The sequence below is a fragment of the Rhizobacter sp. Root1238 genome, assembly GCF_001425825.1.
GTDB lineage: Bacteria > Pseudomonadota > Gammaproteobacteria > Burkholderiales > Burkholderiaceae_C > Rhizobacter.
In genome coordinates, this window is sequence record NZ_LMDM01000049.1 from 164,651 (window position 1) to 258,186 (window position 93,536).

84 protein-coding genes and 1 riboswitch (1 of these 85 cut by a window edge) are annotated in these 93,536 nt (G+C 70.3%); of the genes, 51 read left to right on the forward strand and 33 right to left on the reverse strand.

Features of this window, described 5'->3' with window-relative positions:
• Positions 1-23 carry the start of a homoserine O-acetyltransferase gene (locus tag ASC98_RS27875; RefSeq protein ID WP_056813547.1) on the reverse strand. The gene continues 1,120 nt to the left of window position 1, outside the view, so 23 of the gene's 1,143 nt are visible here — the first part of the coding sequence; its start codon is at positions 21-23; its stop codon lies off the left edge, out of view.
• 46 nt (positions 24-69) lie between these two features.
• Positions 70-147, reverse strand: a riboswitch (SAM riboswitch).
• A gap of 205 nt (positions 148-352) precedes the next feature.
• Here ASC98_RS27875 and ASC98_RS27880 point away from each other — a divergent pair.
• A complete protein-coding gene (locus tag ASC98_RS27880) occupies positions 353-2,131 on the forward strand; it encodes a pectate lyase (protein WP_056813551.1) in 1,779 nt (592 codons plus the stop codon).
• 13 nt (positions 2,132-2,144) lie between these two features.
• On the opposite strand, the gene ASC98_RS27885 is transcribed toward ASC98_RS27880, so the two are convergent.
• From ASC98_RS27885 to ASC98_RS27895, 3 genes are all read right to left on the reverse strand, one after another.
• Positions 2,145-3,833 (reverse strand): VanW family protein, encoded by a 1,689-nt coding sequence (locus ASC98_RS27885; protein WP_162249269.1) that lies wholly within the window; start codon positions 3,831-3,833, stop codon positions 2,145-2,147.
• Between the two features lie 70 nt (positions 3,834-3,903).
• Entirely contained in the window at positions 3,904-4,764 is an 861-nt protein-coding gene (locus tag ASC98_RS27890; protein ID WP_056813557.1) for a response regulator transcription factor, read from the reverse strand.
• Positions 4,761-8,153, reverse strand: coding sequence for an ATP-binding protein (locus tag ASC98_RS27895; protein WP_056813814.1), 3,393 nt, complete (start codon positions 8,151-8,153; stop codon positions 4,761-4,763). Before ASC98_RS27895 ends, ASC98_RS27890 begins: the two co-directional genes overlap by 4 nt.
• A 238-nt stretch (positions 8,154-8,391) precedes the next feature.
• On the opposite strand from ASC98_RS27895, the gene urtA reads away from it, so the two are divergent.
• Genes urtA through ASC98_RS27930 form a run of 7 tightly spaced genes read left to right on the forward strand, consistent with a single transcriptional unit; the run spans position 8,392 to position 14,867 of the window.
• On the forward strand, positions 8,392-9,657 hold the full coding sequence (urtA, locus tag ASC98_RS27900) for an urea ABC transporter substrate-binding protein (protein ID WP_056813559.1): 1,266 nt from the start codon (positions 8,392-8,394) through the stop codon (positions 9,655-9,657).
• Positions 9,658-9,697: 40 nt separating this feature from the next.
• Complete coding sequence (urtB, locus tag ASC98_RS27905; protein WP_056813562.1) at positions 9,698-10,612, forward strand: urea ABC transporter permease subunit UrtB; 915 nt, start codon at positions 9,698-9,700, stop codon at positions 10,610-10,612.
• A 28-nt stretch (positions 10,613-10,640) separates the two neighbouring features.
• Complete coding sequence (gene urtC, locus ASC98_RS27910; protein ID WP_056813564.1) at positions 10,641-11,831, forward strand: urea ABC transporter permease subunit UrtC; 1,191 nt, start codon at positions 10,641-10,643, stop codon at positions 11,829-11,831.
• Positions 11,828-12,571 (forward strand): urea ABC transporter ATP-binding protein UrtD, encoded by a 744-nt coding sequence (urtD, locus tag ASC98_RS27915; protein ID WP_056813567.1) that lies wholly within the window; start codon positions 11,828-11,830, stop codon positions 12,569-12,571. Before urtC ends, urtD begins: the two co-directional genes overlap by 4 nt.
• A 10-nt stretch (positions 12,572-12,581) precedes the next feature.
• Positions 12,582-13,271 (forward strand): urea ABC transporter ATP-binding subunit UrtE, encoded by a 690-nt coding sequence (gene urtE, locus ASC98_RS27920; RefSeq protein ID WP_056813570.1) that lies wholly within the window; start codon positions 12,582-12,584, stop codon positions 13,269-13,271.
• 23 nt (positions 13,272-13,294) lie between these two features.
• Positions 13,295-14,524: a formamidase gene (fmdA, locus tag ASC98_RS27925; RefSeq protein WP_056813573.1), complete on the forward strand. Its 1,230-nt coding sequence runs from the start codon at positions 13,295-13,297 to the stop codon at positions 14,522-14,524.
• Between the two features lie 16 nt (positions 14,525-14,540).
• A complete protein-coding gene (locus tag ASC98_RS27930; protein WP_056813576.1) occupies positions 14,541-14,867 on the forward strand; it encodes a zinc ribbon domain-containing protein in 327 nt (108 codons plus the stop codon).
• Positions 14,868-14,934: 67 nt separating this feature from the next.
• Here the strand turns inward: ASC98_RS27930 and ASC98_RS27935 are convergent, their stop codons facing one another.
• Entirely contained in the window at positions 14,935-15,141 is a 207-nt protein-coding gene (locus ASC98_RS27935; RefSeq protein ID WP_056813578.1) for a hypothetical protein, read from the reverse strand.
• Positions 15,142-15,256: 115 nt separating this feature from the next.
• On the opposite strand from ASC98_RS27935, the gene ASC98_RS27940 reads away from it, so the two are divergent.
• Positions 15,257-15,619, forward strand: a complete 363-nt coding sequence (locus tag ASC98_RS27940; protein WP_056813581.1) for a hypothetical protein — start codon at positions 15,257-15,259, stop codon at positions 15,617-15,619.
• 19 nt (positions 15,620-15,638) lie between these two features.
• Here ASC98_RS27940 and ASC98_RS29920 read toward each other — a convergent pair whose 3' ends face one another.
• Positions 15,639-15,794 carry a DUF3096 domain-containing protein gene (locus ASC98_RS29920; protein ID WP_082541910.1) on the reverse strand — a complete coding sequence of 52 codons (156 nt, stop codon included), beginning with the start codon at positions 15,792-15,794 and terminating at the stop codon, positions 15,639-15,641.
• A gap of 118 nt (positions 15,795-15,912) precedes the next feature.
• On the opposite strand from ASC98_RS29920, the gene ASC98_RS27945 reads away from it, so the two are divergent.
• From ASC98_RS27945 to ASC98_RS27955, 3 genes are all read left to right on the forward strand, one after another.
• On the forward strand, positions 15,913-16,218 hold the full coding sequence (locus ASC98_RS27945; protein ID WP_056813586.1) for a hypothetical protein: 306 nt from the start codon (positions 15,913-15,915) through the stop codon (positions 16,216-16,218).
• Between the two features lie 69 nt (positions 16,219-16,287).
• Positions 16,288-17,511: a 6-phosphofructokinase gene (locus ASC98_RS27950; protein ID WP_056813589.1), complete on the forward strand. Its 1,224-nt coding sequence runs from the start codon at positions 16,288-16,290 to the stop codon at positions 17,509-17,511.
• Between the two features lie 120 nt (positions 17,512-17,631).
• Positions 17,632-18,048: a DUF4148 domain-containing protein gene (locus ASC98_RS27955; protein WP_056813592.1), complete on the forward strand. Its 417-nt coding sequence runs from the start codon at positions 17,632-17,634 to the stop codon at positions 18,046-18,048.
• 38 nt (positions 18,049-18,086) lie between these two features.
• Here ASC98_RS27955 and ASC98_RS27960 read toward each other — a convergent pair whose 3' ends face one another.
• Positions 18,087-18,569 (reverse strand): META domain-containing protein, encoded by a 483-nt coding sequence (locus ASC98_RS27960; protein ID WP_162249270.1) that lies wholly within the window; start codon positions 18,567-18,569, stop codon positions 18,087-18,089.
• 145 nt (positions 18,570-18,714) lie between these two features.
• Between ASC98_RS27960 and ASC98_RS27965 the strand changes: the two genes are divergently transcribed.
• Together ASC98_RS27965 and ASC98_RS27970 are read left to right on the forward strand one after the other, a co-directional pair.
• Positions 18,715-20,343 carry an FMN-binding glutamate synthase family protein gene (locus ASC98_RS27965; RefSeq protein ID WP_056813597.1) on the forward strand — a complete coding sequence of 543 codons (1,629 nt, stop codon included), beginning with the start codon at positions 18,715-18,717 and terminating at the stop codon, positions 20,341-20,343.
• A gap of 88 nt (positions 20,344-20,431) precedes the next feature.
• The gene (locus ASC98_RS27970) at positions 20,432-21,079 is read left to right on the forward strand and encodes a response regulator transcription factor (protein WP_056813600.1); all 648 of its coding nucleotides are present in this window, start codon (positions 20,432-20,434) and stop codon (positions 21,077-21,079) included.
• A 495-nt stretch (positions 21,080-21,574) separates the two neighbouring features.
• On the opposite strand, the gene ASC98_RS27975 is transcribed toward ASC98_RS27970, so the two are convergent.
• Entirely contained in the window at positions 21,575-22,192 is a 618-nt protein-coding gene (locus ASC98_RS27975) for a glutathione S-transferase N-terminal domain-containing protein (RefSeq protein ID WP_056813603.1), read from the reverse strand.
• A 162-nt stretch (positions 22,193-22,354) separates the two neighbouring features.
• On the opposite strand from ASC98_RS27975, the gene ASC98_RS27980 reads away from it, so the two are divergent.
• Together ASC98_RS27980 and ASC98_RS27985 are read left to right on the forward strand one after the other, a co-directional pair.
• Positions 22,355-23,656, forward strand: a complete 1,302-nt coding sequence (locus ASC98_RS27980; protein ID WP_056813607.1) for a YjgN family protein — start codon at positions 22,355-22,357, stop codon at positions 23,654-23,656.
• Entirely contained in the window at positions 23,653-24,708 is a 1,056-nt protein-coding gene (locus ASC98_RS27985; protein WP_056813610.1) for a M48 family metallopeptidase, read from the forward strand. The genes ASC98_RS27980 and ASC98_RS27985 overlap by 4 nt, the downstream gene beginning before the upstream one ends.
• Positions 24,709-24,714: 6 nt before the next feature.
• On the opposite strand, the gene ASC98_RS27990 is transcribed toward ASC98_RS27985, so the two are convergent.
• Positions 24,715-26,001 carry an amidohydrolase family protein gene (locus ASC98_RS27990; protein ID WP_056813816.1) on the reverse strand — a complete coding sequence of 429 codons (1,287 nt, stop codon included), beginning with the start codon at positions 25,999-26,001 and terminating at the stop codon, positions 24,715-24,717.
• A gap of 98 nt (positions 26,002-26,099) precedes the next feature.
• On the opposite strand from ASC98_RS27990, the gene atpE reads away from it, so the two are divergent.
• On the forward strand, positions 26,100-26,351 hold the full coding sequence (gene atpE / locus ASC98_RS27995) for a F0F1 ATP synthase subunit C (protein WP_056813613.1): 252 nt from the start codon (positions 26,100-26,102) through the stop codon (positions 26,349-26,351).
• A gap of 7 nt (positions 26,352-26,358) precedes the next feature.
• Here the strand turns inward: atpE and ASC98_RS28000 are convergent, their stop codons facing one another.
• Complete coding sequence (locus ASC98_RS28000; RefSeq protein ID WP_056813616.1) at positions 26,359-26,808, reverse strand: hypothetical protein; 450 nt, start codon at positions 26,806-26,808, stop codon at positions 26,359-26,361.
• Positions 26,809-26,957: 149 nt separating this feature from the next.
• On the opposite strand from ASC98_RS28000, the gene ASC98_RS28005 reads away from it, so the two are divergent.
• From ASC98_RS28005 to ASC98_RS28035, 7 genes are all read left to right on the forward strand, one after another.
• Entirely contained in the window at positions 26,958-28,262 is a 1,305-nt protein-coding gene (locus ASC98_RS28005; RefSeq protein WP_200953017.1) for an efflux RND transporter periplasmic adaptor subunit, read from the forward strand.
• Positions 28,263-28,297: 35 nt separating this feature from the next.
• Positions 28,298-29,011 (forward strand): ABC transporter ATP-binding protein, encoded by a 714-nt coding sequence (locus ASC98_RS28010; RefSeq protein ID WP_056813619.1) that lies wholly within the window; start codon positions 28,298-28,300, stop codon positions 29,009-29,011.
• A 693-nt stretch (positions 29,012-29,704) separates the two neighbouring features.
• On the forward strand, positions 29,705-31,057 hold the full coding sequence (locus ASC98_RS29925; RefSeq protein ID WP_157597925.1) for a TolC family outer membrane protein: 1,353 nt from the start codon (positions 29,705-29,707) through the stop codon (positions 31,055-31,057).
• Positions 31,057-32,361: an ABC transporter permease gene (locus ASC98_RS28020; protein ID WP_056813626.1), complete on the forward strand. Its 1,305-nt coding sequence runs from the start codon at positions 31,057-31,059 to the stop codon at positions 32,359-32,361. Before ASC98_RS29925 ends, ASC98_RS28020 begins: the two co-directional genes overlap by 1 nt.
• A 34-nt stretch (positions 32,362-32,395) precedes the next feature.
• Positions 32,396-33,613, forward strand: coding sequence for an ABC transporter permease (locus ASC98_RS28025; protein ID WP_200953018.1), 1,218 nt, complete (start codon positions 32,396-32,398; stop codon positions 33,611-33,613).
• A 14-nt stretch (positions 33,614-33,627) separates the two neighbouring features.
• Positions 33,628-34,962: a sigma-54 dependent transcriptional regulator gene (locus ASC98_RS28030; protein WP_056813629.1), complete on the forward strand. Its 1,335-nt coding sequence runs from the start codon at positions 33,628-33,630 to the stop codon at positions 34,960-34,962.
• A gap of 7 nt (positions 34,963-34,969) precedes the next feature.
• On the forward strand, positions 34,970-36,322 hold the full coding sequence (locus ASC98_RS28035) for a PAS domain-containing sensor histidine kinase (RefSeq protein ID WP_056813631.1): 1,353 nt from the start codon (positions 34,970-34,972) through the stop codon (positions 36,320-36,322).
• Positions 36,323-36,524: 202 nt separating this feature from the next.
• Here ASC98_RS28035 and upp read toward each other — a convergent pair whose 3' ends face one another.
• Positions 36,525-37,157 carry a uracil phosphoribosyltransferase gene (gene upp, locus ASC98_RS28040; protein WP_056813634.1) on the reverse strand — a complete coding sequence of 211 codons (633 nt, stop codon included), beginning with the start codon at positions 37,155-37,157 and terminating at the stop codon, positions 36,525-36,527.
• A 156-nt stretch (positions 37,158-37,313) separates the two neighbouring features.
• Here upp and ASC98_RS28045 point away from each other — a divergent pair, with 156 nt between their 5' ends.
• The 3 genes from ASC98_RS28045 to ASC98_RS28055 are packed head-to-tail and all read left to right on the forward strand — an operon-like array spanning position 37,314 to position 40,143.
• Complete coding sequence (locus tag ASC98_RS28045; RefSeq protein ID WP_056813637.1) at positions 37,314-38,084, forward strand: ABC transporter substrate-binding protein; 771 nt, start codon at positions 37,314-37,316, stop codon at positions 38,082-38,084.
• Complete coding sequence (locus ASC98_RS28050; RefSeq protein ID WP_056813639.1) at positions 38,056-39,390, forward strand: GGDEF domain-containing protein; 1,335 nt, start codon at positions 38,056-38,058, stop codon at positions 39,388-39,390. Before ASC98_RS28045 ends, ASC98_RS28050 begins: the two co-directional genes overlap by 29 nt.
• Before the next feature lie 60 nt (positions 39,391-39,450).
• Positions 39,451-40,143, forward strand: coding sequence for an ABC transporter substrate-binding protein (locus tag ASC98_RS28055; RefSeq protein ID WP_157597934.1), 693 nt, complete (start codon positions 39,451-39,453; stop codon positions 40,141-40,143).
• Between the two features lie 10 nt (positions 40,144-40,153).
• Here ASC98_RS28055 and ASC98_RS28060 read toward each other — a convergent pair whose 3' ends face one another.
• The 4 genes from ASC98_RS28060 to ASC98_RS28075 all read right to left on the reverse strand — a co-directional run bounded on the left by ASC98_RS28060 (position 40,154) and on the right by ASC98_RS28075 (position 48,697).
• The gene (locus tag ASC98_RS28060) at positions 40,154-40,924 is read right to left on the reverse strand and encodes an alpha/beta fold hydrolase (protein ID WP_056813645.1); all 771 of its coding nucleotides are present in this window, start codon (positions 40,922-40,924) and stop codon (positions 40,154-40,156) included.
• Between the two features lie 125 nt (positions 40,925-41,049).
• Positions 41,050-41,436: a hypothetical protein gene (locus tag ASC98_RS28065; protein ID WP_056813647.1), complete on the reverse strand. Its 387-nt coding sequence runs from the start codon at positions 41,434-41,436 to the stop codon at positions 41,050-41,052.
• Positions 41,437-41,531: 95 nt separating this feature from the next.
• Positions 41,532-43,664, reverse strand: a complete 2,133-nt coding sequence (locus ASC98_RS28070; protein ID WP_056813648.1) for a response regulator — start codon at positions 43,662-43,664, stop codon at positions 41,532-41,534.
• Positions 43,665-43,777: 113 nt separating this feature from the next.
• Positions 43,778-48,697, reverse strand: a complete 4,920-nt coding sequence (locus ASC98_RS28075) for a HAMP domain-containing protein (protein WP_056813650.1) — start codon at positions 48,695-48,697, stop codon at positions 43,778-43,780.
• Positions 48,698-49,019: 322 nt separating this feature from the next.
• On the opposite strand from ASC98_RS28075, the gene ASC98_RS28080 reads away from it, so the two are divergent.
• The 5 genes from ASC98_RS28080 to ASC98_RS28100 all read left to right on the forward strand — a co-directional run bounded on the left by ASC98_RS28080 (position 49,020) and on the right by ASC98_RS28100 (position 54,088).
• A complete protein-coding gene (locus tag ASC98_RS28080; protein WP_056813824.1) occupies positions 49,020-49,385 on the forward strand; it encodes a response regulator in 366 nt (121 codons plus the stop codon).
• A 15-nt stretch (positions 49,386-49,400) separates the two neighbouring features.
• Positions 49,401-50,897, forward strand: a complete 1,497-nt coding sequence (kaiC, locus tag ASC98_RS28085; protein ID WP_056813652.1) for a circadian clock protein KaiC — start codon at positions 49,401-49,403, stop codon at positions 50,895-50,897.
• An 85-nt stretch (positions 50,898-50,982) separates the two neighbouring features.
• Positions 50,983-51,267: a circadian clock KaiB family protein gene (locus ASC98_RS28090; RefSeq protein WP_056813653.1), complete on the forward strand. Its 285-nt coding sequence runs from the start codon at positions 50,983-50,985 to the stop codon at positions 51,265-51,267.
• Positions 51,264-51,593, forward strand: a complete 330-nt coding sequence (locus tag ASC98_RS28095; RefSeq protein WP_056813655.1) for a circadian clock KaiB family protein — start codon at positions 51,264-51,266, stop codon at positions 51,591-51,593. Before ASC98_RS28090 ends, ASC98_RS28095 begins: the two co-directional genes overlap by 4 nt.
• Positions 51,590-54,088: a PAS domain-containing protein gene (locus ASC98_RS28100; RefSeq protein WP_056813658.1), complete on the forward strand. Its 2,499-nt coding sequence runs from the start codon at positions 51,590-51,592 to the stop codon at positions 54,086-54,088. Before ASC98_RS28095 ends, ASC98_RS28100 begins: the two co-directional genes overlap by 4 nt.
• Here ASC98_RS28100 and ASC98_RS28105 read toward each other — a convergent pair whose 3' ends face one another.
• A complete protein-coding gene (locus ASC98_RS28105) occupies positions 54,089-54,613 on the reverse strand; it encodes a DUF421 domain-containing protein (protein ID WP_056813660.1) in 525 nt (174 codons plus the stop codon).
• Positions 54,614-54,655: 42 nt separating this feature from the next.
• The gene (locus ASC98_RS28110) at positions 54,656-55,189 is read right to left on the reverse strand and encodes a hemerythrin domain-containing protein (protein ID WP_056813663.1); all 534 of its coding nucleotides are present in this window, start codon (positions 55,187-55,189) and stop codon (positions 54,656-54,658) included.
• Between the two features lie 212 nt (positions 55,190-55,401).
• Here ASC98_RS28110 and ASC98_RS28115 point away from each other — a divergent pair, with 212 nt between their 5' ends.
• Genes ASC98_RS28115 through ASC98_RS28125 form a run of 3 tightly spaced genes read left to right on the forward strand, consistent with a single transcriptional unit; the run spans position 55,402 to position 58,350 of the window.
• Positions 55,402-55,623, forward strand: coding sequence for a hypothetical protein (locus tag ASC98_RS28115; protein WP_056813667.1), 222 nt, complete (start codon positions 55,402-55,404; stop codon positions 55,621-55,623).
• A 13-nt stretch (positions 55,624-55,636) separates the two neighbouring features.
• Positions 55,637-55,978, forward strand: coding sequence for a four-helix bundle copper-binding protein (locus ASC98_RS28120; protein ID WP_056813826.1), 342 nt, complete (start codon positions 55,637-55,639; stop codon positions 55,976-55,978).
• 17 nt (positions 55,979-55,995) lie between these two features.
• On the forward strand, positions 55,996-58,350 hold the full coding sequence (locus tag ASC98_RS28125) for a catalase (RefSeq protein ID WP_056813670.1): 2,355 nt from the start codon (positions 55,996-55,998) through the stop codon (positions 58,348-58,350).
• Between the two features lie 18 nt (positions 58,351-58,368).
• Here ASC98_RS28125 and ASC98_RS28130 read toward each other — a convergent pair whose 3' ends face one another.
• Both ASC98_RS28130 and ASC98_RS28135 read right to left on the reverse strand, forming a co-directional pair.
• Positions 58,369-59,439, reverse strand: a complete 1,071-nt coding sequence (locus ASC98_RS28130) for a flavodoxin family protein (protein ID WP_056820601.1) — start codon at positions 59,437-59,439, stop codon at positions 58,369-58,371.
• A 127-nt stretch (positions 59,440-59,566) separates the two neighbouring features.
• Positions 59,567-60,535 (reverse strand): hypothetical protein, encoded by a 969-nt coding sequence (locus tag ASC98_RS28135; RefSeq protein ID WP_235581419.1) that lies wholly within the window; start codon positions 60,533-60,535, stop codon positions 59,567-59,569.
• 173 nt (positions 60,536-60,708) lie between these two features.
• Between ASC98_RS28135 and ASC98_RS28140 the strand changes: the two genes are divergently transcribed.
• The 4 genes from ASC98_RS28140 to ASC98_RS28155 all read left to right on the forward strand — a co-directional run bounded on the left by ASC98_RS28140 (position 60,709) and on the right by ASC98_RS28155 (position 64,058).
• On the forward strand, positions 60,709-61,104 hold the full coding sequence (locus ASC98_RS28140; RefSeq protein ID WP_056813675.1) for a polyhydroxyalkanoate granule-associated phasin: 396 nt from the start codon (positions 60,709-60,711) through the stop codon (positions 61,102-61,104).
• A 2-nt stretch (positions 61,105-61,106) separates the two neighbouring features.
• Positions 61,107-62,879, forward strand: a complete 1,773-nt coding sequence (locus ASC98_RS28145; RefSeq protein WP_056813677.1) for an ATP-binding protein — start codon at positions 61,107-61,109, stop codon at positions 62,877-62,879.
• A gap of 83 nt (positions 62,880-62,962) precedes the next feature.
• Positions 62,963-63,334 carry a hypothetical protein gene (locus tag ASC98_RS30930; RefSeq protein WP_157597926.1) on the forward strand — a complete coding sequence of 124 codons (372 nt, stop codon included), beginning with the start codon at positions 62,963-62,965 and terminating at the stop codon, positions 63,332-63,334.
• Positions 63,321-64,058: a GNAT family N-acetyltransferase gene (locus ASC98_RS28155; RefSeq protein WP_369820445.1), complete on the forward strand. Its 738-nt coding sequence runs from the start codon at positions 63,321-63,323 to the stop codon at positions 64,056-64,058. The genes ASC98_RS30930 and ASC98_RS28155 overlap by 14 nt, the downstream gene beginning before the upstream one ends.
• A gap of 130 nt (positions 64,059-64,188) precedes the next feature.
• Here ASC98_RS28155 and map read toward each other — a convergent pair whose 3' ends face one another.
• On the reverse strand, positions 64,189-64,992 hold the full coding sequence (gene map, locus ASC98_RS28160) for a type I methionyl aminopeptidase (protein WP_056813682.1): 804 nt from the start codon (positions 64,990-64,992) through the stop codon (positions 64,189-64,191).
• Positions 64,989-65,258, reverse strand: a complete 270-nt coding sequence (locus tag ASC98_RS28165) for a ParD-like family protein (RefSeq protein ID WP_056813685.1) — start codon at positions 65,256-65,258, stop codon at positions 64,989-64,991. The genes map and ASC98_RS28165 overlap by 4 nt, the downstream gene beginning before the upstream one ends.
• Before the next feature lie 206 nt (positions 65,259-65,464).
• On the opposite strand from ASC98_RS28165, the gene ASC98_RS28170 reads away from it, so the two are divergent.
• The 3 genes from ASC98_RS28170 (at position 65,465) to ASC98_RS30935 (ending at position 70,027) form a co-directional block, all read left to right on the forward strand.
• Positions 65,465-66,247, forward strand: a complete 783-nt coding sequence (locus tag ASC98_RS28170; RefSeq protein ID WP_157597927.1) for a hypothetical protein — start codon at positions 65,465-65,467, stop codon at positions 66,245-66,247.
• Between the two features lie 67 nt (positions 66,248-66,314).
• Complete coding sequence (locus ASC98_RS31220) at positions 66,315-68,699, forward strand: hypothetical protein (RefSeq protein ID WP_056813700.1); 2,385 nt, start codon at positions 66,315-66,317, stop codon at positions 68,697-68,699.
• Positions 68,696-70,027: a triacylglycerol lipase gene (locus ASC98_RS30935; RefSeq protein WP_056813704.1), complete on the forward strand. Its 1,332-nt coding sequence runs from the start codon at positions 68,696-68,698 to the stop codon at positions 70,025-70,027. The genes ASC98_RS31220 and ASC98_RS30935 overlap by 4 nt, the downstream gene beginning before the upstream one ends.
• On the opposite strand, the gene ASC98_RS28185 is transcribed toward ASC98_RS30935, so the two are convergent.
• Positions 69,970-71,046: an SDR family oxidoreductase gene (locus tag ASC98_RS28185; protein WP_369820446.1), complete on the reverse strand. Its 1,077-nt coding sequence runs from the start codon at positions 71,044-71,046 to the stop codon at positions 69,970-69,972. The genes ASC98_RS30935 and ASC98_RS28185 overlap by 58 nt on opposite strands.
• 71 nt (positions 71,047-71,117) lie before the next feature.
• Between ASC98_RS28185 and ASC98_RS28190 the strand changes: the two genes are divergently transcribed.
• The 3 genes from ASC98_RS28190 (at position 71,118) to ASC98_RS28200 (ending at position 73,187) form a co-directional block, all read left to right on the forward strand.
• Positions 71,118-72,044 (forward strand): LysR family transcriptional regulator, encoded by a 927-nt coding sequence (locus tag ASC98_RS28190; RefSeq protein ID WP_056813707.1) that lies wholly within the window; start codon positions 71,118-71,120, stop codon positions 72,042-72,044.
• An 82-nt stretch (positions 72,045-72,126) separates the two neighbouring features.
• On the forward strand, positions 72,127-72,741 hold the full coding sequence (locus ASC98_RS28195; RefSeq protein ID WP_235581420.1) for a phosphatase PAP2 family protein: 615 nt from the start codon (positions 72,127-72,129) through the stop codon (positions 72,739-72,741).
• Positions 72,742-72,779: 38 nt separating this feature from the next.
• Positions 72,780-73,187: a hypothetical protein gene (locus ASC98_RS28200; protein WP_056813711.1), complete on the forward strand. Its 408-nt coding sequence runs from the start codon at positions 72,780-72,782 to the stop codon at positions 73,185-73,187.
• Between the two features lie 14 nt (positions 73,188-73,201).
• Here ASC98_RS28200 and ASC98_RS28205 read toward each other — a convergent pair whose 3' ends face one another.
• Positions 73,202-73,576: a hypothetical protein gene (locus tag ASC98_RS28205; RefSeq protein ID WP_056813718.1), complete on the reverse strand. Its 375-nt coding sequence runs from the start codon at positions 73,574-73,576 to the stop codon at positions 73,202-73,204.
• A 195-nt stretch (positions 73,577-73,771) separates the two neighbouring features.
• On the opposite strand from ASC98_RS28205, the gene ASC98_RS28210 reads away from it, so the two are divergent.
• Positions 73,772-74,473, forward strand: coding sequence for a transcriptional regulator (locus ASC98_RS28210; RefSeq protein WP_235581421.1), 702 nt, complete (start codon positions 73,772-73,774; stop codon positions 74,471-74,473).
• A gap of 169 nt (positions 74,474-74,642) precedes the next feature.
• Here the strand turns inward: ASC98_RS28210 and ASC98_RS28215 are convergent, their stop codons facing one another.
• From ASC98_RS28215 to ASC98_RS28240, 6 genes are all read right to left on the reverse strand, one after another.
• Positions 74,643-75,263 carry a glutathione S-transferase family protein gene (locus ASC98_RS28215; protein ID WP_056813721.1) on the reverse strand — a complete coding sequence of 207 codons (621 nt, stop codon included), beginning with the start codon at positions 75,261-75,263 and terminating at the stop codon, positions 74,643-74,645.
• 93 nt (positions 75,264-75,356) lie between these two features.
• Complete coding sequence (locus ASC98_RS32210; protein WP_082541917.1) at positions 75,357-78,374, reverse strand: RICIN domain-containing protein; 3,018 nt, start codon at positions 78,372-78,374, stop codon at positions 75,357-75,359.
• 223 nt (positions 78,375-78,597) lie between these two features.
• Positions 78,598-79,056: a hypothetical protein gene (locus ASC98_RS28225; RefSeq protein ID WP_056813727.1), complete on the reverse strand. Its 459-nt coding sequence runs from the start codon at positions 79,054-79,056 to the stop codon at positions 78,598-78,600.
• Between the two features lie 10 nt (positions 79,057-79,066).
• Positions 79,067-79,804, reverse strand: a complete 738-nt coding sequence (locus ASC98_RS28230; protein ID WP_056813731.1) for a hypothetical protein — start codon at positions 79,802-79,804, stop codon at positions 79,067-79,069.
• A gap of 158 nt (positions 79,805-79,962) precedes the next feature.
• Positions 79,963-81,069 carry a PepSY domain-containing protein gene (locus tag ASC98_RS28235; protein ID WP_056813733.1) on the reverse strand — a complete coding sequence of 369 codons (1,107 nt, stop codon included), beginning with the start codon at positions 81,067-81,069 and terminating at the stop codon, positions 79,963-79,965.
• Positions 81,069-83,153 (reverse strand): TonB-dependent siderophore receptor, encoded by a 2,085-nt coding sequence (locus tag ASC98_RS28240; protein WP_056813738.1) that lies wholly within the window; start codon positions 83,151-83,153, stop codon positions 81,069-81,071. The genes ASC98_RS28235 and ASC98_RS28240 overlap by 1 nt, the downstream gene beginning before the upstream one ends.
• A 237-nt stretch (positions 83,154-83,390) precedes the next feature.
• Here ASC98_RS28240 and ASC98_RS28245 point away from each other — a divergent pair, with 237 nt between their 5' ends.
• Positions 83,391-84,374, forward strand: a complete 984-nt coding sequence (locus tag ASC98_RS28245; RefSeq protein ID WP_056813741.1) for an aldo/keto reductase — start codon at positions 83,391-83,393, stop codon at positions 84,372-84,374.
• Here the strand turns inward: ASC98_RS28245 and ASC98_RS28250 are convergent.
• Positions 84,362-85,030 carry a GntR family transcriptional regulator gene (locus tag ASC98_RS28250; RefSeq protein WP_056813746.1) on the reverse strand — a complete coding sequence of 223 codons (669 nt, stop codon included), beginning with the start codon at positions 85,028-85,030 and terminating at the stop codon, positions 84,362-84,364. The genes ASC98_RS28245 and ASC98_RS28250 overlap by 13 nt on opposite strands.
• A 53-nt stretch (positions 85,031-85,083) precedes the next feature.
• Between ASC98_RS28250 and ASC98_RS28255 the strand changes: the two genes are divergently transcribed.
• Positions 85,084-85,980: an NAD(P)-dependent oxidoreductase gene (locus tag ASC98_RS28255; protein WP_056813749.1), complete on the forward strand. Its 897-nt coding sequence runs from the start codon at positions 85,084-85,086 to the stop codon at positions 85,978-85,980.
• A gap of 211 nt (positions 85,981-86,191) precedes the next feature.
• Here the strand turns inward: ASC98_RS28255 and ASC98_RS32215 are convergent, their stop codons facing one another.
• Together ASC98_RS32215 and ASC98_RS28265 are read right to left on the reverse strand one after the other, a co-directional pair.
• Entirely contained in the window at positions 86,192-88,615 is a 2,424-nt protein-coding gene (locus ASC98_RS32215) for a diaminopropionate ammonia-lyase (RefSeq protein ID WP_056813752.1), read from the reverse strand.
• Positions 88,615-89,805, reverse strand: a complete 1,191-nt coding sequence (locus ASC98_RS28265; protein ID WP_056813756.1) for a M20 aminoacylase family protein — start codon at positions 89,803-89,805, stop codon at positions 88,615-88,617. Before ASC98_RS28265 ends, ASC98_RS32215 begins: the two co-directional genes overlap by 1 nt.
• An 81-nt stretch (positions 89,806-89,886) precedes the next feature.
• On the opposite strand from ASC98_RS28265, the gene ASC98_RS28270 reads away from it, so the two are divergent.
• Both ASC98_RS28270 and ASC98_RS28275 read left to right on the forward strand, forming a co-directional pair.
• Entirely contained in the window at positions 89,887-90,561 is a 675-nt protein-coding gene (locus ASC98_RS28270; protein WP_056813757.1) for an oxygenase MpaB family protein, read from the forward strand.
• A 126-nt stretch (positions 90,562-90,687) separates the two neighbouring features.
• Positions 90,688-91,803: an AI-2E family transporter gene (locus ASC98_RS28275; RefSeq protein WP_056813760.1), complete on the forward strand. Its 1,116-nt coding sequence runs from the start codon at positions 90,688-90,690 to the stop codon at positions 91,801-91,803.
• Here the strand turns inward: ASC98_RS28275 and ASC98_RS28280 are convergent.
• Complete coding sequence (locus tag ASC98_RS28280; protein WP_056813763.1) at positions 91,755-92,930, reverse strand: lipase family protein; 1,176 nt, start codon at positions 92,928-92,930, stop codon at positions 91,755-91,757. The genes ASC98_RS28275 and ASC98_RS28280 overlap by 49 nt on opposite strands.
• Positions 92,931-93,100: 170 nt before the next feature.
• Between ASC98_RS28280 and ASC98_RS28285 the strand changes: the two genes are divergently transcribed.
• On the forward strand, positions 93,101-93,436 hold the full coding sequence (locus ASC98_RS28285; protein WP_056813770.1) for a hypothetical protein: 336 nt from the start codon (positions 93,101-93,103) through the stop codon (positions 93,434-93,436).
• The last annotated feature ends 100 nt before the right edge of the window (positions 93,437-93,536 follow it).

Consider the following 93,536-nt stretch of genomic DNA (forward strand, 5'->3'; position numbering starts at 1 on the left):
TTCACATCACCCACGGAACTCATGTGGACACACACCCTGAAAAGAAAACCGGCGTCGCCAAGAATCGGGACACCTGTGGGTGCGTCCATTCTTTAGCTGGTTTTTTAAAGCGCCCGCAAGCCGGAACAAATCAGCGCTGGCGGCAAGTATAGGGCGCCGGGGCGTGTCGCCCCGGCATGCGACGGACGCAGTTAGTCATCGTATCTCTTGAGGACGAGCCGCTTTAAATGTGTCGAATCGCGTGCAATCCGACAGGGATAGCCCCAGTAAGCCGTTGATTCCTGAGTTGTACGATGACTGATGACACACGATGAAATCGTTTGTCACTTCATAACATCAGGAGGCAGACAACATGCAACGACGCAGCTTTCTCGGGGCCGCACTGAGCCCCATCGCCCTGGCCGCCTGTGGCGGTGGCGACGATGACAACCCGGTGCCGCCGCCCACCGCGCAAGGCACCGCGATCGACGCGATGAAACGCGCGGTGGCCTACATGGACGAAAAGGTCTCGTACCGCGGCGGCTACGTCTGGTCGTACTCGCCGGACCTGACGCAGACCTTCGGCGAGATGGAGGCCAAGCGCACGATGTGCTGGATCCAGCCGCCCGGCACGCCGTCGGTCGGCAACGTGTTCCTCGATGCGTACCACGCGACCGGCGACGAGCGCTTCTACCAGGCCGCCGAGCGCACCGCGCTCGCGGTCGTCGCGGCGCAGCATGCTTCGGGCGGCTGGAACTACATCCACGACTTCGCCGGCGAAGAGTCGCTGAAGCACTGGTACGAGACCATCGGCAAGAACGGCTGGCGCCTCGAGGAATTCCAGAACTACTACGGCAACGCCACCTTCGACGATGCCGGCACTGCGGTCGCCTCGCAGCTGATGCTGCGCATGTGGCTCGAGAAGAAGGACGCGCGCTTCGAAGCGCCGCTGAATCGAGCAATCGATTTCATCAAGCAGGCCCAGTTTGGCGCCGAGCTCGGCATCGCCAACGGCGGCTGGCCGCAGCGCTTTCCGCACTACGCCGGCTCGAAGGCCAGCATGCCGCAGCCGAACCCCGAGCAGCTCCCGGCCGGTGCGCATGCCGGCATGGAGGACGGCGACTACACGCTGCACGTCACCTTCAACGACGACGTGATGGGCGAGAACATCAAGTTCCTGACGATGTGCGTGCTGGCGCTCGGCCGCACCGACCTGCTGGACAACATCGGCCGCGCGATGGAGTGCATGCGCGCGATGCAGCAGCCCGGGCCGCAGGCCGGCTGGAGCCTGCAGCACCTGTCGCGCGAGACGAACGGCCGCCCGGCCGGCGCTGCCGCCGGCGCGCGCACCTACGAGCCGCGCTCGCTGGCCACGCACACCACGCAGACCAACATCCAGCAGCTGTTCCACTACTTCACGCTGACCGGCGACCGCAAGTTCCTCGCGCGCATCCCCGAAGCCATCGCGTGGCTGAAGACGGTGCCGCTGCCGGCCGATGCGATCCAGCGCAATGCCTTGCTCAACGGCCGCACGCACGCCACCTTCATCGAGCTCGACAGCAACGAGTCGCTGTTCGTGCACCGCTACGGCTCCAACATCCACAACGGCGCCTACTTCGCCGACAAGGACCTGACGAACACGCTGAGCCACTACTCGGCCGGGCGTTCGATCGACATCGCCGGGCTGCAGAAGCGCTACGACGATCTCGCCGGGATGAGCGACGCGGCGGTGGCCGAACTGGTGGCACGCTCGCCGCTGAAGGCGACGCAGCCGACGGCGCTGCCGAAGTTCTTCGGCATCCGCGAGGTCGATTTCCCCGACCTGTTCGCGGGCGCGAAGATGACGACGCCGGTGGTGCCGCAGACCGAGGTCGACACGCTGGTCGCCGACCTCGGCACGAAGAACTACTGGACGGCCCCGGTGCCCGAGGTGGTGAACCCGTACCGCGGCGACGGGCCGGCGACGCCGTACACCGGCACCGCCTACCGCAGCAAGCATGTCGGCGACATCTATGACACCTCGCCGTACCCGGCCGACAACCCACCGGACATCGCGCCCTACGTGAAGCGCGACAAGCCGCAGTTCATCGTGACGGCGGATGTGATCCGGCGCCTCGGGCGGCTGATCGCGTTCGTGTCGCCGGTGGCCTGAGCGCGCGGGTGGCTCAGACGGTCTCGTACAGGGCCAGCGTCAGTGCCAGCGCGTCACCGGCCGGCACCAGGCGCAGGCCCGGGCTGCGCGGGTCCAGCCCGCACGCCGGCGTCGCGATGACCGGCAGGCCGCGGGCGAGCGCCTGCAACAGCCAGCGCGGCGCATGCTCGACATGCGCCGGCAGCACCACGGCGCCGATGCCGTGCCACGGGTCGTCCGCATCGAGCGGCACCGGCGCGAGGCCATGCCAGAAGCCGGGCGATTCGCTGGCGCGGCCGAGCACGGCCAGCGGCAGCCCGAGCGCCCGGCAGGCCTCGCGCAGCGCCGGCGCGCCCTTGCGCGCCAGCGACGAGGCTGGAAAGAGCAGCGTGCTGCCGCGCGCTGAAGGCGTTGCCGCGGGCCGGTCCCATTCGAGAAGGTCCACCTGATGGAGGCCGCGGGTCCGCAACCAGCGGGCGACCGCATGGTGCGGCGTCAGCACGCGAACCGCGCCACGCAGCGCTGTCCACTCGGCATCGACGCGCCAGTCCGGCGCACGGTACTCGCGCAGGCCGGCCGCGGCCGGTTCGCCGGCCTGGCCGTCCAGCTGCTGATGCAGCATGCGCAGCGGCGACCGGGTCATCATCACCGTCACGCGGCGGCCGCCGAGCGCGCCGCGGCGCTGCAGTTCGGCCAGCGCCTCGACCGGAACGATCAGTTCGTCGGCCTCGGTCGGCACCCGCGCAAGCCAGGCCGTGGCACGCGCATCGTCGGCGGCGACCAGGTGGTGCTGGCGCCGCGCCGGTCGATGGCGGCAGGCGTGCGCCGCGAGCCGATGCCAGCGCTCGGCCAGGCCGGTCGGCGACGTCGCGCGAAGGCGGATGCCGCGAGCGGCGAGCCAGGTGTCGAACTCCGGCCAGCCGGCCACCGGCATCGCGGCGACCCGATCGCCGACGGGGCGCGAAGCCACGCGGCGCAGGCAGTCCGCTTGCGCGCAGTCCAGGCAGTCGTGCGCCGGCGGTCGACGCTCGGGCTCGATCGGAACGGGCCGTGCCGACCGCGCCGGCGGCGACGCACCGCGCAGCCGGACGATCAAGCGCTCGCTGTCGAGCCGCGCCTCGACGACGAAACGCTGCGGCAGCGCGAAGCGCAAGTCGAGGTAGTTCCAGAACACCGTCGCGTCGCGCCCTGCCTCGGCCTGCGAACCCGGCACGGCACGCGAATGCGGATGGCGCTCGACGATCCGCGCCCCGGCATCGAGCGCCACGGCATACAGCGCATTCGACAGCTGGCACAGGCCCCCGCCGATGCTCGCGACCAGGCAGCCCTCGCGCAACTCCCGGCCGGGGACGAAGCCGCGGCGGCGGGTCGGGGCGCCGATCGCATGCCAGAAGCTGAAGACTTCGCCGGCTTGCACGACGAGTCCGTCGAGCCGCGAGGCTGCCGTCCGCAGGTTGTGGACCTTGCCGGCGGTCAGCGGCCATTCGTGCGGCGCGTGTTGCGTCCACAACGGCGTGATGCACTCGGCATGCACCGGGTCCTGCGATGCCGATCGGGTGATCGCGAAGCGGGTGCCGTTCCATCGGTCGACCAGGTCGCGGCCGCGGCGCATCCAGCGCAGGCCCTCGGCACGCCACGCGAAGTCGAGGGCCTGGAGGCGCGAGGTCCACCAGCCCGATGCGGCCGGCAACGAGGGAGCGGGGAGGGGAGCGGTGTCGTGCATGCCGGCGAATGTGCCGGCCGGCCGCGACGCGGGCGCGAAGTCCGTGTGAAGCGCGCGAGAAAGACCCGGCTCAGCCGAGTTCCCGGCTCGCCAGCGCCGCCGCCGCGGCGCGGGTCTCCACGCCCAGCTTCTCGAACACATGCTCGAGGTGCTTGTTCACGGTGCGCGGGCTCATGCCGAGGATCTCGCCGACATCGCGGTTGGTCTTGCCCTTCGCGATCCATGACAGCACCTCGGTCTCGCGCGGTGTCAGCGATGCGGTGCTGAGGCGCGTCGGCAGCGCGTCGCTGGCGGCCTGCACCCGCAGCAGCAGCATGCACTCGCCGAGCCCGACCGCACCGGCGTGGCGCACCGCCAGCACCCGGCCGTCCACGGCGGCGCTGCGGTGCTCGAGCGGGCCGTCGCCCGCCCACGCCGGCGGCAAGCCGTCCGGATGGAACTCGCGCAGCCACGCCGCCGCCTGCGGCGAGCGCCACGCGACGCGCCCCCGCGCGTCGAGCACCAGCACGCCATGCCCGCCGACGTCCACCGCCTCGCGCGCGAGCCGCACCGCGCGCGCATTGCGCACGTGCGTGGCCAGCCGCACCAGCACCTCCTGCGCCCGCACCGGCTTCACGACGTAGTCGACGCCGCCGCTCTCGAAGCCCTCGACGATGTGCGGCGTCTCCGACAGGCCGGTCATGAAGATCACCGGGATGTGAGACAGCGCCGGGTCCTGCTTGATGCGCCGGCAGGTCTCGAAGCCCGACAGCCCCGGCATCAGCGCGTCGAGCAGGATCGCGTCCGGCGTCGCGAGGTCCAGCCGCGCGAGCGCCGACTCGCCGTCGCGCGCGACCAGCACCGTGTAGCCCTCGGCCTCGAGCGACACGCACAGCGCGCCCAGCGACTGCGGCGCGTCGTCGACCACCAGCACCACCGGCGACGCGCTCACGGCGCCTCCGTCGACACGTCGCCCAGCGCCTGCGTCAGACGGTCGAGCAGCGCGTCCAGCTCGAAGCGCTCCACCAGCAGCTGCATCGCGCGCAGTTCGGCTTGCGCTGCCGGGTGCTCCCCGGTCGCCGCGTCGAGCGCCGCCTGCACGCCCTGCAGGTGGCCGAGCCGCACCAGCCGGATCAGGTCGCCGATCAGCTCGGCCGGCAGCGCCGTCGCCCCCGCCCGCTCGGGCGCGCCGGGCACCGCCCAGTTCGGCAGCGCCAGCTCGGCCAGCCACTCGATCTGAAGGTGCCGCTGCAGCATGCCGAGCAGCTCCGATTCGATCACCGGCTTGTCGACGAAACCCTGGCAGCCGGCCGCGGCCAGCTTGTCCGCCTGGTTCTCGAAAGCGTTCGCCGACACCATCAGGATCGGCACGTGCAACAGCCCGGCGGCGCGGATCTGGCGCGCCGTCTGCCAGCCGTCCATGTCGTCCATCGAGACGTCGAGCAGCACCGCATCGGGGCAGTCGTCGAGCACGCTCTCCAGGCATTCGCGCCCGCTGGCTGCCTCGCGGATGCGAAAGCCCAGCGGCATCAGCAGGCCGGCCAGCATCTGGCGCTGCGTCGGTTGGTCGTCCACCACCAGCAGGCTGCGCCGCGGTCCCAGGTAGCCGGTGACCGGCCGGTGCGTGCGCCGCGGCAGCATCGGCGCGCGGATCTCGCGCAGGTACAGCCGCGCGGTGAAGGTGCTGCCCTGGCCGGGCGCGCTCTTCAGCGACAGCTCGCCGCCCATCAGCTGGGTCAGCAGGTGCGTGATGGTCAGTCCGAGCCCGGTGCCCGGCTCGCCGGTGCGCCGCCCGGCGCTGCCGCGCTCGAACGGCAGGAAGATGCGCTCCTGGTCCTGCACCGCGATGCCGATGCCGGTGTCGACCACCTCGAAACGCGCGAGCTCCAGCCGGTAGTCCAGCTTCAGCGTCACGATGCCGCGGTCGGTGAAGCGCACCGCGTTGCTCAGCAGGTTGATCAGGATCTGGCGCAGCCGCTTCGCGTCGGCGTTCACGTGGTCGGGCACGCGGCCGCTGGTCTGCAGCGTGAAGACGAGGCCTTTCGCCTCGGCCTGCGGCGCCACCATGCGCACCAGGTCGTCGAGGAACTCGTGCATCGGCAGCGGCGCCATGTCCAGCCGCAGCCGCCCGGCCTCGATGCGCGCCAGGTCGAGCAGCCCGTCGACCAGGCCGTGCAGGTGCTCGCCGCTGCGGTGGATGGTGTCGACCGACGCACGCCGCACGCCCTGCACCTGCTCGTCCTTCAGCAGGATCTGCGCATAGCCGAGGATGCTGTTCAGCGGCGTGCGCAGCTCGTGCGTCATGCCGGCCACGTAGCGCGTCTTCGCCTGGTTGGCGGCCTCGGCCAGGTCCTTCGCCGCCTGCAGCGCGGCATCGGTGCGGCGGTGCGCATCGATCTCCTTCGTCAGCAGCTGGTTCTGCCGGTTCGATTCGTCCTGCGCCATGTGCCGGCTCTCGCTGCCCAGCACCACCCACCAGGCGCCGACCGCCGCGGCCAGCGACAGCAGCGCGAACACCTTCAGCAGCGGCGCCTTCAATGCCGCCTGCGCGGTCGCGTGCAGCACGCCCTCCTGGTCGTAGACCACGCCGAGGATCACCGCCAGCAGCCCGATCAGCGAGGCCGCCACCACCAGGTAGTGGGCGACGCGGAAGTTCACCCGCGACGCGAGCCGCTGCGGCAGCACCGCGGCCAGCACCGCGCTGACCTGCTCGGCGGCGCGCGAATCGGTCTTGCAACGGTCATGGCAGCGCGATTCCAGCGTGCAGCACAGCGAGCAGATCGGCGCACCGTAGGCCGGGCAGTGGGCCATGTCCTCGGACTCGAACGCGTTGTCGCAGACCGTGCAGGTCACGCTCTGGCCGGCCGCCCAGCGCGCGGTGTCGCGCCGCGCCAGGTACCAGCGCCCGCGCGTCGCCCAGGCCAGCAGCGGCGACACCCCCATCGCGGTGGCCAGCGCGATGAACGGCGCGAAGGCCTGCGCCGCGGCGCCGAGCGCGCCGGCGTAGGCGACGATCGCGAGCACCGCCGCGCTCAACATCGCGCCCAGCCCGACCGGGTTGATGTCGTACAGGTGCGCGCGCTTGAACTCGATGTGGCGCGGGCTCCAGCCGAGCGGCTTGTTGATCACGAGGTCGGCGACGAGCGCGCCCACCCAGGCGATCGCAACGTTGCTGTACAGCCCGAGCACCCGCTCCAGCGCCTCGAACACGCCGAGCGTCATCAGCAGCACCGCGATCAGCACGTTGAACACCAGCCACACCACGCGGCCCGGGTGGCTGTGCGTCAGCCGCGCGAAGAAGTTCGACCAGGCGAGCGAGCCGGCATACGCATTGGTCAGGTTGATCTTCAGCTGCGAGACCAGCACGAACAGCGTGGTCGCGCCGAGGATCCAGGCCGGGTTGTCGAACACGTAGCCGAAGCCGGCGAGGTACATCTGCGTGGGCTCGACCGCCTTCTCGGTCGGGATCTGGTGCTGCAGCGCGAGGAAGGCGAGGAACGCGCCGCCCAGCATCTTGACCATGCCGGGCACGATCCAGCCGGGCCCGGCCACCAGCACCGCGGCCCACCAGCGGCGCCGGTTGGCGCGCGTCTTCTCGGGCAGGAAGCGCAGGTAGTCGACCTGCTCGCCGATCTGCACCACCAGCGAGAACGCCACGGTGGCCGCGGTGCCGAACATCAGCCAGCTGAAGCCGTTGCTGCCCGAGGCGCGGCCGACCAGCCCGGTGAAATCGGCGAACACCTGCGGGTTCTTCGCGAGCACGAAGGCGTAGGGGCAGACCAGCAGCGCGAGCCACAGCGGCTGCGTCCACAGCTGCAGCCGTGAGATCAGCGTGATGCCGTGCATCACCAGCGGTACGATGCCCAGCGACGACAGCAGGTAGCACAGCGACAGCGGCCAGTCGAAGTACATCTGCAGCGCGAGCGCGAGGATCGCCGCCTCGAGCGCGAGGAAGATGAAGGTGAAGCTCGCGTAGACCAGCGAGGTCAGCGTGGAGCCGAGGTAGCCGAAGCCGGCGCCGCGCGTCAGCAGGTCCATGTCGACGCCGTACTTCGCCGCGTAGTAGCTGATCGGCAGCCCGGTCAGGAAGGTGATCAGCCCGACGACGAGGATCGCCCACAGCGCGTTCGAGAAGCCGTAGCCGATCGCGATCGAGCCGCCGATGGCCTCGAGCGCGAGGAACGAGGTGGCGCCGAACGCGGTGTTGGCGACGCGGAACTCGCTCCACTTGCGGAAGCTGCGCGGCGTGTAGCGCAGCGCGTAGTCCTCGAGCGTCTCGTTGCCGACCCAGGTGTTGTAGTCCCGGCGGATGCGAAAGATCTTTTGCGTGGCCACGGACACCGGTTTCTCCGACAACGACGGCAGTGTCGGCTCCTGCTTGCAAGAAGCGCTCCCGCCGCTCGCGCTGCTCGGTGCGGCGCGAGTGTCGCCTCGCGCGGCGCGGCCGGCGCTACGTTGATTGACGTATTCGGGTTGCGCACGCCATCCGGGACAGTCGGCACCAGCGTGAACGACGCGGCACCGCACAGGCTTGGTGCCGAGCGTGACGACGATGCCCTCAACCTGCACGGAGCCTTCCATGTCCCAAGACCGCAACGACGATCTCCAGCCCGATTCGATGCAGCGCCGCCGGCTGCTGCAAGGCGCCGCCGCGCTGCCGCTGGCCGGGCTTTCGGGCCTCGCGCTGGCGCAAGCCGCCCCGACCGCCAAGGTCAACACGACGAAGCTGGCGGTCACCGACACCGAGGTGACGGTCGGCCAGCTGCACTCGGGCACCGGCACGATGGCGATCTCGGAGACCGGCTCGATCCAGGCCGAGCAGCTCGCGATCGACCAGATCAACGCGATGGGCGGCGTGCTGGGCCGCAAGATCAAGGTGATCAAGGAGGACGGCGCGTCCGACTGGCCGACCTTCGCCGAGAAGTCGAAGAAGCTGCTGGTCAACGACCGCGTGGCCTGCGTGTTCGGCTGCTGGACCTCGGCCTCGCGCAAGGCGGTGCTGCCGATCTTCGAGAAGGAGAACGGCATGCTCTATTACCCGACCTTCTACGAAGGCCTGGAGCAAAGCAAGAACGTGATCTACACCGGCCAGGAGGCGACGCAGCAGATCCTGTGGGGCCTCGACTGGGCGGCCAAGGAGAAGAAGGCCAAGACCTACTTCCTGGTCGGCTCCGACTACATCTGGCCGCGCACCTCGATGAAGATCGGCCGCAAGCACATCGAGGGGCACCTGGCCGGCAGCAAGGTGGTCGGCGAGGAGTACTACCCGCTGGGCCACACCAACTTCAACTCGCTGATCAACAAGATCAAGGTCGCCAAGCCCGACTGCATCTTCGTCGCGGTGGTGGGCGGCTCGAACGTCGCGTTCTACAAGCAGCTGAAGGCGGCCGGCGTCACCGCCGACAAGCAGTTCCTGCTGACGATCTCGGTGACCGAGGACGAGGTGCTGGGCATCGGCGGCGAGAACATGGCCGGCTTCTACGCGTCGATGAAGTACTTCCAGTCGCTGGACAACGCGAACAACAAGGCCTTCGTGTCGGCGTTCCGCACCAAGTACGGCCCGAGTTCGGTGATCGGCGACGTGACGCAGGCCGGCTACCTCGGCCCGTGGCTGTGGAAGGCGGCGGTCGAGAAGGCCGGCAGCTTCGATGTCGACAAGATCGCCGCCGCGTCGGCGGGGATCGAGCTGAAGACCGCGCCCGAGGGCTACGTGAAGGTGCACGAGAACCACCACCTGTGGAGCAAGACGCGCATCGGCATCGCGCAGGCGGACGGGCAGTTCAAGGTGGTCGCGGAGTCGCCGGAGCTCATCGAGCCGAATCCGTTCCCGAAGGGCTACCAGTAAACAGAGGGTCGAAGGGCCCCCCCACGAGCATCGCCACGCCATGACCCTCTCCGAAATCCTGAACATCTCGCTGATGCAAGGCTTCGCCGGCCTGAGCCTGTTCTCGGTGCTGCTGCTGATGGGCCTGGGCCTGGCCATCATCTTCGGCCAGATGGGCGTTATCAACATGGCCCACGGCGAGTTCATGACGATCGGCGCCTACACGATCTACCTGTTCTCGCACCTGGCCGAAAGCTATGCACCCAAGCTGGTGGGGGCGTACTTCCCGGTCGCGATCGTCGCCGCGTTCGGCTTCGCGTTCGCCGCCGGCTGGGCGGTCGAGTGGCTGTTCATCCGCCACCTGTACCGCCGCCCGCTCGACACGCTGCTGGCCACCTGGGGGCTGTCGCTGGGCATGCAGCAGATCTTCCGCTCCACCTTCGGCGCGAAGGAGGTCAGCCCGACGCTGCCCGACTGGCTGATGGGCTCCTGGGCCCCGTCGGCTGGCCTCGACATCCCGATCAACGGGCTGTTCGTGATGGCGCTGACGGCGGTCGTCACCGGCGGCGTGCTGCTCGCGCTGTACCGCTCGCGCTGGGGCCTGCGGGTGCGCGCCACGGTGGCCAACCGCGTGATGGCCAACGCGACCGGCATCAACACGCGGCAGACCGACCGGCTGACCTTCGCGATCGGCTGCGGCATCGCCGGCGTCGCGGGTGCCGCGTTCACCACCATCGGCTCCACCGGCCCGACCAGCGGCTCGCTGTACATCGTCGACGCCTTCCTGGTCGTCACCTTCGGCGGCGCGGCCAGCCTGCTGGGCACCGTGGTCTCGGCCTTCGGCATCGCGCAGACGCAGTCGATCGCCGAGTTCTTCATCACCGGCTCGATGGCCAAGGTGCTGACGCTGTCGCTGATCGTGCTGATCCTGATGGTGCGGCCGCAGGGGCTGTTCGCGGCCAAGGTGCGGCGTTGATTCCTTCCACCTCACCCAGGGCAATCCGATGAATCGCATCAAGCAGTGGCTGGACCGCAGCGGCATGGGCAGCGTGCTGCTGCTCGCGCTGGTGCTGGCGGTGGTGTTCCCGCTGGTCTTCGACCTGTTCCGCCTCAACCTCGTCGGCAAGTACCTGAGCTATGCCTTCGTCGCGCTCGGCCTCGTGATGCTGTGGGGCTACGGCGGCGTGCTGAGCCTCGGGCAGGGCGTGTTCTTCGGCCTCGGCGGCTACGGCATGGCGATGTTCCTGAAGCTCGAGGCGAGCGACCCCGTCACGACGAAGATCCAGTCGACGCCGGGCATCCCCGACTTCATGGACTGGAACCAGCTCACCGCGCTGCCTTTGTGGTGGGAGCCGTTCCGGCACTTCCCGTTCGCGTTGCTCGCGATCCTCGCGGTGCCGACGCTGCTGGCGTTCGTGATCGGCTACGCGATGTTCAAGCGGCGGGTCGGCGGGGTGTACTTCGCGATCATCACGCAGGCGGTGGCGCTGATCCTGACGGTGCTGATCATCGGCCAGCAGGGCTACACCGGCGGCGTCAACGGCATGACCGACCTGAAGACGCTGCTCGGCTGGGACACCCGCAGCAACGGCGCGAAGTACATCCTGTACTTCCTGACGGTGGCGCTGCTGATCGGCGCCATCGTCGTGTGCCGCTGGATCCAGCAGAGCAAGCTCGGCACGCTGCTGCTCGCGATGCGCGACAAGGAAGACCGCGTGCGCTTCTCGGGCTACGACGTCGCGATGTTCCGGGTGTTCGCGTTCTGCCTGGCGGCGCTGCTGGCGGCCATCGGCGGGGCGCTGTTCACGTTGCAGGTGGGCTTCATGTCGCCGTCGCTGGTGGGCATCGTCCCGAGCATCGAGATGGTGATCTTCGCGGCGGTGGGCGGGCGCATGTCACTGGTGGGTGCGGTGTACGGCGCGTTGCTCGTCAACTTCGGCAAGACCTACTTTTCCGAGAGCCTGCCCGACCTGTGGCTGTTCCTGATGGCGGCGATGTTCCTCGGCGTGGTGCTGGCGTTCCCCGACGGGCTCGCCGGGCTGTATGCCGACAAGCTGAAGCCGTGGTGGTTGCGCAGGACGAGCAAGCGCAGCGAAGCGACCGATCAAGCAACGGCCGCTCCCCCGGGCCGCCCCGGGGGACCAGTCGGCGCCCCCTCGGGGGGCAGGAGCGAAGCGACGTGGGGGCTGTCATGAGCAACACCGATTTCGTGCTGGCGGTCGAGGACCTGACCGTCTCGTTCGACGGCTTCAAGGCGATCGACGCGCTGACGCTGTACGTCGACAAGAACGAGCTGCGCGTGATCATCGGGCCGAACGGCGCCGGCAAGACCACGCTGCTCGACCTGATCTGCGGCAAGACCCGCGCGAGCGCCGGCAGCATCAAGTTCAAGAACGCCGAGATGAGCCGGCTGCCCGAATACCAGATCGTGCGCTCCGGCATCGGCCGCAAGTTCCAGACGCCGTCGATCTACGAGAACCTCAGCGTGTTCCAGAACCTGGAGGTGTCGTTTCCGCGCGGGCGCGGCGTGTTCGGTGCGCTTGCATTCAAGCGCGATGCCGAGGTGCGCGACGCGGTGCAGTCGGTGGCCGCCGAGATCGGCCTGGCCGACCAGCTCGCGCTGGAGGCCGGCCTGCTGTCGCACGGCCAGAAGCAGTGGCTCGAGATCGGCATGCTGCTGATGCAGGACCCGGAGCTGCTGATGCTCGACGAGCCGATCGCCGGCATGAGCGTGCGCGAGCGCGAGCTGACGGCCGAGCTGCTGAAGCGCATCTGCAAGGGCCGCTCGATGATCGTGATCGAGCACGACATGGATTTCGTCAAGCAGATCGCCCACAAGGTGACGGTGATGCACCAGGGAAAGATCCTCGCCGAAGGCTCGATGGAGCAGGTGCAGGCCGACCCGAAGGTGATCGATGTCTACCTGGGCCACTGAGGACCACGCGATGCTCACAGTCAGGAACCTGCACGTCGCCTACGGCCAGAGCGAGGCCTTGCACGGCATCGACTTCGAGGCGAGGAAGAACGAGACCGTCGCGGTGATGGGCCGCAACGGCATGGGCAAGACCACGCTGTTCAAGAGCCTGATGGGCGTGCTGCCGGTCAAGTCCGGCAGCATCGAGGTCGACGGCCGCGAGGTCACGAAGGACGAGAGCTTCCAGCGCGTGCGCAAGGGCCTGGCCTACGTGCCGCAGGGCCGGATGATCTTCCCGACGCTGACGGTCGAGGAGAACATCCGCACCGGCCTGGAGAACGCCGCGAGCCGGCGCATCCCCGACGAGATCTACGCGCTGTTCCCGGTGCTGTTCGACATGCGCGCGCGCAAGGGCGGCAACCTGTCGGGCGGCCAGCAGCAGCAGCTCGCGATCGCACGCGCGCTCGTCACCAACCCGAAGGTGCTGCTGCTCGACGAGCCGACCGAAGGCATCCAGCCGTCGATCATCAAGGACATCGCCCGTGCGCTGAACGAGATCCGCAAGCGGCGCGAGATCACGATCGTCGTGTCGGAGCAGGTGCTGAGCTTCGCGCTGGACGTGGCCGACCGGCTGTTCGTCATCGAGGGCGGCCGGCTGGTGCACGAGAGCCCGCGCGCGAGCACCGACGTGCAGCGCATCAAGCAGTTCCTTTCCGTCTGAACAAACACCCCCAGGAGCACGCCATGCCCGACACCCTGATCAAGGTCGACCTGAAGCAGTCGCCGTACGAGAACGAGCAGATCCACAACCGCTGGCATCCGGACATCCCGATGGCCTGCTGGGTCAAGCCGGGCGAGGACTTCGTGCTGGAAACCTACGACTGGACCGGCGGTTTCATCCAGAACAACGACAGCGCCGACGACGTGCGCGACATCGACCTGTCGATCGTGCACTTCCTGTCGGGCCCGGTCGGTGTGCACGGTGCCGAGCCGGGCGACCTGCTGGTGGTCGACCTGCTGGACATCGGTGCCAAGGCCGACAGCCTGTGGGGTTTCAACGGCTTCTTCTCGAAGAACAACGGCGGCGGCTTCCTGACCGACCACTTCCCGTTCGCGCAGAAGTCGATCTGGGACATCCAGGGCATGTTCACCAAGTCGCGCCACGTGCCGGGCGTGAACTACGCCGGGCTGATCCACCCCGGGCTGATCGGCTGCCTGCCGGACCCGTCGCTGCTGGAGAAGTGGAACGAGCGCGAGGTCGGCCTGATCGCGACCGAGCCCGACCGCGTGCCGCCGCTGGCGAACCCGCCGTTCGCCGCCACCGCGCACCTCGGCAAGCTGGGCGGCGACGCGAAGACCAAGGCGGCCGCCGAGGGGGCGCGCACCGTGCCACCGCGCGAGCACGGCGGCAACTGCGACATCAAGGACCTGTCGCGCGGCTCGAAGATCTACTTCCCGGTGTACGTGAAGGGCGCGGGCCTGTCGGTCGGCGACCTGCACTTCAGCCAGGGCGACGGCGAGATCACCTTCTGCGGCGCGATCGAGATGGCCGGCTGGGTGCACATGAAGGTCGAGGTGATCAAGGGCGGGATGGCGATGTATGGCATCAAGAACCCGATCTTCCGGCCGAGCCCGATCACGCCGCATTACAACGACTACCTGATCTTCGAGGGCATCTCGGTCGACGAGGCCGGCAAGCAGCACTACCTGGACGTCAACGTCGCGTACCGCCAGGCCTGCCTGAACGCGATCGAGTACCTGACGAAGTTCGGCTACAGCAAGGCCCAGGCGTATTCGATCCTCGGCACCGCGCCGGTGCAGGGGCACATCAGCGGCGTGGTCGACATCCCCAACTCCTGCGCGACGTTGTGGCTGCCGACGCAGATCTTCGATTTCGACATCCGGCCGAACGCCAGCGGTCCGGTGAAGCACATCCAGGGCGGGCCGGAGATGCCGCTGTCGCCGGACCTCTGAAGCCGGAGCGACGACGATGCCGACCTACGACTACCAGTGCCCGCAGTGCGGGCCGTTCGATGCGTTGCGGCGCATGGCCGAGCGCGACGTGCCGGCCGATTGCCCGCGTTGCGAGATGCCGTCGGCACGCGCCTGGCTGGCCGCGCCCCGGCTCGCCGACATGCCGGCCGAGCGGCGCCTGGCGCTCGCGACCAACGAGCGGGCGCAGCACGAGCCGAAGGAATCGGCGCGCTACCGGCATCCGGCCGGGTGCGGGTGCTGTGCCGGGCCGAAGCGCAGCGGCGACGCGGCGAAGGCGCCGCGCTCATTTGCCGGCAAGCGGCCTTGGATGATCAGTCATTGAAGGGCTTCGACAGGCTCAGCCCGACCCTTCGACGGGCTCAGGGCGAGCGGGTTCAGCTTTGAGCCCGTCACATCTGCTTGGCCAGCTCCCGGCTGCGGCAGATCTCGTTGTTGTCGACGGTGACCCACTCGCCGCCTTTCTGCAGGCAGACCGTCCGCGCGGTCTGGTGGCGTTCGCGGATGCGGTCGGGGGCGGTGGCAACCCGGAACACCGCGCCGGCGACGGCAACGATGCTGATCAGCGCGAAAGCGGTGCGTGCGAAACGGGTGCCCATGGCGCTCTCCGGTGGAGTGGCAATTGTGGGGCATCGACCGCGGTTTTGCTGGCCCGCTAGCATCCCCACTTTTGCGCATGCGAGACACCCGATGAAGCCTTCCCAGGCAGCCGCCATGTCAGATCGGTCGCGCGACGTCGCCGAACACTGGTCCGAGGACGCCGGCGACCACGACGCCGCCCAGCTCGACATCCCGCCGCACGCGACGCGCGAGCGCCGCTTCGAGATCTTCTGCAGCTTCGAGGTGGCCAACCCGCTGGGCGGCGACGACGCGGCCCACGCGCTGCGCGTGCTGGTCGACGGGGCCCAGGCCTGGACGCGCCGCGTCGCGACGCACGCCGGCAGCGATTCGCTGGACGTGCGGCTGCGCAGGGTCGTGCCGGTCGGCGAGCCGCTGCGGGTGACGGCCCGCACCGAGGTGCAGGGCGTGCGGCGGGTCCGCCTGAAGATCACCGCCGACGAGGAACTCGACGGCTGATCGCGGCGCGGGCCGCGGTTCAGTGCAGGCGGAACGACGACATGCCGAACAGCCCGACCAGGCCGATCACGATCAGGTAGATCGCGACGATGAAGTTCAGCAGCTTCGGCATGACCAGCACCAGGATGCCGGCGATCAGCGAAATCAGGGGGGTGAGGCTCAGGTGGATGTTCAAGGTGGGGGTTCCGGTGGGTGGGGACGGGGTGGATGACGGCGGGACCTCGGGCAGGTCCCTAGAATGTCGGCCCGCGCATCGAAGACGATGGCGCACCCGATTCTCCCTGGAGCCTGCTGTGGACCTGAAACTGCCGATTGTCATCTTCGACGAGCTCACCGAGTCCGTCATCCGTTCCACCGGCATGCTCGACCTGGCCAGCGGCGAGATCCGCAACGTGCAGTACGAGGACTACGACGTGAAGGCCGAGGGCATGCCGATCGAGGACGAAACCTACGAGTTCACCTCCGGGCTGCTGACCAACGGCAAGCGGGACGTCGAATTCCGCATCGAGGTGGACATCATGTCGGGCGCGTACTCGGTGACGCCGAGCGAATTGCTCGAGTTGAAGGGCCGCGCCGCCAAGCTGTTCTCCACCAAATGATCCCGGGATAGCCGGCCGCCGCTGCAGCCGCTACCCTTGGCGTCTTCCAGAACCGCCGCGGAGCAGCCCATGCCGACGACGCCCGACGCCAGGATCCTGATCGCCCAGGGCGGTGGCCCGACCGCCGTGATCAACCAGTCGCTGGTCGGCGCGGTGCTCGCGGCGCAGCGCTTCCCCGAGGTGAGGGCCGTCTACGGCGCCCGCCACGGCGTGCGCGGCATCGTCGACGAGGACTTCGTCGACCTCGCGCGCGAAACCCCGCAGCAGCTCGAGGCTGTGGCCGCGACGCCCGCGTCGGCGCTCGGCAGCACCCGCGACAAGCCCGACCTGGCCTACTGCCGCGCGATCCTGAAGGTGCTGCAGGCGCACGGCATCAGCCATTTCCTGTACATCGGCGGCAACGATTCGTCGGACACCGTGCGCATCGTCAGCGACGAGGCCCGCCAGGCCGGCCACCCGCTGCGCTGCATCCACGTGCCGAAGACCATCGACAACGACCTGGTGGGCAACGACCACACGCCGGGGTATGCCTCAGCGGCGCGCTTCGTCGCGCAGGCCTTTGCCGGCGCCAACCTCGACAACGCCGCGTTGCCGGGCGTCTACCTCGGCGTCGTGATGGGCCGGCATGCCGGTTTCCTGACGGCGGCGGCCGCGCTCGGCGCGCGCTACCCGGACGACGGCCCGCACCTGATCTACCTGCCCGAGCGCGTGTTCGAACGCGAGCGCTTCCTGGCCGACGTGCGCGCGACGCACCAGCGCCTCGGGCGCTGCGTGATCGCGGTTTCCGAAGGCATCCACGACGCGTCGGGCGAGCCGATTGCGGCGCAACTCGCCAGCGGCGGGCCGGAGCGCGATGCGCACGGCAACGTGCAGCTGTCGGGCACCGGCGCGCTGGCCGACCTGCTGTGCGACCTGATCAAGGACCAGCTGAAGATCAAGCGCGTGCGCGGCGACACCTTCGGCTACCTGCAGCGCTCGTTCCTCGGCTGCGTGTCGGACGTCGACCAGCGCGAGGCGCGCGAGGTCGGCGAGACCGCGCTGCAGTTCGCGCTGCGCGGCGACCGCGACGGTTCGGTCGCGATCCAGCGCTGTGGCGACTATGCGGTGCGCTACGAGCTGCTGCCGCTGGAAGCGGTGGCCGGCAAGACGCGGGTGATGGAAGACGTGTTCATCGCCGAGGGCGGCCATGCCGTCACCGACGCGTTCCGCAGCTACCTGCGGCCGCTGCTCGGCAGCGACATGCCGCAGGCGCACCGGCTGCGCGGCCACCCGGTTGCGAAATTGCTCGGCTGACACAGGTGCACTGACGCGAAGGTCGGGCAATTCCTACCGCAGCGCCCGGTCCCGGCTGATGGGCCGTGGCGTCGCAACCGGGTCTGATGGGATCACTCCATTCAACGGAAAGGGATCACCATGACCCACAAGATGCTTTTGCTCTCCGCACTGCTGGCCGGCGCCTTCGGTTCGCAGACCGTGCTCGCCCAGACCACCACCGACGACCCGTCCGCGCCGAAGACGCGCGAGCAGGTCAAGGCCGAAACCCGCGACGCCGCGGCGACCGGCAAGAAGGTGCCGATCGGCGAGCAGCACAACAACAAGCGCAAGCCGGTCACGTCGGAAACGACGCGCGAGCAGGTCAAGGCGGACACCAAGGCCGCGAAGGCGATGGGCGAGATGAAGACGTCGGAAGGCGACCTGAACAAGATGCCGCCGCCGGCCGCCGGATCGCCGCCGCCGGCCGACCGGGCCGATGTGAAGGCCGAAACGAAGCGCGCGATGAAGAATGGCCAGATCGAGCGCAGCGAAGAGTCCGGCAAGCCGAAGAACTGAGCTCGCGCAGCGGGTTCGCGTGACCCGGCCGGCGGCGCTCAGGGCGTCGCCGGCTTCCTTGTTTTCTCGGCAACCTCTTTCGGCGCCGGTGCGCTCCAGGTCGCCCGCACCACCTCGCCCTGCAGCAGGCTGAGGGTGCGGTTCTCGACGCGGTAGCCGTCGACCTCGCCGAGCATCTTCAGCACCGCCTGCTCCTGCGTCATCGCCGGTTCGGCGCAAGCCATGCGCGTGGTGCCGAGCGGCAACAGCGTCAGCAGCGTGCCGCGCTGCACGAAGCGGCCCATCAGCCGGTTGCAGCCGGTGTGGCCGCTCAGGCGCCTGGACGCGGCGTCGAGCTTCAACTGCACCGGCGTGCCGCCCGCGACCTGCGCCTGGGCCGCGCCGCCGAGGGTCTGCAGCGTCCAGGGCGTGCCGACGAGCGTGGCATTCAGGTCGGACAGCTTGTCGTCCGCAGCGGCGACGTTGACGAAGCTGCACAGCACGGTGCCGCACAGTGCGCGGCGAAACGGGAAGGAGGTCATCGCGCGAGCATACGGAGCGGTGCCGATGCTGTCCATCGCCGTCACCCCCCGCGGGTCGCCCGAACAGCAAGGCTTCGGTCTCGTTGTTCCGTCATTCGCCGCGCCGGGCCAGCGACTACCATCGCGCGACCACGAGGAGGCTCCGATGCAAGACTGGCTGCTCCGGCTGAACCGGTATTTCCCGATCCGCTACAGCGCCTGGCTGGTGTGTGCGGTCGGCCTGCTGCTCAGCGCGTTCACGCTGGTGGCCTTTCATGTCGGGCTGACCTTCGTGCTGCTGTTCGCGTTGCTGCTCGCGGTGGGCGCGCGCGACGTGATGCAGACCCGGCATTCGGTGCTGCGCAACTACCCGGTGATCGGGCACCTGCGCTTCCTGCTGGAGTTCATCCGCCCCGAGATGCGCCAGTACTTCATCGAGGGCGACAACGAGGCGGCGCCGTTCTCGCGCCAGCAGCGCTCGCTGGTCTACCAGCGCGCGAAGAACGACCCCGACAAGCGACCCTTCGGCACGCAGATGGACGTCGGCGCACTCGGCTACGAATGGATCAACCATTCGCTGGTGCCGACCGAGCTGCCGACGCACGACTTCCGCGTGATGATCGGTGCCGGCCGTGCGCAGCCCTATTCGGCCAGTGTCTTCAACATCTCGGCGATGAGCTTCGGCGCGCTGTCGGCCAATGCCATCCTGGCGCTGAACGCCGGCGCGAAGCGCGGCGGCTTCGCGCACGACACCGGCGAAGGCAGCATCAGCCGGCACCACCGCGAGAACGGTGGCGACCTCATCTGGGAGATCGGCTCCGGCTACTTCGGCTGCCGCAACGACGACGGCAGCTTCAACGAACAGCGCTTCGCCGACAACGCGACCCAGCCGCAGGTGCGGATGATCGAACTGAAGCTGAGCCAGGGGGCGAAGCCCGGCCATGGCGGCGTGCTGCCGGGACCGAAGGTCACGCCCGAGATCGCCGAGGCGCGCGGTGTCGCGGCCTGGGTCGACTGCATCTCGCCGGCCCGCCACAGCGCGTTCGACACACCGGTCGAGATGATGCATTTCATCGAGCGGCTGCGCACGCTGTCGGGCGGCAAGCCGACCGGCTTCAAGCTGTGCATCGGCCACCCGTGGGAGTGGTTCGCTATCGCGAAGGCGATGCTTGCCACCGGCATCGCGCCCGACTTCATCGTCGTCGACGGGGCCGAGGGTGGCACCGGCGCCGCGCCGCTGGAGTTCACCGACCACGTCGGCGCGCCGCTGCAGGAGGGCCTGCTGCTGGTGCACAACACGCTGGTCGGGCTGAACCTGCGCGACCAGGTCAAGCTCGGCTGCGCCGGCAAGGTGGTCAGCGCGTTCGACATCGCGCGGATGATGGCGCTCGGTGCCGACTGGTGCAACGCGGCGCGCGGCTTCATGTTCGCGCTCGGCTGCATCCAGGCGCAGGCCTGCCACACCGGCAACTGCCCGACCGGCGTCAGCACGCAGGACCCGCAGCGCCAGCGTGCGCTGGTGGTGCCGACCAAGTCGGAACGCGTCTTCCACTATCACCAGAACACGCTGCGCGCGCTGAAAGAGCTGGTGCAGGCGGCCGGGCTGGCGCACCCGGGCGGCATCACCGCATCGCACATCGTGCGGCGCTCCGCCGACCACGAGGTGAAGCTGCTCGCGAACCTGCTGCCGTTCCTGAAGCCGGGTTCGCTGCTCGACGGCAGCGAGCCGGCGCACAACGTCTTCCGGCTGTACTGGCCGGCGGCGCAGGCCCACAGTTTTGCGATGACCCCTTAGTCAGGGGGGGTGGTGCCCCGGGGTCGTGGGGATGCACCGGCGGGTGGCGCGCCGAAGAATGAGCGATCTTCGTGCCCGACCGTTTTACATGCCGTCCCTCGTCTTACTGCAGCGCGACCACGAGGCCAGCCCCCACCTGGCCGCCCTGATCGCTGCCACCCCGGGTTTCCAGGTGGTCGGCACGGTTCACACGGTCGAGGAGGCGCGCCTGCTGATCGCGCGCACCGACCCCGACATCCTGGTGACCGACCTGCGGGTGCAGGACGGCCCGGTCGACGGCCTGCTCGGCGACCTGCGCCAGGGCGGCCGTGCGACGCGACCGCAGGTGCTGGTGACGCTGATGTCGCACGACGACACGGTGCTGCTGCAGGCCTTGCGGGCCGGTGCCGACGGCTACTGGGTGCACGCCAATTCGCACGAAGCGCTGATCAGCAGGCTGCAGGAGGTGGTGCGGGGCGAATCGCCGATGACGCCGACCATTGCCCGCCAGGTGCTGTCGCACTTCGAGGCGCCGCCGCGGTACCTGTTGGCCGACACGATGACCGAGGCGTTGAACCCGCTGGTGCTGACCGGGATGGAGCGGCAGATCCTGCAGTGGCTGGCGCAGGGCTACCTGATCGACGAGATCGCGCAGCAGTGGCATGCGAGCGTGCATACCGTCGCTTGCGGGATCCGCAGGGTTTATCAGAAGCTGCAGTTCGATATTCGGGCTAATGGGCTTTCGCTTACTGCGTGAGGCTGCTGCCGGGTCTCGCCCCGGACGCTGAGCTGTGCCACCGGCAGGTTTCGCCCTGCCGGGCGAGTCACTTTCATTTGCTGGCTCAAATGAAAGTAACCAAAGCAAAGGGCCTCAACACACACCATACGGTTCGTTCAGTCTCGCTGCGGACAACACTGCCACTCGGCTGCACATCCCCGTTCGTCGGGATTGTTGTTCTCCCCCTGCCACTCGACTCGCGCTCGTCGCTTCGTCTCGCCCCCGCGACCGCCGCGTCATCCTGGCGAAGCGCAGCGAGCCGGGTGGAGAAGAACGGTCAACAATCCCGGCGAAGGTGGAGCCCTAGCCGAAGTGGCAGTGTTGTCCGCAGCGAGTCAGAACGAACCGTATGGTGTTCGGGTTCAGCCCTTTGCTTTGGTTACTTTCATTTGGGCTCAAATGAAAGTGACTCGCCCGCCGGGGCGAGACCCGGCGCGGCCTCACGCAGTGAACGAACCCCTCACGCAGCGCGCCTCAACCCTTCGGCGGCGCCGTATCAATGAAACTCTGCCGAAGCGCCAGCTTCTCGTAGAGCTTCGACAAGTTCGGGTAACTCGCCCGCCAGTCGATGTGCGCGAAGCGGAAGTCGAGGTACCCGAGCGCACAGCCGGTCGCGATGTCGGCCAGCGTGAAATGCGTCCCCGAACACCAGGCCTTGTCGCCCAGGCCCTGGCTCATCGCGGCCAGGCAGGCGTGCACCTTGTCCATCTGCCGGCTGACCCAGGCCGCGCTGCGCTGGCCCTCGCTGCGGCCGGCCCAGGTCTGCTCGAGCCGGGCCAGGATCGCGGCATCCTGCAGGCCGTCGCCGAGCGCTTCCCAGGTGCGCACCTCGGTGCGCTCGCGGCCGGTCTCGGGGATCAGCTTGCCGACCGGCGAACGGGTGTCGATGTACTCGACGATCACGCGCGAATCGAACACCGCCTCGCCGCCTTCCATCACCAGCACCGGCACCTTGCCGAGCGGGTTGGACTTCATGATCGCGTCGCGCGTCCACACGTCTTCCAGTTCGAACTGGTAGTCGAGCTTCTTTTCCGCCATCACGATGCGCACCTTGCGCACGTAGGGGCTTGCGAGCGAGCCGATGAGTTTCATGTGTGGGTGTCCCTGGAGTGAAAACGATTCTAGCGAAGGGTGCGCTCCCCCATGGCCTCGAACAGGGGAGTATGGCGGTGGCCTCTCGCGAGCGAACAGCGCGGTGGTACATTTTTCGCAGAGGGAGAACGCCGGCCATTCCAGGGCACGACGCAACACTGCATGACACCGCCGCAAGAGGGATTCATCGCGTCCGACGGCGACCAGCCGGCGCAGAGCGCCAGCATCGACAGCGCCGGCCTGAACGGCGTCGTCTCGACGCTCGACACCACGCTGCCCCCATCGGCCACCCCGTCCAGTTTCGACAGCACGCTCACCGAGCGCCTGCCGATCCGCTTCACCGGCTCGGGCAGCGAGTATTTCCGCATCTGGATCGTCAACCTGCTGCTGACGCTGGTCACCCTCGGGCTCTACTTCCCGTGGGCCAAGGTGCGGCGGCTGCGCTACTTCCACGGCAACACGCTGGTGGCCGGCCATCCGCTGGGCTTCCACGGCGACCCGAAGAAGATGCTGCGCGGCTACCTGCTGGTGGCGCTGCTCGGCGTGCTGTACACCGTGGCCGGCAGCTTCTCGCCGGTGGCCGGGCTGCTGGCCTTCGTGATCGTCGCGCTGCTGTGGCCGGCCCTGTTCAAGTCCTCGCTGCAATTCCGGATGGCCAACACCAGCTGGCGCGGACTGCGGTTCCGCTTCAAGGGCAGCACCGGCGGGGCCTACCGCGCGCTGCTGCCGCTGTTCGCGCCGAGCGCGGTGCTGGCCGCCGTGCTCGCCGCGGTGCCCGACCAGGCCCACCCGCCCGGCTGGTTCGGCGCGGCCTTCGGCAGCGTGATGGGACTGACGCTGCTGGCGCTGCCGCTGCTGCTCTGGAACCTGAAGAAGTACCAGCACGACCACTATGCGTTCGCGCAGCTGCAGACCGAGCTGCGTGCCGGCTCCGGGTCGTTCTACGGGCTGTGCCTGAAGAGCCTGGGCGTGTGGCTGCTGTCCGGCCTCGCCGTCGGCCTGCTGATGGCCGGCGGGTTCGCGCTGCTCGGCGACGGCCTGGGCGACTGGCTGCGCCACAGCGGCGTCGGGGCCGGCCGGCGGGGCGGCATCGCGGCCGCGATCTTCGTCGTCGTGCTGTTCTTCGCGGTGTCGCTGCTGATGCAGGTCTTCGCCCGCCCGTACTTCACGTCGCGCTTCCAGAACCTGCTGTGGTCGCGCACCGGCAACAAGCACCTGCGCTTCAAGAGCGACCTGCGGTTCTGGCCGCTGCTGCGCACGACGCTGCAGAACTGGCTGCTGATGGTCGTGACGCTCGGGCTGTACTGGCCGTTCGCGCGCGTCGCGCTGACGCGGCTGCGGCTCGAGTCGGTCGGCATCGTCAGCCGCACCCACCTCGACGCGCTGGTCGCGCAGGCCGGCCAGGACGGCGATGCCGCCGGCGACGCGGCCGGCGACTTCTTCGGCATCGACGTCGGGCTGTGAACGCGCCGGCCGGTCCTGCCCTCGCGGTCGATTTCTTCGACGGCCGCAGCGCGCGCAGCCACCGCGTGCGCATTCACGTCAGCGGCGAGCGGCTGCTGATCGCCGGCGACGGCATCGCGCGCAGCGTGCCGCTGGCCGACGTGCAATGGCCGGAGCGCACCCGCCACGGCGCGCGCGTCGCACACCTGAAGGACGGCGGCGCGCTGCACTGCACCGAGGCCGCCGCCTGGGATGCCTGGGCGCTTGCCAGCGGCCGCAGCGAGACGCTGGTGGTGCGCGCGCAGCAGAGCTGGCGCTGGGTCGGCGGCATCGTCGCCGCGCTGGTGCTGGTGCTGGCCGCCGGCTACCTGTGGGGACTGCCCTGGGCGTCGCGCGCCGTCGTCGCGATGCTGCCGGCCTCGGTCGACCGCGAGATCGGCAACGCCGCGCTGAAATCGGTCGACGGCGACCTGGTGCAGCCGAGCGCGCTGCCGCCGGCGCAGCAGGCGCGGCTGCGCGCCGCGTTCGAGCGCGCGGTGGCGCAGACCTGGCCGCAGGACGCGCCGCCGCACGAGCTGCTGTTCCGCCGCGGCAAGGACAAGTCGCTGGGCCCGAACGCGTTCGCGCTGCCCGGCGGCACGATGGTGCTGACCGACGAGCTGGTCGCGCTGGTCGACGGCGACGAGGCGGTGATCCTCGGCGTGCTCGGCCATGAGCTCGGCCATGTGCGGCATCGCCACGGGCTGCGCATGCTGGTGCAGGCGACCGCACTGGGCGTCGTGACGAGCGTCGTGCTCGGCGATTTCAGCAGCCTGCTGGCCGGCGTGCCGCTGGTGCTGGGGCAGGCCGGCTATGCGCGCGATGCCGAGCGCGAGGCCGACGCCGACAGCGTGCGGCTGATGAAGGCGGCCGGCATCTCGCCCGACGCGATGGTGCGCTTCTTCGAGAAGATCGCCGGAGAGCGCCGCAAGCGCGCCGGCGGCGACGAACCGGGCTGGCTCGGCATCGCGATCGCGTCGCACCCGGCGGACGACGACCGGATCAGGTACTTTCGCGAAGCAGCAGGCCGCTAGGAGTAATCAACGCCGTAGCGTCCAGTCGACGCTGCCCGGCCGCCCCGGCAGCGTCAGCGTCGCGGTGGTCGCCGGCGTCTGTGCAACGACCTGCCCACTGCGCACCACCGCGAGCCGCGTCGCGCGCAGCCGGATCGCCTCGACCGGGTCGCGCGCCTGCAGCAGCACGAAGTCGGCGCGCGAACCGACCGCCAGCCCGTAGCCGTCGAGCCCGAGGATCTTCGCGCTGTTGACGGTGACCGCGTCGAAGCAGGCGCGCATCTGCGCCTGCGAGGTCATCTGCGCGACGTGCAGGCCCATCTGCGCGACCTCCAGCATGTCGGCACTGCCCGACGAATACCACGGGTCCATCACGCAGTCGTGGCCGAAGCCGACGTTGACGCCGGCGGCCATCAGCTCCGGCACGCGCGTCATGCCGCGGCGCTTCGGGTAGCTGTCGTGGCGGCCCTGCAGCGTGATGTTGATCAGCGGGTTCGCGACCGCATGCACCTGTGCCTCGGCGATCAGCGGCAGCAGCTTGCTGACGTAGTAGTTGTCCATCGAGTGCATCGAGGTCAGGTGCGAGCCGGTGACGCGGCCGTGCAGCCCGAGCCGCTGCGTGTGGAACGCGAGTGTCTCGATGTGGCGCGACAGCGGGTCGTCGCTCTCGTCGCAGTGCATGTCGACGCGCAGCCCGCGCTCGGCGGCCAGCTCGCACAGCAGGCGCACGCTCTCGGCGCCGTCGGCCATCGTGCGCTCGAAGTGCGGGATGCCGCCGACCACGTCGACGCCGCGGTCGAGCGCGCGCTTCAGGTTGGCCAGCGCGGTCGGCGAGCGCAGCACGCCGTCCTGCGGGAACGCGACCAGCTGCAGGTCGAGGTAGGGCTTCACGCGCTGCTTCACCTGCAGCAGCGCATCGACCGCCAGCAGCCGGTCGTCGCAGACGTCCACATGCGAGCGCACCGCGAGCAGCCCCTTGGCGACCGCCCAGTCGCAGTACTGCAGCGCGCGCTCGACCAGCGCCTCCTGCGTCAGCAGCGGCTTCAGCTCGCCCCACAGCGCGATGCCTTCGAGCAGCGTGCCGCTCTGGTTGACGCGCGGCAGGCCGTGGCTGAGCGTCGCGTCCATGTGGAAGTGGGCGTCGACGAAGGGGGGCGACAGCAGCCAGCCCTGGCCGTCGACGAGCGTCGCGCCGTCGGGCAGCGGCAGGTTCGGCGCGATGGCCTCGATGCGGCCGTCGCGCGCGAGCACGTCGTGGTGGCGGCGGCCGTCGGGCAGCGTGATATTGCGGACGAACAGCGGCGGGATCGGCATCGGGTTCTCCTGTGACATGACCTCGGAGGTCATCGACCGTGTGCGACCGGGCCGCGAAGATGCAGCCATGTCCTCACACCCACCCCGAAGGAGCATTCATGAATGATGCCAGCACCCTCAACCTCGTCCCGCTGGCCGTCGGCCACATGATCGGCCTCGGCGCGATCGGCTCCTGCCTCGGCGTCGGCGTGATGGCCAGCAAGTACCTCGAAGCGTCGGCGCGCCAGCCCGAGCTGATGGAGCCGCTGCAGCAGAAGGTGTTCCTGCTGGTCGGCGTGCTCGACGGCGCGTTCATCATCGCGACCGGCATCGGGCTGTGGTTCGCGACCGCCAACCCGTTCAAGGGCTGAGGAAGATTCAGCCCGCCGGCGGCTCGTAGCGCGCCGGCATCGCGAGGCCGGGGCGTTCGTCGTCCCAGGCCATCGCGCTGATGCGCCAGCCGGCCGGGGTCGAGACGAACTGCGTCGAGATCACGCCGCGCGCCGCGAAGGCCTGGCCGTTCAGCGTGCCGGTCTTCGCGTAGGTGCTCATCCGGTGGGCCACCTGGCCGAACACCTCGGTGATCTCGGCCAGCTCGGTCTCGCGGAAGGCGGTCAGCTCGCCGGCGTCGACCGAGCGCTGGCGCGGCGCGATGAACTGCGCGACCGTCGTCACCTCGGGCGCCGGCCCGATGTTGCGGATCAGCAGGCCGCCGTCGATGAACAGCCCGTGCAGCCGCTCGTACGGCGGTCGCCCTCCGGGCTCGAAGGACACGGCGTCGAAGAAGGCCTGCATCAGTGCGGCCAGGGCGGTGGGTGTCGAGTTCATGGCCGCGGATTGTCGGCGCGCTGTCCGCTGTCCGTCCGGCGGGTGTCCGCGGACACATCGGCACCAGGGGCAATCCGCGCCAAGCCGTTGATTTGATGGAACTTTGATGGCCGGCCCGCACGGGCACGGGCGTTGCAATGAAGCAGCCCATGAACGCTGCGAACGACGCTCCCGTGATCCGCGACACCTCCGCCCAGGACCAGCCGCTGCCGAAGCGCCGGCTGCGGGTCGGGCCGTGGCTCGCGATCGGCGCAGCGCTGGCGGCCCTCGCGGCGGTGGCGGTCTCGACGCCCGCGCTGCGCCACGGCTGGTCGTCCGGCCCGTCGGTCTCGGCCTCGCGCCTGCTGATCGCGACGGTGCAGCGCGGCCCGTTCGTGCGCGACATCGCGGCCGAAGGCAAGGTGGTCGCGGCCGTCAGCCCGACGCTGTATGCCGCCGGTGGGGGCGCCGCGACGCTGAAAGTGCATGCCGGCGACCGCGTCGCGCGTGGCCAGGTGCTGGCGCTGATCGAGAGCCCCGAGCTGGCCGCGAAGCTGGCGCAGGAGCTGTCGAACGCCGACGCGATGAAGGCCGACGTGCTGCGCACCGAGGTCGATGCGCGTCAGCAGCGCGGCGCGCTGCAGGCGGCCTTCGACGCGGCGCGCGTCGACCACAGCAGCGCGCAGAACGACCTGGCGCGCCAGCAGAAGGCGTTCGATGCCGGCGCGGTGTCGGGCATGCAGGTCGAGCATGCACGCGACACGCTGCAGAAGGCGCGCATTGCGCTGGAGCATGCCGAGGCCGGCCTGAAGCTGAAGGACGACAGCCTGAAGTTCGACGTGCAGGCGAAGCAGCTCGCGCATGCGCGCCAGCTGCTGATGGTGAAGGACCTGCAGCGCCAGGTCGACAGCCTGGCCGTGCGCTCGCCGGTCGAAGGACAGGTGGGACAGCTGTTCATCGCCGAGCATGCGAACGTCGCGAAGGATGCGCAGCTGCTGTCGGTGATCGACCTGTCGGCGCTGGAGGTGCAGATGCAGGTGGCCGAGAGTTTTGCGCGCGACCTCGCGGTCGGCATGCCCGGCGAGATCAGCGGCAACGGCCACACCTGGCGCGCGGCCGTCAGCGCGGTGTCGCCCGAGGTCGTCAACAACGAGGTCGCGGCCCGCCTGCGCTTCACCGGCGGCGCCTCGGAGCAGCCGAGCCAGCTGCGCCAGAACCAGCGCCTGGCGGTGCGCGTGCTGCTCGACAAGCGCGACGACGTGCTGGCGGTGCAGCGCGGGAGCTTCATCGACGAGGCCGGCGGTGCCCATGCGTATGTGCTGCGCGACGGCGTGGCCGTCAAGACACCGATCCGTGCCGGCGCGCGCAGCCTCGACAAGGTCGAGATCCTGGGCGGACTGAACGTCGGCGATCGCGTGGTGGTCTCCGGCGCCGAGCTGTTCCAGGGCGCCGAGACCGTCGCGATCAGCCAATGAGCCAGCCACCCACCGTTTCCATCGAAGGACGTCCCATGCTCAAGATGACCGGCCTGTCCAAGGTCTACCGCACCGAAGTGATCGAGACCCATGCGCTGCGCGCGTTCAACCTCGACGTGAAGGAAGGCGAGTTCGTCGCGGTGACCGGCCCGTCCGGCTCCGGCAAGACGACGTTCCTGACGATTGCCGGCCTGCTGGAGGCCGCGACCGGCGGAAGCTACCTGCTCGACGGCATCGAGGTGAGCCAGCTCGACGACAACGCCCGTTCGCGCATCCGCAACGAGAAGATCGGCTTCATCTTCCAGGCCTTCAACCTGATCCCGGACCTGAACGTCGCCGACAACGTCGAGGTGCCGTTGCGCTACCGCGGCATGAAGGCCGACGAGCGGCGCCGCCGCGTGCGCGATGCGCTGGAGCGGGTCGGGCTCGCAGCACGCGAACGCCACTACCCCGCCGAACTGTCGGGTGGACAGCAGCAACGGGTTGCGATCGCCCGTGCGCTGGCCGGCAGCCCGCGGCTGCTGCTGGCCGACGAACCGACCGGCAACCTCGACAGCCAGATGGCACGCAGCGTGATGGCGCTGCTGGAAGAGCTGCACCGCTCGGGCGCGACGATCGTGATGGTCACGCACGATCCGCAGCTGGCGGCGCGGGCGCAGCGGAACGTGCATGTCGTCGATGGTCAGGTGGTCGATGTGTCTGATGAGCTGCGGCTGAGTTCAGCTTCTGCGGATGAACTGGTTGGGTGAGATGGACGCGAGCAAAGACGCGGGTGGGGAGGCTGTGGCGCGCCGTCGGGGGCGGTCCTCGGCCCTGGGGGGCCGAGAACTTCCCTCCGCTGGCTGGCTTCATGGCCCGTCGCCGAAACTCCCTCCACTCACTTCGTTCGTTGTGGTCAAACAGTCGGCGACAGTCAGTTCACGAAGCNACTTCCCTCCGCTGGCTGGCTTCATGGCCCGTCGCCGAAACTCCCTCCACTCACTTCGTTCGTTGTGGTCAAACAGTCGGCGACAGTCAGTTCACGAAGCGCGCTGCGCGCGCGGGCCATGAAGCCAGCCAGCTCCGGCGCCCCCTCCTTATTGGCGCGCCACAGCCTCCCCACCCGCGCCTTTGCCGACACCGCAGCGCTTGGGGTGGAGGTGGAAAAGATTGAACGGAGGGACGAAGGGGCTTCGGCTGCTCGCGTGCTTGTCGGTCTGTTCGGTCTTTTCCCCCAACCCAAGGCGATGGTTCTTCGCGGGGGGTGGCGGAATGCGCTGGGGGCGATTTCTGAGGCGACGAAGAAGACGGGCTTCGGGGTCGGCGCGCTTGCGCGCTTCGTGAAACTGACTCGCCGCGACTGTTTGACCACAGCGAACGAAGTGAGCGGAGGGAGTTTCGCGGCGCGACCCCGGAGCCCGTCTTCTTCGTGCAGTCGGCCCGCCAGGGCCGACCGCCTCGGCATGAGCCCCCAGCGCATTCCGCCACCCCCCGCGACGCTCAGAACCATCGCACAAAGCATCGTCATCATCATCGCGACAGCGATCACTTCAACCCCCGCCAGGGCCGACGACCTGCTGCAGATCTACCAGCAAGCCCGCCGCGCTGACCCGGTGCTGTCGGCGGCGGATGCTCAGCGCGGCATCGCTCGAGAAGTGGTCGTGCAGTCTCGCGCACCACTGTTGCCCCAAGCCTCGGCAGGGGTCTCGTTCGACCGCACGCAGCCGGGTGGCGATGCAAGCGAGCGCAACAGCAGCCGCACGGCTTCCGTCACGCTGAACCAGGTGCTGGTGGATGTGGCCCGCTTGTCGCAGCTGCATGTCGCGCAGTCGCAGGCCGAGGCTCAGGACGACTTGTTGCGCGCCGCCGAGCAGGCCTTGTGCGCGCGCGTGGCCCGGGCCTACTTCGACGTGCTCACCGCCGACGATGCGGTGCGCCAGGTCGAGGCCAATGAAGATGCCTATCGGCAGCAGGTGGAGCAGTCCGACCAGCGCTTTCGCAACGGGCTGACGGCGCAGGTCGACGTGGAGCAGGCGCGGGCCTACCACGCGGCGGCGCGCGCCGCCAGCATCGAGGCCCGCCAGGCGCGCGACGAGGCGCGCGAGGCGCTGTCCGAGATCACCGGGCAGCCGGCGCCGGCGCTGAACCGGCTGCAGGACGAGCTGCCGATGGCGCCGCCGGCACCGGCCGACCCGCAGGCCTGGGTCGACGACGCGCTACTGCACAACCCGAGCCTGTCGGCGCAGCGCCATGTCGTCGAGGCGGCCGGCCAGGACATCGCGACGGCGCGTGCCGGTCATCTGCCGACGCTCAGTGCCAACCTCGGTGTCGGCCGCGCCGCCGCCTGGCCGACGCCGGCGAGCAACACCGATGGCCGCAACGTCGCCAGCGTCGGCATCGTGCTCAACGTGCCGTTGTTCGCCGGCGGGGCCACGCAGTCGCGGCTGCGCCAGGCCTTGCACCAGCAGGATGCCGCGCGCGACGACTACGAGCTGCGCCGTCGGCGCGTCGCGCGCGAGACGCTGGAGCAGTACCGCAGCATCGCCGCGGGCATCGGCCGCATCGAGGCGACGCGCGCCGCGGTCGAGTCGGCCGGCCGCGCGCTTGCTTCCACACGCATCGGGCAGGAGCTCGGCACGCAGACGATGACCGACCTGCTGCTCGCGATCCAGACCCAGGCCTCCGCGCAGGCTGCGTACTCGCAGGCGCGTCACCAGTTCGTGCTGAGCCGGCTGCTGCTGCTGCAGGCGGCCGGCCGCATCGATGAGGCCGACCTCGCGGCCGTCAACACCTTGCTGAAACAGGAGATTCCCTGATGCTTGGCTACCACCTCGACCTGGCGCTGCGCAGCTTCCGGCGCAGCCCCGCGCTGACCGCGCTGATGGTGCTCGCGATCGCGCTGGGCATCGGCGCCAGCATGACGACGCTGACGGTGTTCCATGTGCTGTCCGGCGACCCGATCCCCGGCAAGAGCGACCGGCTGTTCTACGTGCAGCTCGATGCCAGCGAACGCGGCGCCGCGCCGCCCGGCGCCGAACCGCTGGAGCAGTTGACCCGCTTCGATGCCGAAGCGCTGATGCGCGAGCACCGCGGTGAACGCCAGGTGATGATGACCGGCGGCTCGGTCGCGGTGCAGCCGGCGCAGGCCGACCGGCCGGCATTCTTCGCGAGCGCCCGCTACACCAGCGCCGACTTCTTCCCGATGTTCGAGACGCCGTGGCGCTACGGCCATGGCTGGGAGGCGGCGGACGACGCGGCCGCCGCGCGCGTCGCGGTGATCTCGCACGAACTGAACCAGAAGCTGTTCGACGGCGCCGACAGCACCGGCCGCCTGCTGCGCGCCGGCGACCACGACCTGCGCATCGTCGGCGTGCTCGCGCCGTGGCGCCCGGTGCCGCACTACTACGACCTGTTCGCCGGCCGCTTCGCGAAGACCGAACAGGTCTTCACGCCGCTGTCCACCGCGTTGCAGGTGAAGCTGCCGATCGCCGGCAGCCTGACCTGCTGGGGCAACCGCACGTCGCCCGACCCGCGCGCCGTCAACGCGCCCTGCGCCTGGCTGCAGTACTGGGTGCAGATGCCGTCGGCGGCCGACGCGCCGGCCTTGCGGCAGTACCTCACCGACTACTCCGAACAGCAGCGCGCGGCCGGCCGCTTCGAACGACCGGCCAACGTGCGCCTGCGCAACGTCACCGAGCGCATGGAATTCAAGCACGTCGTGCCCGGCGACGTGCACCTGCAGCTGTGGCTGGCCTTCGGCTTCCTGCTGGTCTGCCTGACCAACACCGTCGGGCTGCTGCTCGCCAAGTGCATGCGCCGCGCGCCGGAGATCGCGGTGCGGCGTGCGCTCGGCGCGACCCGGCGCGCGATCTTCGGGCAGTTCCTGGTCGAGGCCGGCAGCATCGGCGTCGTCGGCGGCGTGCTCGGGCTCGGCCTCGCGCTGCTCGGGCTGTGGGGCGTGCGGCAGAACCCGGCCAGCTACGCGCAGCTGGCATACCTCGATGCCCCGATGCTCGCCACCACGCTGGTGCTCGCGCTGGTCGCGAGCCTCGCCGCCGGGCTGCTGCCGGCCTGGCGCGCCTGCCAGGTGGCGCCGGCGCTGCAGCTCAAGTCGCAATGAACGAAGAAGCCCCGACGAACCCGAGGAGAACGCGATGATGGACCTCCGACCGATCCTGTCGACACTGCGCCGCCACAAGACCGCCGCCGCGCTGATCGTGCTCGAGGTCGCGCTCAGCTGCGCGATCGTCAGCAATGCGCTGTTCCTGATCGGCGAGCGGCTGGAGCGCATGCAGGCGCCCACCGGGCTGGCCGAGACCGAGCTGCTGCAGATCCGGCTCAACGACATCGCCCGCCGCGACAACGCCGAGGCACTGACCCGGCGCGACCTGGCGACGCTGCGCGCGCTGCCGGGCGTCCGGTCGGCCACCAGCGTGAACCACGTGCCGTTCGGCAACGGCTCGTCCGATGCCGGCGTCAACATCTCGCCCGACCAACCGTCGCCGACGGTCAGCGCGGCGTTGTACCTGGTCGGCGAGAACGCGCTCGCGACGCTCGGCCTGAAGCTGGTCGAGGGCCGCGACTTCCTGCCGGAAGAAGTGCAGCCGGCCTCGGCGCTGGAGGCCGAGGAACCGAAGGTGCCGGCGGTGATCGTCGACCGCGGCACCGCGGCGCGCCTGTTCCCCGAAGGCAGCGCGGTCGGCCGCTCGCTGTACGTGTTCGGGTCGTCGCCGATGCGTGTGGTCGGCGTGGTCGAGCACATGGCGATCCCGCAGCCGAACGGTCCGCGCGGCGCCTACCTGACGCTGCTGCCGGTGCAGCCGGTCTACAACGACGGCAACTACCTGGTGCGCGTCGCCGATCCGGCGCAGCGCGAGCGGCTGCTGAAGGACGCGGTCGCCGCGCTGCAGGCGGTCGACAGCCAGCGCATCGTGATGGAGCGCCAGACCTTCGACGACCTGCGCCACGAGTACTACCGCCAGGACCGCTGGATGGCGGCGCTGCTGGTCGCGGTGTGCATCGCGCTGCTGGTGGTCACCGCGTTCGGCATCGTCGGGCTGGCCAGCTTCTGGGTGCAGCAACGCACCCGCATGATCGGCGTGCGCCGCGCGCTCGGCGCGTCGCGGGTGCAGATCCTGCGCTACTTCCAGGCCGAGAACTTCCTGCTGACGACGATGGGCATCGTGCTCGGCATGACGGCCGCGTACGGCGTCAATGCGCTGCTGATGCGCCTGTACGAGCTGCCGCAGCTGCCCTGGGTGTGCCTGCCGATCGGCGCGGTGACGCTGTGGGTGCTCGGGCAGGTCGCGGTGCTCGGCCCGGCGCGGCGTGCGGCCGCGCTGCCGCCGGTGGTCGTGATGCGGGGGGCCTAGTAAGCTCGCGCCCCATGCGCCGCATCCTGATCATCGACGACAACCCCGCGGTCGGCCAGGCCCTCTCGCTGCTGCTGTCGCTGCACGACATCCAAGCCGAGGTCGCGCTGACTCCGCAGGACGGCCTGGCCGCGCTCGACCGCCGCCCGGTCGACGTCGTGATCCAGGACATGAACTTCAGCGCCGACACCACCTCCGGCGCCGAGGGCGTGGCGCTGTTCCGCGCGATCCGCGAGCGCCAGCCCGACCTGCCGGTCATCCTGCTGACCGCCTGGACGCGGCTCGAGGCGGCCGTCGAGCTGGTGAAGGCCGGCGCGGCCGACTACCTCGCGAAGCCGTGGGACGACGCGAAGCTGGTCGCCACCGTCGAGAACCTGCTGGAGCTGTCCGAATCGACGCGCGAGGTGGCCCGCGTGCGCGACGAGCGCCGGCGCCGCCGCGACGCGCTCGCGCAGCGCCACGACCTGGGCGGCATCGTCTATGCGTCCGATGCGATGGAACGCACGCTGGAGCTCGCCTGCCAGGTCGCGCGCTCCGAGCTGCCGGTGCTGGTCACCGGCCCCAACGGCAGCGGCAAGGAGCGCGTCGCCGCCACCGTGCACGCGAACTCGGCGGTGCGCGACGGCCCGTTCGTCGCGGTCAATTGCGGTGCACTGCCGTCCGAGCTGGTCGAGGCCGAGCTGTTCGGCGCCGAAAGCGGCGCCTTCACCGGCGCCGGCAAGTCGCGCGACGGCCGCTTCGACGCGGCCGATGGCGGCACGCTGTTCCTCGACGAGATCGGCACGCTGCCGCTGTCCGGCCAGGTGAAGCTGCTGCGGGTGCTCGAGACCGGACGCTTCGAGCGCGTCGGCTCGTCGCGCACGCGCCAGGTGCGGGTGCGCGTGATCAGCGCGACCAATGCCGACCTGAAGGCGATGGTGCGCGCCGGCACGTTCCGCGAAGACCTGTACTACCGGCTCAACGTGATCGAGGTCGCGGTGCCGCCGCTCGCGCAGCGCCGCGACGACGTGTTGCCGCTGGCCGAGCACTTCCTCGCCGGCCGCGCGGTGCTGGGCGATGCGGCGCGCGCGCAGCTGCTCGCGCACGCCTGGCCGGGCAATGTGCGCGAGCTGAAGAACGTGATCGAACGGGCCGCGCTGCTGGCACGCGGCGGGCCGGTCACGCCGGACCTGCTCGGCCTGCCGCCGGCCGAACCCGCGCCGGCGCGCAACCTCGACGAGCCGAGCCGCGACACGGTGGTGGCGGCGCTGGCGCGCGCCGACGGCGTCGTCAGCCGCGCCGCCGCGGCGCTCGGGCTGTCGCGCCAGGCGCTGTACCGGCGCATGGAACGCTACGGGCTCGAGGCCTGAGCCCGGCATGCGCGCATTGAGCCTGCGTGCGCGCTTGCTGCTGGCGCTCGTCGCCGCGCTAGCCGGCGGTGCCGCGCTGCATGCCGCGGTGCTGGCCGCATCGGCCCGCTGGGGCGGCGCTGTGGCGCCGCTGGCCGGGGCGGCCGCGGTGCTGGCATTCTGGCTGGCCGCCTGGGGGTCGGCGCGGCTGGTCGCGCCGCTGAAGCGCCTGCTGCGCTCGCTGGAGAGCGCGGTGCTGAGCTACCGCGACGGCGACTTCAGCGTGTCGATCAGCGACGACCACGGCGGCGAACTCGGCGCGCTGGTCGGGCACCACAACGCGTTGGGCCATGCGCTGCGCGACCAGCGCCAGCACCTGGCGCAGCGCGAGCTGCTGCTCGACACCGTGGTGCAGAACACGCCGGTCGCGCTGGTGCTGACCGACCTGCGGCAGCGCGTGGCCTACGCCAACATCGCCGCGCGCCAGCTGCTGGGCGAAGGCCGCAGCCTGGAGGGCAGCGATTTCGGCGCGCTGCTCGCGACGCTGCCGCCGGCGCTCGCGCGGGCGGTGGAGGAGGGCACCGATGCGCTGTTCAGCGTCACGCTGGACGGCAGCGACGAGACCTTCCACCTGTCTCAGCGCCAGTTCCGGCTGCAGGGCCGGCCGCACCGGCTGCTGCTGTTCCGGCGCATGACGCGCGAGCTGTCGCGGCAGGAGGTCGCCACCTGGAAGCGCGTGATCCGCGTCATCAGCCACGAGCTGAACAACTCGCTGGCGCCGATCTCGTCGCTCGCCCACAGCGGCGCCGAGCTGGCGCGGCGCGGCGATGTGCAGCGGCTGCCGGAGGTGTTCGCCGCGATCGGCGAGCGGGCGCGCCACCTGCACGGCTTCCTCGACGGCTATGCGCGTTTCGCGAAGCTGCCGGCGCCGCGGCTGGACACGGTGGAGTGGGCGCCGTTCCTGGCGGCGCTCGTGGCGCAGTACCCGTTCGAGCGCAGCGGCGAGCTGCCGGCGCGGGCCGGGGTGTTCGATGCGGCGCAGGTGGAGCAGGCGCTCATCAACCTGCTGAAGAACGCGCACGAAGCGGGCGGGCCGTCGGACGGCGTGACGCTGTCGCTGACCGACACCGGTGCGGAGATCCGCTTCGAGGTGGCCGATCGCGGCCCCGGCATGACCGACACCGTGCTCGCGCAGGCCTTGCTGCCGTTCTACTCGACCAAGCGGGCCGGCACCGGGCTCGGGTTGGCACTGGCTCGGGAGATCGCCGAGGCGCATGGCGGGCGGATCGCGCTGGCGAACCGGCCGGATGGTGGGCTGCGCGTGGCGATCACGCTGCCGATGGACACCCAGGCCCGTTCGCCCGACCGCCCACCCCGTTGATCACCCACCCCGTTCGCCCTGAGCAGGGACCGAGCTTGTCGAGGGCACGTGTCGAAGGGTGGGTGCCCTGGCACGAGGGCTTCGACAGGCTCAGCCCGAACGGGAAGGGGGCTCGGCCCGACCCTTCGACAGGCTCAGGTCCTTCGACAAGCTCAGGATGATCGGGGCCCTTCGACAGGCTCAGGGCGAACGGAGGGAGGTGTCACTTCGTCCCGAACAACCGGTCCCCTGCATCCCCCAGGCCGGGCACGATGTAGCCGTGCTCGTCGAGCTGCCGGTCGATCGCCGCGGTGTACACCGGCACGTCGGGATGCGCCGACTGGAAGTGCTGCAGCCCCTCCGGCGCGGCCAGCAGGCACACGAAGCGGATCGACTTCGGCCGCGTCTCCTTCAGCCGGTCCACCGCCGCGACCGCCGAGTTGCCGGTGGCCAGCATCGGGTCCAGCACGATCGCGTCGCGCTCGTGCATGTCGGCCGGCATCTTGAAGTAGTACTCCACCGCCACCAGCGTCTTCGGGTCGCGGTACAGGCCAATGTGGCCGATGCGCGCGCCCGGCACCACGTTCAGCATGCCGTCGAGGAAGCCGGCGCCGGCCCGCATGATGCTGACGAACACCGTCTTCTTGCCGTCGATCACCGGCGCCTGCATCGTCTCGAGCGGCGTCTCGATCTCGATCATCTGCGTCGGCATGTCGCGCGTGACCTCGTAGGCCATCAGCATGCTGATCTCGCCCAGCAGCCGCCGGAAGCTGTTGGTGCTGCGGTCCTTCTGGCGCATCAGCGTCAGCTTGTGCTGGATCAGCGGATGGGTGATGTGGTGCACGGGTGCGGTCATGGGCTCTCCTCGGGGTGTGCCAGCTTCGGCTGTGTCGGTTATATCGGCTCCTGCCGCGGCGAACCAGCATTTCGTCACGCTCGCGCGGGCCGCCGCGCTCAAGTGGTGCACCGGGGCGGTCGAAAAACAGTCGTCCCTCCGTCTGCCGAGCCTTGCATGTCCGTTCCGCCCCCGCTGCGTCGTCTTGCCTGCCACCTGGCCGGGCTGCTGCTCGGGCTGCTGCCCGTGCTGGCCGCGGCGCAGCCGCTGCGCATCGTCACCGAGGAACTGCCGCCCTACAACATGACGGTGAACGGCCAGGTCACCGGCCTCGGCACCGAGGTCGTGCAGGCGGTGCTGAAGGAGGCCGGCTTCGCCGGCACGCCGATCCAGGTGATGCCGTGGGCCCGCGCCTACGACATCGCGCTGAACCAGGAGAACGTGCTGATCTATTCGATCACCCGCACGCCGCAGCGCGAGAAGCGCTTCAAGTGGGTCGGGGTGATCGCGCCGACGCGCTGGTACCTGTTCTCGCTGAGCGGCCGCACGCCGCCGGTCAAGACGCTGGACGACGCGCGCCGCTTCCAGACCGCCACCGTCAACGAAGACGCCGGCGAGCAGTACCTGGTCGCCAACGGCTTCCAGATCGGCCAGAACCTGCAGTCCAGCAACCGCTACGAGCTGAACTACGAGAAGCTGAAGGGCGGCCGCGTCGACCTGTGGATCGCCAACGAGCTGAACGCCACGTACCTGGTGCGCCAGGCCGGCGACGACCCGGCCCGCATGGTGCAGCGCACGCTCGCGCTGACCGACCTCGGCAGCGAAGGCGGGCTCGACATGGCCTTCAGCCTGAAGACGCCGGACGAGGTGGTCGAGCGCTTCCGCAAGGGGCTGGAGACGATCCGCCGCAACGGCACCTATGAGAGCCTCCAGCGCAAGTGGCTCTGAGCACGGCGGGCTGAACGGCTCGCTCGGCCGCCAGCTGGTGCTGGCGACGCTGGCATTCGGCATCGTCTTCACGCTGGCCGCGGTGGCGCTGCGCACCTGGTCGGCCTGGCAGGCCAACCTGTCGGCGATGACCGCCGAGCTGACGCTGATCGACCAGGTGTTCCAGCACACGCTCGCGAAAGCCATCTGGGAGATGGACCGCGATGCGCTGCAGACCCACGTGAACGGCGTCGCGCAGGTCAGCCCGGTCGGCCGCGTCGAGCTGCGGCTGCTGCAGAACGGCCGCACCACCGAGCAGATGGCGCAGCACCGCGACGGCGCGCAGCCGTCGACCCGCGCGCCGGTGCTGCACCGCAGGCTGAGCTACGAACCCTATCCCGGCGCGAGCGAGGTGGTCGGCGAGCTGACGCTCGAAGGCGACGAGCGCGTGCTGTGGGAGCGATTGCGCGGCGAGCTGGCCGGCATCGTGCTGACGCAGCTGGTCCAGTCGCTGCTGCTGGCCGGCCTGGTGATGTGGGTCTTCAACCGCACCGTCACCGTGCACGTGCGGCGCATGGCGCGTCACCTCGACGAGCTGACGCCGCAGACGCTGGACCGCCGGCTGGTGCTCGAGCGCGCGCCGGGCCGGCGCGACGAGCTGAGCCTGCTGGAGTCGGGCGTCAACCAGCTGCAGGGCAACCTGTCGAACTACCTGGCGCGCCAGCGCCGCGACGAGCGCGACCTCGCGGCGCACCGCGACCGGCTGGCCGAGCTGGTCGACGAGCAGACCGCCGAGCTGCGCGCCGCCAACGCGCAGCTGGAAGCGCTGTCGCGCAGCGACCCGCTGACCGGCCTCGCGAACCGGCGCCACTTCGACGAGGTGAAGGACGTCGAGTTCCGCCGCGCGCAGCGACTGAACCAGCCGCTGTCGGTGCTGCTGTGCGACGTCGATTTCTTCAAGCGCTACAACGACACCTACGGCCATGCGCTCGGCGACGACTGCCTGCGCCTGATCGCACAGACGCTGCGCGAGACCTTCGGCCGCGCCGGCGAGCTGGCCGCGCGCATCGGCGGCGAGGAGTTCGCGGTGCTGCTGCCGGCGGTCGATGCCGACCAGGCGCATGCCGCGGCCGAGCGGCTGCGCGAGGCGTTGGCCGACCGCGACATCGCGCACAGCGCGTCGCAGGTGGCACCGCGCGTGACGCTGAGCATCGGCGTCGCGCAGTTCGATCCGCTGACGATGGACCGCTTCGACGCGCTGCTGCAGCGTGCCGACCAGGCGCTGTACCGCGCGAAGCGACAAGGCCGCGACCGGGTGGCCGCCTGATCCGAAGGAAGGAAGACCATGCGCATTGCCCATTGTCTTGCAGGCCCTGTCCTGGCGCTCATGCTGGTGGGCGCCCAGGCCCAGGCGATCCGCGGCGTCACCGAGGAGTCCGGCTACACCTGGCTCAGCGCCGGCCGGGTGCTCGGCCCCGCCAGCGAGGTGGTGGCCGCGACGATGCAGCGCGCCGGCTTCGCCGACTACCGTGCCGGCATCTACCCGTGGGCGCGCGCCTACGACATGGCGCTGCAGGAACCGAACGTGCTGATCTTCATGATCGCGCGCACGCCGCAGCGCGAGGACAAGTTCAAGTGGGCCGGCGAGTTCATGCGCATCGAGTACCACCTGTACAAGCTGCGCACCAGCACCGAGGTGGTGGTGCGCACGCTGCAGGACGCCAGGGCCTACAGCATCGGCGTGGTGCGCGACGACGTGCGCCAGCAGTACCTGCAGTCGCAGGGCTTCACGCGGCTGGTGGTGTCGGCGCAGAACGGCGACAACTTCCGCAAGCTGCTGCACCGCCAGGTGCAGCTGGTGCCGATGCCCGAGCGCGACGCGCGCCAGCTGTGCGACGAGTCGCACATCGATTGCGCGATGCTGGAGAAGGTCTACACGCTGGACACGCTGTCGACCGGGCTGTTCATGGCCTACAGCAAGTCGACGCCCGACGACGTGGTGCTGCGCACGCGCACGGCGTTCGAGAAGCTGAAGGCCGACGGCACGCTGGCGCGGCTGATGGCAGCGCCGGGACGCTGAGCCAGGCGGCTCAGGCGCCGGTGCCCGGCAGCGCCAGCAGCTCGCCGACCGCGTTCAGCACGCGCGGGTTCCACACCATGCCGATGTGGCTGCTGTCGACTTCGAGGTCGCGCACCAGGCCGGTGGCGTGTTCCTGCGGGCCGTGGATGCAGGTCTGCCATGCGACGATGCCGTCGTTGCGGCTGTAGATGGACGCGGTGTGCACCGGCGGCGGCGTGCGCAGCCGGCGGCTCATCGCGGCGTCGAGGCGGGCCGGCGCGCCGTTCAGCAGCCGGTACAGCCAGCCGACATGGCTGTGGTCGGCCTCGGCGTTGAACGGCGTGCCGATCGTGATCACGCGGCGCACCTGCGGTGCGAGCAGCTTGCCGAGTTCGCGGGCGTAGAGGCCGCCGAGGCTCCAGCCGACCAGCGTCGCTCGGCCTTCGTGCCGTTCCAGCAGGGCCCGCACATGGTCGGCCAGATCCGCCATCCAGGCGTCGACGTCGCCGCGCGGGCCGACATTCAGGCCACGCCCCCAGTCGAACGCGGTGTAGCCGAGGGCCGTGCAGTGCTCGCGCAGCGTGGCGACGGCGCTGCCGTCGGCGGCGAGGCCCGGGAAGATGACGACCGGGTGGCCGTCGCCGTGCCGCTGCACGGTCGAGAAGCCGCGGCCCAGCCGGTGCGAGGCCAGTTCGAGCGCCGCGCGCCACGGTTCGCTGACCAGCAGGCCGAGGGCCGGGCGGGAGATCGGCGCAAGGCCCAGCGCCGCGGACGGCGAGCAGGTGTCGGTGCTGGGACCCATGGGGAATGCTCCTGAGATTCGATGGTTCGAGGCTAGGGCCGCGACACGGGCCTGCCTATCGGGCAAAAGAGGCAATCCGTGTAGGACTCCGAGGCAGTGCCGTGCAGGCGCTTCGGCGACACGGGTCAGCCCAGCCTGTAGTCCGACCACCAGCCGACCTGCTGGTTCAGCCCGTCGGGCAGCGTGATGCGCAACTGCTCGTGCCGGCTGCGCTGCGTGACGTACGCGATGCAGTCGTCGATCAGCTCCTTCGGCAACTGGCGCACCGCGGCGCGCTCGCAGCGCGACAGGTCGAGGTGGCCGCCGAGCGCGTCGATCCAGTGGCGCAGCGTGCGCACGACGCCGTCGGCGCCGGGCACGTCGCGGGCGTAGTCGTCGAGCAGCCGCTGCTGCAGCCGCTCCTTCGGCGTGCGCGCGGCCGCTGCAGCGGACGGCGAACGCCCGCGCGGGCCGCCGCCGTCCCACAGCGACCGCCACCAGGTGATCCACAGGTAATCGCGCCAGCCGCTCATGCGCGCATCAGTAACCGCCGGACGGCTTCGGTTCCATGCCGGGCGGCCCGCGGGCCATCCGTCCCGGCGCGCGGCGTGAGAAGTTGCCGGGCGCCTCAGCCCGCCTGCTGCTGCCCGGCGTCGCTGCGCTGCCGCAGCCACCCGTCGATGCACTTCTGCAGCGCCACCGGATCGGCGGGCTTCACGAAATGGTGGTCGAAGCCCGCGGCCTCGGCGCGCTCGCGGTCCTCCTGCTGGCCGTAGCCGGTCAGCGCCAGCAGCAGCGCGCCGCGCGTGCCGTCCATCGTGCGCAGCCGCGCCGCGACCTCGTAGCCGTCGAGGATCGGCAGCCCGATGTCGAGCACCACCACCTCGGGGCTGAAGTGCTCGGCCACCGTCAGCGCCTCGCGGCCGTCGGCGGCGGTGCGCACCTCGTGGCCGCCGAGCGCGAGCAGGTCGGCCACGCTGTGCGCCGCGTCGTGGTTGTCGTCGACCACCAGCACGCGCGCCGGGTGCAGTGCACCCGTTTCGGCGGCCGGGCCGCCGGCCTCGCCGGAGCGCACCAGCCCGACGCACGGCAGCCGCAGCGTGAACACCGCGCCGCAGCCGATGCCGTCGCTGGCGGCTTCGAGGCTGCCGCCGTGCATCTGCGCGAGCCGCTGCGCGAGCGTCAGCCCGACGCCGAGCCCGCCCTGCGCGCGGTCCAGCGTGCGCGAGCCCTGCGTGAACAGGTCGAAGATGCGCGGCAGCAGCTGCGCATCGATGCCGATGCCCTGGTCGCTGACCTGGATCACCGCGCCCTGCGGCGTCGCGCTCGCTTCCAGCAAGATGCGGGTGCCCTTCTCGCTGTACTTCGACGCGTTGTTCAGCAGGTTCGACACGATCTGCGCCAGCCGCGCGAAATCGCCGTGCAGCCACATCGGCTCGGCCAGCGGCAGCACCTGCAGCCGCTGGTCGCGGGCGTCGATCAGCGGTTGCGCGGTCTCGACGCTCTGCAGGATCACCGCGTTCAGGTCGACCTTCTCGCGGCTCAGCACGATCTTGCCCTGGCTGATGCGCGCCACGTCGAGCAGCTCCTCGATCAGCCGCGTCATCTGCTTGAGCTGGCGCACCATGATGTCGGTGGCCCAGCCGATCTTCGGGTCGGGCGGCGCGATGCGGCGGATCACCTCCAGCGCGGTGCGGATCGGCGCCAGCGGGTTGCGCAGCTCGTGCGACAGCATCGCGAGGAACTCGTCCTTGCGCCGCCCCGCCTCCTGCAGCTGCATCTCGGCGGCGCGCCGCTCGACGATCTCGCCCTGCAGGCTGCCGTAGAGGATCGCGTTCTCGAGCGCCGCCGCGGCGCGCGCGGCCAGGTCGTCGAGCACGCGCCAGTCGGGCCGCTGCAGCGCATCGTCGGTCGCCACCAGCATCGCACCGAGCAGCCGGTCGCCGTTGATCAGCGGCAGCGCCTGCACCGCCTGCCACGGCAGCGCGCGCGTGCGGCCCGGGCCGAAGGCATCGGGCGCCAGCGCGACCAGGTCGGCCGGCGCCAGCGCCACCGTGCGGCGTTCGGCCAGCGCCTGGCGCAGCGCGGCGGCCAGCGGCGGGGCGATGTCCATCAGCATGCGGTTCGCGGTGGCGCCGGGCGACGCACACACCAGCTTCTGGCGCGCCCCGGGTTCGTCGCCCGGCAGCACCAGCGCGGCCGTCGCCATCGCCGGCACCAGCAGCTCGGCCAGCGCGCGCACGCAGACCTCGGCCTGAAGCGAGCCGCTGAGCACGCGGCTCGCGTCAGCCAGGAAGGCCGAACGGCGGTCGTTGTCCTCGGCGACGCGCCGCGCGGCATCGGCGGCCGCCACCGCCGCATGGGCATCGGCCTGCTCGCGGATCTGCCGCTGCATCGCGAACAGCCGCACGAACACCCGCACCTTGCTGCGCAGGATGTGCGGCACCACCGGCGACTGGATGTAGTCGACGGCCCCCAGCGCATAGCCGCGCTCGGTCTGCATCTCGTCGGCGTACGAGGTGATGAAGATGATCGGCGTGTCGACCGAGCGCTTGTACTGCCGGATCAGCGCCGCGGTCTCGAAGCCGTCGATGTCCGGCATGTTGACGTCGAGCAGGATCACCGCGAACTCGCGCTGCAGCACCTCGCGCAGCGCCTCGCGCCCGGAGCGCACGAACACCAGGTTCTGGCCGAGCTCCTCGAGCACGGTGCCGAAGACCAGCAATTTCTCCGGCAGGTCGTCGACCACGAGGATGTTCACCCTCGTGGTGTCCGCCCCTGGGTCGCCGGGTACGTCGACCGGTCCCCCGAGGGGACCCGGGCCGGCTTGGGAGCGGCCCGGCGCTCGGCCCGGCCCGGTCTCGTGCGGCGCGCTCACTTGCTGAGCCAGCCGCGCAGCACGACCAGCAGGTAGGCGGTGTCGACCGGCTTGGACAGGTAGTCCCAGGCCCCGGCGTCGATGCACTTCTCGCGGTCGCCCTTCATCGCCTTGGCCGTCACCGCGATCAGCGGCAGCTCCTTGCCGCGCGGCAGCCGGCGCATCTGGCGCATCGTCTCCATGCCGTCCATCTCCGGCATCATGATGTCCATCAGCACGATGTCGATGCTCGGATCGGTCTCCACCAGCCGGATCGCGTCGCGCCCGTTCTCGGCCGACACGATCACCATGCCGTGGTTGTCCAGCACGGTGGCCAGCGCAAAGATGTTGCGCATGTCGTCGTCGACGATCAGCACCTTTCGGCCCTGCAGCCGGCGGTCGGCGTCATGCAGCTCGCGTGCCGAGCGGCGTTCTTCTTCCGACATCGTCGCCTCGCCGCGGTGCAGGAAGAACGCCGATGCATCGAGCATGCGCTCCAGCGTGTCGGCGCGGCGCAGCGCGAAGGCGCTGTGGCCACGCTCCCAGCCCTGGCACACCGCCGGGTCGCTGCTGGCCAGCACGATCGGCAGCTGGCGGGCGAGCGGCCGCGATTCGAGCGACTCGATCACGTCCTCCGGACCGAAGTCGCTGACGCTGCCGTCGGTGATCAGGCAGTCGATGCTGCCGTGCGCGATGCGCTCGCGCGCTTCGTCGGCGCGGCTGGCCTGCACGATGTCGGTCTCGGTGTCGAGCGCGTCCAGGAACTGCGCGCGCGCCGGCGTGTCGTCCATCATCACCAGCAGCCGCTTGCGGCGGCGCTCGGCGAATTCGTGCAGGTGGCCGAGCGCCTCCTCGACCTCGTCGACCGACTGCAGCGGCTTCGTCAGGAAGCCGACCGCGCCCGAGCGCAGCGCACGTTCGCGCGAGTCGTCGGTCGACACCACGCAGACCGGGATGTGGCGCGTCGACAGGTCGGACTTCAGCCGCGCCAGGATGCGCCAGCCCTCCATGTCGGGCAGGAAGATGTCGAGCGTGATGACCGCCGGCTGGAAATCGCGCGTCAGCGCGAGCGCCGCGGCGCCGCTGGTGCTGACCAGCCCCTTGAAGCCGACGCGGCGGGCCGCCTGCAGCAGCACGTCGGCGAAGGCCAGGTCGTTCTCGACGATCAGCAGCACCTTGTCGCCGAGCAGGATGTCGGCGCGGTCGTCGTTGGCGGCGTTGTCGCCCATCTCGTCGGCGTCCGCGCTGTCGTTCACCGACATCGGCACCTCGACCCGCGGGCGTTCCAGCAGCGGCAACGCCTCGGTCATCACCCCCGGCGGCGTGCCGCGGCCGTGCCGCAGGCTGCGCGTCGGGCTGTAGCTCTGCGGCAGGTACAGCGTGAAGGTGCTGCCCTCGGCCGGCGCGCTGACCAGCCGGATCTCGCCGCCCAGCAGCCGCGCCAGCTCGCGGCTGATCGCGAGGCCCAGGCCGGTGCCGCCGTACTTGCGCGAGGTGGAACCATCGGCCTGCTGGAAGGCCTCGAAGATGATCTGCTGCTTGTCCGGCGAGATGCCGATGCCGGTGTCCGACACCGAGAACGCCAGCACCTGCGATGCGCGGTTCAGGTCCTCGTTGTCGCGCGACCAGCCGCGGTCCACCACCTCCATCGTCAGCCGCACCGCGCCCTGGTGGGTGAACTTGAAGGCGTTCGACAGCAGGTTCTTGATGATCTGCTGCAGCCGCTTGACGTCGGTGACGATGGTCTTCGGCAGCGGCGCGACGCGCACCGGCGCGCCGATCTCGAACGCGACATGGCGCGATTCGGCGACGTGGCGGAAGCTGCGGTCCACCGAGCGCTGCAGGTCTTCCAGCCGCAGCTCCGAGACGTCGACCGCGACCGTGCCCGACTCGATCTTCGACAGGTCGAGGATGTCGTTGATCAGCATCAGCAGGTCGTTGCCGGACAGGTGGATGGTCTTCGCGAACTCCACCTGGCGCGGCGTCAGGTTGCCGTCGCTGTTCTTGCACAGCTGGTCGGACAGGATCAGCAGGCTGTTCAGCGGCGTGCGCAGCTCGTGCGACATGTTGGCCAGGAATTCCGACTTGTACTTCGAGGTCAGCGCGAGCTGCTCGGCCTTCTCTTCCAGCGCCTGCCGGGCCTGCTCGACCTCCTGGTTCTTGCGCTCCACCTCCTGGTTCTGGTGCACCAGCAGCCGGGCCTTCTCCTGCAGCTCCTCGTTGGTCTGCTGCAGTTCCTGCTGGCGGCTCTGCAGCTCCTCGGCCAGCGACTGCGACTGCGTCAGCAGGTCCTCGGTGCGCATGTTCGCGCTGATCGTGTTGATCACGATGCCGATCGATTCGGTCAGCTGGTCGAGGAAGGCCTGGTGCGCCGGGTTGAAGCGCTCCAGCGAGGCCAGCTCCAGCACGCCGCGCACCTCGCCTTCGAACACGATCGGCAGCACCAGGATGTCGAGCGCCGCGCCTTCGCTCAGCCCGGTCGCGATGCGCATCGCGCTGCTCGGCACGTTGGTCACCAGGATCTTGGTCTTCTCGACCGCGCACTGGCCGACCAGGCCCTGGCCCAGGTCGACCTCCTTGCCGTGCGAGGCCTGGCCGCCCGACGCGTAGCTGCCGAACAGCTTCAGCCGCGGACCGGTGCCGCTGCTGCCGGTCAGCACGTAGAACTCGGCCTGCTGCGCGCCGACCACCGGCGCCAGTTCGGACAGGATCAGCTGGCCCACCGTCAGCAGGTCCTTCTGGCCCTGCAGCATGCGGCTGAACTTCGCGAGGTTGGTCTTCAGCCAGTCCTGCTCGGTGTTCTTCTGCGTGGTGTCCTTCAGGTTGCGGATCATCTCGTTGATGGTGTCCTTCAGCGCGGCCACCTCGCCCTGCGCCTCCACCGTGATCGAGCGCGTCAGGTCGCCCTGCGTCACCGCGGTCGCCACCTCGGCGATCGCGCGCACCTGCGTGGTCAGGTTGGCCGCCAGCTGGTTGACGTTCTCGGTCAGCCCCTTCCAGGTGCCGGCCGCGCCCGGCACCTTGGCCTGGCCGCCGAGCTTGCCTTCGACGCCGACCTCGCGCGCCACCGTGGTCACCTGGTCGGCGAAGGTCGCGAGCGTCTCGGTCATGCTGTTGATGGTCTCGGCCAGCGCGGCGATCTCGCCCTTGGCCTCCACCGTCAGCTTCTGCTGCAGGTCGCCGTTGGCCACCGCGGTCACCACCTTCGCGATGCCGCGCACCTGGCCGGTCAGGTTGCCGGCCATGAAGTTCACGTTGTCGGTCAGGTCCTTCCAGGTGCCCGACACATCGCGCACCTGCGCCTGCCCGCCGAGCCGGCCTTCGGTGCCGACCTCGCGCGCCACCCGCGTCACCTCGGCCGCGAACGACGACAGCTGGTCGACCATCGTGTTGATGGTGGCCTTCAGCTCCAGGATCTCGCCCTTCACGTCGACCGTGATCTTCTTCGACAGGTCGCCGGCCGCCACCGCCTTCGTCACGTCGGCGATGTTGCGCACCTGGCTGGTCAGGTTCGACGCCATCAGGTTCACCGAATCGGTCAGGTCCTTCCAGGTGCCGGCCACGCCCTGCACGTCGGCCTGTCCGCCCAGCTTGCCTTCGGTGCCGACCTCGCGCGCGACGCGCGTCACCTCGGCGGCGAACGAACGCAGCTGGTCGACCATCGTGTTGATGGTGTTCTTCAGCTCCGAGATCTCGCCCTTCACGTCGACCGTGATCTTCTTCGACAGGTCGCCGGCCGCCACCGCGGTCGTCACCTCGGCGATGTTGCGCACCTGCGAAGTCAGGTTGCCGGCCATGAAGTTGACCGACTCGGTCAGGTCCTTCCAGGTGCCGGCCACGCCCTGCACGTCGGCCTGGCCGCCCAGGATGCCTTCGGTACCCACCTCGCGCGCCACCCGCGTGACCTCGGCCGCGAACGAGCGCAACTGGTCGACCATCGTGTTGACGGTGTTCTTCAGCTCCAGGATCTCGCCCTTCACGTCGACCGTGATCTTCTTCGACAGGTCGCCGGCGGCCACCGCCTTCGTCACGTCGGCGATGTTGCGCACCTGGCTGGTCAGGTTGCCGGCCATCGAGTTGACCGAATCGGTCAGGTCCTTCCAGGTGCCCGACACGCCTTCCACCCGCGCCTGCCCGCCGAGCGATCCTTCGGTACCGACCTCGCGCGCCACGCGGGTCACTTCGGAGGCGAACGAGCGCAGCTGGTCGACCATCGTGTTGATGGTGTTCTTCAGCGTCAGGAACTCGCCCTTCACGTCGACGTCGATCTTCTTCGACAGGTCACCCTTGGCCACCGCGGTCGTCACGTCGGCGATGTTGCGCACCTGGTCGGTCAGGTTGCCGGCCATCGAGTTGACCGAGTCGGTCAGGTCCTTCCAGGTGCCGGCCACGCCCTTCACCTTGGCCTGGCCGCCCAGCATGCCTTCGGTGCCGACCTCGCGCGCCACCCGCGTCACCTCGGCCGAGAAGTTGCCGAGCTGCTCGACCATCTTGTTGATGGTCTTCGCGGTGCGCAGGAACTCGCCTTCGAGCTCGCGGCCCTCGACTTCGAGCGCCATGCTCTTGCTCAGGTCGCCCTGCGCCACCGCGCCGATCACCCGCGCGACCTCGCTGGTCGGGTGCACCAGGTCGTCGATCAGCGCATTGATCGATTCGATCGACGCACCCCAGAAGCCGCGCGTCTCGCTGAGCACCGCGCGCTGCTTCAGCTTGCCTTCCTTGCCGACCACCTGGCGCAGCCGGCCGAGCTCGTCGGCCATCGCGGCGTTCTGCTCGACCAGGTCGTTGAAGACGTCGGCCACCTTGCCGGCCAGCCCTTCCCAGTGCAGCGGCAGCCGCACGCTGGCGTCGCCGCGCCGCAGCTGCGTCAACGCGGCCAGCAGCGTGACCATCTCGCGCTCCGGCGTCGCGACTTCATCGAGTTCAAGCACATTCATGGCGGGGCTTCCAGACTGATTCGAGCCGGCGAGAGCAGAGGCGGCGGGGTCACCCGTCCCTCAACATGTCTTTTTGCATGCAGCGCGGGCGCGGGGTGTTGCAGACTACCGCTGGATCGGCGCGTCCTGATGACAGACGGCGCCGAAAGCCTTTGTAGGATGATGACTACAGCCGGTGCGCCATGCCCCGGAAACCCGCGAAATCCTTGGGTTGGCGAGCCCACACCCATCCGACAGGCAGGTGCGCTGGCGGCTCGTTGAAACCGCGTCGGCAGCGTAGACTTTTTCACATGCACCCGCTGGAGGACTCGATTTGGATGACGTGACCGTGCTCTACGTCGAAGACAACGACGACCTGCGACTGAGCATCTCGATGCTGATGGAGCAGCCCGGGCGGGCGCTGACCGCGTGTGCCAACGGCGAAGAGGCGCTGGCGCTGTGCGCCGCGAACGAGTACGACATCGTCGTCACCGACGTCAGCCTGCCCGGCATCTCCGGCACCGACCTCGCGAAGCAGCTGCTCGCGAAGCAGCCCGACCGCTGGGTGGTGCTGTGCTCGGGCTACGAGTTCGGCGAATGGGTGCGGCAGTTCGGCCCCAACGTGCGGGCGTTGCGCAAGCCGTTCGAGCCCGAAGAGCTCGAGCAGCTGATGGACGAGATCACCGCCGCGATCAAGAACCGCGGCTGACAAGGAGGACCCCGCATGAAGACGACTGCGTCCCTGGACCGCCTGTTGCCGAAGGCGCCGACCGGCATCGCCGGCCTGGACGACATCACCGAAGGCGGCCTGCCACGCGGCCGCCCGACGCTGGTGTGCGGCGCCGCCGGCTGCGGCAAGACCATGCTGGCGGCCGAGTTCCTGGTGAACGGCGCGCAGCAGTACGGCGAACCCGGCGTCTTCATGACTTTCGAGGAGAGCGCCGACGACCTGGTCGCCAACATGCGTTCGCTGGGACACGACCTCGACGCGCTGCAGGCCGCCGGCAAGCTGGTCGTCGACCAGGTCAAGATCGAACGCAGCGAGATCGAGGAGACCGGCGAGTACGACCTCGAAGGCCTGTTCATCCGTCTCGACCATGCGATCCGGCGCGTCGGCGCGAAGCGCGTCGTGCTCGACACCATCGAGGCGCTGTTCGCCGGCCTGCCGAACGAGGCGCTGCTGCGCGCCGAACTGCGCCGGCTGTTCCATTGGCTGAAGGACCGCGGCATGACGGCCGTCATCACCGGCGAGCGCGGCGAGAACACGCTGACGCGCTACGGGCTCGAGGAGTACGTCGCCGACTGCGTGCTGCTGCTCGACCACCGCATCGTCGACCAGGTCTCGACGCGTCGGCTGCGCATCGTCAAGTACCGGGGCTCGGCCCACGGCACCAACGAATACCCGTTCCTGATCGGCTCGAACGGCCTGTCGGTGCTGCCGATCACCTCGCTGCGGCTGGACCACCTGGCCAGCGACGAGCGGGTGCCGACCGGCGTGCGCGGGCTCGACGGGATGCTCGGCGGACACGGCGTGTTCCGCGGCACCAGCGTGCTGGTCTCGGGCACCGCCGGCACCGGCAAGAGCAGCATCAGCGCGAGCTTCATCGATGCGGTGTGCGCCCGCGGCGAGAAGGCGGTGCTGTTCGCCTACGAGGAGTCCGAGACGCAGCTGATGCGCAACATGAAGTCGATCGGGATCGACCTCGGGCGCTGGCGCGACAAGGGCCTGCTGCAGATCCACGCGTCGCGGCCGTCGCTGCACGGGCTGGAGCAGCACCTGGTCGCGATGTACGACATCGTGACCACGATGCAGCCCGATGCGGTCGTGATCGATCCGATCAGCAACCTCGAGCTGCGCCATCGCGACAGCTCGCTGCAGGCCACGCTGATCCGGCTGGTCGACTTCCTGAAGCAGCGCGGCGTGACCTCGCTGTACACGACGCTGACGCACGGCCAGGCCACCGACGAGCTCGACACCTCGGGCATCGGCATCTCGTCGCTGATGGACACCTGGGTCGCGCTGTCGAACCAGCAGTACAACGGCGAGCGCACCCGCATCATGCAGGTCGTCAAGTCGCGCGGCATGCCGCATTCGAACCAGGCGCGCGAGTTCGTGATCGGCGACCACGGCGTGGACCTGGTCGACGTGTACGTCGCCGACCAGCGCGTGCTGACCGGGTCGTCCCGCAAGCTGCGCGCGGCGCAGGAGCAGCGCGCATGAGGCGGGCCGAGCGCCGGGCCGCTCCCAAGCCGGCCCGCATCCCCTCGGGGGATCGATCGATGTACTCATCGAGCGAGGGGCTGTCATGACCAAGCCCGAGTGGCAGCTGAAGCTTTACGTGGCGGGGCACACGGCCAAGTCCATGGCGGCCCTCGACAACCTGAAGCACATCTGCGAGACGCACCTGGCGGGCCGCTATTCGATCGAGGTGGTCGACCTGCTGGTGAACCCGCAGCTGGCGGCCGGCGACCAGATCCTCGCGGTGCCGACGCTGGTGCGCAAGGTGCCCGAGCCGATGCGGAAAATCATCGGCGACCTGTCGAACGAAGAACGCGTGCTGGTCGGCCTCGACGTGCGGCCCCTGCGATGACCGATGACCCGCGCGTGCCGGACTTCGTCGACCTGCGGCTCTATGTCACCGGTGCGACGCCGGCCTCGGCGCGGGCGGTCGTCAACGCGCGGCGCTTCTGCGAAACCCACCTGGCCGGGCGCTACCGGCTGGAGGTGCTGGACATCGGCGAGCATGTCGAGCAGGCCACCATCGACCAGATCGTCGCGGCGCCGACGCTGATCCGGCTGGCGCCGCTGCCGCAGCGGCGCTTCATCGGCGACCTGTCCGATGCCGAGCGGCTGCGCCGCGGGCTCGATCCGATGCCGGCCCTGCAGGGCTTGCCGGCCGCGGGGGTGCCGCAATGAGTGCAGCCGAGCGCCTGCGGCAGGCGCTGCTCGAGAACGACGCGCTTCGGCTTCGGCTGGAAGAAGCCGAGGACACGCTGCGCGCGATCCGCAGCGGCGACGTCGATGCGATCGTCGTCGGCAGCGACGTCTACACGCTCGACAGCGCGAACGCCGCCGGCAACAAGCTGCGCCGCGCGGTGCTGTCGCAGATGGAAGACGCGGTGCTGGCGTTCGACGACGGCGGCCACCTGATCTTCATGAACGCCGCCGCCGAGCGCCAGTACGGCCAGAGCGCGTCGACCCTGCTCGGCCGCGGCGCCGAAGCGCTGTACCGCGAGGTCTGGCCCGACGAGGCGCTGCGCGACGCCTGCCTGCGCGAGCTGCTCGACACCGGCGCCTACCGCGCGCGGCTGCTGCACGTGAAGCGCAACGACGACGCGATGCACGTGGAGTGCACCGTGTCGCGCCTGCGCGGCGTGCAGGGCGAGCCGATGGGCCGGCTGTGCGTGATCCGCGACGTCAGTGCGCGCGTCGCCGCCGAGCAGACGCTGATGGCCGCGACGCTCGCGCTGGCGCGCCGCGAGCGCGAGTTCGCGACGCTGGTCGAGAACTCGCCCGACATCTTCGCGCGCATCGACCGCGGGCTGCGCCATGTCTACGTCAGCCCGGTCGTGCAGCGCCACCTCGGCATCGCGCCGTCGGCGATGCTCGGCAAGACCTTCGGCGAGCTCGGGCTGCCGCCGGCGCTGTGCGCGCAATGGAACGGCGCGCTGAAGGAGGTGTTCGCGACCGGCCGGCTGGTGCGGCTGAACTACACGATGCGCGGCCCGGCGCCGGGCGAGCGCTTCTTCAATGCGCGGCTGATGCCGGAGTTCGGCGACGACGGCGGCGTCGAATCGGTGCTGGTGATCGCCTCCGACGTGACCGAGCAGGCGCAGATCGATGCCGCCTTCCACGAGAGCCAGGCGCGGCTGAAGTTCACGCTCGATTCGGCGCGCATCGGCGAATGGGAACTCGACCTCGCGAGCGACACCGCCCGCACCTCGCTGCGCCACGACCGCTGCTTCGGCTACGACGAACCGGTCGGCCAGTGGGGCAGCCGGGTGATGCTGTCGCATGTGCACCCGGCCGACCGCGAGCGGGTGGCGGCGCTGTTCCGGACCAGCGAGGCGACGCACCAGGACCTGCATTTCGAAGCCCGCGTGCTGTGGCCCGACGGCTCGCTGCACTGGATCGAGGCGCATGGCGTGTTCTACGCCGGCGAGGGCGACGGGCACGGCGCCGGCGGCCGGCTGCTCGGCATCATGGCCGACATCACCGACCGCAAGCTGGCCGAAGAGGCGCTGCACGACAACGACCGCCGCAAGGACCAGTTCCTCGCGACGCTGGCGCACGAACTGCGCAACCCGCTGGCGCCGATCCGCAATGCGCTGCTGATCATGCAGCGCAGCCCCGGCCCGGTGGCGCAGGCGCATGCGCGCGACGTGATCGAGCGGCAGCTCGGGCAGATGGTGCACCTGGTCGACGACCTGCTCGACGTGAGCCGCATCAGCCAGGGCAAGCTCGAGCTGCGCCGCACGCGCGCCGACCTGGCCGAGGTGCTGAAGACCGCGGTCGAGACCAGCCGACCGCTGATCGATGCCGGCCGCCACGAGCTGCGCGTGCAGCTGCCGCCGGCCGGCGAGCTGTGCGTCGACGGCGACACCACGCGGCTGTGCCAGATCGTCGCGAACCTGCTGAACAACGCGGCGAAGTACACGCCCGAGGGCGGCTGGATCGAACTGAGCGCCTGGCGCGAGGAAGGGCGTGGCGACGACCCGGAGAACGGCGACGCGGTGATCGCGGTGCAGGACTCCGGCGTCGGCCTCGCGCCCGAGATGCTGCCGCGGGTCTTCGACATGTTCGCGCAGGTCGACCGCTCGGTCGCGCGGGCGCAAGGCGGCCTCGGCATCGGCCTCGCGCTGGTCAGGCAGCTGGTGGAGATGCATGGCGGCAGCGTCGAAGCCCACAGCGACGGCATCGGCAGCGGCTGCCGCTTCGTCGTGCGCCTGCCGCTGGTGGCGGCGGCGATGCCGAGCGCGGCACCGATGCACCCGCCGCGCGCGGCTGCCGCGCCGGTGGCCACCGAACCGGGCGCGTTGCGGGTGCTGGTGGTCGACGACAACGTCGACAGCGCCGTCAGCCTCGCCGAGGTGCTGGAGATGGGCGGGCGCGAGGTGCGGGTCGCGCACGACGGGCCGTCGGCGCTGGCCGCCGCCGGCGAATTCCGGCCGCAGGCCATCGTGCTCGACATCGGCCTGCCGGGGCTGACCGGCCACGAGGTGGCCCGGCTCATCCGCGCGGAGGACTGGGGCCGCACGATCCACCTGATCGCGCTGAGCGGCTGGGGCCAGGCCGAAGACCGGCAGCGCTCGCGCGAGGCCGGTTTCGATGCGCACTTCGTGAAGCCGGTCGACCTCGATGAGCTGGAGGCGGTGCTGCTGCAGCGGACCCAGCCGGTGGCGGCCGGCTGATCAACCGTCGGTCGCGGGATTCTCGGCCGGCGTGCTCGGGCGCGTCTGCCGGCCTTCGCGGGTGATCACCGAGAAGCGACCGTCGGATTCCATGAAGGCCGCGCGCACCTCGGCCAGGTTGCTGACGCCGCTTTGGCGCAGCTGCGACTGCAGGTCGTCCAGCGTAAGGAATTCTTGCCGCAAGTTCCGGTGCTGCACCCGGCCGTGGCGCACCAGCAGCAAGGGCGGCGGCTCGGCGAAGCGGCGCACCGCCTCGAAGCGGTACGTCGCCCAGTCGAGCAGCCAGTTCCAGCCCATCAGCGTCAGCACCAGCACGGCGCCCTCGGCCACCGTCTCGTAGCCGCCGGCCATCGCGTTCTGCGAGGCGTCGGCGATCAGCACGACCAGCAGCACGTCGGCGATCCCGACCGATCCGACGTCGCGCCGCAGCACGAAGCGGAACATCAGGAACAGGAACCAGTACATCAGCGTGCCGCGCACCAGCAGTTCGAGCGGCGAGACGTTGAACGTGAAAAGCGAGTCCATGGGGGCGTCGTGGGGTGGGTCGTGCGCTGCGTCCCGGGGCCGTCAGTGCGTGACGTCGATGCGCGCCAGCAGTTCCTGCTTGCGGGCCTGCAACTGCTCGCCGAGTTCCTTGCGGTCCAGCTTCGGGCGCACCTTCGGGAACAGCTCGTTCTGCTCTTCCTTCACGTGGTGGTCGATGTACTCGCCGAGCACCTTGACCTTCGCGTCGTACATGTCGTCGTCCGGCGAGCTCGACTGCAGCTGGGCGATCAGGTCCTTCGCACTCGCGTGTTCGACGGTCGCTTCATCGAGCAGGTCGTCCTTGTCCTGCAGCAGGTCGCGGCAGGCCGGGTAGAAGATCTCCTCCTCGATCTGCGCATGCACTGTCAGCTTGTTGCAGATGTCGAGCGCGAGGGCTTCGCGTTCATCGGCCGGGGCCTCGGCCTTCGCGAGCTTGTCGTACTCGCGGAACAGCTTCTTGACCTCGGTGTGGTCGGCGCGCAGCAGCTTGAGCGCGTCGGCCGGCGGCGCCTTGCGGGTGCGCGTGGCGGTGTGCGAGCGGGTGGAGGCGTGGGAGGCAGTGTGGTTGGTCGGCATGGGAACTCCTTGGCGTGGGCTGGAGGGAATGAACGCTTTCAATCTACGCACTCCAGAAGCATTCGCTGTAGGAGAAGGGCGCGTGTCGAGGTGCGATGTGCTCACCCCCTTTCGCTCGCGCCCGCCGGGTACGCCGATTGCCGTGCGACCACGCAGCGCGGGCCCTGCACCGCACACCGCGGTGAGCCTGCGATGCGTCGCAGGAGATCGACATGAGCAAGTCCACGAACACCCCGGACAGCGCGTCGTCCGGCACCAAGGCGCGCAGCATCCACGACGCCGGCAGCCCGGACAGCAAGGCCGGCCCGAAGCCCGCGACCAACCCGGACGGCAAGACGCCGGCGGAACTGCCGTCGGCCGAGGCCGGCAAGGCGAGCCTGCACAAGCCGGCGCCGCCCGACCTGCAATCCGGCAAGCCGCGCAAGCTGCCCTGAGGGGATGACGACCATGAAGGACCAGACCCTCGAAGCCTGCCTGGCGGCCTGCCAGGCCTGCGCCACCGCCTGCCTGCAATGCGCGGTCGCCTGCCTCGGCGAGCCCGACCCGGCGTCGATGCGGCGCTGCATTGCGCTCGACCTGGACTGCGCCGACGCCTGCCGGCTGACCGCCGCCTACCTCGCGCGCGACAGCAGCCACCTCGGCGATGCCTGCGAGCTGAGCGCGCACCTGTGCCGCGTGTGCGGCGACGAATGCGGCAAGCACCCGATGGACCACTGCCAGGCCTGTGCGCAGGCCTGCCGCGCCTGCGCCCAGGCCTGCGAAGCCCTCGCGGGCCGCGGCCATCTCTGACTTTTCTGCGAGCACCCATGCCCAAGACACCCCCGAAGACCTCCGCCGGCAAGCGCCGCCCGATCCCGCCGAGCCCGGCCGGCCAGGAACGCCAGGCCGTCGAGGTGCAGGCGCTGGCCGCGGCGATCCCGTTCAATGCCAACAAGCCGAACGAGATCGGGCGCGACAACGCGGTCGCGCCGCCGGTCGGGCAGCGCAGCCCGCTCGCATCGGTGTCGACCGGCGCCGGCACGTTGAGCGAGGTCAACGACACCGGCAAGACCGGCGAGGGCGGCGAGGACACGCCGTCGCACGACGGGTTCGGCTCGTTGCAGCGGGTGCGCGCCGACGCCGGCGGCGAAGTGCTGACGACCAATCAGGGCGTCGCGGTCGGCGACAACCAGAACTCGCTGAAGGCGGGGCTGCGCGGGCCGGCGCTGCTCGAAGACTTCATCCTGCGCGAGAAGATCACGCACTTCGACCACGAGCGCATCCCGGAGCGCATCGTGCATGCGCGCGGCTCGGCGGCACACGGCTTCTTCGAGTGCTACAAGCCACTGACCCAGTTGACGCGCGCCGCGCCGTTCGCCGATGCCGGCAAGCGCACGCCGGTGTTCGTGCGCTTCTCGACCGTGGCCGGCGAGCGCGGCTCGATCGACACCGCGCGCGACGTGCGCGGCTTCGCGGTCAAGTTCTACACCGACGAAGGCAACTGGGACCTGGTCGGCAACAACATCCCGGTGTTCTTCATCCAGGACGCGATGAAGTTCCCCGACCTCGTGCACGCGGTCAAGCCGGAGCCGCACCACGGCATGCCGCAGGCGGCGTCGGCGCACGACACCTTCTGGGATTTCGTGTCGCTGATGCCGGAGTCGACCCACATGCTGATGTGGGCGATGTCCGACCGCGCGATCCCGCGCAGCTACCGGATGATGCAGGGCTTCGGCGTGCACACCTACCGCTTCGTCAACGCGCGCGGCGAGAGCAGCTTCGTCAAGTTCCACTGGAAGCCGCTGCTCGGCACGCACTCGCTGGTGTGGGACGAGGCGGTGAAGATCGCCGGCGCCGATGCGGACTATCACCGGCGCGACCTGTGGGAAGCGATCGAATCGGGCGAGTACCCCGAGTGGGAACTGGGCGTGCAGGTGTTCAGCGAGGCGCAGGCCGAGGCCTTCAGCTTCGACGTGCTCGACGCGACCAAGCTCATCCCGGAAGAGCTGGTGCCGCTGCAGCCGGTCGGCCGCATGGTGCTGAACCGCAACCCGGACAACTTCTTCGCCGAGACCGAGCAGGTCGCGTTCTGCGTCGCGCACGTGGTGCCGGGCATCGACTTCAGCAACGACCCGCTGCTGGCCGGGCGCATCCATTCGTATGTCGACACGCAGATCTCGCGGCTGGGCGGGCCGAACTTCCACGAGATCCCGATCAACGCGCCGCTCGCGCCGGTGCACAACAACCAGCGCGACGGGCTGCACCGGCAGACGGTGAACCGCGGCCGGGTCGCGTACGAGCCGAACTCGCTCGGCGGCGGCTGCCCGTTCCAGGCCGGCAGCGCGGGCTTCGTGTCGTTCCCGCAGCCGGTCAACGGCGAGAAGCTGCGCGGCAAGCCGGAGAAGTTCGCCGACCACTACACGCAGGCCACGCTGTTCTACGACAGCCAGACGCCGGTCGAGCAGGCGCACATCGCCGGCGCCTTCCGCTTCGAGCTGAGCAAGGTGATGGTGGCGGCGGTGCGCGAGCGCATGGTGGCGTCGCTGCTGAACGTGTCGAAGCCGCTGGCGAAGGCGGTCGCCGACGGTCTCGGCATGCCGCTGCCGCCGCCGTTGCCGCGCGCGCTGCCGAAGCCGGCGAAGCCGGAGGTCACGGTGTCACCGCCGCTGTCGCTGAAGGCGCGGCCGGGCGACGGCAGCATCCGCACGCGCCGCATCGCGTTGCTTGCCGCGCATGGCGTGGCCGGCAAGCCGATCGCGAAGCTGATGGCGGCGCTGTTGAAGGCCGGGGCGGTGGCAACGGTGGTCGCGCCGCGCATCGGCGCGGTGACGACGGCCGATGGCGAGCCGCTGGTCGCGACCGGGTCGATGGAGAACTCGCCGCCGGTGCTGTTCGACGCGGTCGTGCTGCCCGATGGGGCGAAGGGCGTCGACGTGCTGCTCGGGCTCGGGCAGGCGCTGGAGTACGCGACGCTGACGTGGCGGCACGGCAAGACGCTGCTGGCGTTGGGCGCCGGTCGCGCATTGATCGAGAAGGCCGGTGTGCCGACGACGCTGGGCGATGGGTCGCCGGACCCGGGCGTGCTGTTCGGCAACGCCGACGACAAGACGATCCAGGCCTTCATCGCCGCAGTGGCGAAGCACCGGCACCCGCAGCGCGAGGGAGATCCGCCGCGGGTCTGAGGCCGGCCCGGAGCCCCGCTACTTCGGACGCGGCGGCTCCAGCCCGGCATCCGGGTGCGTGAGCGTCCCGCTGCGCAATTGCGCGACGGCCGACACCACGGCCCGCGCGACGTTGCGCGTCTCCTGCTGGAACGCCGTGTCGGCATCCAGCGCCTCGTGGCTGTTGAAGTACGGCTCGTAGTAGCCGAGGTAGCGGGCGAGCCGTGCGCCGTCGCCGGCATCGACCAGGCCCATCCAGTCGAGCCAGTCGGCCAGCGCATGCCGCTGCTGCTCGATGCCGGCCACGTCGCCGTGCACCACCAGCCCGTAGACGCGGCCGGCGAGGTGCTTCGGGAAGTCCCAGCCTTTCTCCTCGATCGCCTTCGCCTCGGCGACCTTCTTGCCGTGCGTGCTGGTCGGGTCCGGGTTGCCGCCGTCGGCACAGACCAGCCGGTCGATCATCAGCTTCAACGGACTCGGCGACTGGTACCAGTAGGTGGGCGCGACGATCACGATGCCGTGCGCGCTGACCCAGCGCTCGTAGATCTCGGCCATCCAGTCGCTGGCCTGGTCGAGCGCATGGTTCGGGTAGCAGCTGCACGGCCAGTGGCACAGCGGCATCGCGGTGCCGACGCAGCCCTTGCATGGGTGGATGCGGCGGCCGTATTCCGACGTGACGAGGCTCAGGTCGAGCAGGTCGCCATCGAGGCCGGCCTGCTCGATTTCCTCGCGCACCAGGCCGCTCAGCCGCCAGGTCTTCGACACCTCGCCGGGGCAGGTGCCGTCGTTGCGCGCGCTGCCACACACCACCAGCACGCGCGAGCGCGTGCCGGGCCTGGCCCAGTTCGCCTGCGCGGCCTTCAGGCGCTGGCGGGTGTCCAGCCATTGCACCGCGACCTCGTAGCCCGGGTCCGCGAAGCCGGGGCCGGCCGCGCGGGTGACCGGCGCCTTGCGGCCCTCGTCGACCGCCTTCCAGGCGATCTCCTCGAGCCGCGCGATCGCATCGCGTTCGGCGTCGTAGGCCGGGTCGAACCAGCGCTCCTGGAAGCGCCGGTGGAACTCGTCACGCGTCAGCGGCGTGTCGGCCTGGCCGGTGCGGATCTCGGGCATCGCGGCGGGCCGTCGGCGTCAATGGAAGAACAGCGCGATCAGGATGATGATCGGGATCGGCACGCCGAGGAAGAACAGGAGAAGGGATCGCATCAGGTGTCTCCGGTGGTGGGCTGTTCGGTGGGACTCACAGATCGCGCTGGCTGCCGCCCCAGGTCGCGCACAGGCTCGCGACGAAGGCACCGGCCAGCAGCGAGATGAACAGCCACAGCGAGGCATACGTCGAGGCCTTGCGTGCGGTGTCGGCCGCGTCGCGCGCACGCCCCTGGGCATCGTTCAGCGCGGTCTGCAGGCGGTTCCAGGTGTCGGTGACGCGCCGCTCGGCGTCGGCCTGCGACAGGCCGGTGCGCTGCGCGACCAGCTGGCCGAGGTAGCGCATGTCGTCGGGCGGCAGCGTCGCGGCGCGGCCGCTGGCCGCGAAGATGCGTGCGACCTCGGCCAGCGGCGGGGCATCGCTCGTGGTGGGCGCGGTGGCCGCCGCGGCCGCCGGATCCCGGCGGAACAACGCATCGGCGTGGTAGCTCATCGCGTCGGCGGCGCTGTTGCCCGACACCGCCGAGGCGGCACCCGCGGCACCGGTCACGCCGGCGGCCACGCCTGCCGCGGCCACGGTCCCGCCGGCCCGCACGCCGGTGCCGACGATGCCGCCGATCGCGCTGCCCAGCATCGCCGCGGTGGCCAGCGACGCGACCGCCCAGGCCAGGAAGCCGTGCGCCGTGTCGCGGAAGTAGACCTCGTCGACGGCGGTGTCCGCCCAGCGCGTGCGCAGCCGGCCGGCGAGGTAGCCGCCCATGCCCGATGCGGCGACCTGCGTCAGCGTGACCCACAGGATCGTGCCGACGCCGAAGGTCGTTGCGCTCACGCCGTCGCGTGCCCACGGCGACAGCGCCGACAGGCCGAGCCCGACGCCGAGGATCATCAGGATCAGCGACAGCGCGGCCGCGCCTGCGGCGCCGGCCAGCACCGCGCCCCACGACACCGCGCTGCGGCCGTTGTCGGCGGCGACCGGCACGGCGGCGGGTGCGATGGAGGGAACGGCGCGGCGGCCGGACAGGCCGTCTTGGATGCCGACGCTTGCAACGTCCTGGTAGGCCATGGTGGGTGTCTCCTGTGGGCGGGCGGCCGGGCGGTGGCCGCGATGCATCGATGGTCGGCGCGCCGCAGGCCAGCGCGCGTCGGACTGCGATGGCACGCGCTGTAGGAATACGGCGCGACCCGCTGCTGCACGGCAGCACGGCAATTACAGTGGCTGCAACCCAGGAGTCCGTCATGTCGAAACGCCAACACATCGCGCTTGCGCAACGCAGTGCCGAACTCGCCTTTGCCGTGCCGCAGGTGATGGCACACCGCATCGCCCGCATGGCCCTCGCCGGTGCGGCGCCGTCCGAACGCGACCGGCGCGAGTTCACGCGCATGAGTGCCGAGAAGACCGCCGCGTTCCAGCAGTCGTGGGCCGCGATGGCGACGCAGGCCTGGCGCGCGCAGCAGGCCTTCGCGTTGTTCTGGTGGCGCGCCTGCCTGTCGCCGTGGGGGCCGCCGTCGGCGCAGGCGATCGGCACGCAGCTGCAATCGGCCGCGCTCGGCGTGATCGGCCATGGCCTCGCGCCGGTGCACCGCACCGCGGTCGCCAACGCGAAACGCCTGTCTCGCACCCGCCTGCGCTGACGATGGACGCGTTGCCGATCGCGCTGTCGTTGATGCTCGGCGCGCTGCTGCCGGGCGCGGTCTGGCTCGGCTGGTCGCTGCATTGCAGCCGGCGGCTGCACCGCAACGAACTGGCCGAGCGACGACGCACCGCCCAGCGGCTGGCCGATGCCGAAGCGCGGCATGCCGAGTTGCAGGCGCGGCTCGAGGCCCGCGTCGCCGCGCGCACCGAAGCGCTGCAGGCCAGCGAGGCGCGCATGCGCACCATCTTCTCGACCAGCTTCCAGTACCAGGGCCTGCTGGCGCTCGACGGCAGCCTGCTCGACACCAACGAGACCTCGCTGCGCGGCATCGGTGCCACGCTCGAGCAGGTGGTCGGCCGGCCGTTCTGGGATTCGCCGTGGTTCGCGCGCACGCCGGGCATGCCCGAGACGGTGCGGCTGGCGGTGCAGGCCGCAGCCCAGGGCCACAGCCGGCGCCAGGAGATGCGCCTGCTGCTGCCGGCCGGCTGGCGGCAGTTCGATTTCGCGGTGCGGCCGGTGCACGACCGCGACGGCGCGGTGGTCGCGATCGTGCCGGAGGCGATCGACATCACCGAGCGCCACCAGGCGGAAGAGCGGCTGCGGCAGGCGCAGAAGATGGAAGCCGTCGGGCAATTGACCGGCGGCGTCGCGCACGACTTCAACAACCTGCTGCAGGTGATCTCGGCCAACCTGCACCTGGTGTCGCGGCTGACGCGCGACGACGTGAAGGTGATGCAGCGGCTGGACAGCGCGACCGAGGCGGTGCGCCGCGGCGCCAAGCTGGCGAGCCAGCTGCTGGCGTTCGGCCGCCGCCAGGCGCTTGCGCCGCGGGTGGTCGACGTGGGCCGCTTCATCACCGGCCTCGAGGACCTGGTGCGCCGCTCGATCGGCGAGGGCGTCGAGGTCGAGGTCATCGTGTCCGGCGGGCTGTGGCACACCTTCGTCGACCCGACGCAGATCGAGAACGCGCTGCTCAACCTGGCCATCAACGCCCGCGACGCGATGGACGGCAACGGCCGGCTGACGATCGAGGTCGGCAATGCCTTCCTGGACGACGACTACGTGCGCGGCCAGCCCGACGTGAAGCCGGGCCAGTACGTGATGCTGGCCGTCACCGACACCGGCTGCGGCATGACGCCGCAGGTGCTGTCGCAGGTGTTCCAGCCGTTCTTCTCGACCAAGCCGGCCGGCAGCGGCACCGGGCTCGGGCTGTCGATGGTCTACGGCTTCGTGCGGCAATCGGGCGGCCACGTGAAGATCTACAGCGAGCCGGGGCAGGGCACGAGCGTCAAGGTCTACCTGCCGCGCGCGCACGACGCCGAGGCCCAGGTCGACGCGGCGCCCCACCCGGCCGCCACCGGCGACGCGAGCGGCGGCGCCGAAACGGTGCTGGTGGTCGAGGACGATGCCGCGGTGCGCCGCGCCACCGTCGAGATGCTGCAGGAGCTCGGCTACCGGGTGCTGAAGGCGAGCGATGCCGACCAGGCGCTGGTCGTGATCGACGACGCGGTGGCGCACCACGCGGCGATCGACCTGCTGTTCACCGACGTCGTGATGCCCGGCCGCCTGAAGAGCCCGGAACTCGCCGACAAGGCGCGCGAACGGTTGCCCGGCATTGCGGTGCTGTTCACGTCGGGCTATGCGCAGAACGCGATCGTGCACGGCGGCCGGCTCGACCCCGGCGTCGAGCTGTTGCCCAAGCCGTACAGCGCGCGGGCGCTGGCGAGCAAGGTGCGGGCGGTGCTGGACCACGGCGCGCGCCTGCCGCAGTGACGATCCGCGGCACCCTGGAACAAGAAGTGTCCGCTGTCCGACAGGATCGGCACCTGACAGTTTTTGAATGACAGGTGCACGCCGTGTCGATGGCCGGCGCAAACGCAGCGCCGGCGCGGCCCGGCCGCAAGCGAGGGCTGACAAATCGCGCGCTGCGCCGGCGCGCCGACATGGACCGCTTCTTGCCATTCCCCCGGCATCGCGCCGCACAGCGGTGCTCCTCCGGGATGGAAACGATGTCTTCCAGGAAGCCTGGTGCCGAGGATGCGGCACCCTTGTTCCAGCGACTGTGGTCTCGCATCGGCGGCGCGCCGCTGCGCAACGATCCGGACGCCGCGGCGCCTTCGACGATGCAGCACTCCGGCTTCACGTCCGCCGGCGCCTGGGCCGACACCGTGATCGACGACGACCGGCGCACCGCGCCCACCGATGATGCGAACAATGGCCTTTCGTGATGTCCTCTCCCGTGACGCGCGCCCCCGCGACGATGCCGCTGCTTCGTTCCTCGACGACTTCGGCGATTTCAATCTCAGTGGGCGTGTCGTCGACGACGGCCTGCCCCCCACCGAAGCCGCGCCACTGGCCGCTGCGCCGTGGCAGTTCGAGATGGGCGACACCGCATCGCGCCGGATCGACACGCGCGACCCGACGGAGCCCTTGCGCTTCGACGGCATGGTGCTGCGACCCTGGACGCGCGACGACGCCCGGGCAATGGCCGAAGCAGTCCGCGAATCGACCGGCACGATCGGCCGCTGGATGGATTGGTGCCACCCCGGCTACGGCGTGCGCGACGCGATCGACTGGGTCGATGTCTGCGCCGACAGCCTGGCCCAGGGGCAGGCCTGCGAATTCGGGCTGTTCGACGAGCGCAGCGGCCGGCTGGTCGGCGGTGCCGGCCTCAACCAGTTCAACACGGTCCACCGCGTCTGCAACCTCGGCTACTGGGTCCGCCAGTCGGCCCAGGGGCAAGGCATCGCGACCCGCGCCGCGCGTTCGCTGGCCAGCTATGGTTTCAGCGCACTGGGTTTCCAGCGCATCGAGATCGTCGTCGCCGAAGGCAACGAAGCCAGCCTTGCGGTCGCCCGCAAGCTCGGCGCGCAGTTCGAATGCCTCGCGCGCAACCGGCTGATGATCCGCGGCAACCCGGTGTCGGCGTGGGTGCACTCGCTGGTGCCGTGACCTCAAGCGCGCGTCGCTGCCTCATCCGTTCGCCCTGAGCAGGGACTGAGCTTGTCGAAGGCCCGTCTGTCGAAGGGTTGGTGCTGTGGCGCGCTGGACTTCGACAGGCTCGGTCCGAACGGGGTTTCGGCTAAGGAATCGCCGCGTAGGCGCCGGTGCCTTCCGGCCACGGCGTCAGCACCTCGACGCCGCTCGCGGTCACCGCGACCATGTGCTCCCACTGCGCCGACAGCGAGCGGTCGCGCGTGACCACCGTCCAGCCGTCGGCCAGCGTGCGCGTGCCGGCCTTGCCGGCGTTCAGCATCGGCTCGATCGTGAACACCATGCCCGGGACCAGCCGCAGGCCCTGGCCGCGCTGGCCGTAGTGCGCCACGGTCGGCTCGTCGTGGTAGATGCGGCCGATGCCGTGGCCGCAGTACTCGCGCACGACGGTGAAGCCCTCGCGCTGCGCCACCGTCTGGATCGCGTGGCCGACGTCGCCGAGCGTCGCGCCCGGCCGCACCGCGAGGATGCCGGCGCGCATCGCCTCGTAGGTGGTGTCGACCAGCCGTTGCGCGAGCGGCGAGACCTCGCCGACGGTGAAGCTGCGGCTGGTGTCGCCGTACCAGCCGTCGCGGATCACCGCGACGTCGATGTTGACGATGTCGCCGTCGCGCAGCACTTCTTCTGCCGACGGGATGCCGTGGCACACCACCTCGTTGACCGAGGCGCAGATCGTCTTCGTGTAGCCGTGGTAGCCGATGTTGGCCGGCACCGCCTTCTGCACCTCGACGATGTGATCGTGGCACAGCCGGTCGAGCTCGCCGGTGCTGATGCCGGCCTTCACGTGCGGCGCGATCATCCGCAGCACGTCGGCGGCCAGCGCCCCGGCGGCGCGCGCCATCGCGAGGTCGGCGGCCGGGTGGACCTTCACGGAGCGGGCGGGGCGGTTCATCGGGCGGCCCTGCGCGGCGTGCGGGCGGCGACCGGTGCCGCCGGTCTCGCCGGCACCGGCTTCACGAACGACAGCCCCGGCTCGTTCGACTGCGCGGCGCGCAGCATCAGCTGGCAGATGTCGCCGTAGCTCAGCGCGGGGTGCAACTCGGCCAGCATGCCGACGCGCATCCAGTGCTCGGCCTGCGCATTGATCGAGCGGCTCAGCGCGTCGCTTGCGCTGCGCAGGTTGTCGTGCATCTGGTCTGAAATCTTGACGATTCCCATGGTGTGCGATCTGGAGGTGTGTTGTATGAAACGTATACGGTTCGTATATTAGCAGACGCCGGCGGGCGGCGGCTGCGGGGTGGTCCGAAGTCGCACTTCGGGCGACTGCGCCGCGACGGCAAGGCGCAGAAGTACATGTCTCCCGTGGGCGGCCCGACGCCGCACTCGAACAATCGGGCCTTTCGGCACCGGTCGCAGGGGATCACATGGGACGTCGTTCGAGACTGCTGATGGCGATGGGGATGGCGGCGCTGCTCGGCGCCTGCGGTGGCGGTGGCGGCGGCAGCGCGGCGGCCGACGCGGGTGGCGGCAGTGGCGGTGGCACGACCCCCGCGACGGTCCCGACCGTCGCGGCCGGCTGGTGGACCGGCAGCACCACCGACCACCGCGCGCTGACCGGCCTGGTCTTCGCCGACGGCAGCTTCAGCATCCTCTATTCCGCACAGGACGCGCCCGATTCGGTGGCCGGCCTGGTGCAAGGCAGCGGCGCCGGTGTCGACGGGGCGTTCGCGTCGACCGATGCGATCGACTTCCGGCTCGCCGACGGCACGGTCGCCGCCACCCCGTTCAGCGCCACCACCGTCGCGCAGCAGCGCTTCGACGGCAGCCTGTTCGACGACGGGCTCGGCTTCACGAGCACCTTCAACCCCGCGTTTGCACGCACCGCCGCGCTCGAGGACGTGGCCGGCCCCTACGACGCGCAGGCGGCGCGGCCCGATGACAGCCTGACGGCAACACTGTCGATCGACGCGCAAGGCGTGCTCAGCGGCAGCGGCACCGGCTGCCGCATCGACGGCTCGCTGGCGCCGCGCAGCGACGCCAACGCCTACGGCATCGTGCTCGCGTTCCGCGGTGACGACTGCGCCTCCGACGGGCTGGCGTTCAGCGGCATCGCGTTCTTCGATGCCGACACCCGCTCGCTGTACGTGATGGCGCCGAACGCGACCCGCAGCGACGCGCTGGTGGTCCGCGCCACCCGCTCCGACTGACGCCGACGGGGCGACAGGCCCGAGGCCCGATAGACTCCGCGCGGCCTGCCCGAGCCCGGAGAACCCCATGCCCCCGCGAAACGAAGCCGACGGCTTCCTGACCCGCATCCAGATCGTCACCGCCACCCGGCGCTACCGGCTTGGCGGCCCCGGCACGGTGCCGGACCCGGCGGTGCGCGCCCGCTCGCTCGCCGACGAGGCGATGCGCTGGAGCTACGTGCTGCGCAGCCGCGAGCGCTGGCGCGACATGCCCGATGTGGCCGACCGCCACCAGGCCGATGCCACCGCGACGCTGCACGCCTTCGGGCTGACCGACGAGGCGCTGCGCGAGATCGCGCAGGCCGGCCGCGCCGTCGTGACGATGCCGTTCGAGACCGAGAGCGTCGGCTGGGAGGGACGCATCTTTCCGTGGGAGTTCGTGCTGTCGCGCGCGACGCGGCGCTACCGGCGCACGGGCGGGGCCGCGGCCTCGGGCGGGCACGGCCTGACGGTGATGCGCCACCTCGACCTCGCCGAGCGGCCGCCGTTGCCGGTGCGCCGCATGGACGGCCGGGTGCTGGTCGTGCAAAGCCTGCCCGGCGCGCTGGCGCAGGCCTATGACGCCACCGACGAGACCGAGCGCGTGCGCCGCGCCTTCGGGCTGTCCGGCGACGACCCGCGCTGGCGCGTGGCCGCGAACCCGACGCTGGCCGAACTGGCGGCGCTGTGCGCGGCGTTCCGGCCGGAGGTGGTGCATTTCTGCGGCTTCGACAACCACGAAGGCATCGCGCAGCTGGCCAACGGCGCCGCTACCGATGTCGCGGTGACGCTGCGCGACGAGCGGCGCAGCGCCGCCGAGTGGCAGCGCGACGACAAGGGGGTGGTCGACGGCTGCCTGATGCGGCGCAGCGACGCCCTGCCGGTGATGGTGGCGCCGCCCGAGCTGGCGCATGCGCTGACCGGCGGCGGCCGGCACCGCCCGTTCTTCGTCGGGCTGAACCTGTGGAACTCGGCGGCCCGCGTCGCTCCGCAGCTGCTGCCGGCCGGCGTGCTGGCCGCGATGGGCTTCCAGGATGCGTTCGACGACGCGCTGGCCGGCTACTTCTTCGAGACGCTGTATGCGCAGCTCGCGGCACAGGCGTGGAACCTGCCGGTCGCGTTCGAGCAAGCCTGGGCCGCGACGCGCTCGCAGGTCGACCTGGTGCCGGGCACCGGCATCGCGCTGTGGGCACGGGCGCCGCTGGTCGCGCAGCGCAGTGCACCGCACCTCGCCCGGCCGGCGGCCGCGGCCGCGCGTGCGCCGTCGGTGTCGCGGGCCTTGCTGCGCGCCGTCGTCGAACCGCGCACCGAATTCAACTACGCCGAACTGCACAACCAGGGCGACCCCGCCGAGAAGCGCAGCGCGCTGTTCCACCGCTTCGAGCTGCGCGGCGCGGTCACGCAACCGCCGACGCGGGCGCAGGTGCTGGTCGAGCTGAACTGCGGCATCGAACGCGCGCGCTACGAGGCCGAGATCGAGCTGACGCAGGAGCGCACCAGCCTCGGTGCGCGCATCAAGATGCCGCTGACCGCGCGGCTGATGCGCTCGGTCTCCGAAGCGGTCGTCAGCAGCCTGTTCGTGCAGGTGGTGGTCGGCGGCCGGGTGATCCACAAGGACACCTACGCGATGCGGCTGATGCCGGTCGACCAGTGGCTGGACAACAGCACCAGCGGCGTCTGGTTGCCGTCGTTCGTGCTGCCGCGCGACCCGGCGGTCGAGCGCGCGATCACGCTCGCGCAGCGCTATGTGCGGGTGATCCGCGACGACCCGAGCGCCGGCTTCGAGGGCTACCAGTCGTCGTCGTCCGCCGACCCGGCCAGCCTCGAGAACGTCGACCTGCAGGTCGAGGCGATCTGGTCGGCGCTGCTGCACGAATGGGACCTCGGCTACATCAACCCGCCGCCCACCTACAACCGCGCGCTGGATTCGCAGCGCCTGCGCACGCCCAGCGCGGTGCGCGCGGCGCGCATGGGCACCTGCATCGACCTGACGCTGCTGTTCGCCGCCTGCCTGGAGCTGGTCGACATCCACCCGGTGGTGTTCCTGCTCGACGGCCATGCATTGCCGGGCTATTGGCGCCACCGCGACTACCAGTTCGCGTACCGCGAGGTGATCGACCCGGGCGATGCGGTGCCGTTGAGCGACGAGCACCGCACCGGCTCGCCCGGCGCGCAGACGCGGCCGTGGCGGGCCGGCCGGGCCAGCTACCGCGAGGTGTGGGGGCTGATCCGCGACGGCAAGCTGGCGCCGCTGGAGAGCGTGCGCCTGACCGAGCACTGCGGCTTCCGCGAGGCGCGCGAGGCCGGCGTGCAGGCGCTCAGCGAGCCGCGCGATTTCGATTCGATCCTCGACATCGCGATCGCGCGCGAGCACCAGGTCACGCCGCTGCCGATCGTGGCGCCGGCCGCATTGGCACTCGGGGAGCGCGCATGAACGACGCCCTCATGACCAGCGATCCGCTGCCGTTCAGCGCCGCACCGTGGGCGGCGGTCGATGCGCGGCTCGGGCTGAGCGAGCCGGCGCCCGCGCAGGCCGCGGCGCTGCCGATCTCGATGCGGCGGCGCCGCGGCTTCACGCCGTCGATGGCCGATCCGCGCGCGAGCGTCAGCCTGCGCGACGACGACGGCGTGCTGCGCTGGAACTACCAGCCGCCGGCCGCCCAGGTGCTGCGCGGCCGGTCGCGGCGGGCCGGTTGGTTCGGCTTCGGCGACCTGCTGCAGCGCTTCGAGTACGACGACATCGGGCCGAACCGGGTGGCGCAGTCGCTGGTCGCGCTCGACGCCCGGCTCACGCCGCACCAGGGGCTGCGCCAGTGGCTCGGCGGCGCGCTGGTGCCGGCGCCCGCGCCGCGGCCCGGCGGCGCGCAGCGCACGCTGCTGCTGCTGCACGGCACCTTCAGCAACAGCGACATGTGGTTCGACCAGCTCGGCGCGACGCCGGCCGGCGTCGCGCTGCTCGCGCAGTGGCAGCAGGTCTACGGCGAGCGCATCTTCGCGTTCGACCACCCGACGCTGTCGGTCGCGCCGTGGCTGAACGCGCTCGACCTGCAGCGTGCGCTGCGCGGCATCGACGGGCCGATCGACATCGTGTGCCACAGCCGCGGCGGGCTGGTCGCCTCGTGGCTGCTGCGGCTCGCGCCGGTGCGGGTGCAGCAGGTGGTGTTCGTCGGCTCGCCGCTCGGCGGCACCAGCCTCGCGTCGCCGCACCGCTTGCGTGCCGCGCTCGACATGCTGGCCAACATCGCGAACGCGCTGTCGCTGGCGGGGCAGGCGGCGAGCACGGTGTTCCCGCTGGCCGCCGGCGCGGCCGGGCTCGCCAAGGTGCTGGGCAAGACGCTGCAGCTCGGCGCGGCGCTGCCGCTGGCCGACGCGGCGGTGGCGCTGGTGCCGGGCCTCGCGAGCCAGCAGCGCGTCACCGACAACGCCGAGACGCGCGCGCTGTTCGGCGACCGCTGGCTGGTGCAGCCGAAGTTCGCGGTGGTGACGGCCGACTTCGAGCCCAACCTCGACGAGCCGGCCTGGAAGTTCTGGACGCGTTTCAGAAGCCCCGGCCTGCAGCTCGCGGCCCTCGGTGCCGACATCGTGTTCCCCGGCGCCAACGACCTGGTCGTCGACACCGGGTCGATGAGCTTCTTCGGCGAGCCGGCGCAAGGCTCGCCGGAGGTGTTGTCGCTCGGCAGGACGGCGACGACCTTCCACACCAACTACTTTCGCGATGCGGCGGTGTTGAAATTCATCGCTGGCTTGTCGCCGGCGGGCTGACGCCGGGCGTCCAGGCAGCCCAAGCCGACCAGCGTGGCCTCGATGGCCTCGTCCAGCGGCGTGTGCGGCTCCCGGCCCAGCACCGCGAGCAGCCGGTCGTTGGCCAGCCGCACCGGCCGCTGCCACAGATAGCGCATCTCCATCATTTCGCGCAGCGTCGCGACGAACGGCGCCATCAGGCGCAGCAGCCACCACGGCGTGCGCGTGATGCGCGGTGTCTGCCCGGTGCGGCGCGCGACCACGCGCTGCACCGCCTCGGCGATCTGCCGGCCGGTCGCATCCCAGTGCCCGCCGAGGTGGAAGCGCTCGAATGCCGCCAGGCTGTCGCGCCGGCCCAGCAGCTCGACCATCGTGCGTGCGACGTCCGGCAGGTAGGCCCATTGGTGGCCCACGCCGGCGTCGGCCGGGTTGCTGATGGCCGTCACCGGCTGGCCCGGCTTCAGCATGCCTTGCGACAACCAGCTGTTGCCGAGCTTCGGCCCGAAGAAGTCGCCGGACCGCACGATCAGCACGCGCGCGCCCTGGCGGCTGGCCGCCGCCAGCCGTTCCTCCATCTGCACGCGGATCGCGCCCTTGCGGGTCTGCGGGTGCTGCGGCGACTCTTCCCGCAGCAACGGGAACGCATCCGGCCCGAAGTTGTAGACCGTGCCCGGCAGCACGATGGTCGCGCGCTGCGCGATGGCGGCGGCGATCGTGTTGTCGACCATCGGCAGCACCAGCTCGGCCCAGCGGCGGTAGCCCGGCGGGTTGACCGCGTGCACGATCACCGCGCAGCCCTCGGCAGCCCGCATCACGTCGGCACGCTGCATCGCGTCGCCGCGCAGCCAGGTGATGCCGTCGCGTTGCTGCACGGCCTCGGTGGCGCCGCGCTGCAGCGCGCGCACCGTCCAGCCGGCGTCGCGCAGCTGGCGGGCGACCTCGCCGCCGATGCCGCCAGTGGCGCCCAGCACCAGGGCTGTCTTGTCGTCGCTGCGGGTGTTGCCGTTGTTCATGTCGATCTCCAGGTGGGTGGTGGGCATGGACTGAATTCTGGAGATGGAGGCGCTCGGATGGAATTGCCGAACATCGCGCTGCGGCTATACATTTATGCATGACATCGAAGATCGGCTGGGAGCTCTACCGCTCATTCCTAGGCGTGCTCGAAGAAGGCTCGCTGTCCGGTGCGGCGCGCGCGCTCGGCATCACGCAGCCGACCGTCGGCCGGCATGTCGCGGCGCTCGAACAGGCGCTCGGCGTCGTGCTGTTCACGCGCTCGCAGACCGGCCTGCTGCCCACCGAGGCGGCCCGGTCGCTGCAGCCTTATGCCGAGGCGATGCAGAGCACGGCAGCGGCGCTGGAGCGGGCGGCCGGTGGCCAGGGCGGCGGGGATGGTGCCGTCAAGGGCACGGTGCGCATCAGCTGCGCCGACATCATCGGCGTCGAGGTACTGCCGCCGATGCTGGCCGGGCTGCACGAGGCGCATCCGCAGCTGAAGATCGAGCTGGTGCTGACCGACAAGCTGCAGGACCTGCTGCGCCGCGAGGCCGACATCGCGGTGCGCATGGTGCAGCCGAAGCAGGAGCAGCTGATCGCGCGCCACATCGGCAGCATCGAGCTGGGCCTGCATGCGCACCGCGACTACCTCGAACGCCGCGGCACGCCGCGCCGGCCCGAGGACCTCGCCGGCCACGCGACGATCGGCTACGACCAGCCGTCGGCGTGGGTGCGCCAGGCCGAGAAGGCCTTGCACGGCATGCGGCGCGAGACCTTCACGCTGCGCAGCGACAGCAACCTGGCGCAACTGGCGCTGATCCGCGCCGGTGCGGGCATCGGCATGTGCCAGGTGCCGCTGGCCCGGCGCGATGCCAACCTGGTGCGGCTGCTGCCGAAGCTGATCGCGCTGCCGCTCGGCACCTGGGTCACGATGCACGAGGACCTGCGCAGCAGCCCGCGTTGCCGGGTCGCGTTCGACGCGCTGGTGGCCGGCCTGACGGACTACATCGACCCCAAGCGAACCCCAAGCCAAACCGCGCGATGATGCAGGCCTGCGCCGCCTCCGATCCGCCACCTTGACCTCGACCGTGCTTTCCGCCCCCGCCGCCTCCTGGCCCCGTGCCGCGTTGCGACGCCTTCTTGCGCTGTGGCCGACCAAGCTGGTGGGCATCACCGCCGGCATCTCGCTGTTCTTCGTGCTGTATTTCTGGGCCGCGCGCTCGCCGCAGGCCGCGCTGACCGTGATGCCGGTGCTCGCGATCGACCGCTGGTTCACGCTGCGCGAGGGCCTGCTGCCGGTGTACGCGTCGCTGTGGGTCTACGTGTCGCTCGCGCCGGCGTTCTCGAAGGACGGCGGCGAGCTGCTGCGCTACACGGCGCGGGCCGCGCTGATGAGCGCGATCGGCTTCGCGTTCTACCTGTTCTACCCGAGCGCGGTGCCGGACTTCGGCGTCGACTGGACGCAGTACGGCAGCCTGCAGTTCCTGCGCGCGGGCGATGCATCGCGCAATGCGTTCCCGTCGCTTCACGTCTCCTTCGCGGTGCTGACCTGCCACCTGCTGGCGCGGCAGCTGCGCGAGCTCGAGGTGCCCGTCGTGCTGCGGCTGGCCAACCTGGCCTGGTGCGTCGGCATCGCCTATTCGACGATCGCGATCCGCCAGCATGTCGTGGTGGACGTGATCGGCGGGCTGGTGCTGGGCGTGGTGGTGGCCGCCGTGCCGCTGCGCGAGCCGGCACGCTGATTGCCCGAACCCGGCTCACAGCAACCCGGGAGCGAGCCATGTTGCAGGATGTTCGCATCGTCACCACGTCGATCGCCGTGCCCTGGCAGGTCGTCTACGAGTTCGCGCGCCAGCCGTCGCTGCTGCCGCAGTGGGCCTCGGGGCTGGCGGCCGGCATCGTCGAGGAGGACGGGCGCTGGTTCGGCGACTCGCCGATGGGCCGGGTGCAGATCGAGATGGCGCCCGACAACCCGTACGGCGTGCTGGACCACGACGTCACGCTGCCCGACGGCACGGTGTTCAGCAACCCGATGCGGGCCGTGGCCAACGGCGACGGCTGCGAGCTGAGCTTCACGGTGTTCCGTGCCGACGGAGTCGACAGTGCGCAGTTCGAGAAGGACTGCGCGCATGTCGCGGGCGACCTGCAGGCACTGAAGCGCCTGATGGAGAGCCGGGCGCACCGCTGAACGCGGCGTGGCGATCAGGCCTTGGCGTCGGCGATCTGCCTGACCGCGTGTCGCAGCTGCCGGCGCCCCTCGGCGTTGGTCGCGCGCCAGGCGCTCAGCGCGAGCTGCAGGAACTGCAGCTCGGCCGGCGTCAACCCGTGTGGTTCATGGGCTTCGTCGAGCCAGCCGGCCGCCTGGTCACGCGCCGTCTCGATCTGCCGCGCGAGCTTGTCCCCGATCGGGCGGCTGCTCTTGATCTGGCTCCACATGCTCGGGCTGATCTGCAGCGCTTGCGCGAACAGCTGCTCCATGCCTTTCGGGGCGACGCCGTCGCGCATCTGCTCTTCGGCGAAGCGCTGGAACAGCGTGAGAACGTTCTGTCGGCGCAGCAGGGTGATGTTGTCGGACACGGCGGGTGGGGAAGGGCTGCAGGAAAGGGGGGCGGCGGGGCAGTCGCGGGATTGTCGCACCGGGGTGAAGAGTCTTTACTGGTGCCGAGCTGGGGATGGGGCACGTCGGGTGCAAATGTCATCGTTGTTTTGCCATGCGTCTGACTCAAGACTGCGGACTTCGTGACGCACCGTCGCCCACACCGCAGGTCTTTGATGCAAACCTCCCCGGAAGTCCTTCGCCGCACCTTGGACCACTCCTTCATTGAAATGCCCAATATGGGTATAGTCAAACCCATTATGGGTATGAAGAGAGGCACTGTGTCCTCGCGCCTCAGTCTTGCAGATGCGTTGTTCGGCGGCATCCAGCAGCGAGTGCTGGGGCTGCTGTTCGGCCAGCCCGAGCGCAGCTTCTACGCCAGCGAAATCATTGCGCGGGTGAATGGGGGCTCCGGCGCGGTGCAAAGAGAACTTGCGCGACTGGCCCAGAGCGAACTGGTGACGGTCGAGATCGTCGGCAACCAGAAGCATTACCAGGCCAATCCGGCATCGCCGATTCATTCCGAGTTGTGCGCCATCGCCCGGAAGACGGTGGGCATGGCAGAACCGTTGCGAGCGGCTCTCGCACCACAAGCGGACCAGATCCGGGCCGCCTTCGTCTACGGCTCCGTGGCGAAGCGCCAGGACACCGCCAGCAGCGACATCGACCTGATGGTGATCGCCGATGAACTCACCTACGGCGAGTTGTTTTCAAACCTGGACGCCCTCAGCGATCGCCTGGGTCGTGTTGTCAATCCGACGATCTGCACACCCGAGGATCTTCGACAGCGTGTCGGGCAGGGCGAGGCCTTCATCACCCGGGTGCTGCAGCAGCCCAAGATCTGGCTGATCGGGGGCGAGCATGAGCTCGGCCTTTGAGAACCTCACCGGTCCTGGCAAGCCCTTGCGCAAGGAGCGTCCCGATGCAACCGAAGCGAGTACGAGGGCAGCTTCACGGCGGATGACGGATTGCTCGCCGAACTGATGAATGCCTGCGACACCCTGGTCGACAGGTTGAAGGCGATGCCACCGGTCCCCGCGGGCTGACTCACACCAACGGCAGCATCACCACCTTCCGATACGCCTCCCGCTTCGACAGCGCGTCGAACCAGCGCTGCACCTGCGGCAGCTCGTCGCGCTCGATCGGCAGCGACATCCAGCGCCATACCGCGCAGCCGAGCGCGATGTCGCCCATCGTGAAGCGATCGCCCCCGACGAACGCACGGCCTTCGAGCTGCGCGTCGAGAATGGTCAGCGCCTCCAGCGTCTCGCGTCGCGCGGCTTCGACCAGGTTGTCGTCGCGCTCGTGCTCCGGCGTGCGCAGGAAGGCGCGGAAGATCGGCACCATCGCCGGCCACAGCGTCGAGTTCGACCAGTCGACCCAGCGATCGGCCTCGGCACGCGCCACCACGTCGTCGGGCCACAGGCTGCCGGCCGCATGCTTGGCGGCCAGGTAGCGCAGCACGGTGCCGGACTCCCACACCACGAAGCCGTCGTCCTCGATGGTCGGCACCAGGCCGTTCGGGTTCAGGCGGCGGAACTCGGCGGTGTTGACGACGCCGTAGTGCCGGCCGGCGTCGATGCGTTCGTAGGGCAGCGCGAGTTCCTCGCAGCACCACAGCACCTTCTGCACGTTGATCGAATCGGCATTGCCCCAGATCTTCAGCATTCGCGGCCCTGGCAGTCGTTGATGCGGGGCGAGTCTAGGGCAGGCCTTGCAGGCGCGCAGCGAGCGCCGGGAGCAACCCCACGGCGCCGCCGCTCACCAGCCCGAGTTGCCACTCCCGCGGATGAAGAAGCTGCTCGGCGCGGTGTCCTGCTTCAGCCCGCCGAGCGCCGGGTTCGTCACCACCACGCCGTCGAAGTTCACCGCGCCGCGGCCACCGTTGTCGATGACCTCGATGCCGTACTTGCCGGGGTTGGTGATCCTGACGTTCTTCAGCCTGACGTTGCTGAACTTCGCGTTGTCGGCGTCGCGCAGCAGGTCCGGGTGGAACTTCTCGCCCGGCGGCACGAAGGCCGTGCCGAAGCCGCGGAACTCGATGCCGGAGTAGGTCGGATCGACGATGTCGAGGTTCTCCACCAGCACGTCGTTGATGCTGCCTTCGCGCAGGTAGAACTTCAGCGCGCCGTGCTGCCACGGCGTGCCGGTGTTCTCCATGAACATCGGGCCGCCCGCGCGGATCAGCGAGATGTTGCTGAAGGTCGTCGTCGCCGGGCCGAACGGGTACGGGCTGAACTCGTTGTCGATCAGGATGCCCGGGTAGGTCAGCACGTCTTCGCAGACGCTGTCCTTGAACACGTTGTTCGCACCGCCATACGCCGCGAAGCAGTTGGCGCGCCACGGCATCTGCACCGTGTTGTTGCGGAACACGTTGTTGACGCCCTGGCCCTGGTCGGGCGCGTTCTTGCCTTCCGGGCTGATGAAGTTCTCGCCCAGCTGGTAGGTCTTCTCCTTGACCCAATCGGTCCACTTGATCGACCACACCACCAGCGCGTCGTCGCCGGTGTTGCGCAGGTGGCAGTTCTCGACCACCGAGTTCGACGTGCCGTTGTCGAGGTTGATCCCGTCGGCGTACGTGTTGCGGATGCGGCAGTTGCGGATCGTCAGGTTCTGCGTCGCCTGCGTCTGGTACGGGGGATCGTTGCCGACCCAGATCGCACCGACCACGTGCTCGATCCAGACGTTCTCGATCAGGCTGTTGGCGCCCATCGGGCCGGCGAAGGCCTTCTGCACGCCTTCCGACTCCTCGGCCCGGGCCTTCGATTCGCCGAGGATCGAGAAGTCGCCGAACACGCATTTCGCGCTGGCGCCGTAGCAGAAGAACAGCGACTTCGGGCCCTTCAGGTTCGTGTGCCACATGCCCGCACCGCGCACCTCGATGCCCGGGTTGTCGAGCCCGACGTTGCCGCCGGAGATCTTCTGCAGCAGGTAGTCGCCCGGCGGGAACCACAGCTTGCTGGTCGAGCGCATCGCGCGCAGCACGTCGTCGGCGTGGTCCTTGCCGTCGTTCGGCTGGATGCCGAAGCTCGTCACCGACGTGAAGCCCGCCGGCATCGTCAGCGCGTCGGGCACCGGCTCGATGTCGACCAGGTCGATCACGTAGAACGCGGCGGTGTCCTGCGCATCGCGGCGCAGCATCACCGTCGCGCCAGCCGGGATGGTGTCGACCAGCGTGCGCACCTCGTCGAAGAAGGTGTGCGGCTGGCCGGCCGGCTTGTCGACGATCGGATCGCCGATCAGCCCGCCCTGGTACGACCAGCTGTAGCGCGAGGTCAGCGGCAGCGTCTTCACGCGCACGCCGTTCACGTACAGGCCGAGCGTGCTGTCGATGCCGCCGCCGCCCGGGGCGTCGGGGATCGAGTAGCGCACGACGACGCCGTTGCCGGCCTTCGTGGTCTTGAACGACACGTAGTCACCGGTCTTGTTGAGCCGCACCGCCTTGCGACCGATGGCCTCGGCCTCGATGTGGTTCGCATCCCACTTCTGGCGGCTCGGGCCGAGGATCTGCGCGTTGGTGGTTCCGTCTTCGGCCTGGTACTCGACCCAGGGCACGTTGGCACCACGGCCGGGGACCGGCGCGGGGGGGGGAGCCGGTGCGGGGGCCGGTGCAGGTGCCGGGGCGGGCGCGGGTGCGGGCGCCGGAGCAGGCGCTGGTGCCGGAGCGGGGCTCGGTGCGGGCGCAGGGGCCGGCGCAGGCGCTGGTGCGGGAGCCGGTGCCGGCGTGGGGGCGGGCGCCGGAGCGGGCGCTGGCGCGGGCGCCGGTGCCGGGGCAGGCGAAGGCGCCGGCGCGGCCGCGACCAGCGTCCACTTCTCGGTCTCGCCGCCGTTGCAGCTCCACTGCCCGATGTGGCCGCCTTCGGCCTTGCTGAAGTTGCCGACGTCCAGGCACTTGCTGCTGTGCTTGAAGCGCACGTTCACCAGCCCGCCGCCCAGGTTGTCGAGCGCGAAGCGCTGGTTGTCGCCGCCGCCGTACTGCCACTGGTGCACGTTCGCGCCGTCGGCGGTCGACACGTCCTGCACGTCGATGACCTTGCCGCTGTTGGCATTGGTCAGGTGGTAGTAGCCCTCGGTGTCGCGCACCAGGTCGAACAGCCGGCCGAGCGAGCTGTTGCAGGCCATCTGCACGATGTCGGCGCCGCTGACGGTCGAGTCGCCGGCGACGGCCAGGCACAGGCCGCTGAAGTTGGAACGCACGCTGTAGCGCGACGACGGCGCGGGGGCCGGCGTCGGTGCCGGGGCGGGCGCTGGCGCCGGAGCGGGCGCGCCGGCCACCGGCACGAAACTCCACTTCTCGGACTCGCCGTCGTTGCACTCCCACTGGCCGATGGCGCCGCCCGGCGAGCGGCTCGCGTTGCCGACGTCCATGCACTTGTTGCTGTGCTTGAAGCGCACGTAGTACTTGCCGCCGCCCAGGTCCTGCAGCGCGACGCGCTGGTTGTCGCCGTTCAGCCAGGTCCACTGGTGCACGTTGGCGCCGTTGGCGGTCGAGATGTCCTGCACGTCGACGACCTTGCCGCTGTTCACGTTCACCAGCCGGTAGTAGCCCTGGGCGTCGCGCTGCAGGTCGAACTGGCGCGCGGCCGCGTTGTCGCAGGTCCATTGCACGACGTTCGCGCCTTCGGCGGTCGATGCGCCGTCGACCGCCAGGCACAGGCCGCTGAACGACGAGCGGACGGTGTAGCGGCCGGCGGCCAGGTCGGCGGCGTGGCCGAGCTGCGTGAAGCCGGCGCCGACGATCAACGCCAGGCAGAGCTTGCTGCTTCGAAACGGAAACATGGGTCGTTCTCCTTGTGGGGCTTCGCGGGCTCGGGGCTCAGGGGGCGCCGAGGCTGAAGTCCGCCGGATGGTAGGAGGCCGGCCCGGTTCGAAGTGGAAACGGTTTCACCCGCTTGCAATGCTTGCGAGGCGTGGCATGAATTGGTATTGGTGCATCGGATTCGGGTATCGATGCCCCATGGAAACGCGATGGCTGGCCGTCGGATGGCCCGCTGCGGCGCAATCAGGCGGCGGCTTCGACCAGCGGCCGGTCGAGCAGCGACCGAAGCACAGCGCCGAGCGCATGCGTCAGGCGTTCGCACTCTTCCCAGTCGACGCCGTCGCCGCGGCTGCAGACCACCACCACCAGTGGCGGCTCGTCGCAGCACGGCAGCACGCCGATCGCCCCGCCGGCGTGCACGAACACCGCAGCGCGCAGCGGGCCCCACGGCGCGAAATGCCGTTGCTGCCGGTGGTACAGGCGCCAGTAGTCGGCCGCGGCCTCCCAGGCGCTGCCGTCGCCGCGGTGGCGGCCGCTGGCGTACTGCACCGTCCCGGTGGACGCGTCGACCAGCGCACAGCCTTCGACGCCGGGTTGCCGGCAGATGCCGGCGAGGGCGATTGCGGCGGGATCGCGCGGCGCCGCCACGGCTTCCGGGGCGCAGCTGTGGAACGCGATCTCGGGAAATGCGGCGTGCGGCATCGGTGTCTCCTCAGCGGCTCGCCAGGCGCAGCCATCGGCGCATCGCGTTGAAGGGTCCGCCCGGGGCCGGGGCGGTCCGGCGCGCCGGCGCCGCGGGGAGCGGGAGCGCCGGCAGCGCGGCAGGCCCGGCGCCGTTGCCCACCGGTTCGAGGTGCAGCAGGTTGGCCGAGGCCATCCGCGTGATGAAGGCGACGCACTTGTCGGCGCTGACGTTGCTGAGCCGCATCAGCTTCTCGAGGTCGAGCGAGCGGGTCAGCAGGAAGCTGGCCAGGCGCAGGTTCTCGGCGTCGTCCCACAGCAGCCCGGCGGGCGGCCAGCGGCGCAGCCGGAAGCGGCAGCCGGCCGACAGTTGCGTGAACGTGGCGGGCACCTCGCCGGTGGCGCAGTGCTCGGCGCATTCGAGCGCCTCGACCAGCGCATCGAACTGCAGCGGGCTGCTCAGCACCGAACCGGGGGCGCGACCGGTGCGCCAGGCCAGCGCGCGCGGATCCTGCCCGGGCGGCACGAGGTGCAGCGTCATCAACGGCGGCTCGAGCATGCCGCGGACCGTGTCGACCTCGAGCCCCGCCACCATCACGACGTCGGCATCGCCATCGTGGACCACCTGCCAGTCGTGCTTCAACTGGCGGCTGGCGCGCGCCAGGAAGCGGCGCACCGCGCTCTCGTCGCGGGCGTCCAGCCCCTGCAGCAGCAGGCGCAGCGGCCAGCGCATCAACTGGGTCTCCATCTCGTCGTTGCTGCCGCTCATGCCCGTCCGCCTTCGTGTCCACACCGGAAGCGGACACGCTATCGAACAGTTCTGCAGGAAGAATGCAGAACGCGCCGCGCTTGCTCAGACAAACGGCACGGACAAGTGATGACGCGTGATGACGCGTGCGCCTGTGTGACGAAATGAGGCGCGGTGGCCTACGCCGGCCGGCGGCGCCACCACAGCCACACGCCGGTCAGCCCGAGGCCGCCGAACGCCAGGCCGCTGAAGAAGGTCAGCACCTGCTGCGGCAAGCCGCCGAGCTCGCCGATGTGCAGCGGGTAGACCCAGGCCACGGCGCGCGCGCCGGGGTCCAGTTCGCTCCAGCGCTGCACGCCCACCACCTCGCCGGTGCGCGGGTGCAGCCAGACGTTGGTCAGGCCGTTCGGGTGCGGATCGTCCGGCAGCATCATGCGCACCCGCACCGGGCGGTCCGGCGCACCGGGCAACTGCAGGTAGCCGATCGGGTCCGACGGGAAGCGCTGCTTCGCCTGCGCGACCATCTCGTCGACCGTCACCGGCGTGCCGCCCACGGTGTCCTTCGGCAGCGTCGGCGCGCCGGTGGTCTTCGCGCCGGCCAGCCAGCTGACGGCCTCGCCGAGCGGCCGCCAGGCCATGTAGGCCCCGCTCGCCACCGACACCGCGATCACCAGCCCCATCAGCACGCCGCCGGTGCGGTGCAGGTCGAACAGCCCGCGCAGCACGCCCTGGCGCAGCTCGATGCGCCACGACGGCGGCCAACGGCGCGGCCACCACAGCACCGCGCCGGTGACCAGCATCGCCAGGTAGACCAGTGCGCCGCAGGCGAGCAGCGCCTTGCCGGTGTCCTGCAGCAGCAGCGAGCTGTGCAGCTTGAACGCGAAGCCGACAAAGCCCTCGCTGTCGCCGCGCCGGCCCTGCTCGCGGCCGGTGGCCGGGTCGACGTACACCGTGCCGCTCCAGCGCTTGGCGCGCACCAGCACCCACAGCGTGTCGTCGGCCGTGCGCGGCGGGCGGAAGGTGAAGGTGCTGGTGCTGCCGAACTCGGCCGCCAGCCGCTGGCGGATCGGCTCCAGCGCGACGGCCTGCGCAGCGTTCGCCTCGGCCTTGAACAGGTTCGGGTGCGCCCAGCGGTCGACCGGCTGCGCGACCACCAGCACCGCGCCCAGCAGGCCGACCAGCGCCAGCACCCAGCCGACGCTGAGCCCGAGCCAGCGGTGCAGCCGCAGCCACACGCGGCGCAGGCCCTGGCGCCGCGATGGCGCTTGCACGACGGCGCTGCTCATCAGAACGCCACGCGCGCCTGGACGTAAGTGGTGCGTGGTGCGCCCACCATGCGGCCGGCGTTGCCGTCGACATTGCGCGTGTAGTAGCGCTTGTCGGCCAGGTTGTTGACGCCGAGTTGCAGGTCGATCGCGGTGGCGGTCGGCAGCTTCCAGCCGACCTGCGCGTTCCACAGGCGGTAGCCGGGCACGAGGCCGTTGCCGGCGTTGGCCGTTTCGGTCCAGGTGTTGGCGTTGTCGGCGTACTGCGAGGTCTGGTGCGTGCTGGACAGGTTGAACGCCCAGGCGCCCAGCACGTAGCGCGCGCCGACGGTGTCGGTGTCGCGCGAGTAGAACGGCACCTCGTTGCCGGCCGTGTCGCCCGAGGCCTGCAGCGCGCGGGTGTGCGTGTAGTTCGCGAAGACGTTCAGGCCGGCGAACGCGCTGTCCTTGTCGAAGCGGTAGTCGATGGCGGTCTCGATGCCGTCGTGCTTGGTCTCGCCCACATTCCGGAACGTGGCCGGTGTGATGAGAGGGACCTGCTGGATCTGGTTGTCGAAGCGCAGGCGGAACGCGGTCAGCTCGGCGCTCAGCGACGCACTTTTCCAGCGCGTGCCCAGCTCGAAGGTCTTCGCGACCTCCGGCTTCAGCGGGTTGGCTGCCGTCTGCGAGTTCAGCTGGATGTTCTGCACCGGGCCGAACGAGGTGTTGTAGTTGCCGAACAGCGTCCATTCGCCGGTGACCAGCCAGGCGATGTTCAGCGACGGCAGGGCCTTGTCGTTGTCGGTTTCGAAGCTCTTGCCGGCACCGTCGATCCGCGTGGAGCTGATGTGCTCGAAGCGCACGCCCGGCGTGATGCGCCAGTCGCCGATCGCGATGCGGTCGTCGACATACACCGCATGGGCATCGGTCTCGTTGTCGAAGCGGGTCGTCGGGTTGACCGCTCCGCTCAGGATGACTTCGGTGAAGCTGTTGTCGTCGCCGCGCTCGCGGATGAACCGATAGCCCAGCGTCACGTCGTGCGCCACCGCGCCGGACAGCAGGCGCTGCGTGTAGCGCGGCTCGATCCCCAGCACGCGGTAGTTGCGCGGCTGGTGCGTCAACACGACGCCGTTGGTCAGCACGCTCGCCCGCGAACTCTCGTTGTAGTAGAGCCGCACCTCGGCTTCCTGCGTGGCCGACAGCGGGTTCAGGTACCCCAGGTCGATGCCCTTGCGCACGCCGCTCCAGTAGTCGGTCGGCCGGGTGTTCTGGAACGGGTCGGCGTCGTACTGGTCGGGCGTCAGGCCGCCGGGCGTGCGCGACGTGACGTCGTAGTACGAGACCTTGCCGTAGACCTCGGCCTTGCCGCCCAGCGGCTGGCGGAACTTGACGGCCAGGTCGTTGACCTTCTCGTCGCTGCCGGCGCGCCATTCGCTGCCGTCCAGCCCCGAATACAGCAGCGCGAGGCCGAGCCCGTTGTCGAGCTCGCGGCCGAGGAACAGGCTGTACTGCGTGTTGTGACCGCCGCCTTCGCTGAAGTCGTTGTAGCGGACGGTCGCGTCGCCGCTCAGCGTGTCGCTCGCCGGGATCGGACGGGTGTTGAAGTTGATGATGCCGCCGACGTTCTGCGGGCCGTAGCGCACCGCGCCGCCGCCGCGCACCACGTCGACCGACTCGATGTTGTTCAGGCTCACCGGCGCGAACGACAGCTGCGGCTGGCCGTACGGCGCGACCGCGAGCGGGATGCCGTCGAGCAGCACGGTGGAGCGCGGCGAGTAGCGCCCGGTCAGCCCGCGCACGCCGACGTTCAGCGAGATCGCGCTGCCGGCGGTGCCGGAGTTCTCGGTCGCCTGAACGCCGGGGATGCGGCGCATCGCGTCGCCGATCGACGCCGCGCCGGTCTGCTCGATCTCGCTCTTCTGCACCACGGTGCGCGCGCCGGCGAAGCTCTTCACGCTGTTCTGCAGGCCGCTGCCCAGCCAGTTGCCGCTGATCTGCACCGGTTCGAGCGTGACCTCGGGGGCGACATCGGGATCAGCGGCCTGCTGGGCATGCAATGCGGACGGCAACGCGGCGATCGCGAGCGCAACAGCCGTCAACGGCCGGTAGAGAGACTGGACTGCCATGGGAAAAGGAACTCCGATGCCCTGTTGCGGGCACTTTGTGCTGGCTGGGCGATGCTCGGCATGGATGCGGTTCCATGCGAAGCCGCGATGGCTGGCGATTGAGGGGGCGATGGATGACGTCGGTGCGCGCATGATAAATGGCGCCGACCCCGCGATGAGAAGGGTTCGCAATTGGCCCTTGCTGCCGGACGTCAAAAATTATCGATAATCGCCATCCCACCCTGAAGGCTATTTCTCATGCATTACCGCGAACTCGGCCGCACCGGCTGGAAGGTGTCGACGATCAGCTTCGGCGCCTGGGCCATCGGCGGCACCTGGGGCCAGGTGAACGACGACGAATCGATGGCCGCGCTGCACCGCGCGCTCGACCTGGGCGTCAACTTCTTCGACACCGCCGATGTCTATGGCGACGGCCACAGCGAGCGGCTGATCGCGCGGCTGCGCAAGGAGCGCAGCGAGCCGTTCTACGTCGCGACCAAGGCCGGGCGGCGGCTGAACCCGCACGTGGCCGAGGGCTACGACCGCAAGAACCTGACGGCGTTCGTCGAGCGCAGCCTGCGCAACCTCGACACCGACGCGCTCGACCTGCTGCAGCTGCACTGCCCGCCGACGCCGGTGTACTACATGCCCGAGGTGTTCGGCGTGCTCGACGACCTGGTGCGCGCCGGCAAGCTGCGCCACTACGGCGTCAGCGTCGAGAAGGTCGAAGAGGCGCTGAAGGCGATCGACTTCCCCGGCGTGCAGTCGGTGCAGATCGTCTACAACATCTTCCGGCAGCGCCCGGCCGAGCTGCTTTTCCGCGAGACGCTGGCGCGCCGCGTCGGCATCCTTGCGCGGCTGCCGCTGTCGTCGGGGCTGCTGTCGGGCGGGCTCTCGCGGCAGACGCAGTTCGCCGCCGACGACCACCGCAGCTTCAACCGCGAGGGGGCGGCGTTCGACAAGGGCGAGACCTTCTCGGGGCTCGACTATGCGAGCGGCCTCGACGCCGTGGAGGCGCTGCGCCCGCTGGTGCCGGCCGGCCAGACGCTCGCGCAGTTCGCGCTGCGCTGGATCCTGATGCAGCAGGCGGTGACCTGCGCGATTCCAGGCGGGCGCAAGCCGGCGCAGGTCGAGGAGAACATGCGCGCGGCCGACCTGCCGGCCTTGTCAGCCGAGACGATGCAGGCCGTGGATTCGATCTACGCAACGCACGCGAAAGCCCAGGTCCATCACCGCTGGTGATCGGCGTTGTCCAGGTAGTCCCGCTTCGCGAGCTGCAGATGCGCCACGCACAACTCCGCCAACGCCGCGTTGTCGCGGCCCTTCAGCAGCCGGATCATCTCCAGGTGCTCCTCGGCCGCGGCTTCCGAATGGCCGGCCGCGGCGGTGCGCTGGGCCCGCACCGGCAGGCTGAGCCACATGTAGTGGCGGATCGAGCCGGTCAGGTAGGGGTTGCCGCAGCCGCCGAACAGCGTCAGGTGGAACTCGTCGTTGATGCGGTGCACCGTGCCGTGGTCGCCGGCCCGCAGCGCCGCGACGAACTGCCGCTGCAGCGCCTCGAGCGCCGACACCAGCGCGGCATCGGCCGGCAGCGGAATGCGCAGCGCCGCCTGCCGGTGCAGCAGCTCGCGCACCTCGTAGATCTGCCGCACCTCGGTGGCGGCCAGCGCGCGCACGCTGGCGCCCTTGTTCTTCTCGCGCACCACGATGCCGATGCGCTCCAGCTCGGCCAGCGCCTGGCGCACGCCGTGGCGCGTGGCGCCGAAGCGCGCCATCAGCGGGTCTTCGACCAGCCGGCTGCCGGGCGCGAGCCGGCCGAAGATGATGTCTTCGCCGAGCAGCCGCGCGACGTCCTGTGCTTCGACAGGCAGCGGCCGGGGCTCGGTGAGGCGGGTCATGAGCTGCGGATTCTGCCAACTCTCTTGCCAAACCCCCACAAGGAGACCATCGGATGAGCAACATCGGATTCATCGGCGCCAGCGGCCTGATGGGCCACGGCATGGCGAAGAACCTGCAGCTGAAGGGCCATGCGCTGCACCTCACGGTGCACCGAAACCGCGAGCGCGTGGCCGACCTGCTCGAGCGCGGCGCGGTGCAGGCCGATTCGCCGGCCGAACTGGCGGCGCGCTGCGATGCGGTGTTCATCTGCGTCACCGGCACGCCGCAGGTCGAAGGGCTGTTCACCGGCGACCGCGGGCTGCTGGCGCGGCCCAAGCCGGGGCTGGTGATCATCGATTGCTCGACCAGCGAGCCGGCGTCGACCGCTGCGTTGCGCGAGCGCTGTGCCGCGCAGCAGGTGCTGCTGGTCGATGCACCGCTGGCGCGCTCGGCGGCCGATGCCGAGGCGGGCCGGTTGACCGTGATGGTCGGTGCCGAGCAGGCGGATTTCGCGCGCATCGAGCCGTGGCTGCGCTGCTTCGCCGAGAACCTGCACCACGTCGGGCCGCCCGGCGCGGGGCATGTCGTCAAGCTGCTCTACAACTTCATGGCGCAGGCCATCTGCACGTCGACGGCCGAGGTCTTCGCGGTCGGCCGGCGCGCCGGCGTCGACCTGGGGCAGCTGGTTGCGGTGACGACGGTCGGCGCGGTCAACTCGGGGCTGTTCCAGGCGATGGCGAAGACGCTGCAGGGCGATGTGAAGGGCTTGTCGTTCGAGCTCGACAACGCGCGCAAGGACCTGCGGTACTACACGCACCTGGCCGAGAGCCTGACGGTGCCGGCGTGGCTGGGCGAGGCGGTGCACCAGTCGCTGACGCTCGCGAGCGCGCTCGGGCATGGCGCGAAGTTCGTGCCGTCGCTGGTCGAGGCGCAGGAGCAGGTCACCGGGACGAGGCTGGTGCCGCGCTGAGCTTGTCGAGGCCTCGGTGTGGTGCGCGCAGGCCCTTCGACAGACTCAGGGCGAACGGGTGTTTATCCGTTCGGGCTTCTCCGTTCGAGCCTCCCCGCTCGGGCTTCCCCGTTCGGGCTGAGCTTGTCGAAGCCTTGGTGTGATGCGCGCCGGCCCTTCGACGGGCTCAGGGCGAACGGGTGTTTTCTCCGTTCCGGGAACGGGTTCTTTGCTATTCGTCCGCCAGCGCGCGCAGCACGTCGAGCAGCACGTTCGCGCCGTCACGCAGTTGACCGGGCGCGGTGAACTCGCGCGGGTTGTGGCTGATGCCGCCGCGGCTCGGCACGAAGATCATCGCCGACGGCGCGATGCGCGCGATCATCTGCGCGTCGTGCCCCGCACCCGAGGTGATGCGCCGCTGCGTCAGCCCACGCGCCGCAGCGGCCTGCTCGATGCAGCCGACCAGCCGCTCGTCGAAGCGCACCGGCTCGAAGCGCGCCAGCGGCGTCGCGGTGATCGTCACGCCCTGCTCGAGCGCCAGCCGCTGCACAAACCCCGCCAGCTCCGCCTCGGCCCGTTGCAGCACCGCCTCGTCGGTGTTGCGCAGGTCCACCGTGATCGTCGCCCTCGACGCGATCACGTTGACCAGGTTCGGATGCAGGTCGATCGCGCCGACCGTGCCGACCTGCGGCCCGCCGAAGCGCAGCGCCAGCTCGCGCACGAACACCGCGATCGCCGCCGCGCAATACCCGGCGTCGTGGCGCAGCGGCATCGGTGTAGTGCCCGCATGGTTCGACTGCCCCTGGATCGCGAACGACTGCCACGAGATGCCCTGCAGGTCGTGCACCGCGCCGATCGCGATGCCCTCGGCCTCCAGCACCGGCCCCTGCTCGATGTGCAGTTCGACGAACGCGTGCGGGCGCAGCGTGCCGCAGCGCATCGCGCCGGCGAAGCCGATGCGCTGCAGCTCGTCGCCGAGCCGCGCGCCGCCGGTGCCGACGGTGTCGAGCGCCTGCTGCAGCGGCAGCCCGCCGGCATGCACCAGCGAGCCCATCATGTCGGGCATGAAGCGCACGCCTTCCTCGTTCGTGAAGGCGGCCACCACCAGCGGGCGGCGGGTGCGCACGCCGTGCGCGTCAAGACAGTGGATGACCTCCAGCCCGGCCATCACACCGTAGATACCGTCGTAGCGGCCGCCGGTGGCGACGGTGTCGATGTGCGATCCGGTCATCACCGGCGCCAGGTCGTGCGTGCCGGCGCGCGTGCCGAAGATGTTGCCGATCTGGTCGACCTGCACGTCGAGCTTCGCGTCGTTCATCCACTGCACCAGCTGCTCGCGGCCGGCGCGGTCGGCATCGGTCAGCGCGATGCGGCAGACGCCGCCCCCGTCGATCGCGCCGATGCGGCCGTGCTGGTCGATGCGCGCCATCAGCGCGGCCTCGTCGATGCCGTCGCGGGCGCGCCACGCGCTCTGCGCCGCCAGCACCGCATCGGCCGATCGGCCGGTGAGGGATTCGTAGACGCCCGGCGCGGTCGCGCCTTCGGTGTTCAGCAGCAGCACGCGGGCGCGTGCATCCAGGCCGAGCTGCCGCGCCGCATCGCGATCGGCCAGCACGTCCATCAACCCCGCCAGCCCGGCCGCGCCGGAATCACCGGCGAGCACCGGCACATCGCCGGCGCGGCCTTCGGCCAGCATGCGCATTGCCTGCACCGCCGCGTCGTCGTCCACCGTGATGAAGGCATCGACGGCCGGTTGCAGGAAGCGCCACGCGAGCGGCGAGGTCTCGCCACAGGCGAGCCCCGCCATCACCGAATCGACCGACCCGCTGGCACGCGCCGCCGTGCCGCGGCGCGCGCTCTGCAGCAGGCAGTCCGCCTGCGCCGGCTCGACGACGATGAACGCCGGCCGCTGCGCACCGAAGCGTTCCCAGAAATGGCTGACGACGCCGGCCGCGAGCCCGCCGACGCCGCCTTGCACGATGACGTGCGTGAACGGTGCGCCGCCGGTCTCCAGCACTTCGTCGGCGATCGTGCCGTAGCCCTGCATCACGTCGCGCGGGATCGCTTCGTAGCCGTCGTACGAGGTGTCGGAGACGACCGTCCAGCCGTGCGCTGAAGCGAGCCGCGCGGCTTCGCGCACCGACGCGTCGTAGTCGCCGGCGATGCGCACGATCTCGGCACCGAAGGCCGCGATCGGCGCCTCGCGCTCGGCGCTGACCTGCGCATGCAGCACGATCACGCAGCGGCAGCCGACGGACTGCGCCGCGGCCGCGAGCGCCCGGCCGTGGTTGCCGTCGGTCGCGCTGATCACCACCAGTTCGCGCAGCGCGTCTGCGTGCCGGCCGGCCAGCAGGTCGGCCGGCCGCCAGGCGCGATCGGGCCAGCGCCGCAGCACCAGCCGCAGCAGCGCGAGCGGCGCGCCCAGCGCCTTGAAGCTGCCGAGCGGCGAGCGCGTCGATTCGTCCTTCACCGCCAGGTGGGCGATGCCCAGCTGCGCGGCCAGCCGCGGCAGCGGCCACAGCGGCGTCGCGCCCGGGTTCAGCAGCGGCCAGGCGCGCAGCCAGCGGCGGCCCTCGCGCCCCGAAGCCACATTCAGGATCGCCTGCAACTCGGCGTCGTACGGCCGGCGTTCGGCCCGCGGGTTGACGAACGGCATCAGGCCTCCTTGCGCGGCAGGCGCTGGCGCACGATCTCGGCGAACCAGCGCGCGCCGATCGGCAGCAGCGCGTCGTTGAAGTCATAGCGCGCGTTGTGCAGCGGCACCGCGCCGGGGCTGTCGCCATCGCCGTTGCCGATGAAGACGAAGGCGCCGGGCAGCACGCGCAGGAAGGCGCCGAAGTCTTCCGAGATCATCATCGGCGCGACCTCGTCGTCGACGCGGTCGGCGCCCACCACCTCGGCGGCCGCGGCCACCGCGACCGGCACGCACTGCGCCCAGTTCACCGTCGGCGCGAACTCGCGCGTGTAGTCGACGCTGCAGCTTGCGCCGTGCGCGCTGCAGATGCCTTCGCACAGCTCGCGCAGGCGACGCGCGAGCAGCGCCTGCACCTCGGGCGCGTAGCTGCGCGTGTCGCCCTTGATCGTCACGTGCGTCGGCAGCGCGTTGCGGATGCCGTCGGTGATGAACTCGGTGCACGAGACGACGGCTGGCTGCCCGGGGTCGACCGAACGCGCGACGATGGTCTGCAGCGCCAGCACGATCTCGGCGCCGATCACCAGCGGGTCGACGGCCATGTGCGGCCGGGCCGCATGGCCGCCGCGGCCGGTGATGCGGATCACGAAGTCGTCTTCGCTGGCCATGATGCCGCCGACGCGGGTGGCGATGTGGCCGACCGGCAGCCCCGGCATGTTGTGCGCGCCGTAGATCTCGTCGACCGGGAAGCGCTCGAACAGGCCGTCGGCCATCATCGCGGCTGCGCCGCGGCCGTGTTCTTCGGCGGGCTGGAAGATGAAGCGCACCGTGCCGTCGAAATCGCGCCGCTGGGCCAGCAGCTGCGCCGCGCCGAGCAGCATCGCCATGTGGCCGTCGTGCCCGCAGGCGTGCATGCAGCCGGGGTTCAGCGATGCGTGGGCGCGGCCTTCGGCGGCTTCGGTGAGGGCGAGGGCGTCCATGTCGGCCCGCAGGCCGATCGCGCCGCGGCCGCGGCCCACCGTCAGCGTGCCCACCACGCCGGTGCCGCCGATGCCGCGCTGCACGTCGAGGCCCAGCAGTTCCAACACGCGAGCGACGTGGTCGGCGGTGCGGTGCTCGTGGAAGCCGGTCTCGGGATGGCGGTGCAGGTGGTGGCGCCAGCTCTGCAGCTGGGCTTCGAACTCGGTGACTGACGTGGCGGACGGGATGGACATCGCGAGCTCCGGGCGGGGCGGATGCTGCATTGTCGACCGCGGGCTCGCCGAGAATGCGCAGCTCAACCTGACGGGACCGAGATGACCGAGATCGAGGCGCTGTACTACGGCCGGCACCGGATGACGTTTCGCATCGGCACCTACCTGGCGCTGATCCGCATGATGGGCATCGCGCACCTGGTGACGGCGCTTTACGGGCATGCGCAGCTGGTGTCGCAGACGCAGGCCCGGCTGGCGCGCACGCGGCAGACGCTGCGCGAGCTGATCTGCCATGGCTTCGACAGCGAAGCGGGGCAGGCGGCGCTGCAGCGGCTGCGCGACGTGCACCGGCACGTGCCTGCGGATGCGAGCGACTACCGCTACGTGCTGGCCACGTTCTTCCTGGAGCCGCTGCGCTGGAACGCGCGGCATGCACGGGTGAAGGTGGATGCGCGGGAGACGGCACTGCTGCTGGGCTTCTGGCAGCGGGTGGGGCAGGAGATGGGGATCAGCGAGCTGCCGGACACGCTGCCGGCCTGGCAGCAACTGCAGCGCGACTACGAAGCGCGCTGCATGGCCCGCACGCCGGAGGGCGAGCGCCTGGCACGCCTGTGCCTGCGCGATGTGGTGAAGCTGACCGTGCCGTTCGGCACGCGCTGGGCGTTCCGGCAGGGGATGCTGGCGACGATGGAGCCGGGGGTGCGGGAGGTGTTGGGGGTGGGGGAGGCGAGTGGATGGATGCGGGTTCTCGTCCGCTCACTATCCCGTTCTCCCTGAGTCCCGTTTGAGCCCCGTTCTCCCGAGTCCCGTTCGCCCTGAGCAGGGACCGAGCTTGTCGAGGGCCCGTCCGTCGAAGGGGCTGCCGTTCATTTCAGCGGGAACGCCGATTGCCCGCGCCCCTGAATGGACCGCCACGATCCCGATGCCCCTGACGGCCCCTCCGATGCGCCGCCACAAGGCGGCCTGACGCGCAACCGCGTCTCGGTGTTCGCGCTCGCCGCCATCACGCTGATCGTGCTGGTGCTGTGCTGGCGCATGACCGAGCCCTTCGTGTCGGCGCTGGTGTGGGCGGTGGCGCTGGCGATCGTCGCGAACGGTTTGCACCGGCGCATTGCCCGGCGCGTGCGCCGCCCGAACCTGAGTGCCGGCCTGACGACCGCCTTGCTGGCGGCCGTGCTGCTGGTGCCCGCGGCAGCAGTCGCCCCGGTGATGGTCGACAAGGCACGCGATGGTTGGGAGCACCTGCGCTCCGACGAAGTGCGCCAACGCGTCGACGACCTGGTGCGCGACCGCCCGACGCTGGCACGCGCCGTTGCGTGGGCCACGAAGCAGATCCCGTCGAGCGACGAGATGGCCAAGCAGCTGGCACCACGGCTGCAGGGCTTCCTGACCGGCTCGATGTGGGGCAGCGTGCAGCTGCTGGTGACCTTCTTCGCGCTGTTCTACCTGCTGCGCGACCGCGAACCGGCACTGCGCTACCTGCGCGGCATCCTGCCGCTGACGCCGCGCGAGACGAGTCGCATCTTCAATCGCGTGGCCGAGGTGGTGCGTGCCAGCGTGATCGGCACCGTGTTGATCGCGGCGCTGCAGGGGCTGCTGGGCGGGCTGATGTTCTGGTGGCTCGGGTTGCCGGCGCCGATGCTTTGGGGGCTGGTGATGTTCGTGCTGTCGATGCTGCCGGTGCTGGGCGCGGCCATCGTGTGGATCCCGGCGGCGGGGCTTTTGCTGCTGGAGGGCAACTGGGAGAAAGCGCTGATCCTCACGCTGTGGGGGTCGGTCGTCGTCGCGCTGGTCGACAACCTGCTGTACCCGGTGCTGATCGGCCGGCAGCTGCGGCTGCACACGCTGCCGGCGTTCATCGCGATCGTCGGCGGGCTGGTCGCGTTCGGCGCGACGGGGCTGGTGATCGGGCCGCTGGCGCTGGCGATGGGTGTGGCGTTGCTGGAGGTGTGGCGGGGGAGGCTGGGCGATCAATCGCGGCACGCCGCATCTGCCGGTGCGCCTGACAGGCGCCGCTGAGTCCACGCCACCAGCTCCTGCGTCAACGGCGAATCCGCCGCCAGCACCGACAGGTGATCCCGTCCCGCATACCGCCGGTAGTCGATCACCTGCCCCGCCTGGCACCGTGCCGCGACGAAGCGCGACTGCACATCGGCCGGCACCAGCGCATCGGCCAGCCCCTGCGCGACCAGCACCGGCTGCGGCCACGGCCCGACCGGCGTGTTCTGCGCGAGCCGCTGCCCCAGCGGGCCGCTGGTGGGCGGCGCCGAGAAGATGCTGCCGCCGAGGGCCAACGCTTCGAGCGCGGTGAACCAGGCCCCGCGACCCGCAAGGCAGCGTGAGGCGATGTCGCGCGCCACCCGCGCCGGCCAGCCACGTGCGTAGGCGTCGAAGCTCACGTCGCCATAGGTGTCGCTGTAGGCCTGCAGCAGGTACGCCGAGGTGATGCGGCCGATGGGGGTGTGCTGCGCGCCGTCGACCAGCGCCGGCAGGTCGCTGGCCGGCGCAATGGCGGCGATGCCGGCGAGCGGCACGTCGGGCGCGTAGGTGGGTGCCAGCGTGCCGGCCCACAGCGCCGCGTTGCCGCCTTGCGAATGGCCCCAGGCGACGGTGCGGCCGGACACTGCCACGCCCGCCATCTGCCGTGCGGCCCGCACCGCGTCGAGCGCCGAGCGGGCCTGGCCGGTGCCGACCAAGTAGGGGTGGATGCCGTCGGCGCCCAGGCCCAGGTAGTCGGTGGCGACGTAGACCCAGCCCTGGGCCAGCAGCGGCTGCAGCGCGGGCACATGGGCGAACGGATCGCGGAGCAGCGACGGCGCGCAGCCGCGCACGATGCCGGTGCTGCCGTGTGCCCACGCGACGACCGGACGCGGGCCGGCGGGTGCATCGCGCGCGACCATCACGATGGCGCTGGCGAGGGCGGGCGAGCCGTCGTCGCGCGTGGTGGCATGGAGGATGCGCCACGCGACGGCGCCTTCGGGCACGCCGCGGGTGAAGGGCTCCTGGCGCAGCAGCGTGCCGGGGCGGAAGGCGACGCGGTGGGTGGCGGAGTAGAAGGGGTCGGGGGTGGTGGGGAGGGTGAGGTACCAGGGTGCAAAGACGAGCAAGAGCGCGAGCAGCAGCGCGGTTCCCAGGGCGATCAGCAAGCGACGTGGCACATGGCGCATGAGGCCGATTCTGCTGCAGGGTGCGTGCTACATTGGCCGCGCCCAGGCGAGAGCCTGGGTCGAGATTGGCGTCTCGGAAGATACCCGCGTGAGGCCGCCCACTGGCGGCTTTTTCACGCGCGTCCTCAACTCTTCTGGAGCCAATACGCATGAGCATTGATGCCGCTGACGACGAGGAGTCTCCCTCGTCCTCTCCCTCACAGTTCGAGGAATTTCGCTGGACCGATGAGTCGACGGACGATCGGCTCATCGAGGCGCGTCACCTGAACCGACTGATTGGGCTGACGATCGATGTCGCCGATGGGGTTCGGGCGCTGTTGGAGATCGGCGAGTTCGACGATTGGTTGCGCATCGATGACCACACGCCGCTGATTGATCGGAGTCGACATGATTCGCTGCGGCGGTTCAGTGTCACGGCGTTGAGGCTGCTGTCTGAAGAGGCGGCGCGAGTTGGTGAGTGGGTGCAAGTCGGCGCGCAGCGGTGACGCGGAGCCTGTCAGTAATTTTGTGTGCGAGGCATAGCATGACGACCAGGAGCATGTATGCCAAGCAAGACGAAGACGAAGAACGAGGCGATCGCTGCGA

Coding starts and splice junctions, on each gene's coding strand:
- ASC98_RS27880 (WP_056813551.1), top strand. CDS start 353: ATGCAACGACGCAGCTTTCTCGGGGCCGCACTGAGCCCCATCGCCCTG.
- ASC98_RS27885 (WP_162249269.1), bottom strand. CDS start 3,833: ATGCACGACACCGCTCCCCTCCCCGCTCCCTCGTTGCCGGCCGCATCG.
- urtA (WP_056813559.1), top strand. CDS start 8,392: ATGTCCCAAGACCGCAACGACGATCTCCAGCCCGATTCGATGCAGCGC.
- urtB (WP_056813562.1), top strand. CDS start 9,698: ATGACCCTCTCCGAAATCCTGAACATCTCGCTGATGCAAGGCTTCGCC.
- urtC (WP_056813564.1), top strand. CDS start 10,641: ATGAATCGCATCAAGCAGTGGCTGGACCGCAGCGGCATGGGCAGCGTG.
- urtD (WP_056813567.1), top strand. CDS start 11,828: ATGAGCAACACCGATTTCGTGCTGGCGGTCGAGGACCTGACCGTCTCG.
- urtE (WP_056813570.1), top strand. CDS start 12,582: ATGCTCACAGTCAGGAACCTGCACGTCGCCTACGGCCAGAGCGAGGCC.
- fmdA (WP_056813573.1), top strand. CDS start 13,295: ATGCCCGACACCCTGATCAAGGTCGACCTGAAGCAGTCGCCGTACGAG.
- ASC98_RS27930 (WP_056813576.1), top strand. CDS start 14,541: ATGCCGACCTACGACTACCAGTGCCCGCAGTGCGGGCCGTTCGATGCG.
- ASC98_RS27935 (WP_056813578.1), bottom strand. CDS start 15,141: ATGGGCACCCGTTTCGCACGCACCGCTTTCGCGCTGATCAGCATCGTT.
- ASC98_RS27940 (WP_056813581.1), top strand. CDS start 15,257: ATGTCAGATCGGTCGCGCGACGTCGCCGAACACTGGTCCGAGGACGCC.
- ASC98_RS27950 (WP_056813589.1), top strand. CDS start 16,288: ATGCCGACGACGCCCGACGCCAGGATCCTGATCGCCCAGGGCGGTGGC.
- ASC98_RS27955 (WP_056813592.1), top strand. CDS start 17,632: ATGACCCACAAGATGCTTTTGCTCTCCGCACTGCTGGCCGGCGCCTTC.
- ASC98_RS27960 (WP_162249270.1), bottom strand. CDS start 18,569: ATGACCTCCTTCCCGTTTCGCCGCGCACTGTGCGGCACCGTGCTGTGC.
- ASC98_RS27965 (WP_056813597.1), top strand. CDS start 18,715: ATGCAAGACTGGCTGCTCCGGCTGAACCGGTATTTCCCGATCCGCTAC.
- ASC98_RS27970 (WP_056813600.1), top strand. CDS start 20,432: ATGCCGTCCCTCGTCTTACTGCAGCGCGACCACGAGGCCAGCCCCCAC.
- ASC98_RS27975 (WP_056813603.1), bottom strand. CDS start 22,192: ATGAAACTCATCGGCTCGCTCGCAAGCCCCTACGTGCGCAAGGTGCGC.
- ASC98_RS27980 (WP_056813607.1), top strand. CDS start 22,355: ATGACACCGCCGCAAGAGGGATTCATCGCGTCCGACGGCGACCAGCCG.
- ASC98_RS27990 (WP_056813816.1), bottom strand. CDS start 26,001: ATGCCGATCCCGCCGCTGTTCGTCCGCAATATCACGCTGCCCGACGGC.
- atpE (WP_056813613.1), top strand. CDS start 26,100: ATGAATGATGCCAGCACCCTCAACCTCGTCCCGCTGGCCGTCGGCCAC.
- ASC98_RS28000 (WP_056813616.1), bottom strand. CDS start 26,808: ATGAACTCGACACCCACCGCCCTGGCCGCACTGATGCAGGCCTTCTTC.
- ASC98_RS28005 (WP_200953017.1), top strand. CDS start 26,958: ATGAACGCTGCGAACGACGCTCCCGTGATCCGCGACACCTCCGCCCAG.
- ASC98_RS28010 (WP_056813619.1), top strand. CDS start 28,298: ATGCTCAAGATGACCGGCCTGTCCAAGGTCTACCGCACCGAAGTGATC.
- ASC98_RS29925 (WP_157597925.1), top strand. CDS start 29,705: ATGAGCCCCCAGCGCATTCCGCCACCCCCCGCGACGCTCAGAACCATC.
- ASC98_RS28020 (WP_056813626.1), top strand. CDS start 31,057: ATGCTTGGCTACCACCTCGACCTGGCGCTGCGCAGCTTCCGGCGCAGC.
- ASC98_RS28025 (WP_200953018.1), top strand. CDS start 32,396: ATGATGGACCTCCGACCGATCCTGTCGACACTGCGCCGCCACAAGACC.
- ASC98_RS28030 (WP_056813629.1), top strand. CDS start 33,628: ATGCGCCGCATCCTGATCATCGACGACAACCCCGCGGTCGGCCAGGCC.
- ASC98_RS28035 (WP_056813631.1), top strand. CDS start 34,970: ATGCGCGCATTGAGCCTGCGTGCGCGCTTGCTGCTGGCGCTCGTCGCC.
- upp (WP_056813634.1), bottom strand. CDS start 37,157: ATGACCGCACCCGTGCACCACATCACCCATCCGCTGATCCAGCACAAG.
- ASC98_RS28045 (WP_056813637.1), top strand. CDS start 37,314: ATGTCCGTTCCGCCCCCGCTGCGTCGTCTTGCCTGCCACCTGGCCGGG.
- ASC98_RS28050 (WP_056813639.1), top strand. CDS start 38,056: ATGAGAGCCTCCAGCGCAAGTGGCTCTGAGCACGGCGGGCTGAACGGC.
- ASC98_RS28055 (WP_157597934.1), top strand. CDS start 39,451: ATGCTGGTGGGCGCCCAGGCCCAGGCGATCCGCGGCGTCACCGAGGAG.
- ASC98_RS28060 (WP_056813645.1), bottom strand. CDS start 40,924: ATGGGTCCCAGCACCGACACCTGCTCGCCGTCCGCGGCGCTGGGCCTT.
- ASC98_RS28065 (WP_056813647.1), bottom strand. CDS start 41,436: ATGAGCGGCTGGCGCGATTACCTGTGGATCACCTGGTGGCGGTCGCTG.
- ASC98_RS28075 (WP_056813650.1), bottom strand. CDS start 48,697: ATGAATGTGCTTGAACTCGATGAAGTCGCGACGCCGGAGCGCGAGATG.
- kaiC (WP_056813652.1), top strand. CDS start 49,401: ATGAAGACGACTGCGTCCCTGGACCGCCTGTTGCCGAAGGCGCCGACC.
- ASC98_RS28090 (WP_056813653.1), top strand. CDS start 50,983: ATGACCAAGCCCGAGTGGCAGCTGAAGCTTTACGTGGCGGGGCACACG.
- ASC98_RS28095 (WP_056813655.1), top strand. CDS start 51,264: ATGACCGATGACCCGCGCGTGCCGGACTTCGTCGACCTGCGGCTCTAT.
- ASC98_RS28100 (WP_056813658.1), top strand. CDS start 51,590: ATGAGTGCAGCCGAGCGCCTGCGGCAGGCGCTGCTCGAGAACGACGCG.
- ASC98_RS28105 (WP_056813660.1), bottom strand. CDS start 54,613: ATGGACTCGCTTTTCACGTTCAACGTCTCGCCGCTCGAACTGCTGGTG.
- ASC98_RS28110 (WP_056813663.1), bottom strand. CDS start 55,189: ATGCCGACCAACCACACTGCCTCCCACGCCTCCACCCGCTCGCACACC.
- ASC98_RS28115 (WP_056813667.1), top strand. CDS start 55,402: ATGAGCAAGTCCACGAACACCCCGGACAGCGCGTCGTCCGGCACCAAG.
- ASC98_RS28120 (WP_056813826.1), top strand. CDS start 55,637: ATGAAGGACCAGACCCTCGAAGCCTGCCTGGCGGCCTGCCAGGCCTGC.
- ASC98_RS28125 (WP_056813670.1), top strand. CDS start 55,996: ATGCCCAAGACACCCCCGAAGACCTCCGCCGGCAAGCGCCGCCCGATC.
- ASC98_RS28130 (WP_056820601.1), bottom strand. CDS start 59,439: ATGCCCGAGATCCGCACCGGCCAGGCCGACACGCCGCTGACGCGTGAC.
- ASC98_RS28135 (WP_235581419.1), bottom strand. CDS start 60,535: ATGGCCTACCAGGACGTTGCAAGCGTCGGCATCCAAGACGGCCTGTCC.
- ASC98_RS28140 (WP_056813675.1), top strand. CDS start 60,709: ATGTCGAAACGCCAACACATCGCGCTTGCGCAACGCAGTGCCGAACTC.
- ASC98_RS28145 (WP_056813677.1), top strand. CDS start 61,107: ATGGACGCGTTGCCGATCGCGCTGTCGTTGATGCTCGGCGCGCTGCTG.
- ASC98_RS28155 (WP_369820445.1), top strand. CDS start 63,321: ATGGCCTTTCGTGATGTCCTCTCCCGTGACGCGCGCCCCCGCGACGAT.
- map (WP_056813682.1), bottom strand. CDS start 64,992: ATGAACCGCCCCGCCCGCTCCGTGAAGGTCCACCCGGCCGCCGACCTC.
- ASC98_RS28165 (WP_056813685.1), bottom strand. CDS start 65,258: ATGGGAATCGTCAAGATTTCAGACCAGATGCACGACAACCTGCGCAGC.
- ASC98_RS28170 (WP_157597927.1), top strand. CDS start 65,465: ATGGGACGTCGTTCGAGACTGCTGATGGCGATGGGGATGGCGGCGCTG.
- ASC98_RS31220 (WP_056813700.1), top strand. CDS start 66,315: ATGCCCCCGCGAAACGAAGCCGACGGCTTCCTGACCCGCATCCAGATC.
- ASC98_RS30935 (WP_056813704.1), top strand. CDS start 68,696: ATGAACGACGCCCTCATGACCAGCGATCCGCTGCCGTTCAGCGCCGCA.
- ASC98_RS28185 (WP_369820446.1), bottom strand. CDS start 71,046: ATGCCCACCACCCACCTGGAGATCGACATGAACAACGGCAACACCCGC.
- ASC98_RS28190 (WP_056813707.1), top strand. CDS start 71,118: ATGACATCGAAGATCGGCTGGGAGCTCTACCGCTCATTCCTAGGCGTG.
- ASC98_RS28200 (WP_056813711.1), top strand. CDS start 72,780: ATGTTGCAGGATGTTCGCATCGTCACCACGTCGATCGCCGTGCCCTGG.
- ASC98_RS28210 (WP_235581421.1), top strand. CDS start 73,772: ATGCAAACCTCCCCGGAAGTCCTTCGCCGCACCTTGGACCACTCCTTC.
- ASC98_RS28215 (WP_056813721.1), bottom strand. CDS start 75,263: ATGCTGAAGATCTGGGGCAATGCCGATTCGATCAACGTGCAGAAGGTG.
- ASC98_RS32210 (WP_082541917.1), bottom strand. CDS start 78,374: ATGTTTCCGTTTCGAAGCAGCAAGCTCTGCCTGGCGTTGATCGTCGGC.
- ASC98_RS28225 (WP_056813727.1), bottom strand. CDS start 79,056: ATGCCGCACGCCGCATTTCCCGAGATCGCGTTCCACAGCTGCGCCCCG.
- ASC98_RS28230 (WP_056813731.1), bottom strand. CDS start 79,804: ATGAGCGGCAGCAACGACGAGATGGAGACCCAGTTGATGCGCTGGCCG.
- ASC98_RS28235 (WP_056813733.1), bottom strand. CDS start 81,069: ATGAGCAGCGCCGTCGTGCAAGCGCCATCGCGGCGCCAGGGCCTGCGC.
- ASC98_RS28240 (WP_056813738.1), bottom strand. CDS start 83,153: ATGGCAGTCCAGTCTCTCTACCGGCCGTTGACGGCTGTTGCGCTCGCG.
- ASC98_RS28245 (WP_056813741.1), top strand. CDS start 83,391: ATGCATTACCGCGAACTCGGCCGCACCGGCTGGAAGGTGTCGACGATC.
- ASC98_RS28250 (WP_056813746.1), bottom strand. CDS start 85,030: ATGACCCGCCTCACCGAGCCCCGGCCGCTGCCTGTCGAAGCACAGGAC.
- ASC98_RS28255 (WP_056813749.1), top strand. CDS start 85,084: ATGAGCAACATCGGATTCATCGGCGCCAGCGGCCTGATGGGCCACGGC.
- ASC98_RS32215 (WP_056813752.1), bottom strand. CDS start 88,615: ATGCCGTTCGTCAACCCGCGGGCCGAACGCCGGCCGTACGACGCCGAG.
- ASC98_RS28265 (WP_056813756.1), bottom strand. CDS start 89,805: ATGTCCATCCCGTCCGCCACGTCAGTCACCGAGTTCGAAGCCCAGCTG.
- ASC98_RS28270 (WP_056813757.1), top strand. CDS start 89,887: ATGACCGAGATCGAGGCGCTGTACTACGGCCGGCACCGGATGACGTTT.
- ASC98_RS28275 (WP_056813760.1), top strand. CDS start 90,688: ATGGACCGCCACGATCCCGATGCCCCTGACGGCCCCTCCGATGCGCCG.
- ASC98_RS28285 (WP_056813770.1), top strand. CDS start 93,101: ATGAGCATTGATGCCGCTGACGACGAGGAGTCTCCCTCGTCCTCTCCC.